Here is a 114,118-nt window from a genome sequence, read left to right as displayed (position 1 = left end):
TGAGCAGACCGCGGAATATCTTGTCCACTCCGCGGCCCGAGCGCTCGACCACACCAATACGCTTCATTGCATCCGCTAGCGCTGGGTTTCGGGGACGCGGCTCAGTGACAAGCAGGTTAGCCAGGGTGACGCCATCAACCAGCCCACCGGGGTTACTGACCACCAGGGCATCGTCTTCTAGGCGTACATGGACAGCACCAAGGCGATGGTAGTCGCGGTGAATCAGAGCGTTAGCAACCGCTTCCCGGAAAGCGCCGAGATCTACCTTAGGAACGGGAACGCGGAACAAGCCGACCTGCAACTCTTCCTCTGGGTTATAGGGGCGAAAGTTGGTCTCTAACCAGTCCAGCGCCTTTAGCAATGGGAAGCGGCGAAACTCGTTGAAACGCACCGCTTGCTGAGCCAAAACCTGGAAGGCGAATTCATGACTGGGTACCAACTGACGCAGAGAGGTTTCCCGACCGACCAGCAGCAACCCCGTCAGAGTCGGCACACGCGAACCGTCGGACTGGCGCGCAGTGAGCAGCAGAGCGCCATCAAGGGCCTCGTCGTCAAGCTCAAGCAGAACGCGGTCGCCGCCGTATTGCTGTACAGCTTGACGCAGGCGCTCGCGCTCCAGCGGGTCGAGGTCAGCCAGGGTAGCGCCGACCACCGGTTGGGCGGAGACATCAATCAGGCCAAAGCTTGAGGCACGACTAGATCGCTCATGAGGCAGCATGGCCACACATTCAGGAGTGCCGTCATGTTTGAGGCGACGACGCAGGTATACGCCGGCCGTGGTTGCCACTTCCCCCTGAGACTTGGGCACGCAGATTCGCGCCACGCTAACACCAGCCACCTCAACCGCCTCGGCCTTCACAGATAGCGACGGAGAGGTACGCGCAGCCACCATGCCAGCCAGCCCATCTAATAGTTGATGCTCGGCATGCAGGCCTGTTGGTGTGCCGTCGTCCTCAATCCCCAACCACAACTCGCCACCCTCGGCATTGGCTAGGCAAACCAGCGCCTCAATCAACTCGCGGTCAGACAGTTTCTTCAGGTCGCTTTTGAACTCGACAGTCAGGGTTTCGCGGAGCGGCGGGAGGTTGGTCATTACGTGGTAGTCCCTTCGAGCAGCAAGCTAAGACACCCCTGACTGAGCATGACAGGAAAGGAAGCATTCTATCCCCTGCCAGATTCCTGTCAGCCTCCCCACGTAGCAAATTGCCTTCGCTGCGCGACACGTTCAGTTAGAAGCCGGACTTCCATCCCTTAACTATGGAAGTCCCGCCTTTCAGTTCGCATAGAAAATGCCCTGCGAAAGCGCAAATCCAAGTTGGAGGCTGAAAGGAAGGCTGAAACCCTTATGGAGCCTGGGTTACAGCCACACCCAGGGTACTGTGGAACACTGCTGTTTCAGCCTCTGCGCACTGGAGGCTGAAACCATGGCTGAAACCAAGGCTGAAAGTGGCGAAAACTCTGGGCTCCAGCCATTTTTGTAGCTCCGTGGAACGGTTTTCGCCTCAGCCAATGCAGATTGAAGGCGGAAACATAGGCTGAATCCCGCGAATTATCAGGGCTTCAGCCATTCCAGAGTAGCCGTGGAGCATATTTTGATTCAGCCTCCGCAGATTGGAGGCTGAAACATAGGCTGAATCCAGCAGAATTACTGAATTCAGCCATCTCAGGCTACCCGTGGAACAATTTCGGATGCCAGGGCGGAGCGTGTCCCCCCAGAATCATGCTTGGAGCGATCATCGGCAAACGCCGAAGGTCCCCTTTCAGGCACCCCCTGTTCGCTGAGATAGATCGCGAGCTGCCCCTAGATCTCCAACCAGGGCGTCATTTCCGGTTGCGAGCCTTGTGCCTCTGGATATAGTGGTCAGCCACAAGGGCCGCGACTCCCATCACGATTGCAAAGGCCGTTACCGAAATCACGCCAATACCAAGCGGACTCATCAACCCTTTCTCCCTAGTGAATCAGCAACTTTAACCTCATCAAGATAGCGCCCGAGCAACTCCAGATCCTCACGCTTCTCGCGCAGGTAATGGTAGCGATCATAGTGCCGGGCCTGCACACCGTTGCGACCGTGAGACAGAAGCCAGGCGCGGCGCTGCTCATCCACGCCGAGTTGCGCCAAATGAGTCTCAATGCTGGCCCGCACCATGCGCCAGGTGAACTTACGCGTAAGTCCCTTCCCAGCCAGCTCAGCGCCCAGCTCCGAAAAGAGCTGCAGCGCCGTGTCGCGAGCCACCTGTCGACCTGTCCGTACGGAAAACAGCGGATCCGAAACTGATCCTGCGGACGCCTGCAGCAAGGGTTGAATGTACTCCTGCAACCTCGGTGTCAGTGGAAGAAGATGATCCCTTGGCATTGCCCCCTTGCCACCCTTCCGCTCAGTGAGCGCGAGGACCGAGCCATAACCATCCACCTCAATGATGCTTCCCCTGGTGGCACGCACCAACATCGCCACGCGCTGGCCACCGAGGTAAACCATACAGCGGGCGATGGCACGCTGCGGTTCATCCATCGCATCGACGCCCAGCAGCAGGTGCCGCAGCTCATCTTTGGTCAGCGAATCGGTATTGGCTCTCTCCGCGCCGTCGATCGTCGGAAGCATCGCAGCGGGATTTTGCGTCAGTCCAAACAGGACCGAGTCACCTGCTCGCAATGGATCAAGATCGTGCTTCAGGCCGTAGGAGTATGCGGCGCGCAGGTATGACCGCAGCCTATTGGCCATTGTGCGCTTGCCATTCACGGCGTTAGCGACCGTCTTCCGGGCTCCCCGCCCTTTCAGTGCCGGTTCGCGGTGAATGCAGAGCCGCAGAATATTCGACAGCTCAGCCGCCGAGATGTCCTTGGCCCTCCTCTGGGCTAGGTCGGGAAAGGCCTGGAGCACATTCAGCTCGAGGGCGCGACCTACATCCTTGGCGCTCGATTTCTCGCGCCGCTGCATATCGTCGACGTATGCCTTGAGCAACTCCTCGAAACTGCCCTGCTGGGCCTCCAATGACACCTGACGCTCAGATTGCAACTGGTCCAGCCGCCGCCGCTCCTCATAAGCGGCAAGACTGGAGAATGGCCGAGCCTGGGCAGAAATCTGTGCGGCCTCCCGCCGCCAGAAAGCCAGCCCTCTTACATGGCCATCAGCCCCTAAGGCGCCAAAGACGCCCAGCTTCATTCGCTCCTGGCCACCATTTCGGCGCCAAGAGAGATACACCTCGATGCAGCCATTAGTCCGGCGCTCCAAGAGCATAGACCCCGCCCCACGCTCCCCCAGGGGCTCGGAGTGAGTCTTAGTCCGCGTGGTAACATCCCCCTTCTTAAGCATGCCACTCTGCGCCCAGGATCGTGCCTGCGTGTCTGTCAGCCTTCCACTCACTACGTCGTTCCTCGTCATTTGAGTCTGCGCTTCGCTCAACGGACCGTTGAAGCTCCAAGCAGTACTGTGATCGACTCTGAACGACTCCCAAGGCTTTATTCCGCAGGTTTCCGGTCGAAATGAACTCAGGTGAAATCTGCTGAAAGGCGGTATGCTTTGACTTGTAATCAGTAGGTCCCGGGTTCGACTCCTGGTGCCGGCACCATCTTTCTCAAGACGACTTGGGCTCACCTTCGGGTGGGCCCAAGTCGTTCTTGCCGCAAGGAAAAGCTCTATCTCCGGGGTTGTACCGGCGAAGAAACTTTTTGCCTTGAGTGGAATCTAATTACGCCTTATAGATGCCGCTGAGTTTCGCGTCCTTCTCAGGTCCATCCGCCGTCCAGCAGCCTAGAATAGCCAGAGTGTGTTTACGGGTTTACTCCCCAGGTCCGATGCATATAATTGCCGCCTTTTCCACCAGATCGCCCAGATCGGCAGCTGTCCCACACCTGCCGGCACCCCATGGATGGCGGATTCGCAAGAACCGGATGGATTCGCCGGAGGCACTGTGTTGACTTCTTCGCCCTCTGCATCACCCCCAAAGGGGCAGAGTTCGCTTTCCGCGTCCGAGCGGGTGGCCATCCTGCTGTCGACGTACAACGGCGAACGCTTTCTCGCCGAACAGCTCGACTCCCTGATCGCCCAGACCCACAAGGACTGGACGATCTATGCCTCCGACGATGGCTCCCGCGATGCGACATTGGACATCCTGGCGAAGTACCGCGCGCAGCTTGGCGATGACCGCCTCGTCATTGTGCAGGGCCCCCGCCAGGGGTTCGCGGCGAACTTCCTGAGCTTGCTGGCCCGGGAAGAAATCCAGGCCCCTTATTTCGCGTTCTGCGACCAGGATGACCTCTGGATCCCCGAGCGACTTGCGATGGGGCTGGACTGGATGCGCGGCCTTCCCGCCGATCGCCCGGCGCTTTTCTGCTCCAGGACGCAGCTTATCGACAGCGGTGGCAAGCCCATTGGGCTGTCACCCCTGTTCCTGCGCCCACCGACTTTCGAAAACGCCCTGGTGCAAAGCATCGCGGGCGGCAACACCATGCTGTTCAATGCATCGACCCGGGAGTTGTTGCGACAGACGCCGAAGGGCGAACACATCATTTCCCACGACTGGTGGACCTACCTGCTGGTGACCGGTTGTGGTGGCCACGTGTCCTACGATCCGCGGCCGACGGTCGATTATCGTCAGCATGGCCGAAACCTTGTCGGCTCCAACGCAAGCCTTCAGGAGCGTGTCGTGCGGGTATGCAAGATGTTCAAGGGCACCTTCCGTGAATGGATGGATGCCAATCTGCACGCCTTGACGGTTTTCCGCCCCCACCTCACTCCTGACCATCAGCTCACCCTGCAGCTGTTCGAGCAGGCCCGAGCATCGGCACTTCCCAAGCGCCTGCAACTGATCCGAAAATCTGGCGTCCACAGGCAGTCTCCACTGGGTACCCTGGGCCTGACCGCCGCCGCCATCCTCCATAGGATTTAATACAATGACCATCCTCGTGACCGGCAGCGCCGGCTTCATCGGCGCCAACTTCGTTCTCGACTGGCTGGCAGGCAATGACGAAAAGGTCATCAGCCTCGACAAGCTGACCTACGCCGGCAACCGCCAGAACCTGGCCAGCCTGGACGGCGACGAGCGGCACGTATTCGTGCACGGTGACATCGGCGATGGCGAACTGGTCTCCCGCCTGCTGGCCGAGCACCAACCCCGCGCCATACTGAACTTCGCCGCCGAATCTCACGTCGACCGCTCCATCCACGGCCCGGAAGACTTCATCCAGACCAACATCGTCGGCACCTTCCGCCTGCTGGAAGCGGTGCGCGCCTACTGGAATAACCTTGGCGACGAGCCCAAAGCCGCCTTCCGCTTCCTCCACGTCTCCACCGACGAGGTCTACGGCTCGCTGGGCCCGAACGATCCGGCCTTCCGCGAAAGCAACAAGTACGAGCCGAACAGCCCCTATTCGGCCTCCAAGGCCGCATCCGACCACCTGGTCCGCGCCTACCACCACACCTACGGGCTGCCGGTGCTGACCACCAACTGCTCGAACAACTACGGCCCCTATCACTTCCCCGAGAAGCTGATCCCGCTGGTCATCCACAACGCCCTGGCCGGCAAGCCGCTGCCGATCTACGGCGACGGCCAGCAGGTCCGCGACTGGCTGTACGTGAAGGACCACTGCGCCGCCATCCGCCGCGTGCTGGAAGCCGGCCAACTGGGCGAGACCTATAACGTCGGCGGCTGGAACGAGAAAGCCAATATCGACGTGGTCCATACCCTGTGCGACATCCTCGACCAGGAGCAGCCGCGGACCGACGGACGGAGCTACCGCGAGCAGATCACCTTCGTCAAAGATCGTCCCGGTCACGACCGCCGCTACGCCATCGACGCCACCCGCCTCGAACGCGAGCTGGGCTGGAAGCCGGCGGAAACCTTCGAGACCGGCATCCGCAAGACCGTGCGCTGGTACCTGGACAACCAGGCATGGGTGAACAACGTCACCAGCGGCGCATACCGTGAATGGGTAGGTAAGCAGTACGCATGAACAAGATTCTTCTACTCGGCGCCAACGGCCAGGTCGGCTGGGAACTCCAGCGTGCCCTCGCGCCCCTGGCGCAACTGGTGGTCTGTGACCGGCAAAGGGCCGACCTGAGCGACCTCGCGGGGCTGGCCCGGCTGGTCGCCGAAGAGCGCCCCGACGTGATCGTCAACGCCGGCGCCTACACCGCGGTGGACAAGGCCGAAGGCGACGTCGACGCTGCCCGCCGGATCAATGCCGAGGCTGTCGCGACCCTGGCCCAGGCGGCTCGGGAAATCGATGCCTGGCTGGTGCACTACTCCACCGACTACGTCTTCGACGGCAGCGGCGACACGCCCTTCGAGGAAGACGCCGCCACCGGCGCCCTGGGCGTCTATGGCCAGACCAAGCTGGAAGGCGAGCTCGCCATTCGCGAGAGCGGCTGCCGCCACCTGATCTTCCGCACCAGTTGGGTCTATGCCGCGCGCGGGGCGAACTTCGCCAAGACCATGCTGCGCCTGGCCAAGGAGCGCGACGAACTGCGCGTCATCGCCGACCAGGTGGGCGCACCGACCAGCGCCGAACTGATCGCCGACGTCACCGCCCTGGCACTACAGCGCCTGGCCCATGATGCCGGCCTGCGCGAACGCGCCAGCGGCACCTATCACCTGGTGGCCAGCGGCGAGACCAGTTGGCACCGCTATGCCCAATTCGTCATCGGCGAAGCCATCCACCTGGGCGCCGGCCTGCGCGCCACGCCAGAACGCATCGCCCCCATCGCCACCAGCGAATATCCGCTGCCGGCGAAACGCCCGGCCAACTCGCGCCTGGCCAACGACAAGCTGCAACGCACCTTCGGCCTGGTACTGCCCACCTGGGAGTACCATGTCCAACGCATGATCCGGGAACTGGTAGACCAGGGAGCAGTATGAAACGCAAAGGCATCATCCTCGCCGGGGGTTCCGGCACCCGCCTGCATCCGGCGACCCTGGCCATCTCCAAGCAGCTGCTGCCGGTCTACGACAAGCCGATGATCTACTACCCGCTCAGCACTCTGATGCTGGCGGGCATCCGCGACATCCTGATCATCTCCACCCCGCAGGACACCCCGCGCTTCGAGCAACTGCTCGGCGACGGCAGCCAGTGGGGCCTGAACCTGCAGTACGCCGTGCAACCGTCCCCGGACGGCCTGGCCCAGGCGTTCCTGATCGGCGAGGAGTTCATCGGCAACGACCTCTGCGCCCTGGTGTTGGGCGACAACATCTACCACGGCCACGACTTCCAGGAACTGTTGGTCAGCGCCATGCAGCGCACCTCCGGCGCCAGCGTGTTCGCCTACCACGTGCATGATCCGGAGCGTTACGGCGTGGTCGAGTTCAATGCCGATGGCAAGGCCATCAGCCTCGAGGAAAAGCCGGTCAAACCGAAGTCCAGCTACGCGGTGACCGGCCTGTACTTCTACGACAACCAGGTGATCGACATCGCCAAGAACATCAAGCCCTCCGCCCGCGGCGAGCTGGAGATCACCGATGTCAACAAGGCCTACCTGGAAGCCGGCAAGCTTTCCGTGGAGATCATGGGCCGCGGCTACGCCTGGCTGGACACCGGCACCCACGACTCGCTGCTGGAAGCCAGCCACTTCATCGCCACCCTGGAAAACCGCCAGGGCCTGAAGGTCGCCTGCCCGGAAGAGATCGCCTTCCGCCAGAAGTGGATCAGCGCCGAGCAGCTCGAAGCCCTCGCCGCCCCGCTGGCCAAGAATGGCTATGGCCAATACCTGAAACGCCTGCTGGTCGAGACCGTCTACTGATGAAAGCTACCCGTCTTGCAATCCCGGAAGTGGTCCTGATCGAACCCAAGGTCTTCGGCGACGACCGCGGCTTCTTCTTCGAAAGCTTCAACCACCAGCAATTCGAGGAAGCCATCGGCCGCCCGGTGAAGTTCGTCCAGGACAACCATTCGCGCTCCTCGAAGGGCGTGCTGCGCGGCCTGCACTACCAGCTCCAGAATCCCCAGGGGAAACTGGTGCGCGTGGTCAACGGCGAAGTCTTCGACGTCGCCGTGGACATGCGCCGCTCCTCGCCGACATTCGGCAAATGGGTAGGCGCCCTGCTGAGCGCAGAGAACAAGCACCAGCTGTGGGTACCGGAAGGTTTCGCCCATGGCTTCGTGGTGCTATCGGACTCGGCGGACTTCCTCTACAAGACCACCGACTACTACGCACCGCAGCATGAGCGCTGCCTGGCCTGGAACGATACCGAGGTGGGCGTGGACTGGATGCTCGAGCGTCTCGGCGGCGTCACGCCGCAGCTCTCGGCCAAGGATCAGGTCGGCAACGCTTTCGCTACTGCGGAGGTCTATGCGTAATGCGCCAATACAGCATTGCGCCACTGGAAATTCCTCGTACCTTCTGGCGTAACCGCAGCCTGATCCTGCAGCTGACCCGGCGTGAAATTGCCGGGCGCTACAAGGGCTCTTTCCTCGGCACACTGTGGTCATTCTTCAACCCAATCTTGATGCTCACCGTTTATACTTTCGTATTCAGCGTAGTGTTCAAGGCAAGATGGGGCGGGAGTGGCGCTTCCAAAACCGAGTTCGCCCTTATCTTGTTCGCTGGGCTCATCATCTTCAACATCTTTGCAGAAACCTTCACTAAAGCGCCCAATATCGTCCTATACAGTGCCAACTATGTGAAGAAGATTATCTTCCCACTGGAGATTCTACCAATCATCTCCTTGGCAACTTCGCTCTTCCACGGTTTGGTGAGCTTTCTGGTGTGGTTTATTTTCCACATCATTATCTTCGGAGTGCCTCACCCGCAAGTACTTTATTTTCCACTGGTAGTACTCCCCTTGCTGATGGCAACTCTGGGACTTTCGTGGCTATTGGCATCTGCCGGCGTTTACCTACGCGACGTCTCCCAGGTTATCGGCATTCTCACTACAGCACTGATGTTCCTCTCGCCGATCTTCTATCCGCTCTCGTCACTGCCAACGGAGCTCCAGCCGCTATTCATGATCAATCCATTGACCTCTACCATCGAGCAAACACGCGCGGTACTGATCTTTGGCCAGCAGCCGGACTGGTATGGCCTAGGCATATCCATGCTAGTAGCCAGCCTGATTCTTTGGCTCGGCTTCGCTTGGTTCCAGAAAACACGCAAGGGGTTCGCGGATGTCCTCTGACGTTGCGATCAGCATCAAGAACCTGAGCAAGTGCTATCAGATATATGACAACCCAAGGGATCGCCTGAAGCAATTCATCCTTCCGAGGTTCTCACGCTCTGGCAAGCAATATTTCCGCGAGTTCTGGGCTCTGCAGAATATCAGCCTGGATATACGCCGCGGTGAAACACTGGGCATCCTAGGCCGCAATGGTGCGGGCAAGTCCACACTACTCCAGATCATTTGCGGCACTCTCTCCCAAACGGGCGGCAGCGTTGACGTCAACGGTAGGATCGCAGCACTGCTAGAACTTGGCGCTGGCTTCAATCCGGAGTTCACCGGGCGAGAAAATGTCTACTTGAACGGTAGCGTACTAGGGCTAAGTATTGAGGAAATCGATCGACGCTTTGCTGAAATCGAGAGCTTTGCAGATATTGGAGATTTCATCGATCAGCCCGTCAAGTCCTATTCCAGCGGGATGTACGTTCGCCTGGCATTTGCTGTGCAAGCCTGCGTGGATCCAGAGATTCTGATCGTCGACGAAGCGCTATCCGTTGGCGACATCGGTTTCCAATACAAATGCTTCAAGCGCATGGAAGCACTGCGCAAGAAAGGCGTGACCATCATCATGGTCACCCACTCAACCGGTAGTATCCTGGACTACGCCGACCGCTGCATAGTGCTGGAACGCGGTCGGATTACCACCAATACCACCGATGTACTTTCGGCGGTGCTGGCCTACGAGAAGGGCATGCTAAGCCAGGAAAAGAGCGCGCCACGCCAGATAAATGAGGCAACTGCCACAGAACACCTTCTCGACACCGCCCAACTCAAACAGATCCAGGCGGCAGAGACTAACAAGGAACTCAATGAAAAGCGCTTTGGCTCTGCCCGCGCAATCATCCGCAGCCTAGAAACGGTCAAATCGGACGGAAAGAGCCTTTCCGAAGAACCGATCGTCCGCAGCGGCGAAGAAGTAACCTTCCGCGTCACCCTCACAGCCACTGAAGCGATCAACGATGCCATCCTGGGAATCTCGATCTCGCGCAGTCAGGGGGCCGATATCTGGGGTGACAACAATCTAAACGCCGGTTACACGCTGGATCTCGTTCCCGGCACCCAGGTCATAGAATATGCGGTAAAGCTTCCCATCAGCCAAGGCGACTACCTGATCCATTGTGGCCTGGCCTGTATCAATCAGGGGGAGCGCGAAGAGCTTGATCAGCGACGTCCAATCCAACAGATCAAGTTCTGGTCGGCGCGAAACCAAGTTGGAGTGGTGTTCTCGCCCGTCAAAGTCAGTCAGGGCAACGCACAATGATTGCGGTTTTCCTTCCACCCTATCCTTTCCGAGGAACTCCAGCCCCGTACTTGTGGGTCTTCTACAAGTTCATTAGCCAGAGTACTGAACCACTGTACTTCATAACTGGCGAAGAATACCTGGACTTGGAGGGCAACGCCGGCCGCTGGGAACATACAAGCAACGCCCCCAAACGCTTGAACTACACTATCCCATCTCGGGAAGTGCTGGATCGCCATCGGTTCCATATGCTCTCGCAGGCGCCTTTCGAAGTGCAGTTGGCCCAACGGAATCAGAATCCTGTTGCAGTATTCAAGGATTTTCTGACCATTGACCTTCCTAGCCTCGGTAATGAACTCGAGGAGGCCCTGAATCGTGCCCCGGATCTGGAAGCCATCATTACATGGTGTAACTGCCCTACTCTGACAAGAGTCGCCAACCAATACGACATTCCGGTCATACACTTGGAGTTGGGGCCTTTGCGAAGCCCTGAGTACCGCGCTACAGCCTACCTCGACTTCAGTGGCGTGAATGGAAACACGGAGGCACAGGCCCGCTACGAGAAGCTCGAAAAAGATTTCCAACTCGATATCACCGTCTCGGATCTGCTCGACTACTACGCCTGCAAAGCAGGACAACACGATGACATAGATCGAAACATGATGCAGTTGGGGCTCGCCCTTCAAGTAGAAGACGACTCGAACCTGATAGCCTTTTCCAACGGCTACGACAACACGAGCCTGATCAATCACACCCGCCTATTGCATCCGGATGTCCCGCTGCTGGTACGGGCCCACCCCGGTAGCCTGTTCAACCTGGACAACCAGAAGCTGATTGTCGACTACTCTCCGGACACGGCTTGCTTCCTTGATCGAATTCAAGAGTTGCTCACCATCAACTCTAGCGTTGGCCTGGAAGCACTGCTACGGGAGAAGTGCGTCAAGGCGCTGGGTGACTGTTCTTATCAGTTTCTGACTCATCTGCCGGTGGAACAGCGCACTGCTGCACTGGCTTTCTACCTATTCGGCTATCTAGTACCACAAGAGTTGGTGTTCGACCTCGCCTACCTGCGGATGCGCTTGGGCAATCCCAGCGAAAACGAGATCATCGGGTGTCATATTGCCCACTATGCCGGCAACGCCCGCGCCATACCTACGAATGCAGCTACCTTGAAGCAAATGATCGAATACGAACTTCAGCGCGAAAAGCTGGAAAGGCTTGCACACATCGAATCCGAACTCCGCCTGAAAATCGCAGGCATGGAGCAGAATATTCAATGCCTGGAGAATGAGCTTGCCCTTCATCAGGAACAAAGCCACCAGCATGCGAGCAACACTCAGCAGCGTGATGCGACCATCCGCGAATTGCAGATGAAGCTTTCCGAGACCGACGAGCAATCTCGCCAACTTCGCAAACGGTTGGGGCAGGCAGAAGAAACGATCACGGAAATTTTCAGCAGCAATAGTTGGAAATTTAGCGCTCCAGTACGTATGGCTGGCCGCGCCGCCATTCGTGCGCGCCGATTGGTCCAGGCCTATTCCCTCGCACGCAGCCGCTATGCGTCTCCCTCACTGCTGTTGGACAAAGCTTTCACCGTATATCGGAACGAAGGCCTCCCCGGCCTGCGCTTGCGGATTCGCCAATTGTTGATCAGCACGCCGACCCCTTCGGGATTGAGCCAGACGGCACCTCTACCACGACGCAGCACCGAAGTGACGAGGCTGGATGAGCCCGTGGACATTGTGGTGTGCGTGCACAACGCATTGCAGGATGTGAAACATTGCCTGGAGTCCGTATCACGCTACACGCTGTCCCCCTACAATCTGATCCTGGTAGACGATGGCAGCGGTCCGGAAACCCAAGCCTATCTGGCGCAATACGCAGCCGAGCAGGGAGCAGTCCTTCACCGCAATGAAACAGCAGGCGGCTATACACGCGCTGCCAACTGCGGGCTTCGCTTGTCATCGGCAAGCTACGTGGTATTGCTCAATAGTGACACCATAGTCTCACCCTACTGGCTGGAACGTCTGGCCCGCTGTGCGCGACAGGTGCCGCGTGCCGGCATTGTCGGACCATTAAGCAACACCGCCTCCTGGCAGTCGGTACCCCGCATCTTCGATGAGGCCGGCGACTGGACGGACAATCCCCTTCCGAAGGGGTCGAGCATCCAGGACTTTGCCAATGAAGTCGCCCGCGAAGCACAGGGCATCTATCCGGAGGTGGGCTTTATCAATGGCTTCTGCTTCATGATCAGCCGAAGCCTGATTAATGAAATCGGCCATTTCGACGAAGAGACTTTCGCCAAGGGATACGGCGAAGAGAACGACTTCTGCTTACGCGCCGCAGCGGCCGGATGGAAGTTGGCTATTGCCGACGACGCCTATGTGTTCCATGCGCAGTCCAAGAGCTACTCTCACGAACGTCGCAAGGAATTAGCCAGCGCCGCGGGAGAAAAGCTGGCAAACAAACACGGCCAAGCAGCCATCAACAGCCAGTTGAGCATTACCGCACAGCACCTTGCCCTGGAATACATTCGCCGACGAACCGCCCTGATAGAAGCCAAGCAGGCCACGCGGGCTCGTAGTCGCCGGTTCCAGGGCAAGCGCATATTGTTCGTCCTTCCGGCAAGGACCGCCGGAGGTGGTGGCAACATCATTCTCCTGGAAGCCGATCGACTTCGTCGCCTGGGCATCGACGCTCACATAGCCAATCTCTCATCCAATCGGGACATCTTCACAGCCAGTTATCCGGATAATTCCCTACCGACTCATTTCGTCGATGGTCCGGATGCTGTTGCCGAGTTGGCAATGAATTTCGATGCAGTGGTAGCCACTCTCTACCTGACTGTCGAATGGTTGGCACCGCTGGCCAAGCGAGAAGGCGCTCCACGCATTGTTTACTACGTGCAGGATTATGAACCAGACTTCTTCCCTGCAGAGCATTCAGAGCACGCTCGTGCTCTACAAAGCTACTCTCTGGTACCAAATTCTCGCCTGGTCACCAAGACGCAATGGAACCGCCGCGTTCTTCAAGAGAAATGTGGTGTAACCGCCAGCGTGATTGGAGTCGACTACGACGACGAGCGCTACTTCCCCTCTCGCGTGTCCCAGGTCGGCAATCCGGTTATTCGAGTCTGCGCAATGCTGCGCCCGCAGACGCCACGCCGAGCTCCCGAGCTGACTGCTCGTGTCTTGAAGCAACTCAAGACCCAGTTCGGAGCACAGGTGTCCATCCACATTTTTGGCTGCAATAATAACGACCCGGGCTATCAGGCCCTGAGGCTCGATATCGAACATGAGAACTTGGGTGAGTGCTCTCCAGAGATCGTCTCCCAACTGCTACGCAGAACAGATGTGTTCCTCGACCTATCCTCCTTCCAGGCCATGGGGCTAACTGCACTGGAAGCAATGGCTTGCGGCGTAGCAGTGGTAGCCCCCCGCAACGGTGGCCCCAGCGAATTCATCGAAGATGGCAAGAATGGCCTACTGGTAGACAGCAGTAACGAACAGGCATGCCTGAATGCAGCCTGCTCGCTGATCACCAACTTCGAACTGCGAAATTACATTCGCAGCCAAGCCGTTGGCGTCAGCCGATATTACCCGGAAGCAGTTCTGGAAAACCTGCTCACCGCCATCTTTGCCTGAAGAGCCTGCAATGTCGACGAGTTCCCCCCTCAAAATTCACGTGCTATTCGAAAGCTCCGATGATGGTAAACCACACGGCTGCAGCCTAATCCGGCTGCTGCGCCCCTTCGCCCATCCTAACCTCGCCGGGTCTCTGGAGCTGACTTACAGCACCGAGCTGCCAGTTTTCAACCCAGATGTCGTGATCATAGAAAGGCTCTGGACGCATCGAATGGACACTCTAGCATTGCTCAAATGCATTCATGGCCTGAAGTCACGAGGGATCACTGTCATCTATGAAACAGATGACGACCTATTGCACGTCCATACACGAGTTGGTGATCGCGAATGGCCCACCGCAGATCAACGTAACCATTTACGCCTCCTGGCACGTGAAGCGGATGGCGTTATAGTGTCTACAACGCCGCTTGCCGAGACACTCAGGCCGCTGAACCCTTGTGTGCATGTCGTGCCGAATACGCTTGATGAACAGCTCTTCCCAGCAACGCGCACGCTGCCCCCCCGATCGGGTCACTTGAAGTTCGGCTATATGGGGACCTTCACCCATCTTGAAGACTTGGCCTACATTGCCAATCCCATAAAATCCCTATTGTATGAAATGCGTGGCTCCTTGGAGTTCGAGATCGTGGGTATAGGTGATACGCGTGCCATCCAGAACGTTTTCAAGAATACTCCAGTCTCGATAAAGTACGTCCCCACTAACTGCGTCGAATACACACAGTTCTGCAGTTGGATGCAGAGAAATCTAGATTGGCACTTTGGCATTGCGCCGCTGTTAAAGTCTGAGTTCTCAGATTCGAAATCCGACATCAAATATCTAGACTATTCGATCCTAGGCATACCTGGCATCTATTCCGACGTTCCAGCGTACAGCAGCACCGTGGAGCATGAACGGACCGGCCTACTAAGCGCTAATGACAACGACAGCTGGAAACTCAACCTCAAGCGAATGATTGAACAACCGGAACTGCGCATGGCGCTAGCCAAACAGGCAGAGGAAGAGATCCGCTCCAAGCGTACGCTGGCAACTCAAGCTCATCGCTTCCTCGATGCCGTAGTGAGTATCAGAAGCCAGTCCATAGTCTAGCCGTGTCTCCCAGCGAGCATGCGCCTGCCACGGCTGGCCAATGCTCGCAATGGGGCAGTTATGCGCCAACTTGTTGATTGGCGATACTCTTCGACAGCGCTCTTCAGCAGAGCACGCTCCTGCATCAGAACATCCAGTTCGCTCCTCAACAGCGTCAGGCGTTCATCCTCTTCTCCAACGCGGCCCTGAGTTGTGCCCAACATAACGCTATAACGCAAAGATGCCACACAGGCTTCATCCTGTTCACGACGCAGCAACTCAATACGTCTCTTGGCAAATACCTCCGGAGCCTGTCTGCTGTGAGAGCTGTTATGGCGCAAGTGCACATAGAACTCCCCGGCTCCGGCTTCTACCTCGATTAGTTCAAGCTCGATAAGACCGAGAAAACTCAGCTCACTCACCAGTCGCTCGAAAGATGCAGGGGTGAAGACCCAGCAATGTACGTCGAAATACTGATCCGGCGATTGTGCGAGCCGGGAACGCCATACGTCATATACGTGTTTAAGATCCCCGCTGGGGAAGATACTCATGGGATCCACACCGGTGCTGAAGCCTGACGTAGGCTTACCATCCAGATATTGCTTTGCGTAAAGGGATTCATGTTCAAACATTTGTCCGAAAGAAGGCTTACTCCTATGCTGCTGATTCGCCTCCAGTACGTCGGCTAATGAAGAATTGGGACGAAAATAGTCAAAGCAGCCCCGCTTGTCCGGGACAGCCATACTGAGAGTGCCCCCGTCCTTCAAGACTTTTGCACATCCTTGAAGAAACTTGAGTAGGTCAGGAATGTGCTCAACATTGTGCGACGATACAATGAAGTCCATCTGGCCAAGCAGGCCTGCACGCTCGACCAGAGCCTCCAGCTCGGACGAGGAGCCCAACAGATCCACCGGCTCGATATCGCGTACCCGCTCTGCAGGAACGTTAGGATCGGAGATGGCCCTCTGACGCAGGGTCTCCTCATCAAAGACATCGATAATCAAAGTGGCATAGCCATCCCGCTTCGGGACAATCGGATTGAACCAAGGCCCAATCTCTATTCCTCGTCCGTCACGCGATAAATATTTGGTGATTTTCTGCTTGCGCTCCACACTCTCTCCTTTAGTTTACAAAACCAGCCCTCGGGCGCTGCCCCCTTGGGAAAAACCGTCAATGAAGATTAGACCTCTTTTGCATTTGCGCACATGGCTGGCTGTCGGAGTGACTCTGGTTACTTGCTTCTGGCTCCTATCTAGGTTCGCCGAACACTATTACAGCGAACAACTCGCCAGGCAGAACCAGCAAACCCTTGACCTCTACGTCGCCAACCTGCTCGGCACACTGCGCCGCTACGAGGATCTACCGCCAATCCTCAGCGAACTGCCGGCGCTGCGAGCGACCTTGCAGCAGATTGGTGACACAACGGTGCGCGACGAGGCCAATGCCCGGCTGGCGGAGATATGCCTACGCACCGGTGCCGACGTCATTTACCTGATGCGCCCTGATGGCTTGACACAGGCGGCTTCCAACTGGGACCAGCCGGACAGCTTCGTCGGCCGCAACTTCTCCTTCCGCCCTTATTACAAGGACGCCATCCAGGGCAAGCCAGCGCGCTTCTTCGGCTTGGGTACCACCTCCAACCGGCGAGGCTACTACTTCGCCAGCGACGTTCGCGAGAGCAACAAATTGCTGGGAGTCCTGGTGGTCAAGCTGGATCTGGAGCACATGGAGCAGCTTTGGGGTAACACGCCGGAACAACTACTGGTCACCGATAGCGATGGCGTGGTCATCCTTTCGTCCAACAGCGCCTGGCGCTTCCATGCCAGCCGTTCGCTGTCACCAGCGAAGCAACGCGAGATAGCCGAGAACATTCCCTATCCGGTGCTCAACCCAAAGCCCCTGCAGATCGACGAAAAACGGTGGATCAGCCTCAGTCGCGAACTCCCGGAAACCGGTTGGACGGTAAGCATCTATACGCCTCGAGCCCAGATAGACCAACCGGTACGCAGCGTGCTGCTGGTAGGTGGGGCCACCCTGATAGCCCTGCTGTTGCTGTTCGCACTACTGGGCATTAGCCGCCGCCATTATCTCGAACGCATTGCCCTCGAGGCCCAGGCCAAGCGCCAGTTGGAAATGCGCGTTCTGGAGCGCACCCAGGAACTGGAAGACACCAATGCCCGGCTGCTGCAGGAAGTACATGATCGCGAGCAGGCCCAGCGCGAACTTATGCACGCCCAGGAAGAAGTGGTTCAGGCTGGAAAACTGACCGCCCTAGGCACCATGTCAGCGAGCATCAGCCACGAACTCAACCAGCCGCTTGCTGCAATCCGCAGCTATGCTGACAACGCCCGGGTGCTGCTGGATCACCAGCGTCTCGACGATGCCCGAGGCAACTTGGACCAGATCAGCTCATTGACCGAGCGCATGGCCTCAATCATCGCCCATCTCAAAGCCTATGCCCGCGGAGCCCGCCGCGCGCCGGAAAACGTCGCCTTGCAACCAGCCATCAATGACGCCCTGGCTCTGGTGGCCAGCCGCCGCCAGGCCATGGGAGTGGAACTGCAGCGCGACCTGCCCGATGCCCCTATCTGGGTCCAAGCTGGAGAGACGCGCCTTCGGCAGATCCTTGCCAATCTGCTGTCCAACGCCCTCGACGCCCTCAGCGAGAAAGCTCCGCCACGGCGTATCTGGCTGACCGCCGAACAGAAGCCGGACAGCGTAGTCCTGTACCTGCGCGACAACGGCCCGGGCTTCTCCCAGGAGGCACTGACCCACGCTCGCGAACCCTTCTTCACCACCAAGACCAGCGCCAAAGGTCTCGGCCTCGGCCTGGCCATCTGCGACACCCTGCTGCGCGCCCTTGGTGGCCGCCTGGAACTGGAGAATCATCCCAAGGGCGGTGCTCTCGTGCAGTTACACCTATTGCCGGGCATCCCCGGCGTGATGCCAACGCCTCAGGAAGAAACCCGCGCATGAGCAGCAGCGCAGCATTCGCAACCGGTGCCCAGGCCCAGCCGATTGACACCCCTACCTATCAACCCCTTGATTTCACCGGCTTCCAAACCACCACCCCAGGTGATGCCAGAGCGCTGAATGCTAGCCTCTCACACACCAGGCTCTGTATGGTTGAATTGCAAAATCTGGGGAAGAAAGTAAATATCATGTCTAGCCACATCTGCTCAAATGTCTATATTCTTCAGCCCCGATGCATCTTCTTTCTTCAAAAACCAGAAGCGATCATACCTGCGATGATGTTTATCTCTAAGCGTACAGAGCTAGAAAAATAAAGCCTCAGACTAAAAAAGTGTGACTGTATAGTCATCATCAAAACTCTCTTCAAAGGCCATCAAAAGAAGAAAAAGAGATCTAGAATGAATTCAAAAATCGCAGTAGTAATTCCTTGCTACAAGGTAACCAGCCATATACTCAATGTCATAAGCCGCATTGACAAAGAAATTTCTTTAATTTACGTTATCGATGATAAATGCCCAGACAACTCAGGCGATTTAGTCCAGCGCCATTGTCATGATCCTCGTGTAAGAATCATCCGGCATGAGGTTAATTTAGGTGTTGGTGGCGCCGTAATGTCCGGCTATATTGCTGCTGCAGACGAAGGCGCCGACATAATTGTCAAAGTAGATGGTGATGGACAGATGGACCCATCGCTTATTACTAGATTCACGACGCCCATTCAGGAGTCTTGGGCAGATTATACAAAGGGAAATCGTTTCTATGACCTGACTCATATTCGCCGCATGCCGGGAGTCCGTCTTCTAGGAAATGCCGCACTTTCATTTCTAGCGAAGCTTTCTACCGGATATTGGAACTTATTTGACCCGACAAACGGTTACACTGCCATAGATTCGAGGTTAATAAAGCACCTTCAACTCGAAAAAGTCAGCAATCGCTATTTTTTTGAAACAGACATGCTATTTAGACTTAACACCATAAAGGCGGTTGTTGTAGACATACCGATGGACGCCAAATATGGAGATGAGCACTCCAACCTCAAGATATCTAAAATTCTCGGCGAATTCGCAAGAAAGCACGTTACAAATCTTGGAAAGCGAATTTTCTACAACTACTTTCTTCGCGACATGTCGGCCGCCAGCTTCGAACTTATATTTGGTATACTTCTCATTGTCTTCTCGATCATCTATGGCTCCATCGAGTGGCTCCATTCAATACGTACAGGGCTGGCTGCACCACTTGGCTCAATCATGCTCGCAGTGGTCCCGTTCCTTACAGGGCTACAATTTATGACGGCCTTTATCAACCATGACGTATCCAATGTCCCTAGCACACCCATCAGCCGCCTATTGACACCGCCCAAGAAGAAGTAAAAAACATGACACTCCAACAGACACTATTGACACTGCTTTGTGTACTAGCCATTTCCGGCGGCCAGCTCTTATTCAAACGGGCCAGCATGGCGATAGAGCAGGCAGGCACTTGGCAGTCTCAAAACGCCCTTATGCTGGTTGGCTTGGCACTTTTTATATATGGCCTCACGACACTACTATGGATAAACATACTTAGGCAGATTCCACTGAGCCGAGCCCATATATTCATGTCACTGAGTTTTGTACTCGTTCCCGTTGCCAGCCACTTCCTATATGGAGACATATTAAGCAGGGGATTCATCATTGGCCTCTCCCTAGTCATACTTGGGCTTATAATTGCTATTCAGTACGGATGAGCCATGCTTTTACATCACAGTAGCTATAGAATCACGTATATTCTATTGGCAATCTTCTTGATTACGCTCTCACTGTCAATCCCCCCATTACAATCACCTGATGAAGGAGCACATATCAAACGCGCCTATACAGCTTCACAGGGCAAAATCACATTAGAAACGCCACTCGGAAAAAGCTCTGGAGGAAATATAGATACGGGGCTTATAGATTACCTGACAACATTTGACAGTCTACCGTTCAAGCCGAACTCGACTCTTTCAAGAGACGATTATCTTTCCTCCAAGAAACTGAACTGGACATACTCAGAATCATTCTCTGAAATGCCCGGAACAGGCTTCTACTTCCCAGCTATATATACCCCTCAAGCTTTAGCCTTCATTACAGGCCAGAAGCTTGGGTTACACATCGATCAGTCATATCGATTAGCACGTATTTTTAACATATTAGCCTCTCTGGCAATATTGGCGGTAGCTATACAGACTCTCTCTCCGCCGCCACTTGTAATCGCTCTCCTGATACTGCCAATGAGTCTTTTCCAGTTCATGTCGGCATCCATTGATGGTGTCTCTACAGCATTAACAGTGCTTGCCATATCGCTATTTATCAGTATCTATAAGCGTGAAACCCCACCAGCATGCAAAGATATAGTATTTCTCTCGACAGTACTTCTTATCATCTGCACAAGCCGTGCTCAACTATCTCCACTCCTAATTTTACTTCTGATAATAGCGATATCATACCGTAGCCTCTCTGCATTTATTTCTTTCGCAACATCATCATTTATCACACTAGCTTGGACATTCTTCACCATCACCCACACTATCGACAACCGAGTGACCCGTGAACTGTCTACAGCACAAATTGCAGCAGAATATATTCACACCCCCCTAAGTTATTGCAAGATCCTATTAAAGACCGTAAGCACACCAGAGAATTATTATTTTTACGGAAGATCATTTCTTGGAATACTCGGATACTTAGATACGCCACTAACAAACTCGACGTACCTAGTTCTATCGTCCCTATTATTAGTCATCGCGCTACTTTCCATATCCTGGCTCCGAAACGAAAGACATGTCCAATCATCTATCATACTAGTTGCTCTCTCGACCTCAACCATACTTCTTATATTCTTTGCGCTAGCAATTAGCTGGACGCCTTATCCAACTGAAGTTATCCAAGGCGTACAAGGAAGATACTTCATAGCATCAGCCATTATTCTTGCATATGGCCTATCTCCCAAGGGGTTCCGCTGGAGAAGTGCTCAGGGAGTAATAGCCTCTATCGCTCTTTTATTTCTATTCACTTTTTCCATCTACAAAACCAACGAAGCGCTACTCATGCGCTACTTCATGCGTACCGACCTGACTGAACTTCAACGCAAGCCCAGCTCACTACTATCCCCTGATAGCAGTATAGATTTAAGTCTTCTCAATGTACCAAACTCCTCTATCACCCCCCCAACTTCGGTATCTGTCCAGTTCGCCACCTACAGAAATACGCTTTCAGGTACCGCAAAATTAACTTTCTATAATGCAGAAAAACCAGTTCAGTCGGAATATATTGACCTAAGCACAATAAAGGACAATGAGTACCACAAATTCAATCTTCCTCCTCAACCAATTACCAATATAAAGATAACCTCGGACACCGAAATAAGTCTAAGCACCTGGCAGGTTTCTGGTGCTCAAAGCCATGCACCCCAGACATGCATAATTTATAAATATCAATCCGGTCGGACCTGGAGAACACCAGGATGTTGACAAACCAGTCCCCCTTCAAACCAAGGCTTATTCAAAAGTGACTTTTACATAGGCAAGTATGTAAATGGCACCTAGGGGGCGGCTAGACTTCCGGCGTGCCGATGGCAACATCTCAATGCCCAAATCCTCATCGCCTGGCCATCTGCGACACCCTGCTACGCGCCCTCGGCGGCCGCCTGGAACTGGGCAATCACCCCGAGGGCGGCGCTCTCGTACAATTGCACCTGTTGCCGGGAGTCCCCGGCGTGATGCCGACGCCCCAGGAGGAAACCCGCGCATGAGCAGTGCCGCATTCGCCGCCGATACCCAGGTCCTGCTGATCGACGATGACCCCCACCTGCGCCAGGCGCTGGGCCAGACCCTCGACCTCGCCGGCTTCCGCGCCACCAGCCTGGGCGATGCCCGGGAACTGGACGCCAGCCTCGCGCGCGACTGGCCGGGCGTGGTGGTGAGCGATATCCGCATGCCTGGCGTCGACGGCCTGCAGTTGCTGGAACAGTTGCATGCCCAGGACCCGGAGCTGCCGGTAATCCTGATCACCGGGCACGGCGACGTGCCCCTGGCGGTCAAGGCCATGCGCGCCGGCGCCTATGACTTCCTCGAGAAGCCCTTCCCCAGCGACGCCCTGCTCGACAGCGTGCGCCGTGCCCTGGAGGTGCGTCGCCTGGTGCTGGAGAACCGCAGCCTGCGCATGGCCCTGGCCGAGCGCAAGGAACTGAAGGGGCGCCTGGTCGGCCAGTCGGCCGGCATGCAGCGCCTGCAGGAGCAGGTGGCGGCCTTGTCTGGCCTGCAGGCCGACGTGCTGATCCTCGGCGAGACCGGCTCCGGCAAGGAAGTGGTGGCCCGTGCGCTGCACGACCTGTCCAGCCGACGCAACGGCCCCTTCGTCGCCATCAACGCCGGCGCCCTGGCCGAGTCGGTGGTGGAAAGCGAGCTGTTCGGCCACGAGCAGGGCGCCTTCACCGGTGCGCAGAAGCGCCGCATCGGCAAGTTCGAGTTCGCCAACGGCGGCACCCTGTTCCTCGACGAGATCGAGAGCATGAGCCTGGACGTGCAGGTCAAGCTGCTGCGCCTGCTGCAGGAGCGGGTGGTCGAGCGCCTGGGCTCGAACCAGTTGATCCCGCTGGACATCCGCATCATCGCCGCGACCAAGGAAGACCTGCGCCTGGCCGCCGACGACGGACGTTTCCGCGCCGACCTCTATTACCGCCTGAACGTCGCCAGCCTGCGTATTCCACCGCTGCGCGAGCGTGGTGAGGACATCCTGCTGCTGTTCCAGCACTTTTCCGAACTCGCCGCACAACGCCATGGCATCCCTTCGCGCAGCCTCGCCAGCGCGCAACGCGCACAACTGCTGGGCCACAGCTGGCCGGGCAATGTGCGCGAACTGCAGAACGTCGCCGAGCGCTTCGCCCTGGGCCTGGACCTTGGCCTGGACGAACAGGCCGCACAGGTGCCGGCGGCGATTTCCGGCAACTCCCTGAACGAGCAGGTGGAAGCCTTCGAGCGCGCCCTGATCGCCGCCGAGATGGCCAACCAGCACGCCTCGCTACGCAGCCTGGCCGAGGCCCTGGGCATCCCGCGCAAGACCTTGCATGACAAGCTGCGCAAACATGGGCTGCTGTTCAGTGGCACTGGCGGGAATCCCGCCGAAGAAGCCGACGCATAAGCGGAATCTTGCCGACGCCGACCCTACCTGCCCGCTAAACCCCAGGCCACATGGGCGCTCCAGCGCACCTCGCGTATGGCACGGAGCTTGCGATACGCCTCCCCGGTGCCTTGCGCATCCTTCTCGCCCCGGCCCCGCGTCGTGGCGCCCGCCAGGCCACAAGCCCGGCGGTGTCCCTTCGGCCACCCGGCCCTGCGCCCCTCCGCACGGTGGGCGCGCCGCCTGTGCAGCGACCCTGTATGGGCACCTCCTTATAGAAAGCAGCCCGGCCATGCCGGGCTTTTTTCTGCCTCTCTGAAGACTGCAACAAGTTCTGACAGATTTTTCCGACTCATGCCCCGACGCGGGAATCCATTCACGCAATCAATAGAAAGCCTGACGGTCACCGAAACGCCATCCGGATTTCACATGAATCCCCTCTAAATCAGGCGATATCGGCAAACCTCTCCTATCGTTCCTATTCATGCGGCCCGGCACCGCTGCGCAGTTGGAAACATTTGTTAGCAGGCTATTGATTTAGGTCAGGGGGGTTCCCTGACAGTCGGCGCCTAATGACTACACTCTCCAACTCCTATAGGGAGATTCCGAAAATGTCGCAAGAAAGCAGCCAAAAACTACGACTTGGGGCACTCACCGCTCTCGTCGTCGGTTCCATGGTCGGCGGGGGGATCTTCTCTCTCCCGCAAAACATGGCCGCCAGTGCAGACGTCGGCGCCATTCTCATCGGTTGGGCCATCACCGCGGTCGGCATGCTGACCCTGGCCTTCGTCTTCCAGACCCTCGCCAACCGCAAACCCAACCTCGACGGTGGTGTATATGCCTACGCCAAGGCCGGTTTCGGTGACTACATGGGCTTCTCCTCGGCCTGGGGTTACTGGATCAGCGCCTGGCTGGGCAACGTCGGCTACTTCATGCTGCTGTTCAGCACCCTGGGTTACTTCTTCCCGGTCTTCGGCAAGGGCGACACCCTCCCCGCGATCATCGCGGCATCGGTGCTGCTGTGGGCCCTGCACTTCCTGGTGCTGCGCGGGATCAAGGAAGCGGCGTTCATCAACACCATCACCACCATCGCCAAGATAGTGCCGCTATTCCTGTTCATCCTGATCTGCCTGTTCGCCTTCAAGCTGGACATCTTCACCTCCGACATCTGGGGCAAGAGCAATCCCGAGTTGGGCAGCGTGATGAACCAGGTGCGCAACATGATGCTGGTCACCGTGTGGGTGTTCATCGGCATCGAGGGCGCGAGCATCTTCTCCTCCCGCGCGGAAAAACGCGCCGACGTCGGCAAGGCCACGGTCATCGGCTTCATCACCGTGCTGTTGCTGCTGGTGCTGGTGAACGTGCTGTCCATGGGCGTGATGACCCAGCCGGAACTGGCCAAGCTGCAGAACCCGTCGATGGCGCTGGTGCTGGAGCACGTGGTCGGCCACTGGGGCGCGATACTCATCAGCGTCGGCCTGCTGATCTCCCTGCTCGGTGCCCTGCTGTCCTGGGTGCTGCTGTGCGCCGAGATCATGTTCGCCGCGGCCAAGGACCACACCATGCCGGAGTTCCTGCGCAAGGAGAACGCCAACCAGGTGCCGGCCAACGCCCTGTGGCTGACCAACATCTGCGTGCAGGTCTTCCTGGTCATCGTGTTCTTCACCTCGGGCGACCCGAGCGGCATGGACCCGTACACCAAGATGCTGCTGCTGGCCACCTCGATGATCCTCATCCCGTACTTCTGGTCCGCGGCCTACGGCCTGCTGCTGGCGGTGCGCGGCGAGACCTACGAGAACGATGCGGGCGAGCGCAACAAGGACCTGATCATCGCGGGCATCTCGGTGATCTACGCCGTCTGGCTGATCTACGCCGGCGGCCTGAAATACCTGCTGCTGTCGGCGCTGCTGTACGCACCAGGCGTCATCCTCTTCGCGAAAGCGAAACGTGAAGTCGGCCAACCGATCTTCACCAACGTCGAGAAGCTCATCTTCGCAGGTGTCGTGATCGGCGCGCTGATCGCGGCGTATGGCCTCTACGACGGCTTCCTCACTCTGTGACATCACTGGAGACACTCATGAGCACGGAAAAAACCAAACTTGGCGTCCACTCCGAAGCTGGCAAATTGCGCAAAGTGATGGTCTGCTCGCCCGGTCTTGCCCACCAACGCCTGACCCCTAGCAACTGCGACGAGTTGCTGTTCGACGACGTAATCTGGGTAAACCAGGCCAAGCGCGACCACTTCGATTTCGTCACCAAGATGCGCGAGCGCGGCGTCGACGTCCTGGAAATGCACAACCTGCTGACCGAGACCGTCCAGAACCCCGAAGCGCTGAAATGGATCCTCGATCGCAAGATCACCGCCGACAGCGTCGGCCTGGGCCTGACCCACGAACTGCGCGCCTGGCTGGAAGGCCTCGAGCCGCGACGACTGGCCGAATTCCTCATCGGTGGCGTGACCGCCGACGACATCCCGGAAAGCGAAGGTTCCAAGCCGCTGAAGATGTTCCGCGACTACCTGGGCCACTCCAGCTTCCTGCTGCCGCCGCTGCCCAACACCCAGTTCACCCGCGACACCACCTGCTGGATCTACGGCGGCGTGACGCTGAACCCGATGTACTGGCCGGCGCGTCGCCAGGAAACCCTGCTGACCACCGCCATCTACAAGTTCCACCCGGAATTCACCAACGCCGAATTCGAAATCTGGTACGGCGACCCGGACAAGGACCACGGCTCCTCCACCCTCGAAGGCGGCGACGTCATGCCCATCGGCAATGGCGTGGTGCTGATCGGCATGGGCGAGCGGACTTCCCGCCAGGCCATCGGCCAGGTCGCCCAGTCGCTGTTCGCCAAGGGCGCGGTCGAGAAAGTCATAGTCGCCGGCCTGCCGAAGTCCCGCGCGGCCATGCACCTGGACACCGTGTTCAGCTTCTGCGACCGCGACCTGGTCACCGTCTTCCCGGAAGTGGTCAAGGAAATCGTCGCCTTCACCCTGCGCCCGGACGAGAAGAGCCCCTACGGCATCAACGTGCAGCGCGAGGAGAAGGACTTCATCAGCGTGGTCGCCGAGGCCCTGGGCCTGAAGAAACTGCGCATCGTCGAGACCGGCGGCAACAGCTTCGCCGCCGAGCGCGAGCAGTGGGACGACGGTAACAACGTGGTCTGCGTCGAGCCCGGCGTGGTCATCGGCTACGACCGCAACACCTACACCAACACGCTGCTGCGCAAGGCCGGCGTGGAAGTCATCACCATCAGCGCCGGCGAGCTCGGCCGCGGCCGTGGCGGCGGCCACTGCATGACCTGCCCGATCATCCGCGACCCGATCGACTACTGATCGCCACAGCCCACCCTACTCAATGCGGCGGCCCCGGCCAGGGCCGCCCGCCCCGCCAGCCACAAGCTGTACTGACGAGGCCGATCCCATCCCACAAGGAGAAAGAACATGGCTTTCAACATGCACAACCGCAACCTGCTCAGCCTGATGCACCACAGCACCCGCGAGTTGCGCTATCTGCTCGACCTGTCCCGCGACCTCAAGCGCGCCAAGTACACCGGCACCGAGCAGCAACACCTCAAGGGCAACAACATCGCCCTGATCTTCGAGAAGACCTCCACCCGCACCCGTTGCGCCTTCGAGGTCGCCGCCTATGACCAGGGCGCCAACGTCACCTACATCGACCCCAACTCCTCGCAGATCGGCCACAAGGAGAGCATGAAGGACACCGCCCGCGTGCTCGGCCGCATGTACGACGCCATCGAGTACCGTGGCTTCAAGCAGGAGATCGTCGAGGAACTGGCGCAGTACGCCGGCGTACCGGTGTTCAACGGCCTGACCGACGAGTACCACCCGACGCAGATGCTGGCCGACGTGCTGACCATGCGCGAGCACAGCGACAAGCCGCTGCACGACATCGCCTACGCCTACCTGGGCGACGCCCGCAACAACATGGGCAACTCCCTGCTGCTGATCGGCGCCAAGCTCGGCATGGACGTGCGCATCGCCGCGCCGAAAGCGCTGTGGCCGAGCGACGAACACGTCGCCGCCTGCAAGAAATTCGCCGAGGAAAGCGGCGCCCGCATCACCCTCACCGAAGACCCGAAGGAAGCCGTCAAGGGCGTGGACTTCATCCACACCGACGTATGGGTTTCCATGGGCGAGCCGGTGGAAGCCTGGGGCGAGCGCATCAAGGAACTGCTGCCCTACCAGGTCAACCTGGACATCATGAAAGCCGCCGGCAACCCGCGCGTGAAGTTCATGCACTGCCTGCCGGCCTTCCACAACAGCGAAACCAAGGTCGGCCAGCAGATCGCCGCCCAGTACCCGAACCTGAAGAACGGCATCGAAGTCACCGAAGACGTCTTCGAATCCCCGTACAACATCGCCTTCGAGCAAGCGGAGAACCGCATGCACACCATCAAGGCGATCCTCGTTTCGACCCTCGCCGACATGTGATCGACGGATGCGCGCCCCGGGCCCGGCCTGCCGGCCCGGGGGCGTCTTCAGCTTCAGGAGGAAATGACTATGCGTATCGTCGTCGCATTGGGCGGCAACGCCCTGCTGCGTCGTGGCGAACCCATGACTGCGGCCAACCAGCGTGAAAACGTAAGGATCGCCGCCGAACAGATCGCCAAAGTGGCGCCTGGCAACGAGCTGGTGATCGCCCACGGCAACGGCCCGCAAGTGGGCCTGCTGGCCCTGCAGGGCGCCGCCTACGACAAGGTCACGCCGTACCCGCTGGACGTCCTCGGTGCCGAGACCGAGGGCATGATCGGCTACATGATCGAACAGGAAATGGGCAACCTGCTGCCCTTCGAAGTGCCCTTCGCCACCATCCTCACCCAGGTCGAGGTGGACGCCAAGGACCCGGCCTTCCAGCATCCGACCAAGCCGATCGGCCCGGTCTACACCAAGGAAGAAGCCGAAGCCCTGGCCAAGGAAAAGGGCTGGAGCATCGCCCCGGACGGCGACAAGTTCCGCCGCGTGGTGGCCAGCCCGCGGCCCAAGCGCATCTTCGAGATCCGCCCGGTGAAATGGCTGCTGGAGAAAGGCACCATCGTCATCTGCGCCGGCGGCGGCGGCATCCCGACCATGTACGACGACTCCGGCAAGAAACTCTCCGGCGTCGAGGCGGTGATCGACAAGGACCTGTGCTCCTCGCTGCTGGCCCAGGAACTGGATGCCGACATCCTGATCATCGCCACCGACGTGGACGCGGCCTACATCGACTGGGGCAAGCCGACGCAGAAGGCCATCGCCCAGGCCCACCCGGACGAACTGGAACGCCTCGGCTTCGCCGCCGGCTCCATGGGCCCGAAAGTCCAGGCCGCCGCCGAATTCGCCCGCGCCACCGGCAAGGACGCGGTGATCGGCTCGCTGGAAAACATCGTGGCCATCACCCAGGGCAAGTCCGGCACCCGCGTCAGCACCAAAAAACCCGGCATCGAGTACCGCTGAGTCCGTTCTGCAACCCCGCCCGGGAGCCACGCTGGCTCCCGGCGCCTTCGCGCATCCGTTCCACCCCCTCCTTCCTGGCAAGTTCGTCGCCTTTCGCCGTCAATCCCTGGCCAAAAGCGTGACTCGGCAGTCATCATCCTCGTCAGCATAAGCATTCCAATCACAGAGCTGCCGCCGGGCTTGTGCCCCTGATCCGTGATGTCGCCTCTCTGCGCCTCGCGTGCACCCTGGTCGCGCCATCCGGTCCTGCACAGGACGGGCCTATATGAAGGAGTTTGCGAGAGATGTCTCGACTACCGGTCATCGTTGGTTTTGGTGGGTATAACGCCGCGGGTCGCAGTTCCTTCCACCATGCGTTCCGTCGCACCGTCCTGGAGTCCCTGGACGAGCAGGCCCGCCAGCAGACCCTCGCCGGCCTGGCCGTGATGATGAAGCTGGTGAAGTTCGAGGACGGCCACTACCTGGACGCCGCCGACGGCGCGCGCCTGGACCTGGCCGCCATCGAGCGGCGGCATGCCACGCAGATCCTCGGCTCCACCCTGATCCGCCGCATCGAGAAGCAGTACTTCGACGTCGATGCCGCGCACTGGCACAAGAACCTCACCCTGGAAGCCGACGGCGCCCAGCCGCTGAGCTTCACCACCGCGCGCAAGCAGCTGCCCGAGCCGCTGCCGGCCAACTGGTCGGTGGAAGAACTGGCCGACAACCAGGTGCGCGTGACCCTGCACGACAGCGTCGAGGTCAAGGTCGACAGCTACCGCGAGATGCCGGTGAAGTCCGCCGGCCAGCTGCCCACCGGCTTCGAGCCGGGCGAGCTGTACGCCTCGCGCTTCCACCCGCGCGGCCTGCAGATGGCCGTGGTGGGCGCCACCGACGCGATCCGCTCGGTGGGCATCGACTGGCAGCGCATCGTCGACCGCGTGCAACCCGACGAAATCGCCGTGTTCTCCAGCAGCATCATGAGCCAGCTCGACGACAACGGCTTCGGCGGCCTGCTGCAGTCGCGCCTCAAGGGCCACCGCGTCAGCGCCAAGCAGCTGCCGCTGGGCTTCAACAGCATGCCCACCGACTTCATCAACGCCTACGTGCTGGGCAGCGTCGGCCTCACCGGCAGCGTCACCGGCGCCTGCGCCACCTTCCTCTACAACCTGCAGAAAGGCATCGAGGCCATCACCTCCGGCCAGGCGCGGGTGGTCGTGGTGGGCAACAGCGAAGCGCCGATCACCTCGGAAATCGTCGAGGGCTACGCGGCCATGAGCGCCCTGGCCACCGAGGAAGGCCTGCGCAACATCGAGGGCCGCCCGGACGTGGACTTCCGCCGCGCCAGCCGCCCGTTCGGCGAGAACTGCGGCTTCACCCTGGCCGAATCCAGCCAGTACGTGGTGCTGATGGACGACGCCCTGGCCCTGGAGCTGGGCGCCGACATCCATGGCGCGGTGACCGACGTCTTCATCAACGCCGACGGCTTCAAGAAATCCATCTCCGCCCCCGGCCCGGGCAACTACCTGACCATGGCCAAGGCCGTGGCCGCCGCCATGCAGATCGTCGGCGAGGAAGGCGTGCGACGCCACAGCTTCGTCCACGCCCACGGCTCCAGCACCCCGGCCAACCGCGTCACCGAATCGGAAATCCTCGACCGCGTGGCCAAGGCCTTCGGCATCGCCGACTGGCCGGTGGCCGCGGTCAAGGCCTTCGTCGGCCACTCCCTGGCCACCGCCAGCGCCGACCAGCTGGTCTCCGCCCTGGGCACCTTCAAGTACGGCCTGCTGCCGGGCATCAAAACCGTCGAGACCTTCGCCGCCGACGTGCACAAGGACCGTATCGCCCTGTCCAACAAGGACCGCCGCCGCGACGACCTGGACGTCTGTTTCATCAACTCCAAGGGCTTCGGCGGCAACAACGCCACCGGCGTGCTGCTCTCCCCGCGCCTGGCCGAGAAGATGCTGCGCAAGCGCCACGGCGCCGCCGCCTTCGACGCCTACCAGGCGCGCCGCGAGCAAACCCGCGCCGCCGCCCAGCGCTACGAGGAACAGGCGCTCAAGGGCCAGTTCGACATCATCTACAACTTCGGCAACGATATGATCGACGACCGCGACATCCGCATCGGCGCCGAGGAAATGAGCGTGCCGGGCTTCGCCCAGCCGCTGGTGTACAAGAAGGACGAGCGCTTCAGCGACATGCTCGACTAAAGCGCCGCGTTCCAAGCCGTAGGGCGCATAACGCCTACGGCGTTATCCGCCGCCTGGCCATGGCCCCCGTCCTGCTCGCTGTTGGGCTTGGTGCTGGCTGGATATGCGCCAGGGCTCGGCCAAGGCGCGGGCGGCAACGAAGGTGTAGCGGCGGATAACCGCGAACGGTTATACGCCCTACGTTGCGGGGAAGCACGATGATAGGAACGGACTCCATCCGCGATCCCTAATAGCTCCCCTGCCCCACGCCCAGCTCAAGGATGCTCGACTTCAGGTTCTCGAAGTCGTATTCGGTCAGCCCCACGTAATCCAGCACCAGGGCGCGGATGCTCTCCCACTCGTGGTCCTCCGGCTGGTTGCCGAGGATGCGGTGCGAGCCGCAGATGTGCTCGGCCATCTTGAGGATCGCCAGGAGGTTCTTCAGCTGGGTGTTGCGGCTGCTTTCCTCGCTGAACACCGTGAGCGCGTTGTGGTGGTTGGCGATGGCCTCGCAGACGTGCTCCGGCAGGCGCCAGGAACGCGCGGTGAAGTAGCCGACCACGGCGTGGTTGGTGTTCAGCACGCGGTTCTCGGTGTCCACCACGCGGCGCTCGTCGCTGGCGCTGGCATAGGCCTCCTCCAGCACCGCCATGTAGTGCGGGAAGCGCTTGAGCATCAGCGGGATGCCGCAATTGTGGAACAGCCCCAGGGCGTAGGCCTCGTCCACCGACTCATAGCCGATGCGCTTGGCCAGGGTCAGGCAGCTCATGGCCACGTCCTGGGCTGTGTCCCAGAAGCGGTTGAGGGTGACGATGGTGTCGTCGCTCATCTCGCCCTTGATCGACTGGGCGTTGATCAGGTTGATCACCGAGCGGCTGCCCAGCAGGTTGACCGCGCGCTGGATCGAGGTGATGCGGTTGGCCAGGCCGAAGAACGGCGAGTTGACCAGCTTGAGCAACGCGCCGGACAACCCGGGGTCCTGGCTGATGAGCTTGGCGATGGCCTTCAGGTCGGGGCTGGGCATGACCTGTTCCATCTGCAGGTCGACCATGATCTGCGGTTGCGGCGGCACGCTGATGCCCTGCAGGGTCTGGCGGATCTGTTCGGCGGAGAGTTCTTGGACCATGGGGACGGTCTGGAAAAGTTGACGGGGCGCACAGTTTACCCAGACGGACGACTTCTGGAACTGCCGATTTGGACAGAACCGTATCGGCAGCCGCGGCGCGAACTTTATGCCTGCTCGTCACGCCCGCGCGGCATCGGCAACCCCGGCGGCCAGCGGTTATAATCTCGCTCTTTTTCCCGGAGCACCGCCATGACCCTGCCCAGCTTGCGTCTGAAAGCCAACGCCGAGCGCCGCCTGCGCGCCGGCCACCTGTGGGTCTACAGCAACGAGGTGGATGTCCAGGCCACCCCGCTGAACGCCTTCGCCGCCGGCGACCAGGCGATCCTCGAGATGGCCAACGGCAAGCCGCTGGGCGTGGTGGCGCTGAGCCCCAACAACCTGATCTGCGCACGCCTGGTTTCCCGCGATACCAAGCACGTTCTCGACAAGTCGCTGCTGGTTCACCGCCTCAACGTCGCCCTGAGCCTGCGCGAGCGCCTCTTCGACAAGCCCTTCTACCGCCTGGTCTACGGTGACGCCGACCTGCTCCCCGGCCTGGTGGTGGACCGCTTCGGCGACGTGCTGGTGGTGCAGCTCGCCTCGGCGACCATGGAGAAGCACCGCGACGACGTGCTCGCCGCCCTGCTGCAGGTGCTCAAGCCCACTGCCGTGCTGTGGAAGAACGACTCCAGCGCGCGCGATGCCGAAGGCCTGGAGCGCTACGTGGAGAACGCCTACGGCGAAGTGCCCGAGTGGGTCGCCCTGGAAGAGAACGGCGTGCGCTTCGAGGCACCGGTGCTGGCCGGGCAGAAGACCGGCTGGTTCTACGACCACCGCATGAACCGCGCGCGCCTGGCGCCCTACGTGAAAGGCAAGCGCGTGCTCGACCTGTTCAGCTACATCGGCGGCTGGGGCATCCAGGCCGCGGCCTTCGGCGCCAGCGACGTGATGTGCGTGGACGCCTCCGGCTTCGCCCTCGACGGCGTGGAGCGCAATGCCACCCTCAACGGCCTGTCCGAGAAGGTCGCCTGCGTGGAAGGCGACGTGTTCGACGCCCTGCGCGAACTGAAGGCCGCCGACGAGCGCTTCGACGTGGTCATCGCCGACCCGCCGGCCTTCATCAAGCGCAAGAAGGACCTGAAGAACGGCGAGGCCGCCTACCGCCGCCTCAACGAACAGGCCATGCGCCTGCTCTCCAAGGACGGCATCCTGGTCAGCGCCTCCTGCTCCATGCACCTGCCCGAGGACGACCTGCAGAACATCCTGCTCGGCAGCGCCCGCCACCTGGACCGCAACCTCCAGCTGCTGGAACGCGGCGGCCAGGGCCCGGACCACCCGGTGCACCCAGCCATCGCCGAGACCCGCTATATCAAGAGTCTGACGGTGCGGTTGTTGCCCAATAGCTGATAGCTTCAAAGCTGGAAAAGTATTCCAGGCGCCGCTCTTTCTTCAAGCTTCCAGCTTCAGGCTTCCAGCTGCCCCACCCGCCGACCATCAGCCTTTCCCTGGCGGCGGCGGCCGGCGTAGAATCCTGCACATCCCTCGCCAACATCCCCCGGCGGGCCCGTGAGCCCCGGCCGCGCGGGCGGTGACCCCGCCCCGTCTTGCAGCCCCTCCGAGCATGCAGCTCCATCTGCCGTTTGCATGTGCCTCGAACGACGCTCACGATAAGACTCTTACCGATGCCTGATTAGCCGCAGGAACTCGTCATGCCCGATTACCGCTCGAAAACCTCCACCCACGGCCGCAACATGGCCGGCGCCCGCGCCCTCTGGCGCGCCACCGGGATGAAGGACGAAGACTTCAAGAAACCGATCATCGCTATCGCCAACTCCTTCACCCAGTTCGTGCCCGGCCACGTGCACCTGAAGGACCTGGGCCAGCTGGTCGCCCGCGAGATCGAGAAGCACGGCGGCGTGGCCAAGGAATTCAACACCATAGCCGTCGACGACGGCATCGCCATGGGCCATGACGGCATGCTCTATTCCCTGCCGAGCCGCGAGATCATCGCCGACTCCGTGGAATACATGGTCAACGCCCACTGCGCCGACGCCATCGTCTGCATCTCCAACTGCGACAAGATCACCCCCGGCATGCTGATGGCCGCCCTGCGCCTGAACATCCCGGTGGTGTTCGTCTCCGGCGGCCCGATGGAAGCCGGCAAGACCAAGCTGGCCAGCCACGGCCTGGACCTGGTCGACGCCATGGTGGTCGCGGCGGACGATTCCTGCTCCGACGAGAAGGTCGCCGAATACGAGCGCAGCGCCTGCCCCACCTGCGGCTCCTGCTCCGGCATGTTCACCGCCAACTCGATGAACTGCCTGACCGAGGCCCTGGGCCTGTCGCTGCCGGGCAACGGCTCGACCCTGGCCACCCACGCCGACCGCGAGCAGCTGTTCCTGCGCGCCGGGCGCCTGGCCGTGGAACTGTGCCAGCGCTACTACGGCGAAGGCGACGAGTCCGTGCTGCCGCGCAACGTCGCCAGCTTCAAGGCCTTCGAGAACGCCATGACCCTGGACATCGCCATGGGCGGCTCGACCAACACCATCCTGCACCTACTGGCCGCAGCGCAGGAGGCGGAGATCGCCTTCGACCTGCGCGACATCGATCGCCTGTCGCGCAAGGTGCCGCAGCTGTGCAAGGTGGCGCCGAACATCCAGAAGTACCACATGGAAGACGTGCACCGCGCCGGCGGCATCTTCTCCATCCTCGGCGAGCTGGCCCGCGGCGGCCTGCTGCACACCGACGTACCGACCGTGCACAGCCCGAGCATGGCCGACGCCATCGCCCAGTGGGACATCACCCAGACCCGCGACGAAGCCGTCCACACCTTCTTCAAGGCAGGCCCCGCCGGCATCCCCACGCAGACCGCATTCAGCCAGAACACCCGCTGGCCGAGCCTGGACGACGACCGCGCCGAAGGCTGCATCCGCAGCGTCGAGCATGCCTACTCCGCCGAAGGCGGCCTGGCCGTGCTGTACGGCAATATCGCCCTCGACGGCTGCGTGGTGAAGACCGCCGGCGTGGACGAGTCGATCCACGTGTTCGAAGGCAGTGCGAAGATCTTCGAAAGCCAGGACGCCGCGGTGAAGGGCATCCTCGCCGACGAAGTGAAGCCGGGCGACATCGTGATCATCCGCTACGAAGGCCCGAAAGGCGGCCCGGGCATGCAGGAAATGCTCTACCCCACCAGCTACCTGAAGTCCAAGGGCCTGGGCAAGCAATGCGCCCTGCTCACCGATGGCCGCTTCTCCGGCGGCACCTCGGGCCTGTCCATCGGCCACGCCTCGCCGGAAGCCGCCGCGGGCGGTGCCATCGGCCTGGTCAAGGATGGCGACAAGGTGCTGATCGACATCCCCAACCGCAGCATCAACCTGCTGGTCAGCGACGAAGAACTCGCCGCCCGCCGCATCGAACAGGACAAGAAAGGCTGGAAGCCGGCGCAGCCGCGTGCCCGCCGCGTCAGTACTGCGCTGAAGGCTTATGCGTTGCTGGCTACCAGTGCTGACAAGGGGGCGGTGCGGAACAAGGCATTGTTGGACGGCTGATACTCCGAACAATTAAAAAGCCCGGGGTGCTCCCGGGCTTTTTAATTGGCGGAAGATAAGATATCCAACCAAACTTTACTTCTACGTTACCTATTGAAATCCCATTAGTTAGGGATTACCACCACCGCCAGCCTGCTCGGCGGCAGCGCAACCCTTGGGAACAAAAGCCGAAGGCATATCCGAGTTTGTTTCACACTTAAATCCACCCGCAGCTGAAATAGTTCCATCAGCCGCATACGTAGTCTTAACATATTTCAAATCTATATATGCATTAGTTCCAAGTCTCTTGGCATCACGAAGAGTACATTTTATTCCAGCCTCGCCCACATCAATAGCCGAGCAGTTAGGCGTTTCATTGCCGGGAAGACCGACGCTGGCTATAGTGGGAATACGATCTGCTATGATATCTAACTCAAAAGGCGCCTTATGCGTAGCCATTTCCGCAAGACCGGCAGCAGCTTTAGCAGTTGCGGTGTAGTCCTGATAAGCCGGAAGGGCAATTGCTGACAAGATACCGATAATTGCAACAGCAATCATCAGTTCGATCAGGGTAAAACCCTTTTGCAGGGTGCGATATCGTCTCATATTCCTTCTCCATGAGTTATTAATTCTTTACCCGCAAAGTTCTGACCAAAACCAGCGGACAAATGAATTAGATCTTCCATGAACAAGACAAATATGTAGTCCCACTCCCTCAGGCGTGACTGAATTTTCCCCAACATCCAAACACGCTTGACAGCACTCAAAACCGCCCAACAAAAGATGACAAATAATGGCAGATAATGCCGTTACCACCGACACTTCCTGACAGTTAGTGTCACCTCCCAAAGAAAAATCCCTGCCCTATGGCACTGTCCGATCCCGCCCCCACCCCGTAAAATCCCGCTCTTTTTCCCGGACTGCCGCCATGAGCTCCCTCGAGAACCCCGTCACCGCCGACAAGGCCCAGCGCGACCTGGTCTACGGCCTGGAAGACCGTCCCGCCCTGCCCGTCGCGCTGCTCGCCGCGCTGCAGCACCTGCTGGCGATCATCGTGCCGATCGTCACCCCCGGCCTGCTGATCTGCCAGGCGCTGGGCGTTTCCGCCCGCGACACCAACCTGATCGTGTCCATGTCGCTGGTCATCTCCGGCATCGCCACCTTCGTCCAGTGCAAGCGCTTCGGGCCGTTCGGCGCCGGGCTGCTGATCGTCCAGGGCACCAGCTTCAACTTCGTCGGCCCGCTGATCGCCGGCGGGGCGCTGATGGTCAAGCAGGGCACGCCGGTGGAGCAGGTGATGGCGGCCATCTTCGGCGTGGTCATGGCCGGCTCCTTCGTGGAGATGGGCGTGTCGCGCATCCTGCCGTTCGTGAAGCGGCTGATCACCCCGCTGGTGACCGGCATCGTGGTGCTGATGATCGGCCTCACCCTGATCAAGGTCGGCCTGATCAGCATGGGCGGCGGCTTCAGCGCCATGGGCAACGGCACCTTCGCCAACGGCGAGAACCTGCTGCTGTCCGGCACCGTGCTGGCGATCATCGTGGTGCTCAACCGCATCCCGGTGGTGTGGATGCGCAGCGGCGCCATCGTCATCGCCCTGGCCGTGGGCTACGCGCTAGCCGGCTACCTGGGCCGCCTGGACTTCAGCGGCATGCACCAGGCCGCGCTGTTCCAGGTGCCGACGCCGCTGCACTTCGGCCTGAGCTTCTCCTGGGCGTTGTTCATCCCGATGCTGGTGATCTACCTGGTCACCTCGCTGGAGGCCATCGGCGACGTCACCGCCACCAGCCAGGTGTCGAAGCAGCCGGTGGAAGGCCCGCTGTGGATGCAGCGGATCAAGGGCGGGGTGCTGGTGAACGGCGCCAACTCGCTGCTGGCGGGCATCTTCAACACCTTCCCCAGCTCGGTGTTCGCACAGAACAACGGGGTGATCCAGCTGACCGGCGTGGCCAGCCGCCACATCGGCCTGTGGATCGCCGCGATGCTGGTGGTGCTGGGCCTGTTCCCCAGCGTCGCCGGGGTGATCCAGGCAGTGCCCGAGCCGGTGCTCGGCGGCGCGGCCATGGTGATGTTCGGCGCGGTGGCCGCCTCGGGCATCAACATCCTCGCCGGCACCCACCTCGACCGCCGCGCCCTGCTGATCATCGCGGTCAGCCTGGCCCTGGGCCTGGGCGTGTCGCAGGTGCCGGAGTTCCTCGCGCACATGCCGGCGGCGCTGCGCAACGTGCTGGAGTCCGGCGTCGCCACCGGCGGTATCTGCGCCCTGCTGCTGAACTGGTTCCTGCCGGAAACGCCGGCGGCCAGGGCCCAGCACTGAACCAGCCACGACGCCACCTGCCGGTGGCGTCGTCGTTTATGCTGGATGCATGAGCACTTCCCTGCGCGTCGGCGTGATCGCCGACACCCACAACCTGCTGCGTCCCGAGGCCCTGGAAACCCTGCGCGGCTGCCAGCGCCTGCTGCACCTGGGCGACATCGGCAAGCCGACGATCCTCGATGCGCTGCGCCAACTGGCGCCGCTGGACGTGGTGCGCGGCAACAACGACACCGAAGCCTGGGCCGAGACCATTCCCGAAACCCTGGGCCTGGAACTGGGCGGGCTGCGCCTGTACCTGATCCACGACCTCAAGCAATTGGCCATCGATCCACGGGCCGAAGGCTTCGACGTGGTGCTGGCCGGGCATTCGCACAAGCCGCTAGAGGAAGTGCGCGACGGGGTGCTCTACCTCAACCCCGGCAGCGCCGGGCCGCGGCGCTTCAAGCTGCCGATCTCGCTGGCGATCCTGAGCATCGCGGACGGCCAGGCGTCGGTGGAAATGATCGAGCTCGGCTGAACGTAGGGCGAATAACCGTTCGCGGTTATCCGCCGCCTGGCTTTGGCCGCTGGCCCGCTCGCTGTTGGGCTTGGCGCTGGCCGGGTATGCGCCAGGGCTCGGCCAAGACGCGGCGGCAACGGAGGTGTAGCGGCGTATAACCGTTCGCGGTTATCCGCCCTACGGTTCCAATAGCTGCTGAGCCAGGGCGTCTACCTGCTCCTGGCGTTCGCTCTTATCCACCCGCTTGCGGCCATTCAAGGTCGACCACTCCGGGTGCGCCCGCGCCTTGCGCAGCGCCTCGGGCAGCTTGCCCTCGCGCCATTGCTTGTCTTCCGGCGAATCGACGCGGATGGCTTCCATGGCCGCATGGCCCCGCGTCTGCAATGCCGCCAGCAGCTGGCGCTGGCGCAGGGCGAGCAGGCGCAGCACACTGTCGTCCACCGAAAGTTCGCGCTGGCCCTTGAGCTTGCCGAGCAGGCGCTGGCCGTAGTGGCCGACGGTCTGCCAGGCGCCGCCGGCCAGGGCGCCGAGGGCGGTGGCGGCGCCCAGGGTCAGGCCGCCCACCAGCAGGTCGATGCCCGCGCCAGCCGCGGCGCCGGCAGCCACCCCGCCGCCCAGGCGCACGCCGAGCTGGCGCAGGGTTTCGGGGTTGAACAGGTCGTCGCCCCAGCGCCCGTCCAGCAGCGGCAGGTCGGCGGCGCGGGCATCGTCCTTGCGGAAGGCGTAGAGGCGCAGCAGGGCCTGCACGCAGGCTTCCTCGCGCTTGCGCACGCGGTCGCGCAACACTTCGGTGGCCAGGCGGATGGCCTCGGCATCGCCCGGCACCAGGTCGCGGCAGGCGGCGACGTCCACCAGCAGCTCGGCGATCAGCTTGGCGCCGGCTTCGCGGCGCGCCACGGCCTGGGCCTCGTGGTCCCGGATCAGCCGTTCCAGCTGCGGGCGCGACTTCTCCAGCAGCAGCGCCAGGCTTTCGTAGAGCCGGCGTTCGCCGTCCAGCGGCGGCGCCACGCTGTCGAAGCGCACCAGCGCGTGCAGGCCCAGGCGCGACAGGGCCTCGCGCCATTGCTCCTCGCGGTGGTTGGCGCTGGCGACGAAATTCAGCACCGGCAGCAGCGGCCGCGCACAGCCGGCGAGCACCGCTAGTTCGTCGCGGTACTTGGCCAGCACCGGTTCACGGGCGTCGATCACGTAGAGCCCGGCGTCGGATGCCTGCAACTGGCGCAGCACCTTGGCTTCCTGTTCGAAGCGGCCGCGCGCCTCGCTGCCGTCGAGGAAGCGGCGCAGCTTCTCCGGGCCATCCAGGCGCTCGCCGGGACGTTCCAGGGCGTCGAGAAAGTCGCGCAGGGCGATGGCGTCCTCCAGGCCCGGCGTGTCGTACAGCTCCAGCAGCGACTCGCCGTCCACCGACAGGCGCGCGCCCTCGACGTGGCGGGTGGTGCTGGGACGGTGCGAGACCTCGCCGAAGCCGACGTCGCGGGTCAGGGTGCGCAGCAGCGAGGTCTTGCCGACGTTGGTGTGGCCGACCACGGCCAGCCTGAGGGGCTCAGTCATGTCCGCTCTCCAGCCAGGCCAGGGGCGATGCGCCGCTGTGCGGCAGGTTCAGCTTGTCGATGGCGGCATGCCAGTCGGCCAAGCGGTCGCTGTCCAGGCCGCTGCCCGCCGGCGGCTGCAGCAGCCAGACGCGGGTGGCGCCGGCGCAGCGCGACAGCTCGGCGATCAGCGCCAGGGTACCGCGGTCCGGCGAACGCCGTGGGTCGCAGGCGATGGCCAGGCGCGCCGGCGGGTAGCGGGTCAGTTGTTCCAGCAGGCGGCGGCGTTGCGCGCCATCGTCCAGCACGCCGGCATCGGCCACGCCGGCCGGCAGCTTCGGCGGCCAGGGCTGGCTGTCGTCCAGTTCGATGGCCACCAGCAGGGCGCCGTCCGCGCTGGCGGCAGGGTTCTGCGCCTGGGGCTCGACCAGGCTGGCCGGCGCGGCATCGTTGACGCCCAGGCGCTCGCTGCTGGGCAGCAGGCGTTCGCGCAGCAGGCTGTAGCCGGGCAGCGAGAGGTCCAGGCGCAACGCCGCGCGGCCGCGGCGCCAGCGCCACAGGCAGAAGGCCCAGAGCAGCAGGCGCGGCAGCAGCCCGTAGACCAGCAGGATGCCCACCAGCCAGCCGGCCCAGGCGTGGCGCGCCGCCTCGCTGGCCACCAGGGCGTCGCCGCTGGCGCGCACCAGGTCGCTGTCCGGCAGCGGGAAGCCCAGCAACGAAGGCAGTGCGCCGAGGCCTTGGGTGAGGAAAACGAAGGTGTCGCCGCCGAGGATGGTGGTTTCCCAGACGAAGCCGTAGCGCCGCGTCGAGAGCAACGCCAACAGCACCACCATGGCCGCGCCCAGGGCCAGCAACCACAGGCCGTGGACCAGCATGCCCAGCGCCCAGCGCGTCAGGCGCTGGCGGCCGAGCAGCACCAGCAGCGCCGGCGCCAGTTGCGCGGCGCGGGCATCGCGCGCCAGCTTGCCGCTCAGCCATAGCCAGAGACGGCCCAGCGCGCCGGCCGCCTCGCCGCCGCCAAGGGCGAAACCCGCGGCCCAGCCGAGCAGCATCAGCAGGTCCAGGCCGAGCAGGCTGGCCAGGGCCCAGAACACATTGACCGGGCGCTGGCCATCGCCGAGGGCGGCCAGGGCCAGGCCGGCGCCGCTGAGCAGGGCGAGGAAGATCAGCAGGTAGAAGGCCAGTTGCGCGCCCTGTTTCCACAGGCGCAGGGCGCTGTCCAGCTCGTCGCGGCCGGCCAGCCACAGGGCGCGGTTCTCGATGCGCCGGGGCAGTTCGCCGCCGGCGGCGATGGCGCGGCGGTTGGCCTCGGCGTCCTCCAGCGGGCCGGCCTGCTCCTCGCGCAGGCGCACGGCTTCGCACAGCCACAGTCGGTCGAAGGCGGAAGGTGGGGCGCTATCGCTCACAGTGTCTCCGGCACGGGTTCCTGGGGCGCAAGCATAACCGCTGTGCCGCGCCGCGTCCGCCCGCCAGCTCTCCGGGGTAACGGTAACACCGGCGCCCGCCGACCGAACCAAGGAAGGGCTTACCCGGCGCGCCCACGGGTATAGGGTGCCAAAGCCAACCAGAACAACAACAACGAGGCCCGCCATGCCGCGCGTCCTGCCCTGCGCCCTGCTCCTGCTGGCCGCCGCCCACGCGGCGGCCGTGGAAACGCCCCCGGTGCGCCCCTCCGACTGGGGCCCGGACACCCCGCTGATGCAGGCGGTGCCGCCGCGCCAGCTGGACGACAAAGTCGGCCAGCGCGCCTCCGACAGCGACGAGTCGAAGCTGTGGATAAGCCACACCGACTTCCGCCTGCACGACGACATCGGCTTCTTCATCCGCCGCATGCTGATCCGCATGAGCTCCAACGGCCCCAAGGGCACGCCGCTGATGCTCGACGACCCCAGGGCCATGGTCGCGCGCATCCAGGCCGGCGACATCTTCGTCGCCGACGCCACCCTCGCCACCCTGCTCAACGCCGAACTGCGCGGCGCCGACGCGCCGGTGCGCAACCTGGTCCTGGCCACCCGCAAGGATGGCCAGGAAGTGCGCGGCGAGCTGCTGCGCAAGGGCCGCTGGCGGCCGCTGCGGATGCTCACCGGCATCGAGCAGGCCGGCCCGCTGAAGGTGGCGCTGGTGCCGCAACGCATCTTCGTCGACGGCGTGGACGTCACCCCTTCGCTGAGCGCCGCCTCCATCGAAATGTCAGAGGTGCTGCAACTGCACACCGCGCACATGCAACTGGTCGGCAACCGCATCCTGGTCGACCTCGACGGCCTGTTCCCGCCGCCGCGCCTGGAGTTCGCCGTGCGCAGCCTGAAGCTGGCCGACGGCGGCATGGACCTGCTGCTGGGCGAGGACCTGGCCAGCCTGCAATGGCCGCAATTGCAGGCGCCGGAGAGCTACATGTTCATCCAGGGCGGCGACATCAAGATGGCCCGCACCATCCTGGTCAAGGCCTACGCCCTGTTCACCAGTCTCAGCCCCGGGCAGCCGCTGCTGTTCAACCTCTACGACTACCGCCGCCAGCTGCAGTACGGCGAGATCCGCCTGCGCCAGGACGGCATGGTGCACATCGCGGTATCGCCGGTGAAGGCGCCGGCCCCGCAGGAGAAAGCCCTATGAAGCGCCTGCTGCCCCTGCTCCTCGCCCTGCCCCTGTTCGCCCAGGCGCAAAGCGCCATCGACCGCCAGCAGCAGGAACTGCAGCTGCTGCGCCAGGGCTGGTTCCAGCAGACGCCGCCGGACGCCGGGCACGCCGCCAGCCGCCCGGGCGGCGTGCGCGATTCCGGCCAGGACGGCGTCGGCCTGCTGCTGCACAACGTGGACATGTACTTCGAGGGTGGCATCGGCTTCCACAGCCCGCAGCTCAAGGGCTGGCTGGTGCCGCTCAAGGCCGGCGCGCCGGTGGATTTCGACCGCCCGCAGGACATGCGCATCCAGGTCACCGAGGGCGAGGTGATCCTCGACCCGCAGCAACTGGCCAGCCTGTTCAACGAGCGCATCCTGGCTTATCCACAGAGCATGCTGCGCAACTTCAGCATGAGCATCGACGGCGAGCGCCTGCGCGTCAGCGGCGAGGTGCAGCCCCTGGGCATCGGCCCCTGGCTGCCGCTGCGCCTGGCCGGCAGCGTGCGCCTGGAGGGCGACGAGATCCTCTACCAGCCGGACCAGGTCAAGGTCCTCGGCGTGCCGGCCTACGGCGCCATGAGCCTGGTCGGCCTGCGCCTGGATTCGCTGGTCAGCCTGGAGCGCCCCGGCGCCCTGCTGCGCGACAACGCCATGCGCCTGGACTACCACCGGGTGTTCCCGCTGGTGGGCATCGACGGCAAGGTCGACGCCGCCTGGCTCGATGCGCAGGGCCTGCACCTGCGCTTCGCCCGCCCGGCCGGCAGCCCGCCGCCGCGCTTCGAGCCGCCCAGCCTGGCCGGTCCTTCGTACATCTGGCTGCAGTCGGGCGACCTGAAGATCTTCGAGATCCTCATCACCTACGCGCAGGTGCTGCTCAAAGCCGAGCAGCCCGGCCAGACGCTGGCGTTCAGCCTCAAGGACTACCGCAAGGTACTGGCCACCGGCATCACCCAGGTCAACGAGGACGGCACCTTCTTCATGCGCGTGCCGCCCTACGCGAACGACGCGCCGGCCCAGCGGCTGGTATCCTCTGCCACCGATGGATCACCCTGAGCACATGACCGGAGCCACGATGTCCCAAGCCCCTTCCCGCCTGCCGCTGGCGATGATCGCCGCCCTCGCCGAGAACCGCGTGATCGGCATCGACAACCGCCTGCCCTGGCACCTGCCGGCCGACCTCAAGCACTTCAAGGCGCTGACCCTGGGCAAGCCGATCATCATGGGCCGCAAGACCTGGGACTCCCTCGGCCGCCCGCTGCCCGGCCGGCTCAACCTGGTGGTCAGCCGCCAGGCCGGCCTGCAGCTGGAAGGTGCGGAGGTCTTCACCTCGCTGGAAGCCGCGCTACAGCGCGCCGATGCCTGGGCGCGGGAGGAGGAAGCCGAGGAGCTGATGCTGATCGGCGGCGCCCAGCTCTACGCCGAGGCTCTGCCCGTGGCCGAGCGCCTGTACCTGACCCGCGTGGCCCTGAGCCCGGCGGGCGACGCGCACTTCCCCGAGGTGGACGAAAGCCGCTGGCACCTGGCGTCCAGTATCGAGCATGAGGCTACGGCGGAAACGCCGGCCTATGCCTTTGAGGTCTGGGATAGCGCTTGAGCGGCTCTTGGCTTGGCAGAAGCGAGCTTGCCCACTGCACCGAGGTGCTTTTCGTAGGATGGGTTGAGCTTGCGAAACCCATGCGGTCTCGGTGATGGGTATCGCTTCGCTCAACCCATCCTACGGGTGTCGCGTTTGCCGGAGGACGTAGGCGGGCTTGCCCGCTTCTACGAAAAACCGCCGTCCCGTCAGTTGGTCGCCGGCTTCGCCGCCGCGCGGCGGTAGGCCCAGACCATCAGGGCGATGCCGCCGAGGATCATCGGCACGCACAGCAGTTGGCCCATGGTCAGCCAGTCCCAGGCCAGGTAGCCCGGACCGCCGTTGCCGCCGGCGCCCTGGTCGGCGTCGGGCAGGCGGAAGAACTCGACGAAGAAGCGGAAGCAGCCGTAGCAGAGGATGAACAGGCCCGATACCGAGGTGGTCGGCCGCGGCTTGCGCGAGAACATCCAGAGGATGGCGAACAGCACTATGCCTTCCAGGGCGAACTCGTACAGCTGCGACGGGTGGCGCGGCAGCTGCGCGGGGTCGCTGTAGGGCGGGAAGATCATCGCCCAGGGCACGTCGGTGGGCTTGCCCCACAGCTCGGCGTTGATGAAGTTGCCGATGCGCCCGGCGCCCAGGCCGATCGGCACCAGCGGGGCGATGAAGTCCATCAGCTGGAAGAAGCTCTTGCCGTTGCGCTTGCCGAACCACCAGGTGGCCAGCATCACCCCGATCAGCCCGCCGTGGAACGACATGCCGCCTTCCCAGACCTTGAACAGGTTCAGCGGGCTGGCCAGGTAGAAGTCCAGCTTGTAGAACAGCACGTAGCCCAGGCGCCCGCCGAGCACCACGCCGCAGGCGACCCAGAACACCAGGTCGGAGAGCTTCTCCTTGCTCCAGGTCGGGTCGAAGCGGTCGAGCCGGCGCGAGGCCAGCAGCCAGGCGCCGCCGATGCCGATCAGGTACATCAGCCCGTACCAGTGGATCTTCAGGGGGCCGAGCGACACCGCGACGGGGTCGATCTGTGGATAGGGCAGCATCGCTTACTCCTAGGGTTTGATCAGGAAACTCATGCCGATGCAGAACATCAGCAGAGCGAACAGGCGCTTGAGCACCTTGGCCGGCAGGCGGTGCGCCAGGCGCGCGCCGATGCGGGCGAAGAACATGCTGGTGACGGCGATGCCCACCAGCGCCGGCAGGTAGACGAAGCCGAAGCTCCACTGCGGCAGCTCGGGCCGGTGCCAGCCGACCACGATGAACGAAATCGCCCCGGCGATGGCGATGGGCAAGCCACAGGCCGAGGAAGTGGCCACCGCCTGCTGCATGGAGACGCCGCGCCAGGACAGGAAAGGCACGGTCAGCGAGCCGCCGCCGATACCGAAGATCGCCGAGGCCCAGCCGATGAAGCCGCCGGCCGCGCCCAACCCGCCCTTGCCCGGCAGGCTGCCGCCGGCCTTGGGTTGCAGACCCAGGGTCATCTGGATGGAGATGAGCACGGCGAAGACGCCGATGATCTTCTGCAGCACCGCTCCCTTGATGGCCGAGGCGGTCAGCGCGCCCAGGGCGCTGCCGACGACGATGCCCACGGTCATCCACAGGAACACCGGCCAGAGCACCGCGCCGCGGCGATGGTGTTCGAGGATGGAATTGACCGAGGTGAAGACGATGGTAGCCAGCGAGGTGCCCACCGCCATCTGCGTCAGCACCTCGACGGGGAAGCCATGGGCGGTGAAGCTGAACACCAGCACCGGGACGATGATCAGGCCACCGCCGACGCCGAACAACCCGGCCAGCACGCCCGCGCAGGCACCCAGCACCAGGTAGAGAAGGAACTCCATGGAGACCTCGGGTGGCAAAAGCGGCATGGTACCGAAAATGCGCCGGCGACGGCAGCCGCCCGCGGTGCAACAGGCCTTTCGGTACCAATATGAAAGAAATTTCATCGTGCGCCGTGCCCGGACGACGGCGGCTATTGAGTTGCCAACGCCAGTTACCTACCCTGCCAGGACCACCACCGCAGGGCCCTGCCCCATGTGCCTGATCGTCCTTGCCTGGCGCCCCGGACACGCCATGCCGCTGATAGTCGCGGCCAACCGCGACGAGTTCTATGCCCGCCCCACCCTGCCGCTGGCGGCGTGGGAGGATGCGCCGGGCGTGTATGCCGGGCGCGATCTGGAGGCCGGAGGTACCTGGATGGGGCTGGGGCCTGGCGGGCGCTTCGCGGCGCTGACCAACGTGCGTGATCCGAGCCAGCCGCTGGGGCCGCGCTCCCGCGGCGAGCTGGTGGCCGGTTTTCTGCGTGGCCGTCAGGCGCCGCTGGACTACCTGGCCGAGGTGCAGCGCCGCGCCGCCGAGTATTCCGGCTTCAATCTGCTGGTCGGCGATGCCCGTCAGCTCTGCTACTTCAATCCCCGTGATGGCGAGCCGCGGGAATTGCCGGCCGGGCTGCACGGGCTGTCCAACGCTTCGCTGGATACGCCCTGGCCCAAGCTGCTGCGTGCCCGCGCCGCGCTGGAGGAACACCTCGACGAAGCCGAGCCCGAAGCATTGCTGGGGCTGCTCGGCGACCGTGAACGCCCCGGCGACGAACGGCTGCCGGAAACCGGCGTCGGCCTGGCCACCGAGCGCCTGCTGTCCAGCGTGTTCATCGCCAGCGCCAACTACGGCACCCGCGCCAGCAGCGTGCTGCGCGTGCATGCCGATGGGCGCCGGGAGTTCATCGAGCGCAGCTTCGGGCCGGAGGGGGCCCATCTGGGCGAGGTGCGCCTGGAGCTCAACACCTAGGGGAAGGTTGGTTTTGTAGGAGCGGACTCCGTCCGCGATGGTCAGCCTACCGCGCCAATCCCATGTAGGAGCGCGCCCTGCGCGCGAAATCGCGGGCAGGGCCCGCTCCTACATCACGTCCGATGCGCGCTAGCACACCTCGATGGCATCGCGCAGCCCCGTAGGATGGGTTGAGCGAAGCGATACCCATCACCGCCACCGCATGGGTTTCGCAAGCTCAACCCATCCTACGAAAAGCACCTCGGCGCAGCCGGTAGGGCAATTGCGCCTACACCATGCACCGAGGCCTAGCACACCTCGATGGCATCGCGCAGGCGCTTGGCCCGGTAGAGGGCGTCGTCCAGGCGGCGCAGCAGGTTTTCCAGGGGTTCGGCGCGGCGCATGCCGGCCAGGGCGAAGCTGGCGGTGAGCGGTTGCTCCAGCTCGGCGCAGGCCTCGCGGATGTGCAGGCGCAGGCGCTCGGCCAGGCGGCTGGCGGAGGCCAGCGGGGTGTTCGGCAGCAGTACGATGAATTCCTCGCCGCCCCAGCGGGCGAAGCAGTCCTCTTCGCGCAGGGTCCGGCGCACCGCCTGGGTCACCGCTACCAGCACGCGGTCGCCGACCGGGTGGCCGAAGAGGTCGTTGATGCGCTTGAAGTGGTCGAGGTCGAACATCAGCAGGCTGACCGGCTGGTCGTGGCGCTGCAGGCGCTGCCATTCCTGCTGCAGGCTGCTTTCGAAGCGGCGGCGGTTGTAGATCTGCGTCAGCGGGTCGGTCTCGCTCAGGCGCACCGCCACCGCGGCCTGTTCGGCCAGGGCCAGGTTGGCCTGGCGCAGGGCCTCGGTGCGCTGTTCGACCAGTTGTTCCAGGTTGCGGTTGAGTTCGTGCAGCTCTTCGTTGCGCCGCTTGAGTTCCAGCTCGATCAGCTTGCGCTCGTGGATGTTGTGGTGGGCGCCGATCATCCGCGTGGCGCGGCCCTCGCCGTCGAATTCGACGAAGCGGCCGTGGTCCCTTATCCACAGGTACTCGCCGTTGGCGCAGAGACAGCGGTATTCCTCGGCGTAGGCCGCCTGCCGGCCGTCCAGATAGGCCTGGAAGCTGCGCATGACGCGGGGGAAGTCGTCCGGGTGGATCACCGAGTGCCAGGTGGCGACGTTTTCCGGCAGGCCATCGATGGGGTAGCCGAGCATGCGGTACCAGCCGGGGCTGCGCTTGACGTCATTGCTGCGGATGTCCCAGTCCCAGATGCCGTCGCTGACGATCTCCAGGGCATAGCGGAGGGTCTTCTCGATGGCTTCGCGGTCGCCCGCGAGCGCTTGCTGCTCGTCCATAAGCCTTCTCCCGGCGCTGCCGGTTGTACAGGGCCCCAGGGACGACTCAGCTCCGGGGAGTGCGGCGCTCCAGGTCAGCCCTGGACGGTCGCCGCGGGGTTGATCACCCGGCCGAGGCCGAGATTGCGCAAAGCCAGGTGCAGGGAACTGTGGATCACCTGCGGGTTGTCGAAGGTCATCAGCTGGCCGAGCAGTTCGCGGGCCTTGCCCAGGGTGATCTGGCGCAACAGCCATTTCACCTTCGGCAGGTTGGTGGCGTTCATCGACAGCGAGTCGAAGCCCATGGCCATCAGCAGCACCGCCGCCGCCGGGTCGCCGGCCATCTCGCCGCAGATGCTCACCGGCTTGCCTTCGAGGTGGGCGTCGTCGACCACCTTCTTCAGCGCCTGCAGCACCGCCGGGTGCAGGTAGTCGTAGAGGTCGGCCACCCGCGGGTTGTTGCGGTCAACCGCCAGCAGGTACTGGGTCAGGTCGTTGGAGCCGACCGAGAGGAAGTCCACCTGGCGCGCCAGTTCGCGGGTCTGGTACACCGCCGCGGGGATCTCCACCATCATGCCGATGGGCGGCATGGGGATGTCCACGCCTTCGTCGCGAATCTCGCCCCAGGCGCGGTGGATCAGGTGCAGCGCCTCTTCCAGCTCGTGGGTGCCGGAGATCATCGGCAGCAGGATGCGCAGGTTGTTCAGGCCCTCGCTGGCCTTGAGCATGGCGCGGGTCTGCACCAGGAAGATTTCCGGGTGGTCGAGGGTGACGCGGATGCCGCGCCAGCCGAGGAAGGGGTTGTCTTCCTTGATCGGGAAGTAGGACAGCGCCTTGTCGCCGCCGATGTCCAGGGTGCGCATGGTCACCGGCAGCGGGTGGAAGGCCGAGAGCTGCTCGCGGTAGATCGCCAGCTGCTCCTTTTCGCTGGGGAAGCGGTCGTTGATCATGAACGGCACTTCCGTGCGGTACAGGCCAACGCCCTCGGCGCCGCGCTCCTGGGCGCGGGCCACGTCGGCCAGCAGGCCGGTGTTGACCCACAGCGGCATGCGGTGGCCGTCGAGGGTCTCGCAGGGCAGCTCGCGCAGCGCGGCCAGGCCCTTGCTCAGTTCCTTCTCTTCGGCGACCACTTCGCCGTACTGCTTGACCAACTGCGGCGACGGGTTGGTGTAGATCTCGCCGTGGTAGCCGTCGACGATCAGGTCGATGCCGTCGACCTTGGAATACGGCAGGTCGACCGCGCCCATCACCGTGGGGATGCCCATGGCGCGGGCGAGGATGGCCACGTGGGAGTTGCCCGAGCCGAGCACCGAGATCAGCCCCACCAGCTTGCCCTCGGGCACCTCGCCGAGCATCGCCGGGGACAGTTCCTCGCTGACGATGATGGTCTGGTCGGGGTAGGTGAGGGTCTGCTTACGTTCTTCCTGCAGGTAGGCGAGGATGCGCCGGCCGATGTCCTTGACGTCGGAGGCGCGCTCGCGCAGGTAGGCGTCGTCCATCAGCTCGAAGCGCGCGACGTGCTCCATCACCACCTGGCGCAGGGCGCCCTGGGCCCACTGGCCGGAGCGGATGATGCGCTTGACCTCCTGGCCGATGGAGGCGTCGTCGAGCATCATCAGGTAGACGTCGAACAGCGCGCGCTCTTCCTTGCGCAGCTGGGTGGCCAGCTTGCTGGAGAGGTTGCGCATGTCTTCGCGGACGGCTTCCAGGGCCTGCTTGAACAGCTCGACCTCGGCCTCGACGTCGTCGATGGGCTTGTCCGGGACCACTTCCAGGTCGGCCGGCGGCAGCACCACCACGGCCTTGCCCACGGCCACGCCGGGGGCGCCGGGCACGCCGACGAACTTGGCTTCCTGGATGCCCTTGCCGAGCTTGCCCAGGCCGCGGATCGAACCGGTGGCCTCGGCGTGGGCGATGACTCCGGCCAGCTGCGCGCTCATGGTCACCAGGAAGGCTTCCTCGCCTTCGTCGAACTGGCGCTTTTCCTTCTGCTGCACCACCAGTACGCCCATCACCCGGCGGTGGTGGATGATGGGGGCGCCGAGGAAGGAGGCGTAGCGTTCCTCGCCGGTCTCGGCGAAGTAGCGGTAGCGCGGGTGCTCGGAGGCGTTCTCCAGGTTCAGCGGCTCCTCGCGGGTGCCGACCAGGCCCACCAGGCCCTCGTTGGGGGCCATGCTGACCTTGCCGATGGAGCGCTTGTTCAGGCCCTCGGTGGCCATCAGGACGAAGCGGTTGGACTCGGCGTCGAGCAGATAGACCGAGCACACCTGGGTGCCCATGGCTTCCTTGACCCGCTGCACGATGATGCCCAGCGCCGCCCTCAGGTCCTTGGCGGCGTTCACTTCCTGGACGATCTTGCGCAGCGTGTTGAGCATGCTCAGGGCCTTATCTCCTCTTCAGTCCCGCGCCAGAAGGCGCGGCGCCAGTTCCTTCAGGGCGCGCCGGTAAACCTCGCGCTTGAAGGTCACCACCTGCCCCAGGGGATACCAGTAACTCACCCAGCGCCAGCCATCGAATTCCGGCTTGCCGGTCACATCCATGCGTACCCGGTTCTCGTCGCCGGTCAGGCGCAGCAGGAACCACTTCTGTTTCTGGCCGATGCACAGCGGCTGGCTGTTGGTGCGCACCAGACGCTGCGGCAGACGATAGCGCAACCAGCCGCGGGTGCAGGCGAGAATGCGCACATCCTGCTCCTCCAGGCCGACTTCCTCGTTCAACTCGCGGAACAGCGCCTCTTCAGGAGTTTCCCGGGCGTTGATGCCGCCCTGCGGGAACTGCCAGGCCTCCTGGTTGATGCGCCGAGCCCACAGAACCTGACCGGCCTCGTTGGAGAGGATGATGCCGACATTGGGGCGAAAACCATCGGGATCGATCACGGCGGTACATCCTCGAAAACGCGTGTGCCCGCATTGTTCCACAAAGCCTGTGACAGCGGCAACGCGAGGCTTGGCGCGCATGGGCAGGGCCGGCAAAAGCCGTTACTCTAGGCGACTTTTCCGCTTTCGCAATTAATGGTGAACCATGGCGCGTCTGGCCCTTTTCGACCTCGACAACACTCTGCTGGCCGGCGACAGCGACCACAGCTGGGGCGAATGGCTGTGCCGGCGCGGCCTGGTCGACGCCGGCGAATACCAGGCGCGCAACGATGCCTTCTATGCCGACTACCAGGCCGGCACCCTGGACGTGTTCGCCTACCAGGCCTTCACCCAGGCGATCCTCGGCCGCAACAGCCTGGAGCAGCTGGCCACCTGGCATCGCCAGTTCATGGAGGAGGTGATCGAGCCGATCATCCTGCCCCGCGGCGAAGCCCTGCTGGCCGAGCACCGCACCGCCGGCGACCGCCTGGTGATCATCACCGCCACCAACCGCTTCGTCACCGGCCCCATCGCCGAGCGCCTGGGCGTGGAAACGCTGATCGCCACCGAGTGCGAGATGCGCGACGGCCTCTACACCGGCCGCACCTTCGACGTGCCCTGCTTCCAGGGCGGCAAGGTGACCCGCCTGCAACGCTGGCTGCAGGAAACCGGCATGAGCCTGGACGGCAGCTACTTCTACAGCGACTCGCGCAACGACCTGCCGCTGCTGGAAGTCGTCGCCAACCCGGTCGCCGTCGACCCCGACGAAGTCCTGCGCGCCACCGCCGAGGAGCGCGGCTGGCCGGTGCTCAGCCTGCGCGACTGAGGCGCCTCACAGCGGCTTGTTGACCATCAGCCAGAAGATCGCCAGGAAGGCCAGGAACGCCGGCCAGCCCAGGGCGAACCACCAGCGCATATAGAAGAAGGCCCGCGGCGGCAAAGCGGTTCCCGCCGCCGTCGCCGCCTCGGCCAGGTCGCGCACGCGAATCTGCAGCCACACCACCGGCAGCCAGCAGAGCCCGGCGAACACGTACAGCCCCAGGCTCCACAGCAGCCAGCCCTGGGCCAGCGGCCAGCCGGCCCAGTACGCCAGGCCCAGGCCGCTGAGCGGCTGGAACACGGCGCTGGTGGCGATGAACAGCCAGTCGGCGCTGACCAGGTGGCGGAAGGTCGTGGCGATGACCTGCAACTGCCCGCTGCGCCAGGCCCGCCAGGCGTAGTAGGCCGAGCCCAGGCCGGTGCCGAACAGCAGGGTGGCGGTCAGGATGTGCAGGGTCTTGAGCAGCAGGTAGGGACTCATCGGCGCTCCATCGCCATCGGATTCACAGTGGCTTGGCCAGCATCAGCGCCAGTATCGCCAGCCAGTTGAGCAGGGCCAGGGCGAAGAACGCCGCGCCGAAGCGCAGCTCGCGCACCACGCGCTCGGCCAGCGGCTCGCCGCTGTCGCGGGCGCTCACCGCCAGGGCGCGGATGCGCCACAGGCGGCTGGTGAACAGCAGCCAGAAGATCGCCACCAGGATCAGCAGGCAGGCGCTGGCCAGCAGCCAGGTCTGGCCCAGCGGGAAGCCGGCGCGGTGGACCATCTGCCAGCCGGTCAGCGGCAGGCTGACGACGCTGCCGGCCACCAGCACCCAGGCCGCCAGGCCGATGCGCAGCAGCGCCTTGGCCAGCACGCCGGCATCCCCGCCGCGCCAGCTGCGCCAGCCGTACCAGGCGAGGCCGGCGATGGCCAGCAGCGGCACGGCCACGGCGACGCCATGGAGGATCTTGAGGGTCTGGTAGGTTTCCATGCGGGCGGTCCCTGTCGCGATTCGTGGCTGTTCCCTCAGCCTAGCAGCGCTGCCGGCCGGCGGGTCGAACTGGGACAGCGGGCGCCGCCCCGGCGTTCCCCGCCAGGCGCGGCGTCAACCCAGGAACAGCTTGTACGCCGGGTTGTCGCTCTCGTCCCAGTAGGGATAGCCGATTTCCTCCAGCGCCTGCGCCACCAGGTGGCGCTCCTCCTCCGGCACCTGCAGGCCGGCGACCACGCGGCCGTCGGCGGCGCCGTGGTTGCGGTAGTGGAACATGGTGATGTTCCAGCGCCCGCCGAGCTTGTTGAGGAAGTTGAACAGCGCGCCGGGGCGCTCGGGGAACTCGAAGCGGAACACCTGCTCGTCGCTGACCCGCGGCGAGTGGCCGCCGACCATGTGGCGGATGTGCAGCTTGGCCAGCTCGTTGTCGGTCAGGTCCAGCACCGGGAAGCCCTGCTCGCGCAGCTGCTCGACCAGCACCGCGCGCGGGTCGCTGTCCGGGTGGGTCTGCACGCCGACGAAGATGTGCGCTTCGCTGTCGGTGTTGTAGCGGTAGTTGAACTCGGTGATCTGGCGCTTGCCGATGGCCTCGCAGAAGGCCTTGAAGCTGCCCGGGCGCTCGGGGATGGTCACGGCGATGATGGCTTCGCGCTTCTCGCCCAGCTCGGCGCGCTCGGCCACGTGGCGCAGGCGGTCGAAGTTGATGTTGGCGCCGGAGTCGATGGCCACCAGGGTCTGCCCGCGGGCGGCGTCGCGCTCGACGTACTTCTTGATCCCGGCCACCGCCAGGGCGCCGGCGGGCTCGGTGATGGAACGGGTGTCGTCGTAGATGTCCTTGATCGCCGCGCAGATTTCGTCGGTGCTGACGGTGATGACCTCATCCACGTACCGCTTGCAGATGTCGAAGGTGTGCTGGCCGATCTGCGCCACCGCCACGCCGTCGGCGAACAGCCCGACCTGGCTCAGCACCACGCGCTCGCCGGCGGCCATGGCGGCCTGCAGGCAGTTGGAGTCGTCCGGCTCGACGCCGATGACCTTCACCTCCGGGCGCAGGTACTTCACGTAGGCGGCGATGCCGGCGATCAGCCCGCCGCCGCCCACCGGCACGAAGATGGCGTCCAGCCGGCCCGGGTGCTGGCGGAGTATCTCCATGGCCACGGTGCCTTGCCCTGCGATCACGTCCGGGTCGTCGTAGGGGTGGATGTAGACGTAGCCCTTGTCTTCCACCAGCTTCAGCGAATACGCCAGCGCCTCGGGGAAGGCGTCGCCGTGCAGCACCGCCTTGCCGCCGCGGGCGCGCACGCCCTGGACCTTCAGCTCGGGCGTGGTGCGCGGCATCACGATGGTCGCCTTCACCCCCAGTTCCTTCGCCGCCAGGGCCACGCCCTGGGCGTGGTTGCCGGCCGAGGCGGTGACCACGCCGCGCGCCAGTTCCTCGCGGCTCAGCTGCGCCAGCTTGTTGTAGGCGCCGCGGATCTTGAAGGAGAACACCGGCTGCAGGTCCTCGCGCTTGAGCAGCACCTGGTTGTCCAGGCGCTCGGAGAGGCGGCGGGCCGGTTGCAGGGGCGTTTCCTCGGCGACGTCGTAGACGCGCGAGGTGAGGATTTTCTTGACGTACTGTTCGAGCATCGGGGCGGGCTTCGCAGGGACGGGGCACAAAGCCGCCAGTCTACTCCAGTCGGCGGCGGCCGGGAGCGGCGAATCCACATTCGCCCGGCGGCCCCGCTATAATCCGCGCCCCAAGCCCTCTTTGCCGGAACCCAGAGATGAACCAGGACCAGCTCAAGCAGGCCGTGGCCCAGGCCGCCGTCGACCACATCCTCCCGCACCTCGACAGCAAGAGCATCGTCGGCGTCGGCACCGGCTCCACCGCCAACTTCTTCATCGACCTGCTGGCCAGGCACAAGGCCGAGTTCGACGGCGCCGTGGCCAGCTCCGAGGCCACCGCGCAGCGCCTGAAGGGCCACGGCATCCCGGTCTACGACCTGAACAGCGTCAGCGAGCTGGAGTTCTACGTCGACGGCGCCGACGAGAGCAACGAGCGCCTGGAACTGATCAAGGGCGGCGGCGCCGCGCTGACCCGCGAGAAGATAGTCGCAGCCGTGGCCAAGCAGTTCATCTGCATCGCCGACCAGAGCAAGCTGGTGCCCCTGCTCGGCGCCTTCCCGCTGCCGGTGGAAGTCATCCCCATGGCCCGCAGCCACGTGGCCCGCCAACTGGTCAAGCTGGGCGGCGACCCGGTCTACCGCGACGGCGTGCTGACCGACAACGGCAACATCATCCTCGACGTGCACAACCTGCGCATCGACAGCCCGGTGGCCCTGGAAGAGAAGATCAACAACATCGTCGGCGTGGTCACCGTGGGCCTGTTCGCCGCGCGCCCGGCCGACCTGCTGCTGCTCGGCACCGCCGAGGGCGTGAAGCCGCTCAAGGCCTGACCTATTCGCGCCCATGGACGGGCGCCCGACAACGGCTAGGCTTAGGCTGTTCGCGCAACGCGCCGGAGGCCGCCATGTCCGCAAAATACCATCTGAAGAAGGCCAGCGACGGCCAGTTCCATTTCACCCTGCACGCCAGCAACGGCGAGGTCGTGCTCAGCAGCGAGCTGTACCGGGCCAAGACCTCGGCCATTGAGGGCATCGAGTCGGTGCGCAGGAATTCGCAGCGCGACGGCGCCTTCGAGCTGAAGGAAGCGAGCAACGGCAAGCACTACTTCGTGCTCAAGGCCAGCAATGGCCAGGTGGTCGGGCAGAGCCAGATGTACGCCAGCAAGGCCAACGCCGAGAACGGCGTCGCCTCGGTGAAGCGCTACGCGCCGGACGCCGGGATCAGCGACGACAGCTGAGCCGCCTCAGTCGGCCAGCAGCGCCACGCCCCAGGGCTTGGAGTCGATCCGCAGGCGCCGCGGCCGTGGCGCGGCGGGCGGCGCCTGGCGCTCCAGTTGCGTCAGGCAGGCTTCGGGATCGTCCAGCGGCAACTCCCCCAGCACTTCCAGCGGCAGCTCCCACCAGCGGCTGGCCAGCAGGCGCTCGATCACTTCCGGCGGGAAGCGGTAGCGGATCACCCGCGCCGGGCTTCCCGCGACCACCGCGTAGGGCGGCACGTCCTTGTTGACCAGCGATTGCGCGCCTATCACCGCCCCCGTCCCCACCGTCAGGCCGTCGAGGATCAGCACGTCGCGGCCGATCCACACGTCATGGCCGATGGACGAGGGGCGCCGGGGCTCATCGCGGAGGATCGGGCGGCCGATCAGCCTGGGGTTGGACGGGAAGTTGTGGGTGGTCAGCCAGTCCATCGGGTGCGAATGGCGGCCCTGGCCGATCACCACGCCGGTGGCGATCGAGCAGTAGCGGCCGATCCGCGCCACGTCGAGGAACTCGCAGCCGCTGACGGCATCGGTGTGCGCGCCTATCTCCAGCTCGCGCGAGTAGATCTTCGCCTTGCCCAGCTTCACCCCCGGCTCCAGGGTCAGGCGCGCGCCGTCGCGCAGCGACTTGATCCCGCCGGCCAGGCGGCAGCCGTGTTCGCTCAGCGCCTTGTTCAGGCGGCGGTTGATCAGGGCTTCGCGGATGATGTTCAAGGTCGCTCCAGGGGCGGGACAACGGGTGGGGCGACAATGTAAGCCTTTTGTTACTCCGACTCCACGCCCGGCGCCTTGCGGAACACGTAGAACAGGTTGGGCTCGCTGACCAGGTACAGCGTGCCCGCCTCGTCCATGGCCAGGCCCTCGGCCTGCGGCACGCTGCGCTTGAGCCCCTGCATGCCGCGCAGTAGCGACAGGCTGCTGATGGGCTCGCCGTCGACGTCCAGCTCCAGCACCAGGCGCGACTCGTCCGACAGCGCCAGCAGGTGGCCGCTGCCCTCGTCGTACTGCAGGCTGGAAAGGTCGCGGACGAACAGCCGGCGGTCGCGCTTGAGGTCGTCCAGCACGTGCACGGCGAAAGGCTTGTCGGGCTGGGTGTGGGGGAAGCCGTGGACCTCGTAGATGCGCACCGGGTCGCGCTCCTTGGCGACGAACAGGCGCTGGCCGACCGAGTCGTAGGCTAGCCCCTCGAAGCCCTTGTTGCCCATCGGCCCCAGGCCCAGGGACAGCTGTTGCGCCTGTTCGGTGTCCAGCTCGCGGGTGCCGTTGTCCAGGCGCACCTTGAACAGGCGCTGGCGGCGCTCGTCGCTGAGCACGTAGAGGCCGGGGCCGATGTATTCGATGGCCTCGGTGTCGCCGAAATCGTGCAGGGTGATCTTGCGCAGCACCTTGCCGTCCAGGGACAGCTCGACGATCTGCGCCGGCTGGTTGGTGACGGTGAACAGGCTGCGCCGCTCGGGATCGTAGGTCAGCGCCGAGACGTCGTCGTCCAGGCCCTCGATGGGCTGCGCCTCGATCTCCACGCGGTAGTCGGGCAGCCAGATCGAGCGTTCGCGCCAGTTTTCCGCATGGTGCCATTCGCGCACGGCGAACCAGGCGCGTTCGTAGACGCGGAACTGCTGGCCGAGCCAGGCCAGGGCGAGCAGGAGGAGGATCAGCAGCGCCGCCAGGCAGCGGCGCAGGGTGAGGAAACGGAACATCGCAGGTCCATGTCGATGGGGGCACGCCGTAATAGCACAAGGCCGCTGAAGCCAGGCTTAATCCCCGTGCAGGAAAATTCCTCGAGGCTAAAGTCAGGCTAGCGTAATCCCGTGTTCTCGCCGCCCCCGCAAGGAGTTCCGATGAGCGCCGTCCAGCTTCCCGAGCAGCGTACCCTGACCACCCTGCACACCGTGGTGCTGGCCACCGAGGTGCTGAGCCAGGCCGGCATCCCCCGCGGCCGGCTGCTGGAGGGCAGCGGCATCGCCGAGGCGGACCTGCTGACGCCGGAGAAATTCGTCAGCCACGCCCAGGAGCTGCGGGTATTCGCCAATGCCCTGAGCTGCTACCAGGACCCGGCTTTGGGCCTCTACCTGGGCCTGCGCATGCACGTTTCGGCCTACGGCATGCTCGGCTACAGCATGCTGGCCAGCCGCACCCTGCGCGACGCCCTGCAACTGGCCCTGGCCCATCCCGACCTGCTCGGCACCTACTTCCGCCTGGCCCTGCAGGACCACGGCGACGAGGTCTGGCTGAGCGCCGAGGGCTACCGCTACGCGCCGGAGCTGACGGTGTTCAACACCGAGCTGTGCCTGACCTCGCTGCTCACCGTGGTGCGCGACCTGCTCGGCGAGTCGGTGCGTCCGCGGCGCCTGCTGCTGGCCTATCGGCCACCGCTGCACGCCAGCACCTACACCGAGCGCCTGGGCTGCCCGGTGGAGTTCGGCGCCGCCACCAGCGCCCTGTGCCTGGGCCCGGCGCTGCTCGACCGCGCGCTGCCGCTGGCCGACCCGGTCAGCTGCCACAATGGCCTGCAGCAATGCCAGCGCCTGAGCGCGGCCATGAGCGGGCGCGACGACATCCTCGAACTGATCCGCCGCCACCTCGCCAACCACCTGCAGGAAGCCCGCGGCCTGGACGAGGTGGCGCGCCACCTGCACCGCTCCAGCCGCACCCTGCGCCGGCACCTGCAACAGCACAACACCAGCTACCAGCAGGTGCTGGACGAAGTGCGCTACGACAAGGCCCGGCAACTGCTCAAGGACACCGACCTGCCCATCTATCTGATCGCCGAACGGCTCGGCTACAGCGAGACGGCCAGCTTCCGCCATGCCTTCCAGCGCTGGAGCGGGGCGAGTCCGAGCCTGTATCGCGGTTGAGGCCGAGCCGGCCTGGCGGCCGGATCGCGGATGAGATCCGCTACACCATCCTCAACACCCGTGCTCCTTGTAGGAGCGCGCCCTGCGCGCGAAATCGCGGGCAGGGCCTCCTACAGGAGGGGTCGACGGTGGGCGCATCGTAGGAGCGGATCCCATCCGCGAAACGCGCCGGAGCCTCCGGCTATCGCGAGCAAGCCCGCTCCTGCGAAGAGCCGGCCAGGCTGGTGAAAACGGCCCTTCAACTTGGCCTGATTTATCCCTTATTGGCCTGTTCTATCGTTCTGCCGCTGCGAAAAGGAGGGCCATTATCAAGCCGCAGCTAGGTGAAGCGGCCGCCAGAGCCGTAAAACCGTAAACAATAACAACTGCTTAACTGCATGGTATTGAAGCATGACCAGCGCGATTGCCATCGAGCGAATCGGCATGGAATTCGGTACCCCCGGCCAAGGCCTCAAGGCCCTGGACGACGTGTCCCTGGACATCCGCGCCAACGAATTCTTCACCCTCCTCGGCCCCTCGGGCTGCGGCAAGACCACCCTCCTGCGGCTCATCGCCGGCTTCGAACAACCCACCTCCGGCAGCATCCGCCTCTACGGCGAGCCCATGCAGGGCCTCCCACCCTTCCGCCGCCCGGTCAACACCGTGTTCCAGAGCTACGCGCTGTTCCCGCACATGACCGTGGCGCAGAACATCGCCTTCGGCCTGGAGATGCAGGGCAAGCCCAAGGCCGAGATCGAGGCCACGGTGAAGGCCATGCTCGACCTGGTGCGCCTGCCCGACGTCGGCTCGCGGCGCGCCGACCAGCTCTCCGGCGGCCAGCAGCAGCGCATCGCCCTGGCCCGCGCGCTGGCCAGCCGGCCCAAGGTGCTGCTGCTGGACGAGTCGCTCTCGGCGCTGGACCTGAAGCTGCGCAAGGAAATGCAGATCGAACTCAAGCGCCTGCAGCACGAGACCGGCATCACCTTCATCTTCGTCACCCACGACCAGGAAGAAGCCCTGACCATGTCCGACCGCATCGCGGTGATGAACAAGGGCCAGATCCTGCAGATCGGCACCCCCACCGAAATCTACGACGCCCCGGCCAACCGCTGGGTGGCCGACTTCATCGGCGAGACCAACTTCCTCGAAGCCGAGGCCAACGGCGACGGCGTGGTGCTCGCCGACGGCCAGCGCCTGGCCGCCGCCACCACGCTGCCGGGCAAGGTGACCCTGGCGATCCGCCCGGAACGTACCGAACTGGCCCAGGACGGCGAGCTGGAAGGCGTGGTGGAAACCGTGGTCTACGTCGGCACCGACACCGTCTACCACCTGAAGGTCGCCGGCGCCCCCGGCTTCCGCGTGCGCCAGCAGAACCGCCAGGGCGCGGCCGGCGCGCACCAGCCCGGCGCACGGGTGCGCGTGCGGGTGCCCGGCGACGCCATCCGGGTGCTGGCCGAATGAGCACGCTGCGCCTGCAAGCCGAGCGCAAGAGCCTGCGCGCCCGGCTGGCGCTGACCACCCCGGCGATGCTGGTGCTGCTGGTGTTCCTGGTGCTGCCGCTGGGCATCATGTTCGCCGTGTCGGTCCAGGCGCCCGGCGACTACGGCGGCGTGAAATGGGGCCAGCACACCCTGGAGGCATACATCAACTTCCTCTGGGAGCGCGACCTGGACGATTCCCTGGTGTTCAACACCGACTACCTGGGCATCTTCCAGCGCTCCTTCTGGCTGTCCATCCTGACCACCGCCGGCTGCCTGCTGATCGGCTTCCCCACCGCGCTGTACCTGGCGCTGCAGGACGAGCGCCGGCGCAACATGCTGCTGTTCCTGGTCACGGTGCCATTCTGGACCAACCTGCTGGTGCGCGTTTACGCCTGGATCCTGCTGCTGCGCAACGGCGGGCTGATCGACGAGGGCCTGCACAAGCTGGGCTTCAGCGATGCCGCCATCGGCCTGCTGTACACCGACAACGCGGTGATCATCGGCCTGCTCTACACCTACCTGCCATTCATGGTGCTGCCCATCTACACCAGCCTGGAGAAGATGGACTGGCGCCTGGTGGAAGCCGCCTTCGACCTCGGCGCCAACCGCTGGAAGGCGCTGAAGCGGATCATCATCCCGCTGGCGATGCCCGGCATCGTCGCCGGCTGCATCCTGGTGTTCATCCCCTCGCTGGGCAACTAAATCATTCCCGAGCTGCTCGGCGGCGGTAAGTCGCTGATGATCGGCAACCTGATCCAGCTGCAGTTCGGCACGGCGCACAACTGGCCGTTCGGCGCGGCGCTGTCCTTCGCCCTGCTCGCCTTCGTCCTCGCCGCCATGCTGGTCTACAGCATGCGCTTCAGGCAGGGCGCCACCGGAGGTCACCCATGAATTCGCTGAACCCGCTGTGGCGCTTCGCCGGCGTGCGCCCGGCCGCCTGGCTGTTCTTCGCCTTCCTCTACGTGCCGATCCTGGTGCTGGTGGTGCTGAGCTTCAACAGCGGCCAGTCGGCAACGCTCTGGGAAAGCTTCAGCTTCAAGTGGTACGCGGTGGTGGCCAACGACCCGGAGATCGTCCGCGCGGCGAAGAACTCGCTGATAGTCGCAAGCCTGGCCACGGTCTTCGCCACCCTGCTGGCTACCCTGGCGGCGCTGGGCATGCGCGGCCGCGCCTTCCGCGGGCAGAGCCTGATGAACGGCGTGCTCGGCCTGCCGCTGCTGGTGCCGGAGATCGTGGTGGCGGTGGCCACGCTGATGTTCTTCGCCTTCATCGGCCTGAAGCTGTCGCTGTTCACCATCCTCATCGCCCACGTGGTGTTCTGCATCCCCTTCGCCTACCTGCCGATCCGCGCCCGCCTGGAGGGCATGGACCCGCGCCTGGCGGAAGCCGCGGCGGACCTCTACGCCTCGCCGTGGAAGGCCTTCTGGAAGGTGACCTGCCCGCTGCTGATGCCCGGCATCCTCTCCGGGGCGATGCTGGCGTTCATCATCTCGATGGACGACTTCGTCATCACCTACTTCGTCGCCGGCGCCGGGGCCACCACCCTGCCGGTGTACATCTTCAGTTCCATAAGAATGGGGATATCGCCGAAGATCAACGCGATCTCGTCGATCATCTTGCTGATTTCCATCGCGTTCGTTGCGTTGTCGTACTACGTCGGCCAGCGCCGGCGTTGACTGCCTCCCGATAAAAACCATTCGCACAGGAGCTTCACCGATGACCATCCGCCGCCTTCCCCTGGCCCTCAGGGCCGCCGCCCTGGCGGGCCTGACCCTGGCCAGCCAGGCCCACGCCGACGGCACACTGCACTTCGCCAACTGGTCGGACTACTTCCCGCCGGAGCTGCTGAAGAAGTTCGAGAAGGACACCGGCATCCACGCCACCCTCGACTCCTACGACAGCAACGAGACCCTGCTGGCCAAGCTCAAGGCCGGCGGCGGCGCCTACGACGTGGTGGTGCCCTCGGACAGCTTCATCGAGATCTTCGTCAAGGAAGGCCTGCTGCAGAAGCTGGACAAGTCGCAGCTGCCGAACCTGGCCAACCTCAAGGACAAGTTCAAGACCCTCAGCTACGACCCCGGCCACGACTACACCGTGCCCTACCTGTGGGGCAGCACCGGCTACAGCTACGACAGCGCCAAGGCCCCGGGCGGCAAGTTCGACGAGAGCTGGAAGCCGTTCTTCGAGCCGCCGGAGGCGTTCAAGGGCAAGGTAGTGGCGCTCAACTCCATCGAGGAGCTGTGGGCCCCGGCCACCTACTACCTCGGCGTGAACGAATGCACCGAGGACCCGAAACAGGCCGAGAAGGTCCTCGACCTGCTGCTCAGGCAGAAGCCGCTGCTAGCCATGTACAACAGCGATGGCACCATCGAGCGCATGGCCGCCGGCGAGGTGTACATGCACCAGCAGTGGAACGGCGCCTACCACCGCGCCCACGCCCAGCGCGCCAGCCTGGTCTACGTCTATCCGAAGGAAGGCGTGCGCCTGTTCATCGATAACCTGGCCATTCCCAAGGACGCCACCAACATCAAGGAAGCCCACGTCTTCCTCAACTGGATGATGCAGCCGGAAAACATCGCCGCTGCTTCCAACTTCGCCAAGTACAACAACGCCATCACCGGTTCCGAGAAGTTCATGGACAAGGAGCTGTTCGACGACCCGGCGATCAACACCCCGGAAGACAAGATCGACCGCCTGAAGCCCTTCCAGCTGTGCTCGCCGAAATCCCTGTCGCTGCGCGCCAAGGTCTGGACCAAGCTGAAGAAATGACCGGCCGGTGCTGAAGAAATGACCGGCCGGTCCGGCGGCGGGACGGGCGCCCGCCGCCGGGCCTGACAGTCAATTTGGCCACTTCGATCCCTTTTTGACCCTTTACAGGGTTCTGCGGGGCGGCGCGGCGGCCTAAAGTCCGGGTACTCGCCCAGGGAATGGCCGCCAGGGCCGCGATCACCGGCGCAGCACGCGCCGGTATCCAGGGAGCGCCGCCAGCGAGCATCCACAAGAACAATGCCCCGAGAACGCTCATGACCAGCCCTTGCTCCACCCCGGTTCGCGGCCGTCACCGCGCCCACCCCTTCCTCGCCCGTTACGCCCGCCGGCAGCGCTGCGGCTGACCGCCCCGCTCCCTTCGCGCGGCCGCCAGCGGCGCCCCGCGCCAGCGCAACAACGACAAGAATTCGCGAGGAAACATCGATGGCCATCGAACAAGGCGCACGCATGAGCGCCAGCACCGGCAACGCCCCCCAAGCCCAGGCGGACGCCCGCCTCAAACGCATCCTGGGACTGCCCGCCCTGGTCTTCTTCGGCCTGGTCTACATGGTCCCGCTGACCATGTTCACCACCTACGGCGTGGTCACCGAGATGACTGGCGGGCGCACCGCCAGCGCCTACCTGATCACCCTGCTGGCGATGCTGTTCACCGCCGCCTCCTACAGCTTCATGGTGCGCAAGTACCCGATCGCCGGCTCCGCCTATTCCTACACCAGCCTGAGCTTCGGCCCGGCGGTGGGCTTCCTGTCCGGCTGGTCGCTGCTGCTCGACTACCTGTTCCTGCCGATGATCAACTACCTGCTCATCGGCCTGTTCATGAACATCGCCTTCCCGGAGATTCCCGCCTGGGTCTTCGTGGTCGCCTCCATCGCCCTGGTCACCGTGCTCAACGTGGTGGGCATCAGCCAGGTGGCCGGCATGAGCAACGCCATCGTCGGCGCCCAGCTGGTGTTCATCGTGGTGTTCGTCGGCATGTCGCTGAAGAGCCTGGCCGGCGCCCCGGCCCTGGACCTGGCCGCGCCCTTCGTCGGCGACGGCAGCAAGCCCGGCTTCGCCCCGCTGATGGCCGGCGCCGCGGTGCTGTGCCTGTCGTTCCTGGGCTTCGACGCGGTCTCCACCATGGCCGAGGAAACCCGTGACGCGCGCCGCGACATCCCGCGGGCGATCATCATCACCACGGTGCTGGCCGGCCTGATGTTCACCCTACTGGCGATCATCAGCCAGCTGGTGTTCCCCGGCAGCGTGTTCGAGAACGCCGACTCGGCGGCCAACGAGGTGATGCTCAAGGCCGGCGGCCAGTTCCTCGGCAACTTCTTCACCGCCGCCTACATCGCCGGCTGCATCGGCTCGGCGCTGGCCTCCCAGGCCTCGGTATCGCGCATCCTGTTCACCATGGGCCGCGACGGCATCCTCCCGCGCAGCCTGTTCGGCACCCTGCACGCGCGCTTCCAGACGCCGGTGGTGGCGATCCTGGTGGTCTCGGCCATCTCCCTGCTGGCCCTGGTGCTGGACCTGACCACCCTGGCCTCGATGATCAGCTTCGGCGCCCTGGTGGCCTTCTCGGTGGTCAACCTGGCGGTGATCCGCACCTACCTGGGCGTGGAAGGCCGCCGCGCGCCGGCCGATCTGCTGCGCTACGGCCTGGTGCCCTTCATCGGCCTGTGCCTGACGCTCTGGCTGTGGACCAGCCTGTCGCAGCTGACGCTGATCGTCGGCCTGAGCTGGTTCGCCGTCGGCTTCGTCTACCTGGCGCTGCACACCGGCGGCTTCCGCCGCAAGGCGCCGAGCGTGAATTTCGAGGAAAACGCCTGATACCCCACGGACCCACCGGGCGCCGCCGGGCGCCCCCAGGAGTGCATGATGTTGACGATCTACACCGACGACCATCGCTTGCACCACGGCCAGCATGAGCTGATCGGCGGCCAGTTCACCCCCTGCTTCGAGAAGCCCAGCCGCGCCGACATGGTCCTGGACCGCGTCAAGGCGGTGGGCCTGGGCGAGATCCAGGCCCCGCGCGACTTCGGCCTGGAGCCGATCCGGCGCATCCACACCGAGGGGTTCGTCAACTTCCTCCAGCACGCCTGGCGCGACTGGCTGGCCACCGGCAGAACCCACGACATGCTGCCCATCGCCTGGCCGACCCGCCGCCTGCTGCAGAAGGAGCCCGACAGCATCGACGGGCGCCTGGGCTACTACAGCTTCGACGCCGGCGCGCCGATCACCGCCGGCACCTGGCAGGCCATCACCAGCTCGGCCAACGTGGCCCTGACCGGCCAGGCCGAACTGGCCAAGGGCGCCCGCTCGGTGTTCAGCCTGTGCCGCCCGCCGGGCCACCACGCCTCGGCCGACTACATGGGCGGCTACTGCTTCTTCAACAACGCCGCCATCGCCACCCAGGCCATCCTCGACCAGGGCGCGGCGCGGGTGGCCATCCTCGACGTGGACTACCACCACGGCAACGGCACCCAGGACATCTTCTACGACCGCGCCGACGTGCTCTTCACCTCGATCCACGGCGACCCGCGCTTCGAGTACCCCTACTTCCTCGGCTACGCCGACGAGAAGGGCCGGGGCGTGGGCGAAGGCTTCAACTTCAACTACCCGCTGGCCTCGGGCAGCGACTGGTCGGTATGGAGCCTGGCGCTGCAGGCGGCGATCCGCCAGATCGCGGCCTATGGACCGGATGTGCTGGTGGTTTCGCTGGGGGTGGATACCTTCAAGGAAGACCCGATTTCGCAGTTCAAGCTGGACTCCCCGGATTACCTGCGCATGGGCGAGGCCATCGGCAAGCTGGGGCTGCCGACGTTATTCGTCATGGAGGGGGGATATGCGGTGGAGGAGATCGGGGTCAATGCGGTGAATGTGTTGCAGGGGTTTGAGAGTGTTGGTTGATGGTCATTCCCTGTAGGAGTGAGCTTGCTCGCGAACCGCGTCTCCCGGTGGCTCTGGCGCACGGGGTTGACTCCGCTCCCTCTCCCCAGCCCTCTCCCTGAAGGGAGAGGGGGCTTGTCCGTGCCGAGAGAAGGAATGGTTCCAGTCGGAAACCAATGGCGCTGCCGGTTGACTCCAGAACACCCAACCCTGCCCAACGGTCCCCTCTCCCTGAAGGGAGAGGGGGCTTGTCCGTGCCGAGAGAGGGAATGGTTCCAGTCGGAAACCAACGGCGCTGCTGGCTGACTCCAGAACACCCAACCCTGCCCAACGGTCCCCTCTCCCTTCAGGGCGGGGCGCGCAGCCGAGGGTTAGGGAGAGGGCGCTCTACAGCCCAACACCCGAAGTCCCGAGCAAGCACCGTTCGCGAGCAAGCTCGCTCCTACGAAAAGCCGAATGCAAAAAGGCCGCGCCAGGATCGCTCCCGGCGCGGCCTTTTCATATGCGTCTCGTTACTGCAGGACGTCCACGCGATCCACATCGATCTCCACGCCCTTGCGGTCATGGTCGACCTCGCCGGTCAGGCGCACCTTGGTCTTGTCGGAGACGTCCACGCCCTGCGGCCAGTCCTCGTGGTCGATCTCCACCTGCATGCTGCCGGTGGCGTCCTTGAACTCGTAGTGCTCGCCGTGCAGGCGCTTGGTGATCACGCCTTCCAGCACGGCCGGGGCGTCGTCGGCGGCGGCCTGGGCGGCTTTCACGGTGTTCACCGGGCCGGTCGCCGCGGGCTTGGCGGCATTGCTGCCCGGGCCGGTGTAGCCGGCGGCGAAGGTGGCGCCGGAGAACAGGGCGATGGCGGCGATCAGGGGAAGACGGATGGATTTCATGAAGTAGCCTCCTGGCTGTTTTCGTTGGAATCAGATTAGCCAAACAGGCTGAAACCAGCCTGAATCCGCCCTTAATCCAGGCTTAACCGCCCTTGCCGTCGTCCTTGAGCTTGCGGAACACGTAGAACAGTTCAGGCTCGCTGACCATGTAGATGGTGCCCTGCTCGTCGATGGCCACGCCCTCGGCGCGCGGGATCTTGTCGTGCAGGCCGTTGAGCCCGCCGAGCAGGCTGATGAAGCTGACCGGCTCGCCTTTCTCGTCCAGCTCCAGCAGCAGGTGCGACTCCGCCGACAGCACCAGGGTATGGCCGGTGCGCGGGTCGACGCTGAGCGCCGAGACGTTGCGCATGTACAGCTGCTCGCTGGGCAGCGGCCGCATGCTGCCGGTCAGCCCCGGGCTGCCGTCGCTGGTCCAGCTGAAGAGGGTCATGGGGTCGCGCTCGCGGCCCAGCAGCAGGCGTTTCTGCGCCGGGTCCCAGGCGATGCCCTCGAAGCCCTTGTTGCTCTTTTCACCGAGGTTGCCCAGGTCGAAGCTGGCCAGCTTGGCGGTGCTCAGCTCGTGGGTCTGCGGGTCGAGGTGGAAGATGGTCAGGGAGTTCTGCCGCTCGTCGGTCACCGCGACGTTGCCGTTGGGCAGCACCGCCACGCCTTCGGGGTTCTCCAGGCCCAGCAGCGGGATCACCCGCAGCACCTCGCCGTCCAGCGACAGCTCGCCGAGCAGCGGCTTCTTGCCGGTCACGGTGAACAGCGTGCGGGTCACCGGGTTGTAGGCCAGATCGGAGGTTTCCTGGCCTTCCAGCCCGCCCTTGAGCGGCTTGCCCTGGATCACCGCGCGGTAGCCGGGCAGCCAGACGCTGTCGGCGCGCGCCTGCTCGCTGGTGTTCTCTTCCTGCCACCACAGGCGGGCGCGGTCGTCCCAGTGGAACAGCTTGGTCAGGACCACCAGCACCACGGCGGCGAAGAGCAAGGCCAGCAGCAGCCAGCGCAGAAGACGAGAGGATCGGACCTGGGTCATCGGGGAGTTCTTGTTGTCTGGGTGGGAACGCCCCGCAGAACGCAAAGGCCGCACGAATGGCGGCCTTTGGCGGGGTACGGCTCAGAGGACGCGGCTTTCGAACCGGCTGGCGCCGGGAAGTTCCAGCACCAGCTCGCTGCCGCGCTTGAGCGGGCCCACGCCCACCGGCGTGCCGGTGGAGACCACGTCGCCCGGCTGCAGCGAGAAGTGCCCGGCGATGTGCTGGATCAGCGGCACGATGGGGTTGAGCATGTCGCGGCTGTTGCCGTCCTGGCGCACTTCGCCGTCGATGCTCAGGCGGATGCCGATGTCGGCCGGGTCGGGGAAGCGGTCGGCGCTGACGAAGGGCGCCAGCACGAAGGCGCCGTCGAAGGACTTGGCCAGCTCCCAGGGTAGGCCCTTTTCCTTGAGCTTGGCCTGCACGTCGCGCAGGGTCAGGTCCAGGGCCGGGGCGTAGCCGGAAATGGCGTCCAGCACTTCCTCGCGGCTGGGCGTGCGCGACAGCGGCTTGCCGATCAGCACGGCGATCTCCGCTTCGTAGTGCACGTCGCCACGGCCCTCGGGGATGGCGAAGCCACCTTCCGCCGGCACGGTGCAGGAACCGGGCTTGATGAACAGCAGCGGCTCGGTGGGCACCGGGTTGTTCAGCTCCTTGGCGTGCTCGGCGTAGTTGCGCCCGACGCAGACCACCTTGCCCAGCGGGAAGTGGATGCGGGTGCCGTCGACGTACTGATGCTGGTAACTCATGACCGACTCCTGGACGGATGAATGGGATGCCCCGCGGCGCTCGTGGCGCTGCGCGGTGCCCGCCTCCCGCGGGCGCTGCCGGCCGTTCCGTCGGCCCCGAACACGAGAAGGGCCGGTGAACCGGCCCTTCTGGGATGACTGGCTTACTCGGCGAAGATCTTGCCGGGGTTCATGATCCCGTTGGGATCGAACACCGCCTTGACCGCCTTCATGTAGCCGATCTCGGCTTCGGAGCGAGAGTAACCCAGGTAGTCGCGCTTGGTCATGCCCACGCCGTGCTCGGCGGAGATGGAGCCGTTGTACTTCTGCACGGTCTCGAACACCCACTTGTTGACGGTGGCGCACTTGGCGAAGAACTCGTCCTTGGACAGGTTCTCGGGCTTCAAGATGTTCAGGTGCAGGTTGCCGTCGCCGATGTGGCCGAACCAGACCACTTCGAAGTCCGGGTAGTTGGCTTCGACGATGGCGTCGATGTCCTTGAGGAAGGCCGGGACCTTGCTGACGGTGACCGAGATGTCGTTCTTGTACGGCGTCCAGTGCGAGATGGTCTCGGAGATGTACTCGCGCAGCTTCCACAGGTTCTGCAGTTGCTGCTCGCTCTGGCTCATCACGCCGTCCAGCACCCAGCCCTGCTCGACGCAGTGCTCGAAGGTGGCCAGGGCCTCGTTGGCCACTTCCTCGGTGCTGGCCTCGAACTCCAGCAGGGCATAGAACGGGCAGTCGGTCTCGAACGCCGGCGGCACGTCGCCGCGGGCCAGGACCTTGGCCAGGGCCTTGTCGGAGAAGAATTCGAAGGCGGTCAGGTCGAGCTTGCTCTGGAAGGCGTGCAGCACCGGCATGATCGAGTCGAAGTCGGGGGTGCCGAGGACCATCGCGGTGAGGTTCTTCGGCGTGCGCTCCAGGCGCATGGTGGCCTCGACCACGAAGCCCAGGGTGCCTTCGGCGCCAATGAACAGCTGGCGCAGGTCATAGCCGGTGGCGTTCTTGATCAGGTCCTTGTTCAGCTCCAGCAGGTCGCCCTTGCCGGTGACCACCTTCATGCCGGCCACCCAGTTGCGCGTCATGCCGTAGCGAATCACCTTGATCCCGCCGGCATTGGTGCCGATGTTGCCGCCGATCTGGCTGGAACCGGAGGAAGCGAAGTCCACCGGGTAGTACAGGCCCTGCTCCTCGGCGAACAGTTGCAGTTGCTTGGTCACCACGCCCGGCTGGCACACCACGGTGCGGTCGAAGGCGTTGAAGTCGAGGATCCTGTTCATGTAGTCGAACGACACCACCACCTCGCCGTTGGCGGCGACGGCGGCGGCGGAGAGCCCGGTACGCCCGCCCGAGGGCACCAGGCCGACCTTGTGCTCGTTGGCCCAGCGCACCACGGCCTGCACCTGCTCGATGCTCTTGGGGAAGGCGATGGCCAGCGGCGCCGGGGCGAAGTGCTTGGTCCAGTCCTTGCCATAGGCATCCAGGGAATCGGCATCGGTCAGCAGCTTGCCGGGCTCCAGCAGGGGCTTGAGCGATTCGATCAGGGCTTCGCGGGTCATCGAGGGAACTCTCAAATGGTTCATGGTCGTCCTGAGAACAGCTCAGGTCGCAACCGGACAAGGAAAAGGGAGAACATGCTAGCATACGCACCCCACGCAGTTCGCCACCTGGCGCCGAGCTGCGGCACCGGCCGGTTCGGCCAGAGCTGTTCATTTTCTAGCCATTATCCCGGGACTACAGGTTCAAGCAGATGAGCAAGACTTCTCTCGACAAGAGCAAGATCAAATTCCTTCTCCTGGAAGGCGTGCACCAGAATGCCGTTGATACCCTCAAGGCCGCCGGCTACACCAACATCGAGTACCTCAAGACCGCGCTGTCCGGCGACGAGCTGAAGGAAAAGATCGCCGACGCCCACTTCATCGGCATTCGCTCCCGCACCCAGCTCACCGAGGAAGTCTTCGACTGCGCCAAGAAGCTGATCGCGGTGGGCTGCTTCTGCATCGGCACCAACCAGGTCAACCTGAACGCCGCCCGCGAACGCGGCATCGCGGTGTTCAACGCGCCCTACTCCAACACCCGCTCGGTGGCCGAGCTGGTGCTGGCCGAAGCCATCCTGCTGCTGCGCGGCATCCCGGAGAAGAACGCCTCCTGCCACCGCGGCGGCTGGATCAAGTCGGCGGCCAACTCCTTCGAGATCCGCGGCAAGAAGCTGGGCATCGTCGGCTACGGCTCCATCGGTACCCAGCTCTCGGTCCTGGCCGAAGCCCTGGGCATGCAGGTGTTCTTCTACGACGTGGTGACCAAGCTGCCGCTGGGCAACGCGCAGCAGATCGGCTCGCTGCACGAGCTGCTGGGCCTGTGCGACATCGTCTCGCTGCACGTGCCGGAACTGCCGTCCACCCAGTGGATGATCGGCGAGAAGGAAATCCGCGCCATGAAGAAGGGCGGCATCCTGATCAACGCCGCCCGCGGCACCGTGGTCGAGCTGGACCACCTGGCCAACGCCATCAAGGACGAGCACCTGATCGGCGCCGCCATCGACGTGTTCCCGGTCGAGCCCAAATCCAACGACGAAGAGTTCGAAAGCCCGCTGCGTGGCCTGGACCGCGTGATCCTGACCCCGCACATCGGCGGCTCCACCGCCGAGGCCCAAGCCAACATCGGCCTGGAAGTGGCCGAGAAGCTGGTCAAGTACAGCGACAACGGCACCTCGGTGTCCTCGGTCAACTTCCCCGAAGTCGCCCTGCCGTCGCACCCGGGCAAGCACCGCCTGCTGCACATCCACGCCAACATCCCGGGCGTGATGAGCGAGATCAACAAGGTGTTCGCCGACAACGGCATCAACATCTCCGGCCAGTACCTGCAAACCAACGAGAAGGTCGGCTACGTGGTGATCGACGTCGACGCCGAGTACTCGGACCTGGCGCTGGAGAAGCTGCAGCACGTCAACGGCACCATCCGCAGCCGCGTCCTGTTCTAAGGACCGCTCGGCGGCAAGAAAAAAGGAGGCTTCGGCCTAATGCCAGTCAGTTAAGGCTGACACATTGACCTTTAGTCTGCAGGCCGCAAAATCCGATGCTTGGAAACGAGCATCGGATTTTTTATGCGCCTGTCACAAGCCCTGTCCCTCACTCACGAAATGGCATCGCGGCCTCATGCGCTGGAGGGGCTGGGAGCTTTGCTCGATCCAGACATCGTGAAACAGGCTTTCGAGACTGCAGGTGTCTCGACCATTCGCAAGCGTCGTCTTCCGCTTGAAAGCCTGGTGTGGTGCATCATCGGCATGGCGTTGTTCCGCCGGATGTCGGCTTGGGATGTCGTGAACCACATGGACATCATGCTACCGGGCAAGCGGCCGCTGGTGGCGCCCAGCGCTGTTGTGCAAGGGCGGCAGCGGCTGGGTAGCGAAGCTGTACGCGAAGTCTTTACGCTGACCCAGCAGCGATGGCACGAAGAAACCAAACATCCGCAGTGGTTGGGATTGACGCTGCTTGGCGTGGACGGCGTTGTCTGGAATACGCCTGATACCGCAGAAAATCGTGCGTGCTACGGCAGCGCGACCAACCAGCATGGTGACGGCAGCTTTCCTCAAGTTCGGATGGTCTGTCAGATGGAGCTGACCAGCCATCTACTGATAAGCAGCACTTTCGAGGGCTATCACAGTAGCGAAATGAAGCTGGCAGAACAGCTGATCGCCACCACGCCGAATCATTCGTTGACCCTGTTCGACAAAGGTTTCTACTCGTTGGGCTTGCTGCATCACTGGCAATCGCACGGCGAGCATCGACACTGGCTGATCCCTTTGAAAAAGGGCACTCAGTATGAGGTAGAGCACAAGCTTGGGCGCAATGATGCCCAGGTCGTTCTGCGTACATCGCCTCAGGCTCGCAAACAATGGCCAGACTTGCCGTTGGAAATTCGAGCGAGGTTGCTGAGCAAAACGATCAAAGGAAAGGTGGTGAGCGTCTTGACCTCAATGACCGATCCGCTGCGTTTCCCTGGCGATGAGATCGTCGATCTTTACAGTCAGCGCTGGGAAATCGAACTGGGCTATCGGGAGATCAAGCAAGGACTTTTGGGCGGCGAATACACCCTGAGAAGCAAGACTCCGGAGATGATTGCGCAAGAACTGTGGGGCGTGCTGCTGGGCTACAACCTGTTACGTTATCAGATGGTACAGATGTCGAGGCAGTGCCCGGGGGTATACCCATGCGAAATGAGTTTTACCGCCTGCAGTTGGGCAATCCTGGGCTTGCTGCATGGCACGTCGCTGAACCATCCCGGTAACTTGCCAGGATTTCTGGCAGATTTGCAGGCCTCAGCGGCGCAGTATGTCCTACCTCATCGGCGACCTGATCGCTGGTTCCCGAGAACGGTGAAGCAGCGACCAGCAAAATATTCGACACGAAAATGAAAATGCCAGTCAGCTTAACTGACTGGCATTAGGCTTCGGCCTCCTTTTTCGTTTCTGCGGCGGGCGCTCTTCGTAGGATGGGTTGAGCTTGCGAAACCCATGCGGGACGGTGATGGGTATCGCTTCGCTCGACCCATCCTACGTGGTGTATCGCCGGACTCCGTCCGCGAGAGGTTATCCGCCGCTCAAGAGCATCGCGGATAAATCCGCTCCTACGGGCATATCAGCCCGATCTCGCCGGCCCGAGACCCAACCATCACTTCACGTTGACGGTGATCTGCTTGGATTCCACGTTCGGCTCGAAGGGCACGTGGTTCTTGTCGCCCAGCAGCAGCTGCAGGGTGTGCTTGCCCGGCGGCAGGGTGATCTTGGTTTCCGTCTGGCCCTTGCCGAAGTGGCGGATGTTGTCGGTCATCGGCAGCGGCATGTCCATGGCCGGCTGCTCCTTGAGGTCCACCAGCAGGTGGTGGTGCCCGGTGCTGGGCGAGTCGACGCCGGCCGGGGCCACGCCCATGCCTTCCAGGCCGAACTTGACGGTGAAGGTCTGGCCGACGGTGGCGCCGTCCTTCGGTTCGATGAAATACACCTTGGCCCCCTCGGGCGCCGGGGTACGCGGCATGCCGGCCGCCAGCGCGGCGGTGGAGGCGGCGAGCAGCAGGCCGGCAAGGCCCAGGCAAGGCAACGTGAGCTTCATGGAGTTCTCCTTATGAGCGGGATGGGGAGGCCCGGCACGCTGCAGCGAACCTCCGGCGGGACTCTTCAGCATAGGTCGCCACGCCGACGGCTCAAGGAAAAGAGTGCTACAAGGGCTGTCGGAAGGCTCTACGCCGAGCCTCGCAGGCTATCACAAACCACTCAGCCGCCGGCTTCCAGGCCGGCCAGGCAGACCGCCGCGGCGTCCAGCTCCTCCTCGCTGAACACCAGTACGCCCATGCGCTTGAGCGCCGCCGCGGTGACGCCTTCGCCGGGCACGCGCAGGCCGGAGAAGCTGCCGTCGTAGTTCTCGCGGTTGCCACAGGAGGGGCTGCGCGCCTTGAGAATGGCCAGGCGGATGCCATGGCGGTCGACCAGCGCCATGGCCTGTTCGGCGCCGCGGACGAAGGCGCCAGTGACGTCCACGCCATCCACCGTCACCACCGGCGCCTGGCCTTCCAGCACCAGGGCGCCGCGGCCGCCGGGAATCTCCGCCGGCGCGCGCGGCGTGGGCAGGCCGCCGGCCACTTCCGGGCATAGCGCGACCACCCGGCCCTGGGCCTGCCAGCGTTCCAGCAGGTCGAAGGGGCCGTGGCTGCCACCGTCGTAGCGCACCCGGTGGCCCAGCAGGCAGCGGCTGACGAGAATCTTCTGCATGGGCGAAACACTCCCTTTTCGATCGCAACAGACTAGCCCGCACATCGGACCCGGTCACCTGGCAACCGATGGCGGCCATCCGCCGATGGTCGGGCCCATCCTTCGGCTGGAACTGCCGCGCCGGCATGGCGGGCCGGGCGCATCGCGCGCAGACTGCCTCGCCATGTCGCCCACCGCGAGGGAACCGCCACCATGCTCAAGCCTCTCAGCCTGCCGCACCTGCTCGGCGGCCTGCTGCTGTGCGCCGCCGGCGCCAGCCAGGCCGCGCTCGAACCGCTGGACAACGAAAACCTCGGCCGCATCACCGGCCAGGAGGGCCTGAGCATCCGCGCCGACGTCATGGCCAGCATCGGCAAGGCCGCCTGGGTCGACGACGGCGGCAGCGTCTCGCTGCGCAACCTGAAGATCGACAACGGCTGCACCAGCGCCGCGGTCTGCCCGGACGGCCGCGGCGGCGCGCTGCCCCTGGGCGCGGCGCAGCTGGGCCTGAGTCTGCCGTTCTTCGGCGTCGAGCTGCCGACCCTGCAGGTCGACGTGGTCCAGGGCAGCAACGGCCAGCAGCAGTTGGCGCTGACCCTGCCGGACCTGACCACCATCAACAGGCAGCTCAATGACGGCGGCCTGCCGGCGCAGACCATCCGCGTGCGCGTGGCCGGCGACCTCTACGTCGGTGAAAGCCGCCTGGGCAGCCTGGAGGTGCGCGACATCCAGGACATCAGCGGCACCATCCGCGTCTGGGGCCACTGAGCCCTAGAGCGGGGCGTCGCCGCGGCGGCGGAACCAGCCGGTCAGCGACAGGCGTTCGCGGTGGGCCGGCAGCACCTCGTGGGGGAACTCGCCGGAGAGGAACAGCACCAGGCTGCCGCCCAGCGGCGGCACGTCGTCGTGGCTGCCGTCGGCGAAGTACAGGCGCAGTTCGCCGGCGTGCTCGGGCAGCCAGTCGTCGTTGAGGTAGAGCACCGCCGACACGCAGCGGCGGTCATCGTCGCGAAAACGGTCCAGGTGCTTCTGGTAGAAAGCGCCCGGCGGATACAGGGCGAAGTGGCACTCGAAGTCCTCCAGGCCCAGGAACAGCGCGCGGTTGAGCGCCACGCGCAGTTCGCCCATCAGCCCCAGGTAGCGGTCGCAGGCCCCGGCCTGCCCCGGCTCCAGCCACTGGATGCGGTCGCCGCGGATGCCCTCGCGCACCGCCTGGCCGGCGCCGCGCCCCACCGAGGCCGAGGCCAGCTCGCCGGCGGCAGCGCGGTTGCGGCACTCCGCGGCCAGCGCGGCGATCAGGTCCGCGGGCAGGAAGTCGCGTTGCAGCGACCAGCCGCGTTCGGCCAGGTCGTCGACGGCGTTTTGCAGGGGGGAGGAATCGGCGTGGGGGTTCATGCGCTATTGTAACGCCGGCGACAAGCGCCTCGACAAGCGGGGCCGGGCTTGCCGACAATAGCCGCGGCGGATGGCCACTGCCGCCAGGAGGACCCGATTTGCGTGCACTGCTTGCCCTTGCCCTGCTGATGCTGGGCCTACCCGTACTGGCCGACGATTATCAGCGCCTCTACCAGGCCGCCGGCTGGCCGGAACAACGCGCGCACTTCAACGACGCCCTGCACGCCGCGCAGAAGCGCTACCAGGCCAACCTGCCGCCGGCGCTGTACCAGGCCCTGGTGAACAACAGCGACCAGCGCTTCGCCCCGGCGCAGATCGACGCCCGGGCGCTGGCCGGCCTGCGCCGGAACCTGGCGGACAGCGGCCCGGCGCTGGCCTTCTTCGAATCGCCCCTGGGGCGCAAGATCGCCGCCGCGGAAACCCTCGCCACCCGCAGCGACCAGCTCGCCCAGTACGCCAACGGCCTGCCGCGCCAGCAGGCCACGCCGCAGCGCCAGCAGCTGGCCCAGCGCCTGAGCCGGGCCCTGCCCGCCAGCGAGGCCGGCGCCGAGGTCAGCATGGCGCTGGCCAGCGTGGCCGCCGACAGCCTCAGCCAGATGCTCCCCGGCCTGCTCGGCCAGGGCCAGGGGCTGCTCGAAGGGCAGCGGCAGAATGTCGTGCAGCAGATCGGCGCCGACCTCGACAACACCCTGCTGTACGTCTACCGCGGGCTCTCCGACGCCGAGCTGCAGCAGTTCGCCGACTTCGCCGAGTCGCCCGCCGGCCAGGCCTACTACCAGGCGGCTCTGGCCGCGGTGAAGGCCGGGCTGGCTTCCGCCCCCTCGAACTAGCTCAGGCGCTCTCCGAGGAAGTCGAAGTAGCGCCGGCGCAACGCCTCGCTCTCGTTGGCCAGGTGGTGCCGCGCGCCGGTGAGCAGCAGGCACTCGATGCGCTCGAACTTCTCTTCCAGCACCCTCAGGTTGTAGCGCCAGTCCACCGTCTCGTCGGCGTCGCCCTGCACCACCAGCAGGTTGCGCGCGCTGGGCGGCGCGCCCTCGATGTGCGGAATCCAGCGCGCCAGCGCGCCCACCCAGGCGGTGGGCAGGATGCGCGGCTGTAGCGGGTCGCGATCGCGGAGGAAGGCGAGGAAGCCGGCGTCGTTGGAGTTGTCGGTGAACTTGCGCGGGATGGAGTCGACGAAGGGCCGCAGCAGTTGGTAGCTGAGCTTCGACCAGCCCCAGGCGCGCGGCCGCACCAGCGGCGCCAGCAGCAGGGTGTGGCCCAGCTCCGGGCGCGGCGCGCCGGTGAGCAGGTAGTCCAGCAGGATGGCGCCGCCGGTGCTCTGCCCGAAAAGGTGCCAGGGCTGCGGCAGGTCCAGTTGCGCGGCCACGTCCAGCAGGCCGGCGAGCACCGCCTGGTACTCGGCGAAGTCGTTGATGCTGGCCGCCGCGCCGTTGGACAGGCCGTGGCCCGGCAGGTCGCAGGCGATCACCGCCAGGCCCAGGTCCAGCGCCCAGTCGATGACGTGGCCATAGAGCCCCATGTGGTCGTAGTAGCCGTGCAGCAGCAGCAGGCTGCCGCGGGCCAGGGGCGGGCGCCACAGCTGCGCGGCGATGCGGTAGCCGGCGCACTCGAAGTAGCCCAGGCGGCTTTCCAGGCCCGGGTAGCGGGCCGCCAGGTCGAGCCCGTAGAAGGACTGGTAGGCGAGGACCTGGGCGTCGCGTTCGGCTGCGGTCAGGGGTCGCAGGCGCTGGCGCAGCAGATCGGGCTGGAAGGCTTCTGGCATCGGGGTTTTCCGCGGTTTCCGGTGACGCTGGGACGAGCGCCCGGCGGCATCCGGGCGGTTCTGCCACAAGCGACGGCATGGCACTCTTGGGGGCTATCTTACCGGGATTCGCCATGCCTGCCCGCCGCACGCTCATCCTCGCCTGCCTCGCCGCGCTGCTCGCCGCCATGCTGCTGGGCGCCTACCAATGGTTCCAGCAGCGCTACATCCGCCCCTTCGACGCGCAGCCGACGCTGTTCAGCGGCGCCGGCCTGCAGCTGCCGGCCGAACTGGCCGGCCCCGGCGCCATCCGCCTGGTGCATTTCTGGGACCCGGCCTGCCCGTGCAACGTCGGCAACCAGCAGCACCTCGCCGAGTTGCTGGCGCGCTTCGCCCCGCTCGGCGTGCAGTTCTTCGCCGTGCAGAAGTCCGGCAGCCACGGCCAGTTGCCCGCCACCCTCCAGGCCCTGCGGCCATTGGCCACGCCGCCTGGCGCCGAGGCGCTGCCGGCGAGCCCGGCGGTGGCCATCTGGGACCGCCAGGGCCGCCTGGCCTATTTCGGTCCCTACAGCGAGGGCGCGGTGTGCAGCTCGGCCAACAGCTTCATCGAACCGGTGCTGCAGGCGCTGATCGACGGCCGCCCGGTGCAGGCCACCCAGAGCCTCGCCCAAGGCTGCTATTGCCCCTGGCGGGCGGACAGCCGGGCGCCAGCATCTACACTAGCCGGAGCCGGCCCATGAAGGGCCGGCGCGCGACTACAAGGAGCCTCCCATGCCGCTACGCCCCACCCTCGCCCTGTGCGCCCTGCTCAGCCTGCCGCTGCTGGCCGGCGCCGACGACCAGGCGCCCAGTCCCGACCAGGTGATGTCCGAGCACAAGGCGGAGATCGACAACCGCCTGGCCGGCATCGACTACAAGCGCAAACGCATCGTCGAAGCCAACATGAACCTCACCGGCAAGGAAGGCGAGGCATTCTGGCCGATCTACAACACCTACCGCAGCGAGGCCGAGAAGCTGAGCAAGCAGCACCTGGCGCTGATCCTCGACTACGCCAAGTCCTACAACACCGGCAAGGTCTCCGACAAAGACGCCAGCGCCCTGCTCAAGCGCGCCGAGAAGCTCCAGCAGCTGCGCCTGGACCTGCGCAACCGCTACATCGCGCGCATGGCCAAGGCCGTCTCGCCGACCCGCGCCATGCGCTTCCTGCAGATCGAGACGCAGCTCGACGCCATGGCCCTGCTGGACATGGCCAGCGAGATCCCGCTGGCCGAATGAGCCCGGCGCGGGACGCCTCAGTGCGCCTACGCCATCTCCTGCAAACGCCGCCGGTACACCTCCGGCGGCACCCCGAACCAGCGCCGGAAGGCGCGATAGAACGGCGACAGCTCGGCGAAACCGCAGGTCCGCGCCACTTCGCGGATGGCCACGCCTTCGGCCAGCAGCTCGGTGGCGCGCTGGCGGCGTACCTCCTCATGCAGCTCGCGGAAGCCGCTGCCCTGCCCGGCCAGGCTGCGCTGCAAGGCGCTGGCCGGCAGCCCCAGCAGCTCGGCGCAGGCCTGCAGGGTGCAGGGTTCGCGGCCCAGGCGGTGGGCCAGCAGGTAGCGCAGGCGGTTGAGCAGGTCGTTCTCCTGCAGGCGCTGTAGTTCCTCCTCCGCATAGCGGGTGAGCACGCCGTGCAAGGCGGCGTTGGCCGTGCGCGACGGGCGCCGCAGCAGGGCGCGCGGGAACAGCAGGGCGTCGTGTGCGCAGGCGAACCGCGGCGTCAGCCCGAACAGCCGGCGGTGCTCGGCCAGGCGCCGTGGCGCGGCATGGCGGAACTCAATGGCGGAACAGGCGAACTCGTCGTCGCTGACCGCCTTCAGCAGCTTGATGAACAGCAGCAGCAGGCACTCCATCTGCTGGCGCAGCGGCGGGCAGTCGCGGTAGTGGATGTCGAGGACCAGCCGCGCCTGCTCACCCTCCTCGCGCAGCTGCGCGGCCAGGCCGCCGGAGAGGATGTGCTGGAAGCGCAGGAAGCTGTGCAGCGCCTGCTCCAGGTCGCGGCTGGCCAGCAGCAGGTAGCCGACCACGTCGAGCAGGCGCGGCTTCATCGCCTCGGCCAGGTGCAGGCCGATGTCCACGTCACCGCTCAGCTCCGGCAGCGCCGCCCAGAACAGCGGCACCTCGTCGTGCAGCAGGCGGCCGTCGGCGCTCACCGGTGCCAGGCGCACGCGCCGCAGCGCCTGGCGGTAGATGCGCGCCGGCTCCAGCCCCAGGTTGGTAAGCGCCTCGTAGAGCAGGCGGCGCAGAGTGGCCGAATGGGTGAGTGGCGCGCTGGCGAGGGACATATGGCCTCCTTTTGACCGAAGACTTGCAGCTTGCGCGCGTTTGGTCAATGAAAGCGCCCGGCGCGAATGCGCAGAATCCGCCCAGAACAACAAGGAGAGCCGCTACATGAAACGCACGTTGACCGTTCTTGCCGTACTGGTGGCGGCCGCTGCCGCCGGGGGCGCCTGGTACCTGCATGGCAAGCAGCCGATCCGCGACGGCCTGGCGGGGCTGCCCGGGCTGCAGGCCGAGGTCGAGGTGCGCTACGACGAGCGTGGCGTGCCGCACATCCGTGCGCAGAACGAAAGCGACCTGTACCGCGCCCTGGGCTACGTGCACGCCCAGGACCGGCTGTTCCAGATGGAGATGCTGCGCCGCCTGGCCAAGGGCGAGCTGGCCGAGGTGCTGGGGCCCAAGCTGGTGGACACCGACCGCCTGTTCCGCACCCTGCGCCTGCGCGACCATGCCGCCGAGTACGCCGCCCGCCAGGACCGGCAGTCGCCGGCCTGGAAAGCCCTGGAGGCGTACCTGGACGGCATCAACCAGTACCAGGCCAGCCACCCGAAGCCGCTGGAATTCGACGTGCTGGGCATTCCCAAGCGGCCCTTCACGGTGGAGGACACCCTCGCCGTGTCCGGCTACCTGGCCTACAGCTTCGCCGTGGCCCTGCGCACCGAGCCGGTGCTCACCTACATCCGCGACGACCTGGGCGCCGACTACCTGAAGGCCTTCGACCTGGCCTGGCACCCGGAGGGCGTGCTGCAACGCCCCACCGCGCTGGCCGCCGGCGACTGGAAGGACCTCGGCGCCCTGGCGCAGATTAGCCAGCAGGCCCTGGAAGCCGCCGGCCTGCCGCAGTACGAGGGCAGCAACGCCTGGGTGGTCTCCGGCAGCCGCACGCGCAGCGGCCGGCCGCTGCTGGCGGGCGACCCGCACATCCGCTTCGCCGCGCCCTCGGTGTGGTACGAGGCGCAGCTCAGCGCCCCCGGCTTCGAACTCTACGGCCACCACCAGGCCCTGGTGCCCTTCGCCATGCTCGGGCACAACAAGGACTTCGGCTGGAGCCTGACCATGTTCCAGAACGACGACATGGACCTGGTGGCCGAGAAGACCAACCCGGCCAACCCCGAGCAGGTCTGGTACCACGGCCAGTGGGTGGACCTCACCCGCGAGGAGCAGAGCATCGCGGTGAAGGGCCAGGCGCCGGTCAAGCTGGTGCTGCGCAGCTCGCCCCACGGGCCGATCGTCAACGACGCCCTGGGCGCCGCCTCGGGCAAGACGCCCATCGCCATGTGGTGGGGCTTCCTGCAGACCAAGAACCCGCTGCTGGACGCCTTCTACCACCTCGACCGCGCCAACACCCTGGACAAGGCCCACGCCGCTGCCGCGCAGATCCACGCGCCGGGGCTCAACGTGGTCTGGGCCAACGCCCGCGGCGACATCGCCTGGTGGGCCTCGGCGCAACTGCCAAAGCGCCCGGCCGGCGTCGATCCGAACTTCATCCTCGATGGCAGCACCGCCGCGGCGGACAAGGATGGCTTCTACCCCTTCGTCGAGAACCCCCACGAAGAGAACCCGGCGCGCGGCTACATCGTCTCGGCCAACTTCCAGCCGGTGCCCGCCAATGGCCGGCCGGTGCCCGGCTACTACAACCTGGCCGACCGCGGCCAGCGCCTGGACCGGCACCTGGCCGACGCCTCGGTGAAGTGGGACCTGCAGAACAGCCAGGCGCTGCAGCTGGACACCGGCACCGACTACGGCCCGCGCACCCTGGCGCCGCTGCTGCCGAGCCTGCGCCAGGTGGCGAGCGGCGAGCAGGAGAAGGCGCTGGTGGAGCAACTGGCGGCCTGGAAGGGCGACTACCCGCTGGATTCGCTGGCCGCCACCCTGTTCAGCCAGTTCCTCTACCAACTGGCCTACGGCGCCATGCACGACGAAATGGGCGACGCCTTCTTCAACACCCTGCTGAGCACCCGGGCCATCGACAGCGCCCTGCCACGGCTGGCCGCCGACGACGCTTCGCACTGGTGGGACGACCGCGCCACGGCGCAGAAGGAAAGCCGCGCGGACATCGTCAAGGTCGCCTGGCAGGCCAGCCTGAAGCACCTGCGCGACACCTTCGGCGAGGACCCGGCCAATTGGCAATGGGGCAAGGCGCACACCCTCACCCACGTGCACCCGCTGGGCATGCAGAAACCGCTGGACCGCCTGTTCAACATCGGCCCCTTCGCCGCGCCCGGCGGCCACGAGGTGCCCAACAACCTCTCGGCGCCCATCGGCCCGGCGCCCTGGGCCGTCACCTACGGGCCCTCGACGCGGCGCCTGGTGGACTTCGCCGACCCGACCCACGCCCTGGGCATCAACCCGGTGGGCCAGAGCGGCGTGCTCTTCGATGCGCACTACAAGGACCAGGCCGAGGACTACGTCGAAGGCCGCTACCACGCCGAGCATTTCGCGCCCGACGAGGTCGCCGCCAACAGCCACGGCCTGCTCAGGTTGGTGCCGCAGGCCCGCTAGGCCGCGCCAGAAACGACGAACCCCGCATGCTGCGGGGTTCGTCGTTTCCGTGAGAAGGGTCTGCGGGAGGCGCCGAAGCTCCCTGGCGCGTTATTCCCCCTAGGGATAACTATTGGGGTGTTGTATTGGGCGCCACCTCCCGCCTGGGTGCTGTGGAAAGCACTGGCAAATTGCCCGGGATCACGGAGGCCGACCAAGCTGCGGGGAATAGCCGGCAACCGCCAACGGACACACTGAATAGTAGTTGGCAAATGCAGGGAAGTTGCGGCGATTAGCTGTCAGATTCTTCTGAGAAGACCGACTCTTCTTGCCCTTCGGCATATGTCCGTCTCCCCCAAAAACATGGGCCACCCGAAGGTGGCCCATGGTTTTCGCAGGCACCGGCTGCAGCCGGCCGACAAGACGACCTCAGACGGTGGCCGGCGAACCTTTCTGCCAGTCGGTGGCCGTGGCTTCCATGGCCTCCTGGACGGCACGCTTGCGGCGCTCCTCGGCCTGGCGGGTGAAGTACCAGGCGAAGAAGGTGAACAGCGAGACGGTCAGCAGGATCAGGCTGGCCACCGCGTTGATCTCCGGCTTCACGCCCAGGCGCACGGCGGAGAACACTTCCATCGGCAGGGTGGTGGAACCGGGGCCGGAGACGAAGCTGGCCAGCACCAGGTCGTCCAGCGACAGGGCGAAGGACATCATGCCGCCGGCCGCCAGCGAAGGCGCGATCATCGGGATGGTGATCAGCAGGAACACTTTCCAGGGCTTGGCGCCCAGGTCCATGGCCGCTTCCTCGATGGACAGGTCCAGCTCGCGCAGGCGCGCCGACACCACCACCGCCACGTAGGACGAGCAGAAGCTGGTGTGGGCGATCCAGATGGTGACGATGCCGCGCTCCTGCGGCCAGCCGATCAACTGGGCCATGGCCACGAACAGCAGCAGCAGCGACAGACCGGTGATCACCTCGGGCATGACCAGCGGCGCGGTGACCATGCCGCCGAACAGCGTGCGGCCGCGGAAACGCGGGATACGCGTCAGCACGAAGGCCGCCAGGGTGCCCAGGATCACCGAGGAGACCGCCGTGTACACGGCGATTTCCAGGGAGCGGAACACCGAGCTGATCAGCTGGGTGTTGTCCAGCAGGCCGACGTACCACTTCACCGACCAGCCGCCCCACACGGTCACCAGCTTGGAGCCGTTGAACGAGTAGATGACCAGGATGACCATCGGCACGTAGATGAACAGCAGGCCGAGGACAAGCATGATGTTGGAGAAGGACCAACGCTTGTTCATACCTTGCCCTCCAGTTCTTTGGCTTGGTTCTTGTTGAACAGGATGATGGGCACGATGAGGATCGCCAGCATGACCACCGCCAGGGCGGACGCCACCGGCCAGTCACGGTTGTTGAAGAACTCCTGCCACAGCACCTTGCCGATCATCAACGTCTCGGGGCCGCCGAGCAGTTCCGGGATGACGAATTCGCCCACCGCCGGGATGAACACCAGCATGCAGCCGGCGATGATGCCGTTCTTCGACAGCGGCACGGTGATCTTCCAGAAGCTGGTGAAGTTGCGCGCGCCCAGGTCGGAAGCGGCCTCCAGCAGGCTCATGTCGTGCTTCACCAGGTTGGCGTACAGCGGCATCACCATGAACGGCAGGTACGAGTAGACGATACCGATGTACACCGCCAGGTTGGTGTTGAGGATGGTCAGCGGTTCGTTGATCACCCCCAGCCACATCAGGAAGCCGTTGAGCAGGCCGTTGTTGGAGAGGATGCCCATCCAGGCGTACACGCGGATCAGGATCGCCGTCCAGGTCGGCATCATGATCAGCAGCAGCAGCACGGTCTGCATTTCCTTGCTGGCGCGGGCGATGGCGTAGGCCATCGGGTAGCCGATCAGCAGGCACAGGAAGGTGCTGATCGCCGCCATCTTCAGCGAGCCCAGGTAGGCGTCGATGTAGAGCGGGTCGTCCGTCAGCATCAGGTAGTTGCCGAGGTTCAGCACCAGTTGCAGGGTCTGGTCGGCGTACTGGAACACTTCGGTGTACGGCGGGATGGCCACGTCCGCTGCCGCCAGGCTGATCTTCAGCACGATGGCGAAGGGCAGCAGGAAGAACAGGAACAGCCAGATGAACGGCACACCGATCACGGCGTGCCGGCCACGCGGCAGGCGCTTCATGAGCGATTTGCTGATGTTCATGATTGCAGCACCACACCGCTGTCGTCGTACCAGCTGATGTACACCGGCTGGTCCCAGGTCGGACGGGCCACGTGGCGTTCGGCGTTGGCCATGAAGGCCTGGACGATCATCCCCGAGGCCAGCTTGATGTAGTACACCGAGTGGCCGCCCAGGTAGGCGATGTCGTAGACGGTGCCCTGGGCCCAGTTGAAGCCTTCGTGCTCGAGGTTTTCCGGCTTCTGCGCGCTGACCATGACCTTCTCCGGACGCAGCGCGTAGGTGATGCGCTTGTCTTCGGCGCGGGTGCTGATGCCGTGGCCGATGTAGATCGGGTTTTCCAGCTGCGGGCAGGCGATCACCGCGTGGTCCTGCAGGTCCTCGACCAGTTGGCCGTCGAACATGTTGACGTTGCCGATGAACTCGCAGATCAGGCGGCTGGCCGGGGTCTCGTAGATGTCCATCGGGCTGCCGATCTGCTCGATGCAGCCCAGGTGCATGATGGCGATGCGCTGGGCCATGGTCATGGCCTCTTCCTGGTCGTGGGTCACCATCACGCAGGTCACGCCCACGCGCTCGATGATCTCCACCAGTTCCAGCTGCATCTGCGAGCGCAGCTTCTTGTCCAGGGCGCCCATGGGCTCGTCGAGCAGCAGCAGCTTCGGCCGCTTGGCCAGCGAACGGGCCAGGGCCACGCGCTGGCGCTGGCCGCCGGAGAGCTGGTGCGGCTTGCGCTTGGCGTACTGGGTCATCTGCACCAGCTTGAGCATTTCCTCGACGATCTTGTCGATCTCGGCCTTGGGCAGACCGTCCTGCTTCAGGCCGAAGGCGATGTTCTGCGCAACCGACATGTGCGGGAACAGCGCGTAGGACTGGAACATCATGTTGATCGGCCGCTCGTAGGGCGGCAGGTCGGTGATGTCCTGGCCATCCAGGAAGATGCGACCTTCGGTCGGCCGCTCGAAGCCGGCCAGCATGCGCAACAGGGTGGATTTACCGGAACCGGAACCGCCGAGCAATGCGAAGATTTCGCCCTTCTTGATGGTCAGGGAAACACTGTCCACCGCAAGGGTTTCGTCGAACTGCTTGGTGACCCGGTCGATTTTTACCAACACCTCTTTGGGCTGCTGGTCGCCCGCGAGGGCTTTCTTGTAGGCACCGGAGGCTATAGCCATTTACCACAACTCCCAACTTTTGGACGCCCGGCCCCCGCGGCCGGGCGTACTTGGATTACTTACCGGACTTGATCTTGGTCCAGGAACGGGTCATGAGGCGCAGGATCTTCGGCGGCAGCTCGTGCTGCACGAAGAGCTTGTCGAGCACTTCCTGAGGCGGGTAGACCTCGGGATTGTCGCGCACGGACTCATCCATGAATTCGCCAGCCTTGGGGTTCGGGTTGGCGTAACCGACGTAATCGCTGACCTTGGCGATCACCTCGGGCTTGAGCAGGTAGTTGATGAAGGCGTGGGCCTCTTTCGGGTTCGACGCATCCTTCGGGATGGCGAGGATGTCGAACCACAGGTTGGCGCCTTCCTTCGGAATCGCATAGGCGATGTTCACACCCTTGCCGGCTTCCTTGGCGCGGTTGGCGGCCTGGAACACGTCGCCGGAGAACCCGGCGGCGACGCAGATGTTGCCGTTGGCCAGGTCCGAGATGTACTTGGAGGAATGGAAGTAGGTGACGTAGGGGCGAACCGCCATCAGCTTGGCCTCGGCCTTCTCGTAGTCGGCCGGGTTGGTGCTGTTGGGGTCCAGGCCCAGGTATTTGAGCACGGCCGGCATCATTTCGTCGCCCGAATCGAGGAAGGCGACGCCGCACTGGCTGAGCTTCTTCATGTTCTCGGGCTCGAAGAGCACGGCCCAGGAGTCGATCTTGTCGACGCCGAGCACGGCCTTGACCTTGTCGACGTTGTAGCCGATGCCGTTGGTGCCCCACAGGTAGGGCACGCCGTAGAGGTTGCCCGGGTCGTTGGCCTCGAGTTGTTTCATCAGGTGCGGGTCGAGGTTCTTCCAGTTCGGCAGTTGGCTCTTGTCCAGCTTCTGGAAGGCGCCGGCCTTGATCTGGCGGCCGAGGAAGTGGTTGGACGGCACCACGATGTCGTAGCCGGTGCGGCCGGCCAGCAGCTTGCCCTCGAGGGTTTCGTTGGAGTCGAAGACGTCGTACACCGGCTTGATGCCGGTTTCCTTCTCGAAATCGGCCAGAGTGGTCTCGCCGATGTAGTCGCTCCAGTTGTACACGTGGACGGTCGGCTCGGCCTGCGCAACGGCGGCGCCCAGGCCCAGGGTCGAGATGGCGGCGATCAGGGTTTTGCGGAAGGGAATGCGCACACGTCGGTCCTCTCTGTTGTCATGAAGCTTCTTTGTGTTGGCGTTTACAGCTTGTCCGGGCCTTCCGTGGCGCGCGCGAGCGCTTCTGCAGCCCTAGCTGCAACCAACGGCCATCCCACTGCAGATGATCCGTGCCTGCAGAGCGATGGCGGGCCTGCGACCGCGCCGCCACCACCCTGCGCCCTGCCCGGCCGTTCGGGACGAACGACCGGGCCGGGGCGTCACTTGCCGGACTTGATGGTGGTCCAGCTGCGGGTCATCAGGCGCTGGGTCTTCGCCGGCAGGTCCGGGAAGGCGTACAGCTTCTTCATGACCGCGTCGCTCGGGTAGATGCCCGGGTCGTTACGGATTTCCTCGTTCACCAGCGGAGTGGCCGCGGAGTTGGCGTTGGGGTAGGAAACGGTATCGGAAATCTCGGCGATCACCTTCGGCTCGAGCAGGAAGTTGATCCACTTCAGGGCGCCTTCGGGGTTCTCGGCGTCCTTCGGAATGGCCACGGTGTCGAAGAAGGCGCCGGCGCCTTCCTTCGGAATGTGGTAGGCCACCTTCACGTTGTTCTTGGCTTCCACGGCGCGGGACTTGGCCTGGTAGATGTCGCCCGAGTAGCCGATGGCGACGCAGATGTTGCCGTTGGCCAGGTCCGAGATGTACTTGGAGGAGTGGAAGTAGGTGATGTACGGACGGATCTTCAGGAACAGCTCTTCGGCAGCCTTGATTTCCTTGGGATCCTGGCTGTCCGGCTTGTAGCCCAGGTAGTGCAGGGCCGCCGGCAGCATCTCGGTGGGCGAGTCGAGGAAGCTCACGCCGCACTGTTTCAGCTTCTGGATGTTCTCGGGCTTGAATACCAGGTCCCAGGAATCCACCGGGGCGCCGTCGCCCAGGGCGGCCTTGACCTTGTCCGGGTTGTAGCCGATGCCGATGGTGCCCCACATGTAGGGGATGGCGAACTTGTTGCCCGGGTCGCTGACCTCGAGGGTCTTCATGATGTCCGGGTTCAGGTTCTTCCAGTTCGGCAGCTTGTCGCGGGCCAGCGGCTGGTAGACGCCGGCCTTGATCTGCTTGGCGAGGAAGGAGTTCGAGGGAACCACCACGTCGTAGCCCGACTTGCCGGCCAGCAGCTTGGCCTCCAGCACTTCGTTGCTGTCGTAGACGTCGTAGACGACCTTGATGCCGGTGGCCTTGGTGAACTCGTCGACCGTGTTCGGGGCGATGTAGTCGGACCAGTTGTAAACGTGCAGTACCTTGTCATCGGCCTGTGCCATACCGGCCACAGCGCCCGCCAGAGTCACGGCGAGCAGGGTCTTGCCGAAGGTTTTGAACATGCGGGTAGCTCCAATTGTTTTTGATGTTCCGGGTGGCGTCGGCGGCTTTCCGCCTTCACCACCCGGTGAGCCTGGCCAACGCACAGGCGCAGTCTGTCAAAGGTCCGGTGAAAGACTCAAGACAGCGCTACGGCGGCGGTTTGATCGAGGCACTTGCGCGCCAGGGTGATCAACTCGTCGATCTCCGGCTTGGTGATGACCAGCGGCGGCGAAATAATCATAGTGTCTCCCACCGCGCGCATGATCAGGCCGTTGCGGAAGCAGTGCTCGCGGCACAGCATCCCCACGCCGTTCTCGAAGCGCTCGCGGGTCTTCTTGTTCTTCACCAGCTCCAGCGCGCCGACCATGCCGACGCCGCGGGCCTCGCCCACCAGCGGGTGGTCGGCCAGTTCCTGCCAGCGCTTTTGCAAGTAAGGTGCCGTTTCCGCCTTCACGGTCTCGACGATCTTCTCCTCGCGCAGGATGCGGATGTTCTCCAGGGCCACCGCCGCGGCCACCGGGTGACCAGAGTAAGTGAAGCCGTGGTAGAACTCGCCACCCTCATTCAGGGTATCGACGATCTCGTCGCGGACGATTACGCCGCCCATGGGGATGTAGCCGGAAGTCAGGCCCTTGGCGATCGGCATCAGGTCCGGGGCGTTGCCGTAGTACTGGCTGCCGAACCATTCGCCGGTACGGCCGAAGCCGCAGATGACTTCGTCGGCGATGAACAGGATTTCGTACTTGGCGAGGATCTCGCGGATCTTCGGCCAGTAGGTGTCCGGCGGAACGATCACGCCGCCGGCGCCCTGGATCGGCTCGGCGATGAAGGCGGCGACGTTCTCCTCGCCGACTTCGAGAATCTTCTTCTCCAGCTGCTCGGCGGCCCAGACGCCGAACTCTTCCGCCGACATGTCGCCGCCCTCGCCGTACCAGTAGGGCTGGGCGATGTGCACGATGCCCGGGATCGGCAGGTCGCCCTGGCTGTGCAGGGCCTTCATGCCGCCGAGGCTGACGCCGGCGACGGTGGAGCCGTGGTAGCCGTTCCAGCGGCCGATGACCACCTTCTTCTGCGGCTTGCCCTTGATGCTCCAGTAGTGGCGGACCATGCGCAGCACGGTGTCGTTGGACTCCGAGCCGGAGCCGGTGAAGAACACGTGGTTCATGCCTTCGGGGGCGATGTCGGCGATGGCCTTGGCCAGCTCCAGCGCTGGCGGGTGCGCGGTCTGGAAGAACAGGTTGTAGTAGGGCAGCTCGAGCATCTGCTTGTAGGCGACCTCGGCAAGCTCCTTGCGACCATAGCCGACGTTCATGCACCACAGGCCGGCCATGCCATCGAGGATCTTGTTGCCCTCGCTGTCCCACAGGTACACGCCTTCGGCCTTGGTGATGATGCGCGCACCCTTCTCGTTCAGTTGCTTGTAGTCGGTGAACGGAGCCAGGTGGTGTTCGCGGCTGAGCGCCTGCCAGTGTTGGGTCTGGGCGCTGGTCTGTTTCGTCATTTTGGTAAAACCTCTCTGTAATGAACACGGGGCCCGGCCGGCAGGGCCGGGCCCCACGCCGATCAGACGGACAGCAGGAGGAACTCCCGCTCCCAGGAACTGATCACCCGCTTGAAGTTCTCGTGCTCGGCGCGTTTCACCGCGACGTAGCCGCGGATGAACTTGCTGCCCAGGTACTGTTCAAGGGTCTTGCTGCCTTCCATGGTTTCCAGTGCCGCCTCGATGGTCAGCGGCAGGCGCAGGTTACGTCGTTCGTAGCCGCGGCCCTTGACCTGGGCACTGGGTTTGATGCCTTCGACCATGCCGATGTAGCCGCACAGCAGGCTGGCGGCCAGGGCCAGGTAGGGGTTGGCGTCGGCGCCGGCCAGGCGGTTTTCCACGCGGCGGTTCTCCGGGTTGGAGTCCGGCACGCGCAGGCCCACGGTGCGGTTCTCCTCGCCCCACTCGACGTTCACCGGCGCCGAGGTGTCGGGCAGGAAGCGGCGGAACGAGTTGACGTTCGGGGCGAACAGCGGCAGGGCCTCGGGGATGAAGCGCTGCAGGCCGCCGACGTGGTGCAGGAACAGCTCGCTCATGGTGCCGTCGGCATTGGAGAAGATGTTCTTGCCGGTCTTGATGTCGACGATGCTCTGGTGCAGGTGCATGGCGCTGCCCGGCTCGCCGGTCATCGGCTTGGCCATGAAGGTCGCGGCCACGTTGTGCTTGAGCGCGGCCTCGCGCATGGTGCGCTTGAACACCAGGATCTGGTCGGCCAGGTCCAGGGCGTCGCCGTGACGGAAGTTGATTTCCATCTGCGCGGTGCCTTCCTCGTGGATCAGCGTGTCCAGGTCCAGGCCCTGGGCCTCGCACCAGTCGTACATGTCCTCGAACAGCGGGTCGAACTCGTTCGCCGCGTCGATGGAGAAGGACTGGCGGCCGGTCTCCTGGCGCCCGGAACGGCCTACGGGGGCCTGCAGCGGGTAGTCGGGGTCGTCGCTGCGCTTGGTCAGGTAGAACTCCATCTCCGGCGCCACGATCGGCTTCCAGCCCTTGTCGGCGTAGAGCTTGAGCACGCGCTTCAAGATGTTGCGCGGCGACAGCTCGATGGGGTTGCCGAGCTTGTCGTAGGTGTCGTGGATGACCATCGCGGTGGGCTCGATGGCCCAGGGGACGAGGAACACGGCATTCTCGTCCGGGCGGCAGACCATATCGATGTCGGCCGGGTCCAGCAGGTCGTAGTAGATGTCGTCCTCGACGTAATCACCGGTCACGGTCTGCAGGAGCACGGACTCCGGCAGGCGCATGCCCTTCTCGTTGAGGAACTTGTTGGTCGGCGCGATCTTGCCCCGGGCAATCCCGGTCAGGTCGGCGATCATGCATTCCACTTCGGTGATCTTGCGTTCCTTCAGCCAGCCGGTCAGCTGGTCTAGCTTGGTAGTCATAAAGACCTCAGGGTTTTGAGAGCCCGGCCCCAACCGCCGGACTCAACGTTGCCCCGCCCTCTTGCCGCAGGCTTTGCCGAATGCCTGGAAGATGGCGAGATAGTTGGGATTGGATCGGACCTGCCACTCCGGGTGCCACTGCACACCGAGGGCGAAGGCCCTGGCGCCTTCTACGGAGAAGGCCTCGACCAACCCGTCAGGCGCCAGTGCTTCTACGCGAAGGCCCGGCGCCAGACGTGCAACGCCTTGGCCATGAATGGAATTGACCTGGATCTGCGCCGGCAAGCCGATGCCGGCGAGAATGCCGCCCGGCTGCACGTCGACGACGTGGCGCGGGGCGTACTGCACCTCGACCGGCTGGTTGGCCGGCTCGCGGTGGTCCATGAAGCCTGGAGTTTCGTGCACCTTCTGGTGCAGCGTGCCGCCTAGAGCCACGTTGATCTCCTGGAACCCGCGGCAGATGCCGAGCAACGGCACGCCGGCGGCGATCGCAGCGCGAATGAGCGGCAGTGTAGTAGCGTCACGGGCGATGTCATGCAAAGTGCCTGCATCGCTCTCGGGACCACTATAATGATGGGGCTCGACGTTCGACGGTGATCCGGTGAACAGCAGCCCATCGAGGCTGGAGAGCAAGGTGTCCTGGTCAAGCGATTCGCCCAGGGCTGGAATGATCAGCGGTAGACCATTGGCCCCGGCCACCACGGCACTGACGTATTTGTCACCGACGGTATGGCTGGGTTTATGACCGACTTGCCTGACGCAGGCGGTCACGCCGATTAACGGCAGGCGAGACATGGGACACCCGTGCTTGTAAGTGTTATGGGTTGCGACCGAGCTTAGCGCTGTTCATTTTTTTACACAATAGTCCTGTAAAAAATTGCACACGCCTCTCTGAACATCCCATGGCAGCACGCTTTCACGGCCCCTGAGACAAGCCGAAATGCCCCAGGAATGGCCACCTTGCACCATCAGCGGGCAGGAAGTGGCGCTATTGACATCAACAGGCCTTTCGGATTGACTCACAGCCTAGCCCCCGCATGATTGATATTTTTAACAATAAAGGTGTTGCACCATGTCGGTACCCCCGAGTGCCGTTCCGCTCTCAGAAGCGACCGAGTTCCTGAAGGAACACCCCGAGGTCCAGTTCGTCGACCTCCTTATTGCAGATATGAATGGCGTGGTTCGCGGCAAGCGCATCGAGCGCAGCAACCTGCCGAAAGTCTACGAGAAAGGCATCAACCTCCCCGCCTCGCTGTTCGCCCTCGACATCACCGGCTCCACCGTTGAAAGCACCGGCCTGGGCCTGGATATCGGCGACGCCGACCGTGTCTGCTATCCCATCCCCAACACCATAGCCATGGAACCCTGGCAGAAGCGTCCGACCGCGCAACTGCTGATGACCATGCATGAAATGGAAGGCGAGCCGTTCTTCGCCGACCCTCGCGAGGTACTGCGCCAGGTCGTCCAGAAGTTCACCGACATGGGCCTGTCCATCGTCGCGGCCTTCGAGCTGGAGTTCTACCTGATCGACCAGGAGAACGTGAACGGCCGTCCGCAGCCGCCGCGCTCGCCGATCTCCGGCAAGCGTCCGCAATCGGTGCAGGTCTACTCCATCGACGACCTCGACGAGTACGCCGACTGCCTGCAGGACATCATCGACGGCGCCCGCGCCCAGGGCATCCCGGCCGACGCCATCGTCAAGGAGAGCGCCCCGGCGCAGTTCGAGGTCAACCTCCACCACGTCAACGACGCGCTCAAGGCCTGCGACTACGCGGTGCTGCTCAAGCGCCTGATCAAGAACGTGGCATACGACCATGAAATGGACTCGACCTTCATGGCCAAGCCCTACCCGGGCCAGGCCGGCAACGGTTTGCACGTCCACGTGTCGCTGCTGGACAAGGATGGCAAGAACATCTTCGCCAGCGAGGATCCCGAGCAGAACGCCGCGTTGCGTCACGCGATCGGCGGTGTGCTCGAGACCCTGCCCGCCTCCATGGCCTTCCTCTGCCCGAACGTCAACTCCTACCGCCGCTTCGGCTCGGCCTTCTTCGTGCCGAACGCGCCGAGCTGGGGCCTGGACAACCGCACCGTGGCGCTGCGCGTGCCCACCGGCGCGCCGGAAGCGGTGCGCCTGGAACACCGCGTGGCCGGTGCCGACGCCAACCCCTACCTGCTGCTGGCCGCGGTCCTCGCCGGCGTCCACCACGGCCTGGTCAACAAGGTCGAGCCGGGCGCGCCGATCGAAGGCAACGCCTACGATCAGCTGGAGCAGAGCCTGCCGAACAACCTGCGCGATGCCCTGCGCGAGCTGGACGACAGCGACGTGATGAACAAGTACATCAGCCCCGAGTACATCGACATCTTCGTCGCGTGCAAGGAACACGAGATGCAGGAGTTCGAGTATTCGATCTCCGACCTCGAGTACAACTGGTACCTGCACACCGTATAAGCAACACCCCAGGCGACGCCGGCCCCGCGCCGGCGTTCGTCTGGCCGCCTTGCCCGCCGGGCGGGCGCCCCGCCGCACCCTGCTCTGCCGCACCACGCTGCAACCAAGCCCCGGGATGGCCGCCGGCCGTCCATGCTGTGCCTTGACATAGGGAGAATGCCAATGCCACGCCTGCTCGCCCCGCTGTTGCTGCTGCTCTGCCCGCTGTTCGTCCAGGCCGAGGACGTCATCCGCGTCTACAACTGGAACGACTACATCGCCCCGGAAGCGCTCAAGGACTTCGAGAAGGCCAGCGGCGTCCGCGTCGAATACCACACCTACAGCACCGCCGAAGAACTCAAGCAGGCGCTGCGCTCCGGCGAGAAGATCGACGTCGCCGTCCCCTCCCACAACGACCTGCCGCAGCTGATCAAGGACAAGCTGATCCAGCCGCTGGACTTCACCCGCCTGCCCAACCGCAGCCACCTCGACCCGCAACTGATGAGCAAGCTGGCCGCCGTCGACCCCGACAACCGCCACGCCGTGCCCTACCTGTGGGGCGCCGTGGGCCTGGCGGTGAACCAGCCGCAGGCCGAGAAGGCCCTGGGCGGGCCGGTGCCGGACAGCTGGAGCCTGCTGTTCGACCCGCAATACAGCGCGCGCCTGAAGAGCTGCGGGCTGAGCCTGCTGGACGCGCCCGACGAGACCTTCTCGGTGCTGATGAACTACCAGGGGCGCAACTTCGCCCGCAGCGCGCCCACGCAGATCCGCCGCGCCGGCCAGGTGCTCGAGGCGCTGCGCCCGAACCTGCGCTACATCGACAGCGAGCGCTACATCCAGGACCTCAACGACGGCAAGCTGTGCGTAGCCATGGCCTGGGTCGGCGACGCCCTGCACGCGGCCCGCGCCGGGCAGCCGGTGCACTTCGTGGTGCCGCAGGAAGGCTCGGTGCTGTTCATCGACAACTTGGTGGTGCCCAGCAGCGCCCAGCACCCGGACCTGGCCCTGCGCTTCATCGACTTCATGCTGCAACCGAAGGTCGCCGCCCAGGTCACCGCCGCCACCCTCTACCCGAACGCCAACGTCGACGCCGCGGCCTTCCTCGACGCCGAGCTGCGCCAGCAGCCGGGCCTGTACCCGGACCAGGAGACCAAGCGCCGCCTGTTCGCCCTGGAAACCGCCCCGGACAAGACCGCGCCGGTGTTCAAGGAAACCTGGGACAAGCTGCTGGCCGACCACTGACGGCCAGCGGCGCGCGCCAGGGGCCGCGAACTTGCTCCGGACGCATGAGCTGGCGTCCAATAGCCCGCTCATGCCCGGAGAACCCCATGCCCGCCCCCACCAGCTCCCGCAAGCCCCGCGCCAGCAGCCAGGCGCGCATCGCCAGCATCCTCGACGCCGCCCGCGCGCTGCTCGCCGAAGACGGCACCGCCGGCCTGTCGATCTACGCCGTGGCGGAGCGGGCGGACATACCGCCGTCCTCGGTCTACCACTTCTTCCCCAGCGTGCCGGCGCTGCTGCAGGCGCTGACCGGCGAAGTCCACGCCGCCTTCCGCGCCTGCCTGGCGGCGCCGGTGGACCACGATGCCCTGCGCGACTGGCGCGACCTCTCGCGGCTGGTGGAGGAACGCATGCTCGCCGTCTACGCCGGCGACGCCGCGGCGCGCCAGCTGATCCTCGCCAGCCACGGCCTGGCCGAGGTGACCCTCGCCGACCGCCAGCACGACATGGAGCTGGGCCGCTCCATGCAGGCCCTGTTCGACCACCACTTCCACCTGCCCGAACTGCCCCGGGACATCGAAGTGTTCAGCCTGGCCATGGAACTGGGCGACCGCGTCTACGCCCTTTCGGTGCAACGCCACGGGCGCATAGAACCGCGCCTGGCCGAGGAAGGGATGCGGGTGTTCGATGCCTATCTGTCGCTGTATCTGCCGCCCTTCCTACCTAAACGGCAGCTATAGGAAAACGGCAGCTGTAAGCGGCAAGCCTCAAGCTGCAAGCAAGAGCCGCTTTCGCTTGCGGCTTGAAGCTTATCGCCCACAGCTTTAAGTCCGATATTTATCTGTCTTTTTATCGGATTCGATGCCGCGATAGAGAAATACCGCTTCAAAAGTCGATTTTTATCGGATATAAATCGCCCCAGCGCCGCGAAAGACGTCGACCTCACGCCTTCTCGCAGCACCCCACGGCCGCCACCCAACCCGGAAGGCCGATAAGTATCCGAATAAAAAGGTGTTCCATGACTCGTACCGTCACCGTCGCCGCCACCCAGATGGCGTGCTCCTGGGATGTCCAGGCCAACATCGCCAATGCCGAGAAGCTGGTGCGCCAGGCGGCCGCCCAGGGCGCGCAGATCATCCTGATCCAGGAACTGTTCGAGACCCCCTACTTCTGCCAGAAGCCCAACGCCGACTACACCCAGCTGGCCACCCCGGTGGAAGAGAACCCGGCGATCCTGCACTTCCGGAAGGTCGCCGCCGAGCTGAAAGTCGTGCTGCCGATCAGCTTCTTCGAACGCGCCGGCCGCGCGCGCTTCAACAGCATCGCCATCATCGATGCCGACGGCAGCAACCTGGGCGTCTACCGCAAGAGCCACATCCCCGACGGCCCCGGCTACCACGAGAAGTACTACTTCAACCCCGGCGACACCGGCTTCAAGGTCTGGGACACCGCCTACGCGCGCATCGGCGTCGGCATCTGCTGGGACCAGTGGTTCCCCGAGTGCGCCCGCAGCATGGCGCTGATGGGCGCCGAGGTGCTGTTCTACCCGACCGCCATCGGCAGCGAGCCGCACGACGCCAGCATCACCTCCCGCGACCACTGGCAGCGCGTGCAGCAGGGCCATGCCGGCGCCAACCTGATGCCGCTGGTGGCCTCCAACCGCATCGGCAAGGAAGAGCAGGACGGCTACGACATCACCTTCTACGGCTCCTCCTTCATCGCCGATCAATTCGGCAAGAAGGTCCAGGAACTGAACGAGACCGAGGAAGGCATCCTGCTGCACAGTTTCGATCTGGACGCGCTGGAGAAGATCCGCACCGCCTGGGGTGTGTTCCGCGACCGCCGTCCGAACCTATACTGGCCGATCGCGACCCTCGACGGAGAGAACCTCTCCGAATGATCTCGCGCGGCGGGAGGCGGTCCCTTCCGCCGCTTCGTCCGTAGCTGCCCGCATCTGGTGACCCCATGACCACTCTGACCAGTACCCCCCGCGCCGATGGCTTCCGCATGCCGGCGGAATGGGAACCCCACACCCAGACCTGGATGGTCTGGCCCGAGCGCCCGGACAACTGGCGCCTGGGCGGCAAGCCGGCGCAGGCCGCCTTCAGCGCCGTGGCCGAGGCCATCGCGCGCTTCGAGCCGGTCACCGTCTGCGTTTCCGCCGCGCAGTTCGAGAACGCCCGCGCGCGCCTGAGCGACGCCGTCCGGGTGATCGAGATCAGCAACGACGACGCCTGGGTGCGCGACACCGGGCCGACCTTCGTGGTCGACGACCAGGGCGGCGTGCGCGGCGTGGACTGGACCTTCAACGCCTGGGGCGGCCTCGACGGCGGCCTGTACTTCCCCTGGCTGCGCGACGATCAGGTGGCGGCGAAGATCCTCCAGGTCGAGCGCTGCGATCGCTACCGCACCGAAGGCTTCGTGCTCGAGGGCGGCTCCATCCACGTGGATGGCGAAGGCACCCTGATCACCACCGAGGAATGCCTGCTCAACCGCAACCGCAACCCGCACCTGTCCCGCGAGGAGATCGAGCAGGTCCTGCGCGAGCACCTGGCGGTGGACAGCGTGATCTGGCTGCCGGACGGCCTGTACAACGACGAGACCAACGGCCACGTCGACAACTTCTGCTGCTACGTGCGCCCCGGCGAAGTGCTGCTGGCCTGGACCGACGACGCCAACGACCCCAACTACCCCCGCTGCCAGGCCGCCATGCGCGTACTGGAACAGGTGCGCGACGCCAAGGGCCGCCAGCTGGTGGTGCACAAGATGCCGATCCCCGGCCCGCTGCACGCCACCGAGGAAGAATGCGCCGGCGTCGACCTGGTGGAAGGCAGCCAGGAGCGCGACCCGTCGATCCGCCTGGCCGGCTCCTACGTGAACTTCCTGATCGTCAACGGCGGCATCGTCGCGCCGAGCTTCGACGACCCGAAGGACGCCGAGGCCAAGGCCATCCTCCAGCGCGTGTTCCCCGAGCACGAAGTGGTGATGGTGCCGGGCCGGGAAATCCTCCTGGGCGGCGGCAACATCCACTGCATCACCCAGCAGCAACCGGCGCCGCAGAAGCGCTGAGACGGTAGCTGCCAACGAAAAGGCCGTCTGCCCGAGAGGGGAGACGGCCTTTTTCGTCACGGCGTGCATCGCCATGCCCTGTGCCGGCCGGATCGCGGACAAGGTCCGCTCCTACGGTTCCAGGGAGCACGGCTTTTCGTAGGATGGCGTTGAGCGAAGCGATACCCATCGTCATGCCCGACCGGGCGCCGGTGTTCCGGCCGGCGGCGTATAACCGCGAACGGTTATACGCCCTACGCCCCCACGCCATTCCCATGTAGGAGCGCGCCCTGCGCGCGAAATCGCGGGCAGGGCCCGCTCCTACAGGTCCCCCCTCCGGCGCGCTCCTACGGAAAGCCCCGGGCCTAGAACAGCGGCAGGGTGTAGCTGACGATCAGGCGGTTCTCGTCCTGGTCGCGCTGGGCCGGGGTGGCGCCCTGGGCCGGCAGGCCGCTGCGCAGCGAGGCGTTCTTCCAGGTGAAGCCCAGGCCCTTGAAGGTGCCGTCCGGGATCACGTAGGCCAGGCTGATGTCGCGCTCCCACTCGCTCTGGTCGCCGCGGGCGGTGTCGATGTTGTCGCCGCGCAGGTACAGGGCCTGGAAGGTCAGGCCCGGCAGGCCGGCCTGGGCGAAGTCGTAGCCGTAGCGGGCCTGCCAGGTACGCTCACCGGCGCGCAGGAACTTGCCGATCTGCACGTCGGTGATCAGGTAGGCGGTGGCGCCGTCGCCGTTGTTGATGAACGGGAAGTCGCTGTCGCCGCTGAGCTGCTGGTAGCCGACGCCGAAGCTGTGGCCGCTGACGATGTAGGTGAACAGGCCGCTGTAGGCCTTGTTGTCGACCTCGCCTTTGGTCACGCCGTTGCCGTAGTAGCCGGAGGTGTAGTAGCGCGAGTCGTGGCTGTTCTTGCCGTCGTCGCTGCTGTTGAAGTAGCGCAGGTCGGTCTTCAGCACGCCCGGGCCGATCGCCCAGTTGTGCTGCAGGCCGAGGAAGTGCTGTTTGTAGAAGTCCTGCAGGTTGCCGTAGTAGTACTGCAGCGTCAGGTCCTTGGTCAGCTTGTAGTCGACGCCGCCGTAGTAGAACTTGTTGACGAACTCGCCGGTGCGCGCATTGTTGGCGCCGGCGATGGACAGGCCCTCGTTGTTGCTCGAACTGCGGCCCTTGGTGTGTTCCAGCTGGCCGCCGATCAGGGTCAGGTCCTTGAACTCGTTGGAGGTGATCTGGCCGCCCTCGAAGGTCTGCGGCAGCAGGCGGCCGTCGTTGTAGGTCACCACCGGCAGCTTGGGCAGCAGGGTGCCGTAGCGCAGTTCGGTGGAGGAAACCTTCACCTTGGCGGTCGCCCCCAGGTGCGAGAAGTCGTCCACCGCGCGGCCATCGCCATCGGTGGGGAACACGGTGCCCGAGAAGCTGGAGCTGGTCGGGTTGTAGTGGGTGCCCTTGCCGCTGTCCAGGCGCACGCCCAGCAGGCCCAGGGCATCGACGCCGAAGCCGACGGTGCCTTCGGTGAAGCCGGAGGTGTAGTTCAGCAGGAAGCCCTGGCCCCACTCCTCCTGCTTGCTCGGCTCGGCGGTGCCGTTGCGGTTGTCGCTGTTGATGTAGAAGTTGCGCAGGGTCAGGCTGGCCTTGCTGTCCTCGATGAAGCCGCCGGCGCTGGCCAGCGGAACATAGGCGCCAAGGGCAGCGGCCGCCACGGCCAACGCCAGGGTGGATTGCGTGATGTTACGACTCTTCATTGGTAATCCCCATTTATTGATCTTGTGTGAAGTCGGCAAAGCGCCAGGCGCCGCGCGGCGCGAATCCCACCGGACAGCCGCGCGGCCGGGCACGGCCCGGGCCTGCAGGCGAACGGCGGTCGTCAGATCGGTCGCCCCTGGGCGGGGTCTCTACGTGGGCAGGCAGGCAGGAAGGAACTTGCGGAAAGGCATGGCAGCGTCATGGTGAATGCTCGTGTCTTGTTCTTGTGGGCGAAGCCTGAGGCTTCACCCCGACATGGCAATCCGCGGGCCAATCGGCCCGGCACACCCCGACACGTGGATTGGCGCGGGTTGGCGTCCCGTAGCCTGGTCCTTCGCTGCGCGCTGGTCAGCGGAAATCCGCCACCTTTCCCGGCCTGGCTGGCGGTTTGTCGCCATGCTCGCCGGACTTCATTGCCTGGACCCTGCGGCCACGCTGGGGGCAACGATAAGCAATCGGAAATAAATCCAAAAAGAATTAATTATTAAAATGTAATTCCTTATTGGAATAAATAATGCGCCCGTATCCCTTGCCGGTCCATTTCCCGGAAGAGGTACGCGCAGGGCGCAAGAGAGGCAGTGGGCCGGGGAGCCGATCAGGCCTGTTCGATACGGTCCTTGCCGTTGCGCTTGGCCTGGTAGAGCGCGGCGTCGGCCCGGCCGTAGAGCGCCGAGAGGTTTTCGTCGTGGGGCTGCAGCAGGGTCAGGCCCTGGCTGACGCTGATACCGAAGGTCTGCTCGTCTTCCTTGAAGCGCAGCCGCTGCACCTCGCGCTGCAGGCGCTCGCCGATCTGCCGGGCGGTCACCTGGTCGCAACCGGGCAGCAGCACGGCGAACTCCTCGCCGCCGATGCGGCCGAACAGGTCGCCGCGGCGCAGCGCCCCGGAGGCGCACTGGGCCACGCGCTGCAGCACGCGGTCGCCGACCTGGTGGCCGTAGCGGTCGTTGACCTTCTTGAAGTCGTCCACGTCCAGCAGCAGGAAGGCCAGGGCCGTGCCGGCCTGCTTGGATTCGTTGAAGGCCTGCTCGGCATTGTCGAAGAAGTAACGGCGGTTGCTGCTCTGCGTCAGCACGTCGGTGGTGGCCAGGCGCTGCAGCTCGCTCTCCAGGTGTTTCTTGTCGGTGATGTCCTCGGCGATGCCGACCACCATCAGCGGCAGGCCCGCCTCGCTGTGCTGGCTGATGAAGCACTTGTCGCTGAGCCAGCGCACCTCGCCGTCGGCGCGCAGGATGCGGTACTCGCGCTGCTCCACGGCGCCGCGCTCGAGCACCTGCAGCAGGCTGCTGGCGGCGTAGTCGAGGTCGTCGGGGTAGATGGCGTTGAGCCATTCGTTGTAGTCGGCCAGCAGCAGGGCCGCCGAGCGGCCGAAGATGTGCTCGTAGGCGGGGCTGACGTAGACCATGCGCTGGGCCTGCCAGTCGAAGGCCCAGAGCACCGCGTTGACGCTGGCCAGCAGGGCGCTGAAGAGTTGCTCGCGTTCTTTCAGGCGCTCCACCTCGGCGCGGCTGTGCAGCAATGCCAGCAGCGCTTCGTCGAGATCCTGCGGCGCCCTGTACCTATCGTCCATGTCTCAGCTTCCCACAACTAATCGAGAGGTCTATGACCGCAAAATTAGCTAAGCGCTCGACAAAAAAAGAAAAAGCCCGCCGAACGGCGGGCTTTTTGTGATGCACATCTCAGTTATCAGGCCAACTCAGACAGCCGGGCGCAGCGAGTAGGTCTTCAGCTGTTCGGCGAAGTCGCGCAGCGACTGGATGCCGCTGGCCTCGGCCTCCTGCACCCACTGCTTGATGGCGGCCAGCATGTCGTGGCCGTTGGCGCTGGTCTTCTGCCAGATCTGCTGCAGCGCCAGGCGCTTCTCGTAGATCACCTGCAACGCCTGGCTGTGCTGCAGCAGGCGCTCGATGCGCGCGTGATGGCGTTCCTCCAGCAGGCTGGTCTCGCGCGAGAGCAGGCGCTTGCCGCGGCGGAACAGGTGGCGCACCGAGGCATCGGCCTTGGCCAGCTCCTGCTTGACCAGCGGGCCGATCACCAGCTTGCGGTACTGGGCCATGATCTGGAAGCGGTTGTTGAGGATAGCCATGGCGGTGTCCATGTCCAGGCTGCCCTTGCCTTCCACCCGGTGGGCGATCGGCGCGACCCGCGCCACCTTGGCCAGGCGCAGGAAGCAGAACAGCTTGATCCAGGCCCAGCCCAGGTCGAACTCCCACTTCTTCACCGACAGCTTGGCCGAGTTCGGGTAGGTGTGGTGGTTGTTGTGCAGCTCCTCGCCGCCAATGACGATGCCCCAGGGCACCAGGTTGGTGGCGGCGTCGCGGCACTCGAAGTTGCGGTAGCCCACGGCGTGGCCCAGGCCGTTGATGACGCCGGCCGCCCAGAACGGGATCCAGGCCATCTGCACGGCCCACACGGTCAGGCCGAGGGCACCGAACAGGGCCACGTCGATCAGCACCATCAGGGCGATGCCGCCCAGCGGGAAGCGGCCGTAGAGGTTGCGCTCCAGCCAGTCGTCCGGGCAGTTCTTGCCGTAGATGCGCAGGGTGTCGGCGTTCTTCGCTTCCTCGCGGTAGAGCTCGGCGCCCTTGCGCAGCACGGTACCCAGGCCCTTGTACACCGGGCTATGCGGGTCGTCTGCGGTCTCGCATTTGGCGTGGTGCTTGCGATGGATGGCGGTCCACTCGCGGGTGTTCATCCCGGTGGTCATCCACAGCCAGAAACGGAAGAAGTGTTGCAGCGCCGGATGCAGCTCGAGGGCGCGGTGGGCGGAATAGCGGTGAAGGTAGACCGTCACGCTGACGATGGTGATGTGGGTGAGCACCAGCGTGACCACGATCAGTTGCCACAGCGGCAGGTCAAGGAAACCGTTGTACCACATGAATGATAATGAACCTCGGAAATGGTCGGCAGCCCAGGCAAGGGCCAGCTCGCATTATCACCAAGCGCGGCGGGAAAACCATCCGGTCTTTTTGATATGAACCGGGGCCAATGGCCATCCACTATACTGCGCAGCCAATAACTCGCTCCCCTCGCGATAATGAATCCACGCCCGAGTGCCCTCCGCATCTGCCTGCTGTACCTGTTGTTCGCCTGCCTGTGGGGGTTGACCAGCGACCAGCTGTTGCGCCTGGCGGTGGGCGATGGCGACCTGCTGCCCTGGCTGGTGGCGAAAAAGTATCTTTTCTTTGCCATCAGCGCCGGCGTGCTGTTCCTGCTGCTGGCCCGGCAGTTCAGGTGGATGCGGCGCACCTTCGCCGCCCGCGAGCGCAGCGAACGGCGCTTCGAGCGGGCCCTGGACGCCCTGGACGACGGCCTCTGGGAATGGGATATCGAGCGCCACCGGGTGTTCTACTCGCCCGGCTACGCGCGGCTGCTCGGCCTGAGCGAGGAAGCGCTGGGCGACAGCTTCGCCACCTGGGAACAGCGGCTGCACCCGGACGACCGCGACAGCGTGCTGGCCCAGCACCGCGACCTGCTGCAGCGGCGCAGCCAGCGCCTGGAATGCACCTACCGCCTGCGCCACGCCGACGGCAACTACCGCTGGGTGCATGCCCGCGCGCGCCTGAGCGGCGGCCACGACGGCGAGCCGCTGCGCATGACCGGCGTCAGCCGCGACGTCACCGAGCAGCGCAAGGCCAACGACCACCTGCGCCAGGCCGCGGCAGTGTTCGAGGCGACCCAGGAAGGCCTGCTGGTGACCGACGACAAGGGCATGATCCTGCACGTCAACCCGTCGTTCCAGCGCATCACCGGCTACAGCGCCGACGAAGTGGTGGGGCGCAACCCCTCGATGCTCAAGTCCGGGCGCCAGGACGACGCCTTCTACCAGCGCATGTGGCAGGCCCTGAACGCCGAAGGCCTGTGGTGCGGGGAAATCTGGAACCGGCGCAAGAGCGGCGAGGTGTACCCGCAGTGGCAGCACATCTGCGCCGTGCACGACGAGCAGGGGCGCCTGACGCACTACGTCGCGGTGTTCTCCGACCTCAGCAGCATCAAGCGCTCGCAGCACGAGCTGGACTTCCTCGCCCACCATGACCCGCTCACCGGGCTGCCCAACCGCCTGCTGCTGCGCGAGCGCATCGAGCAGGCCCTGGCCCGCGCCGAGCGCGAACAGGGCAGCGGCGCCCTGCTGCTGCTCGACCTGGACCACTTCAAGCACGTCAACGACAGCCTCGGCCACAGCGCCGGCGACCAACTGGTCAAGACGGTGGCCGAGCGCCTGCGCGGCTGCCTCGACGAGCACGCCTCCCTGGCGCGCCTGGGCGGCGACGAGTTCGCCGTGGTCCTGGAGAGCCAGCAGCCGCACCATGCCAGCAGCCTCGCCCAGCGCCTGCTGGAGGCCATGCACGCGCCCTTCGAGGTGCAGGGCCAGCCGATCTACATCTCCGCCAGCATGGGCGTCAGCCTGTTCCCCGACGATGCCCGCGACGTCGACCACCTGCTGCGCCACGCCGATGCCGCGCTGTTCCAGGCCAAGGCCAGCGGGCGCAACCTGTACGCCTTCTACACCCCGGAGCTGACCGCCCGCGCGCGTTCCCACGTGCAGGTGGAAGCCGCCCTGCGCCAGGCGCTGGAGCACGACGAGCTGCGCGTGTACTACCAGCCGGTGCACGACCTGGCCAGCGGCCAGGTGGTCGGGGTGGAGTCGCTGGTGCGCTGGCAGCACCCGCAGCGCGGCCTGGTGCCGCCCTGCGAATTCATCCCGGTGGCCGAGGAATGCGGGCTGATCGCCGCCATCGACGCCTGGGTGCTGGACCAGGCCTGCCGACAGATGCGCCAGTGGCTGGACGACGGCGTGGCGCTGGATTTCGTCGCGGTGAACCTGTCCAGCCGCCTGTTCGGCCGCGACGGCCTGGAACAGCGCGTGGCCCGCGCCCTGCAGGAAAGCGGCCTGCAGCCGCGGCACCTGGAGCTGGAAGTGACCGAGAGCGCCATCATGCAGAACATCGACCAGTCGGTGGCCCTGCTGCAGCGCCTGCGGGCGCTGGGCGTGCAACTGGCGATCGACGACTTCGGCACCGGCTATTCCTCGCTGATGCGCCTGAAGCGCATGCCGGTGCAGAAGCTGAAGATCGACCAGGGCTTCGTCGCCGGCCTGCCCGGCGACGCCGAGGACGCCGCCATCGCCCGCGCCATCATCGCCCTGGCCCGCAGCATGGGCCTGAGCGTGGTGGCCGAGGGCATCGAGCGCCCGGACCAGGCGGCCTTCCTCCTCGACCATGCCTGCGACTTCGGCCAGGGCTACTGGTACGGCCGCCCGCAGCCCGCCGACGAGCTGCCCTGGGCCCGGGCGGTGGCGACCGAATCGAATTAAAACCTGGTGGAATATAAAAATTCTTAAATAGTATTTTTAAGAATATTCGACTCCTGCCTAAGATGCGCTCACACCGCACGCGCCGCCCATCCGGGACGGCCCGGCGAAGCCCACCAAGGAGCCCAGATCATGAGCGCAACCCTCCGTAGCCTGGAAGGCCAGGACGAAGCCAACATCCTGCGTGAAGTGCAGAGCGCCCTGCGCGGTCTGCGTTTCGGCGCCGTCGAGATCACCGTGCACAACGGCCAGGTGGTGCAGATCGAGCGCAAGGAGAAGTTCCGCCTGCAGCAGCCCGCCAGCCGCCAGAGCTGACCCCCGGGGCCCACGCGCCCCACCGCGACGCCCCCGATAAGAACACGCCAACAAGCACAACACTGAAGATTCGTATCCAGGAGCTGCACATGTCCATCCGCCGTTTCGCCCTGGCCGCCCTGGCCAGTGCCTTGATCGCCGGCCCCGCGGCCGCGGCCACCCAACTGCTGAACGTCTCCTACGACCCGACCCGCGAGCTGTACCAGGCCTACAACGCGGCCTTCATCAAGCACTGGAAGGCCCAGGGCGGCGACGACCTGACCGTGCAGCAATCCCACGGCGGTTCCGGCAAGCAGGCCCGCGCGGTCATCGACGGCCTGAAGGCCGACGTGGTGACCCTGGCCCTGGCCGGCGACATCGACGAACTGCACAAGCTCGGCAACCTGCTGCCGGCCGACTGGCAGGCGCGCCTGCCGGACAACAGCACCCCCTATACCTCGACCATCGTGTTCCTGGTGCGCAAGGGCAACCCCAAGGGCATCAAGGACTGGGGCGACCTGACCAAGCAGGGCGTGGAAGTCATCACCCCGAACCCGAAGACCTCCGGCGGCGCGCGCTGGAACTTCCTGGCAGCCTGGGCCTGGGCGAAGAAGCAGTACGGTAGCGACGACAAGGCCCAGGACTACGTCAAGGACCTGTACAAGCACGTGCCCGTGCTGGACACCGGCGCCCGCGGCTCGACCATCACCTTCGTCAACAACAACATCGGCGACGTGCTGCTGGCCTGGGAGAACGAAGCCTTCCTGGCCAAGAAGGAACAGGGCGGCGAGAACTTCGAAATCGTCGTACCCTCGCTGTCCATCCTGGCCGAGCCGCCGGTGGCGGTGGTCGACAAGACCGTCGACAAGAAGGGCACCCGCAAGGTCGCCGAGGAATACCTGAAGTACCTGTACAGCGAGGAAGGCCAGCGCATCGCCGCGCAGAACTTCTACCGCCCGCGCAACGCCAAGGTCGCCGCCGAGTTCGCCAACCAGTTCCCGAAACTGGACCTGGTGACCATCGACAAGGACTTCGGCGGCTGGAAGGTCGCGCAGCCCAAGTTCTTCAACGACGGCGGCATCTTCGACAAAATCTACCAGGCGCAGTGAATACGGGCTGGAAGCTGGAAGCGCGAAGCTGGAAGTCGACCTCGGCACCGCTTTCAGCTTCAGGCTTCCAGCTTCCGGCTTTCAGCTAACGAGGTTTCAATGTCACGACGCATCTCCCCGGTCATACCCGGCTTCGGGCTGACTCTGGGCTACACCCTGGTGTATCTCAGCCTGTTGGTGCTGATTCCGCTGGGGGCCCTGTTCCTCAAGACCACCGAGCTCAGCTGGGAACAGTTCTGGACCATCATCACCGCCCCGCGCGTGTTCGCCGCGCTCAAGCTGAGCTTCGGCACCGCGCTGATCGCCGCGCTGATCAACGGCGTGATCGGCACCCTGCTGGCCTGGGTGCTGGTGCGCTACCGGTTCCCCGGGCGCAAGGTCATCGACGCCATGATCGACCTGCCCTTCGCCCTGCCCACCGCCGTGGCCGGCATCGCCCTGACCGCGCTCTACGCCCCCAACGGCATGATCGGCCGCTTCGCCACCGAGCTGGGCTTCAAGATCGCCTACACCCCGCTGGGCATCACCCTGGCGCTGACCTTCGTGGTCCTGCCCTTCGTGGTGCGCACGGTGCAGCCGGTGCTGGCGGACATCCCCCGCGAGGTCGAGGAAGCCGCCGCCTGCCTGGGCGCCAAGCCGCTGCAGGTGTTCCGCCACGTGCTGCTGCCGGCGCTGCTGCCGGCCTGGCTGACCGGCTTCGCCCTGGCCTTCGCCCGCGGCGTCGGCGAGTACGGCTCGGTGATCTTCATCGCCGGCAACATGCCGATGAAGACCGAGATCCTGCCGCTGCTGATCATGGTCAAGCTGGACCAGTACGACTATACCGGCGCCACCGCCATCGGCGTGCTGATGCTGGTGGTGGCCTTCGTCCTGCTGCTGCTGATCAACCTGCTGCAACGCCGCATCGAGACCCCCTGAGGAGCACGCCATGAGTTCCGCAACGCTTTCCACCGCACAAGCGGCGAACGCCGTCCGGCGTGGCAACCCCTGGGGCCGCCGGGCGCTCATCGGCCTGGCCTGGCTGGCCTTCGCCCTGTTCCTGCTGATGCCGCTGTTCGTGGTCCTGAGCGAGGCGCTGAAGCAGGGCTTCGGCACCTTCCTCGAGGCCATCGTCGAGCCCGACGCCCTGGCCGCGCTGAAGCTCACGCTGATCGCCGTGGGCATCTCGGTGCCGCTGAACCTGGTGTTCGGCGTGGCCGCCGCCTGGTGCGTGACCAAGTTCGAGTTCCCCGGCAAGAGCATCCTGGTGACGCTGATCGACCTGCCGTTCTCGGTCTCGCCGGTGATCGCCGGCCTGATCTACGTGCTGCTGTTCGGCGCCCAGGGCTACTTCGGGCCGTGGCTCAGCGACCACGACATCCAGATCGTCTTCGCCGTGCCCGGCATCGTCCTGGCCACCATTTTCGTCACCTTCCCCTTCGTCGCCCGCGAACTGATCCCGCTGATGCAGGAACAGGGCACCCAGGAGGAAGAGGCCGCGCGCCTGCTCGGCGCCAACGGCTGGCAGATGTTCTGGCACGTGACCCTGCCGAACATCAAATGGGGCCTGATCTACGGCGTGGTGCTGTGCACCGCGCGGGCGATGGGCGAGTTCGGCGCGGTGTCGGTGGTTTCCGGGCACATCCGCGGCGTCACCAACACCCTGCCGCTGCACGTCGAGATCCTCTACAACGAATACAATCACGTCGCCGCTTTCAGCGTCGCCACCCTGCTGCTGCTGATGGCCCTGGTCATCCTGCTGCTCAAGCAATGGAGCGAGTCGCGCCTGTCCCGATTGAAAGTCAAAGCTGACGAGGAATAAGCCATGAGTATCGAAATCCGTAACGTCAGCAAGAACTTCAACGCCTTCAAGGCGCTCGACGACATCAACCTGGACATCCACAGCGGCGAGCTGGTGGCCCTGCTCGGCCCCTCCGGCTGCGGCAAGACCACCCTGCTGCGGATCATCGCCGGCCTGGAGACGCCGGACGCCGGCAACATCGTGTTCCACGGCGAGGACGTCTCGCAGCACGACGTGCGCGACCGCAACGTCGGCTTCGTGTTCCAGCACTACGCGCTGTTCCGCCACATGACGGTGTTCGACAACGTCGCCTTCGGCCTGCGCATGAAGGCCAAGAAGGAGCGCCCGAGCGAAACCCGCATCGCCGAGAAGGTCCACGAGCTGCTGAACATGGTGCAGCTGGACTGGCTCGCCGACCGCTACCCGGAACAGCTCTCCGGCGGCCAGCGCCAGCGCATCGCCCTGGCCCGCGCGCTGGCGGTGGAGCCGAAGATCCTGCTGCTGGACGAACCCTTCGGCGCCCTCGACGCCAAGGTGCGCAAGGAGCTGCGCCGCTGGCTGGCGCGCCTGCACGAGGAGATCAACCTCACCAGCGTGTTCGTCACCCACGACCAGGAAGAGGCGATGGAAGTCGCCGACCGCATCGTGGTGATGAACAAGGGCGTGATCGAGCAGATCGGCTCGCCGGGCGAGGTCTACGAGAACCCGGCCAGCGACTTCGTCTACCACTTCCTCGGCGACTCCAACCGCCTGCACCTGGGCAACGACGAGCACCTGCTGTTCCGTCCGCACGAAGTCTCGCTGTCGCGCCAGGAAGTCGAGGAACACCGCGCCGCCGAGGTTCGCGACATCCGCCCGCTGGGCGCGATCACCCGGGTGACGCTGAAGGTCGACGGCCAGGACGAGCTGATCGAGGCCGAGGTGGTCAAGGACCACGACAGCCTGGTCGGCCTGGCGCGCGGCGAGACGCTGTACTTCAAGCCCAAGGCATACCAGCAGGTGGCCAATATCTGAGTCGCCATCCGTTGAAGAAGAACCCCGCCGCGGCGGGGTTCTTCGTTTGCGGGTATCCTGCCCCGCTCCACCGCCAAGGCAAGGCCCGCCCATGTTCGACTCGCTGCCCGCGCACCTGGACCTGATCGTCCTCACCTTCCTCCTCGCCGGCCTGGTCAAGGGCGTGGTCGGCCTCGGCCTGCCGACGGTGGCGGTCGGCCTGCTCGGGCTGCTGATGCCGCCGATGCACGCGGCGGCCATTCTGGTGGTGCCCTCCACCGTCACCAACGTCTGGCAACTGGTCGCCGGGCCGCGCTTCCTCGGGCTGCTCAGGCGGATGTGGGGCATGCTCGCCGGCATCGTCGCCGGCACCCTGGCCGTGGGCTGGTGGCTGGGCGGCGAACACTGGGCGGCGGCCACGCCGCTGCTGGGCGTGGCGCTGGTCCTCTATGCGCTGCTCGGGCTGTCGGCGAAGCGCTTCCAGGTGGCGCCGGCACACGAGGCCTGGCTGTCGCCGCTGATCGGCCTGGCCACCGGCGCCGTCACGGCGGTCACCGGCGTCTTCGTGATCCCCGCGGTGCCTTACCTGCAGGCGCTGGGCCTGGAGAAGGACGACCTGGTGCAGGCCCTCGGGCTGTCCTTCACCGTCTCCACCCTGGCCCTGGCGCTCACCCTCGGGCAGCAGGGCTCGCTGTTGCATGCATCGGTGCTGGGAGTGTCGTTGCTGGCGCTGCTGCCGGCGTTGGCGGGGATGTACCTGGGGCAGTGGCTGCGCAACCGCATCAGCCCGACGGCCTTTCGCCGGTGCTTCTTCGGGGGGTTGTTGTTGCTTGGTGCGGACCTGGCCCTGCGGGGGCTCTGAGGCCCTGGGGCTCTGGGGGCTTTTCGTAGGAGCGAGCTTGCTCGCAAATGGTGCCTCCCGGAAACATCGATACCAACCTGAACACCGCCCCTCTCCCCAACCCTCTCCCTGAAGGGAGAGGGGGCCGTTCGGCGTGCTCTGCTGTTTCAGCTCTCCCTGATGCTACGCATAAAGCCCGATACCTCCATGAGGCACGGCCTTCGCGCCGGCACGGACTAGCTCCCTCTCCCTTCAGGGAGAGGGCTGGGGAGAGGGAGCGGGCTCAAATTCAGCACCCAAGCAACCGGCGAACACCATTCACGAGCAAGCTCGCTCCTACGAAGAAACCTCATCCTCCAACCACCGCAGCCTTGATTCCCAGCGGCTCCAGGGCTGACCTGGGCGCTGGCCATGGCCTCGGTGTATCAGCGCCAGGGAAGCACTGTCGTAGGAACAACTGTCCTGCAAGCCGCGCCGGGGTGCTCTTCGTAGGATGGGTTGAGCTTGCGAAACCCATGCGGTTGCGCTGATGGGTATCGCTTCGCTCAACGCCATCCTACGGGTCTTGTGCTTGCCAGAAGGCGTAGGAGCGGACTCCGTCCGCGATTCGCGCACAAGGCACATCCCTACAAGGCCAATGCATCCAACCGCCGCAGCAGAAACGCTTTACTCGACTCGATAATCGCCCGCTGCGTCTCCTCGCTGGCCGTCATCCGCGCCAGCAGCAACGCCCCCACGCACTGGCTGAGCATCGCCCAGGCATCCTCCGCATTCCCCAACTCCTCCGCCCAGGCCTGCTGCAGCCCGAGCATCGCCGCCTCCACCGTGCCGCGCACCTGCTCGTCGGCGCGGGCGATGTCCGCGCCCAGGGCGGGAATGGCGCAGCCGCCGTCGACGTTCTGCACGTGGGCCAGCGTCAGGTAACGCTGCAGGCAGCGCTCCAGGCGCTCACGGCCGTGGCTGTCGCCGGCCTTGCCCAGGCGCTCGGCGCTGCGCGTCAGTTCGCGTTCGACGATGGCGGCGAACAGCGCATCCTTGGACGGGAAATGGTTGTAGAAGGCCCCGCCGCTCAGTCCCACCGCCTTCATCAGCGCGTCCACGCCGACGCTGGCGAAGCCTTCGCGCTTGGCGATGGCGCCGCTGCTCTCCAGCAGGCGCTGGCGGGTTTCTTCCTTGTGGCTGGCTGAGTAGCGCATGGCGTGGGCTCCGGAAACGGCTTGACGGCTGCCGGAAGCATAACATAACGTTCGTTTACCAAACGATCGTTTACCCATAACGAACAGAGGAAACGAACATGAGCGCTGCCTCCCCCAACGAGAAGAAAGTGGTGCTGGTGATCGGCGCCGGGGACGCCACCGGCGGCGCCATCGCCCGCCGCTTTGCCCGCGAGGGCTACGTCGCCTGCGTCACCCGGCGCTCGGCGGACAAGCTGCAACCGCTGGTCGACGCCATCCGCGCCGAGGGCGGCGAGGCCTACGGCTTCGCCTCGGACGCGCGCAAGGAAGAGCAGGTGGCGGAACTGGTGGAGACCATCGAACGCGACATCGGCCCCATCGAGGCCTTCGTCTTCAACATCGGCGCCAACGTGCCCTGCAGCATCCTCGACGAGACCGCGCGCAAGTACTTCAAGATCTGGGAAATGGCCTGCTTCTCCGGCTTCCTCACCGGCCAGGCGGTGGCCCGGCGCATGGTCGCGCGCCAGCGTGGCACCCTGCTGTTCACCGGCGCCACCGCCGGCCTGCGCGGCGCCGCCGGGTTCGCCGCCTTCGCCGGGGCCAAGCACGGCATCCGCGCGCTGGCCCAGAGCATGGCCCGCGAGCTGGGGCCCATGGGCCTGCACGTGGCCCACGTGGTGGTGGATGGCGCCATCGACACCGAGTTCATCCGCGACAACTTCCCGGAGAAGTACGCGCAGAAAGCCCAGGACGGCATCCTCGATCCCGAGCACATCGCCGACAACTACTGGTACCTGCACAGCCAGCCGCGCGACGCCTGGACCTTCGAGCTGGACCTGCGGCCCTGGATGGAACGCTGGTAATCCACAACGACAACAAAGAGGGATCACCCATGAGCAAAAGCGTCGAGTTCTACTTCGACTTCGGCAGCCCCACCTCCTACCTGGCCTACACCCAACTGCCGGGCATCTGCGCCGCGGCCGGAGCCGAGCTGGTCTACCGCCCGGTGCTGCTGGGCGGGGTGTTCCAGGCCACCGGCAACGTCTCGCCCATCGCCGTCCCGGCCAAGGGCCGCTACACCCTGATCGACATGCAGCGCTTCGCCCGCCGCTACGGCGTGCCGCTGAAGATGAACCCGCACTTCCCGATCAACACCCTGCTGCTGATGCGCGCCGCCACCGGCGTGCAGCTGCGCCAGCCGGAACGCTTCGAGGCGCTGTTGGCCTGCGTGTTCAAGGGCATGTGGGTGGACGCCCTGAACCTGGGCGACGCGGCGGTGCTGGGCCCGCTGCTGGCCGAGGCCAGCTTCGATCCACAGGCGCTGCTGGCGCTGGCGGCGGACCAGGAAGTGAAGGACGCGCTCAAGGCCAACACCGAGGCGGCCATCAAGCGCGGCATGTTCGGCGCGCCGACCCTGTTCGTCGGCGACCAGATGTTCTTCGGCCAGGACCGCCTGGACTTCGTCCGCGAGGCGCTGGCCTGAGGCGAAGGGCGGCCCCGCAAGGCCGCCCCTCGGGCCTCACAGGGTATGCAGCGCGGCGGAGCGGCGCAGGCCGAAGAACTCCAGCTCCGCCAGCACCCCGACCACCAGCGCCTGGCCGATGACGAAGGCGCAGCCCAGCACGGTCGGCTGCACCCAGCCGCTGAGCAGCAGGAACAGGCTTTCCAGCACCCACAGCAGGTTGGCGGCGATCACCGCCCAGACGCCGGTGCGCGACAGCAGTTCGCTATTGGCCATCCAGGCCAGCACCAGGGCGAAGGGCAGCAGCACGATGCCGGCCACCATCAGCAGTACGGCGGGCAGGCCGAACAGCTCGCTCAGCGGGTTGGCGGCCAGCGCCAGCAGCAGGCCGGTGGCGCCGCCGGCGAGGGCGTCGAGTTGCAGGGAACGGCGGAGCAGCGGGGACGGTTGCAGCAGAGTCATGGCGAATCCTCCTGAACGAAGCGCCGCCGGTCCGCGGCGCCTGGCCGAAGAATCCGCCGCAACGGGCACAGCGTCGATTACCTGCCAGGTAATGGCCGGGCCCCGGACGGAGGTCTATCGTTCGTTCCCATGGACAGCCAAACCCTCCCCGTCGGCGCCCTGCTGCGCCAGTGGCGCCAGCGCCGCCGCCTCAGCCAGCTCGACCTGGCCTGCGACGCGGACATCTCCACGCGCCACCTGAGCTTCGTCGAGACCGGCCGCGCCCTGCCCAGCCGCGAGATGCTCCTGCACCTGGCCGAACAGCTGGACATCCCGCTGCGCGAGCGCAACCGCCTGCTCGGCGCCGCCGGCTACGCGCCTGTGTATTCCGAGCGGGCGCTGGACGACCCGGCGCTGACCGTGGCGCGGCAGGCCATCGACCAGTTGCTCAAGGCCCACGAACCGAACCCGGCGATGGTGGTGGACCGCCACTGGAACCTGCTGGCCTCCAACCACGCGGTGAGCGTCTTCCTCATCGGCGTGGCCCCCGAGCTGCTCGCCGCGCCCTGCAACGTGCTGCGCATGAGCCTGCACCCGCGCGGCCTGGCGCCGAACATTCTCAACCTGGGGCCATGGAAGGCGCACGTGATGGCGCGCCTGCAGCGGGACATCGACGCCAGCGGCGACCCGCAGTTGCAGGCCCTGCGCGACGAACTGGCGCTCTACCCGGCGCCGCCCCACGAAGAGCAGGCCAGCGGCGACATGGTGCTGATACCGGTGCAACTGAACACCGAGCTGGGCGTGCTCAGCCTGATCGGCACCATCACGGTGTTCGGCACGCCGGTGGACGTGACGCTCTCGGAACTGGCGCTGGAAACCTTCTTCCCCGCCGATGCGCGCAGCGCGGAAATCCTGCGCCGGCTCACCGGCGCGGGCTAGGGGAGATCAGGCAGCCGCCTTGCGCTCGCGGATGCAGGTCGGCCCGGCGCGCTCTTCCACGGCATGGCGCACCTCGTCGCGCAGGCCGAGCAGGAAGGCCGCCTCGGCGGCGACGAACAGCGGGCCGACCACCAGCCCCACCAGGTCGTCGACGAAGGCCGGCTTGCGCCCCTCGTACCAGTGGCCGACGAACTGGATGACCCAGCCCACTACGAACAGGCCGATGCCCCAGGCCAGCCAGTTGGCGGTGGAACCCGCGGCGAGCACCGCGCCGGCCCACAACGACAGCGCCAGGAGCACGCCCATGAGCACGCCGAAGCGCAGGTCCAGACGCAGGTAGAACGCCAGCGCGGCCAGCGCCAGCAGGGTCGCCGGGGCCAGCAGCAGGCCGCCGGCCTCAAGACCCGGGCGCGACAGCAGCACGGCGATGGACAGGACGATCATCGGGATGCCGATGAAGTGGCTGAGGATGTTGCGCCGGTCGCGGTGGTAGGCCGCGTACTGCGCCAGGTGGTCGACGAGTGTTTTCATTGTTCTGTCGTTCTCGGGCAAGGTGCTGGCATCATGGCCGGGACTGCCGTACCACTCTGTCAACTAGCCGACAAAGCCCATGCCCGACACCGCCGACAGCCTGCAACGCATCGCCTCCGGCCGCTGGTTCCAGCACCTGCCCGCCGAACTGCGCGAAGCCCTCGGCCAGGCCGCCATCGTCCGCCGCCTGCCCGCCGGGCAGCGCCTGTTCGCCCGCGGCGACGCCCC

The 114,118-nt window shown here is 64.7% G+C and carries 100 protein-coding genes and 2 pseudogenes (2 of these 102 only partly in view); 62 read left to right on the top strand and 40 right to left on the bottom strand.

The features are described from left to right. A protein-coding gene (locus tag FG99_RS06685) for an ATP-binding protein (protein WP_043268322.1) crosses the window boundary here: on the bottom strand, window positions 1-1,093 show its 5' portion. Its footprint begins 569 nt before the window's first position; the window shows 1,093 of its 1,662 coding nt (coding positions 1-1,093); its start codon is at window positions 1,091-1,093; its stop codon lies off the left edge, out of view. 844 nt (window positions 1,094-1,937) lie between these two features. Further along, window positions 1,938-3,161 carry a tyrosine-type recombinase/integrase gene (locus FG99_RS06680; protein ID WP_043268320.1) on the bottom strand — a complete coding sequence of 408 codons (1,224 nt, stop codon included), beginning with the start codon at window positions 3,159-3,161 and terminating at the stop codon, window positions 1,938-1,940. Between the two features lie 814 nt (window positions 3,162-3,975). On the opposite strand from FG99_RS06680, the gene FG99_RS06670 reads away from it, so the two are divergent. Genes FG99_RS06670 through FG99_RS31950 form a run of 9 tightly spaced genes read left to right on the top strand, consistent with a single transcriptional unit; the run spans window position 3,976 to window position 15,118 of the window. Continuing rightward, window positions 3,976-4,887, top strand: a complete 912-nt coding sequence (locus FG99_RS06670) for a glycosyltransferase family 2 protein (protein ID WP_256204837.1) — start codon at window positions 3,976-3,978, stop codon at window positions 4,885-4,887. Window positions 4,888-4,891: 4 nt separating this feature from the next. After that, window positions 4,892-5,950, top strand: coding sequence for a dTDP-glucose 4,6-dehydratase (rfbB, locus tag FG99_RS06665; RefSeq protein WP_043268318.1), 1,059 nt, complete (start codon window positions 4,892-4,894; stop codon window positions 5,948-5,950). After that, on the top strand, window positions 5,947-6,855 hold the full coding sequence (rfbD, locus tag FG99_RS06660; RefSeq protein WP_043268316.1) for a dTDP-4-dehydrorhamnose reductase: 909 nt from the start codon (window positions 5,947-5,949) through the stop codon (window positions 6,853-6,855). The genes rfbB and rfbD overlap by 4 nt, the downstream gene beginning before the upstream one ends. Further along, window positions 6,852-7,733: a glucose-1-phosphate thymidylyltransferase RfbA gene (gene rfbA, locus FG99_RS06655; protein WP_043268314.1), complete on the top strand. Its 882-nt coding sequence runs from the start codon at window positions 6,852-6,854 to the stop codon at window positions 7,731-7,733. Before rfbD ends, rfbA begins: the two co-directional genes overlap by 4 nt. Beyond that, window positions 7,733-8,290 (top strand): dTDP-4-dehydrorhamnose 3,5-epimerase, encoded by a 558-nt coding sequence (gene rfbC, locus FG99_RS06650; protein ID WP_043268312.1) that lies wholly within the window; start codon window positions 7,733-7,735, stop codon window positions 8,288-8,290. Before rfbA ends, rfbC begins: the two co-directional genes overlap by 1 nt. Further along, window positions 8,290-9,108 (top strand): ABC transporter permease, encoded by an 819-nt coding sequence (locus tag FG99_RS06645; RefSeq protein ID WP_043268311.1) that lies wholly within the window; start codon window positions 8,290-8,292, stop codon window positions 9,106-9,108. The genes rfbC and FG99_RS06645 overlap by 1 nt, the downstream gene beginning before the upstream one ends. Beyond that, complete coding sequence (locus tag FG99_RS06640; RefSeq protein WP_043268309.1) at window positions 9,098-10,408, top strand: ABC transporter ATP-binding protein; 1,311 nt, start codon at window positions 9,098-9,100, stop codon at window positions 10,406-10,408. The genes FG99_RS06645 and FG99_RS06640 overlap by 11 nt, the downstream gene beginning before the upstream one ends. Beyond that, on the top strand, window positions 10,405-14,031 hold the full coding sequence (locus FG99_RS30715) for a GT99 family glycosyltransferase N-terminal domain-containing protein (protein ID WP_081884580.1): 3,627 nt from the start codon (window positions 10,405-10,407) through the stop codon (window positions 14,029-14,031). The genes FG99_RS06640 and FG99_RS30715 overlap by 4 nt, the downstream gene beginning before the upstream one ends. 10 nt (window positions 14,032-14,041) lie before the next feature. Beyond that, complete coding sequence (locus FG99_RS31950; RefSeq protein ID WP_141766210.1) at window positions 14,042-15,118, top strand: glycosyltransferase; 1,077 nt, start codon at window positions 14,042-14,044, stop codon at window positions 15,116-15,118. On the opposite strand, the gene FG99_RS06620 is transcribed toward FG99_RS31950, so the two are convergent. Next, complete coding sequence (locus tag FG99_RS06620; protein ID WP_051878558.1) at window positions 15,115-16,209, bottom strand: methyltransferase domain-containing protein; 1,095 nt, start codon at window positions 16,207-16,209, stop codon at window positions 15,115-15,117. The two genes, FG99_RS31950 and FG99_RS06620, sit on opposite strands and share 4 nt — an antisense overlap. 61 nt (window positions 16,210-16,270) lie before the next feature. Between FG99_RS06620 and FG99_RS06615 the strand changes: the two genes are divergently transcribed. The 12 genes and pseudogenes from FG99_RS06615 to FG99_RS06575 all read left to right on the top strand — a co-directional run bounded on the left by FG99_RS06615 (window position 16,271) and on the right by FG99_RS06575 (window position 30,852). Then, window positions 16,271-18,073 carry a sensor histidine kinase gene (locus FG99_RS06615; protein ID WP_043268305.1) on the top strand — a complete coding sequence of 601 codons (1,803 nt, stop codon included), beginning with the start codon at window positions 16,271-16,273 and terminating at the stop codon, window positions 18,071-18,073. Further along, window positions 18,070-18,384, top strand: coding sequence for a hypothetical protein (locus FG99_RS31945; RefSeq protein ID WP_141766209.1), 315 nt, complete (start codon window positions 18,070-18,072; stop codon window positions 18,382-18,384). The genes FG99_RS06615 and FG99_RS31945 overlap by 4 nt, the downstream gene beginning before the upstream one ends. An 84-nt stretch (window positions 18,385-18,468) precedes the next feature. Beyond that, window positions 18,469-19,440 carry a glycosyltransferase family 2 protein gene (locus FG99_RS31100; RefSeq protein WP_081884579.1) on the top strand — a complete coding sequence of 324 codons (972 nt, stop codon included), beginning with the start codon at window positions 18,469-18,471 and terminating at the stop codon, window positions 19,438-19,440. A 5-nt stretch (window positions 19,441-19,445) separates the two neighbouring features. Further along, on the top strand, window positions 19,446-19,796 hold the full coding sequence (locus tag FG99_RS33175) for an EamA family transporter (protein ID WP_043268303.1): 351 nt from the start codon (window positions 19,446-19,448) through the stop codon (window positions 19,794-19,796). 3 nt (window positions 19,797-19,799) lie between these two features. After that, on the top strand, window positions 19,800-21,560 hold the full coding sequence (locus FG99_RS31095; protein ID WP_081884578.1) for a DUF2142 domain-containing protein: 1,761 nt from the start codon (window positions 19,800-19,802) through the stop codon (window positions 21,558-21,560). 134 nt (window positions 21,561-21,694) lie between these two features. Beyond that, window positions 21,695-21,841: pseudogene (locus FG99_RS31940) on the top strand (hypothetical protein); the annotation flags it as partial. Then, window positions 21,838-23,229, top strand: a complete 1,392-nt coding sequence (locus FG99_RS06600) for a sigma-54-dependent transcriptional regulator (protein ID WP_043268301.1) — start codon at window positions 21,838-21,840, stop codon at window positions 23,227-23,229. The pseudogene FG99_RS31940 and the gene FG99_RS06600, both read left to right, overlap by 4 nt. Before the next feature lie 590 nt (window positions 23,230-23,819). Further along, on the top strand, window positions 23,820-25,268 hold the full coding sequence (gene arcD, locus FG99_RS06595) for an arginine-ornithine antiporter (RefSeq protein ID WP_081884577.1): 1,449 nt from the start codon (window positions 23,820-23,822) through the stop codon (window positions 25,266-25,268). A gap of 17 nt (window positions 25,269-25,285) precedes the next feature. Continuing rightward, window positions 25,286-26,542, top strand: a complete 1,257-nt coding sequence (arcA, locus tag FG99_RS06590; RefSeq protein ID WP_009613904.1) for an arginine deiminase — start codon at window positions 25,286-25,288, stop codon at window positions 26,540-26,542. A gap of 108 nt (window positions 26,543-26,650) precedes the next feature. Continuing rightward, on the top strand, window positions 26,651-27,661 hold the full coding sequence (locus FG99_RS06585; RefSeq protein WP_009613905.1) for an ornithine carbamoyltransferase: 1,011 nt from the start codon (window positions 26,651-26,653) through the stop codon (window positions 27,659-27,661). Window positions 27,662-27,730: 69 nt separating this feature from the next. Next, the gene (gene arcC, locus FG99_RS06580) at window positions 27,731-28,663 is read left to right on the top strand and encodes a carbamate kinase (protein ID WP_043268297.1); all 933 of its coding nucleotides are present in this window, start codon (window positions 27,731-27,733) and stop codon (window positions 28,661-28,663) included. A gap of 284 nt (window positions 28,664-28,947) precedes the next feature. Then, window positions 28,948-30,852 (top strand): beta-ketoacyl synthase, encoded by a 1,905-nt coding sequence (locus FG99_RS06575; RefSeq protein WP_043268295.1) that lies wholly within the window; start codon window positions 28,948-28,950, stop codon window positions 30,850-30,852. Window positions 30,853-31,078: 226 nt separating this feature from the next. Here the strand turns inward: FG99_RS06575 and FG99_RS06570 are convergent, their stop codons facing one another. Further along, window positions 31,079-31,903 carry an HDOD domain-containing protein gene (locus FG99_RS06570; RefSeq protein ID WP_141766213.1) on the bottom strand — a complete coding sequence of 275 codons (825 nt, stop codon included), beginning with the start codon at window positions 31,901-31,903 and terminating at the stop codon, window positions 31,079-31,081. Window positions 31,904-32,146: 243 nt separating this feature from the next. On the opposite strand from FG99_RS06570, the gene FG99_RS06565 reads away from it, so the two are divergent. Both FG99_RS06565 and ilvD read left to right on the top strand, forming a co-directional pair. Further along, on the top strand, window positions 32,147-33,343 hold the full coding sequence (locus FG99_RS06565) for a class I SAM-dependent rRNA methyltransferase (RefSeq protein ID WP_009613909.1): 1,197 nt from the start codon (window positions 32,147-32,149) through the stop codon (window positions 33,341-33,343). A gap of 302 nt (window positions 33,344-33,645) precedes the next feature. Continuing rightward, entirely contained in the window at window positions 33,646-35,484 is a 1,839-nt protein-coding gene (gene ilvD, locus FG99_RS06560; protein WP_043268291.1) for a dihydroxy-acid dehydratase, read from the top strand. A 108-nt stretch (window positions 35,485-35,592) separates the two neighbouring features. Here ilvD and FG99_RS31090 read toward each other — a convergent pair whose 3' ends face one another. Further along, window positions 35,593-36,069, bottom strand: coding sequence for a pilin (locus tag FG99_RS31090; protein ID WP_081884576.1), 477 nt, complete (start codon window positions 36,067-36,069; stop codon window positions 35,593-35,595). Window positions 36,070-36,391: 322 nt separating this feature from the next. On the opposite strand from FG99_RS31090, the gene FG99_RS06555 reads away from it, so the two are divergent. Further along, window positions 36,392-37,780, top strand: coding sequence for a nucleobase:cation symporter-2 family protein (locus FG99_RS06555; protein WP_009613911.1), 1,389 nt, complete (start codon window positions 36,392-36,394; stop codon window positions 37,778-37,780). Window positions 37,781-37,829: 49 nt separating this feature from the next. Continuing rightward, a complete protein-coding gene (locus FG99_RS06550; protein WP_156060051.1) occupies window positions 37,830-38,297 on the top strand; it encodes a metallophosphoesterase family protein in 468 nt (155 codons plus the stop codon). A gap of 159 nt (window positions 38,298-38,456) precedes the next feature. Here the strand turns inward: FG99_RS06550 and FG99_RS06545 are convergent, their stop codons facing one another. Together FG99_RS06545 and FG99_RS06540 are read right to left on the bottom strand one after the other, a co-directional pair. After that, a complete protein-coding gene (locus FG99_RS06545; RefSeq protein ID WP_043268289.1) occupies window positions 38,457-39,830 on the bottom strand; it encodes a GTPase/DUF3482 domain-containing protein in 1,374 nt (457 codons plus the stop codon). Then, a complete protein-coding gene (locus FG99_RS06540; protein ID WP_043268287.1) occupies window positions 39,823-41,214 on the bottom strand; it encodes a DUF2868 domain-containing protein in 1,392 nt (463 codons plus the stop codon). The genes FG99_RS06545 and FG99_RS06540 overlap by 8 nt, the downstream gene beginning before the upstream one ends. Before the next feature lie 184 nt (window positions 41,215-41,398). Between FG99_RS06540 and FG99_RS06535 the strand changes: the two genes are divergently transcribed. The 3 genes from FG99_RS06535 to FG99_RS06525 are packed head-to-tail and all read left to right on the top strand — an operon-like array spanning window position 41,399 to window position 44,017. Beyond that, the gene (locus FG99_RS06535; RefSeq protein ID WP_043268285.1) at window positions 41,399-42,418 is read left to right on the top strand and encodes a hypothetical protein; all 1,020 of its coding nucleotides are present in this window, start codon (window positions 41,399-41,401) and stop codon (window positions 42,416-42,418) included. Continuing rightward, on the top strand, window positions 42,415-43,476 hold the full coding sequence (locus FG99_RS06530; RefSeq protein WP_051878555.1) for a hypothetical protein: 1,062 nt from the start codon (window positions 42,415-42,417) through the stop codon (window positions 43,474-43,476). The genes FG99_RS06535 and FG99_RS06530 overlap by 4 nt, the downstream gene beginning before the upstream one ends. Window positions 43,477-43,495: 19 nt before the next feature. Beyond that, the gene (locus FG99_RS06525; protein WP_043268283.1) at window positions 43,496-44,017 is read left to right on the top strand and encodes a dihydrofolate reductase; all 522 of its coding nucleotides are present in this window, start codon (window positions 43,496-43,498) and stop codon (window positions 44,015-44,017) included. 188 nt (window positions 44,018-44,205) lie between these two features. On the opposite strand, the gene lgt is transcribed toward FG99_RS06525, so the two are convergent. Together lgt and FG99_RS06515 are read right to left on the bottom strand one after the other, a co-directional pair. Further along, complete coding sequence (gene lgt / locus FG99_RS06520; RefSeq protein ID WP_043268281.1) at window positions 44,206-45,039, bottom strand: prolipoprotein diacylglyceryl transferase; 834 nt, start codon at window positions 45,037-45,039, stop codon at window positions 44,206-44,208. Window positions 45,040-45,048: 9 nt separating this feature from the next. Continuing rightward, the gene (locus FG99_RS06515; RefSeq protein ID WP_043268279.1) at window positions 45,049-45,837 is read right to left on the bottom strand and encodes a sulfite exporter TauE/SafE family protein; all 789 of its coding nucleotides are present in this window, start codon (window positions 45,835-45,837) and stop codon (window positions 45,049-45,051) included. Window positions 45,838-46,030: 193 nt separating this feature from the next. Between FG99_RS06515 and FG99_RS06510 the strand changes: the two genes are divergently transcribed. Next, the gene (locus FG99_RS06510) at window positions 46,031-46,783 is read left to right on the top strand and encodes an NRDE family protein (protein ID WP_043268277.1); all 753 of its coding nucleotides are present in this window, start codon (window positions 46,031-46,033) and stop codon (window positions 46,781-46,783) included. Window positions 46,784-47,070: 287 nt separating this feature from the next. Here the strand turns inward: FG99_RS06510 and FG99_RS06505 are convergent, their stop codons facing one another. The 3 genes from FG99_RS06505 to FG99_RS06495 form a co-directional block, all read right to left on the bottom strand. After that, window positions 47,071-48,093 (bottom strand): sensor domain-containing diguanylate cyclase, encoded by a 1,023-nt coding sequence (locus tag FG99_RS06505; RefSeq protein WP_043268275.1) that lies wholly within the window; start codon window positions 48,091-48,093, stop codon window positions 47,071-47,073. A gap of 74 nt (window positions 48,094-48,167) precedes the next feature. After that, window positions 48,168-50,447 (bottom strand): phosphoenolpyruvate--protein phosphotransferase, encoded by a 2,280-nt coding sequence (gene ptsP, locus FG99_RS06500; RefSeq protein WP_043268273.1) that lies wholly within the window; start codon window positions 50,445-50,447, stop codon window positions 48,168-48,170. A gap of 21 nt (window positions 50,448-50,468) precedes the next feature. Further along, the gene (locus FG99_RS06495; protein ID WP_009613927.1) at window positions 50,469-50,948 is read right to left on the bottom strand and encodes an RNA pyrophosphohydrolase; all 480 of its coding nucleotides are present in this window, start codon (window positions 50,946-50,948) and stop codon (window positions 50,469-50,471) included. A gap of 145 nt (window positions 50,949-51,093) precedes the next feature. Between FG99_RS06495 and FG99_RS06490 the strand changes: the two genes are divergently transcribed. After that, window positions 51,094-51,753, top strand: coding sequence for a histidinol-phosphatase (locus FG99_RS06490; RefSeq protein WP_043268271.1), 660 nt, complete (start codon window positions 51,094-51,096; stop codon window positions 51,751-51,753). 6 nt (window positions 51,754-51,759) lie between these two features. Here FG99_RS06490 and FG99_RS06485 read toward each other — a convergent pair whose 3' ends face one another. The 3 genes from FG99_RS06485 to ilvA form a co-directional block, all read right to left on the bottom strand. After that, window positions 51,760-52,227: a DUF2269 family protein gene (locus FG99_RS06485; protein WP_009613931.1), complete on the bottom strand. Its 468-nt coding sequence runs from the start codon at window positions 52,225-52,227 to the stop codon at window positions 51,760-51,762. 22 nt (window positions 52,228-52,249) lie between these two features. After that, window positions 52,250-52,717, bottom strand: a complete 468-nt coding sequence (locus FG99_RS06480; protein ID WP_043268269.1) for a DUF2269 domain-containing protein — start codon at window positions 52,715-52,717, stop codon at window positions 52,250-52,252. Window positions 52,718-52,831: 114 nt separating this feature from the next. Beyond that, on the bottom strand, window positions 52,832-54,376 hold the full coding sequence (ilvA, locus tag FG99_RS06475) for a threonine ammonia-lyase, biosynthetic (RefSeq protein WP_256204836.1): 1,545 nt from the start codon (window positions 54,374-54,376) through the stop codon (window positions 52,832-52,834). Window positions 54,377-54,483: 107 nt separating this feature from the next. Here ilvA and rpiA point away from each other — a divergent pair, with 107 nt between their 5' ends. Both rpiA and FG99_RS06465 read left to right on the top strand, forming a co-directional pair. After that, entirely contained in the window at window positions 54,484-55,155 is a 672-nt protein-coding gene (rpiA, locus tag FG99_RS06470; protein ID WP_043268265.1) for a ribose-5-phosphate isomerase RpiA, read from the top strand. A gap of 74 nt (window positions 55,156-55,229) precedes the next feature. Next, a complete protein-coding gene (locus FG99_RS06465; protein WP_043268263.1) occupies window positions 55,230-55,562 on the top strand; it encodes a YegP family protein in 333 nt (110 codons plus the stop codon). A gap of 6 nt (window positions 55,563-55,568) precedes the next feature. Here the strand turns inward: FG99_RS06465 and FG99_RS06460 are convergent, their stop codons facing one another. Then, the gene (locus FG99_RS06460) at window positions 55,569-56,297 is read right to left on the bottom strand and encodes a CatB-related O-acetyltransferase (protein WP_043268261.1); all 729 of its coding nucleotides are present in this window, start codon (window positions 56,295-56,297) and stop codon (window positions 55,569-55,571) included. 50 nt (window positions 56,298-56,347) lie between these two features. Continuing rightward, window positions 56,348-57,280 (bottom strand): SdiA-regulated domain-containing protein, encoded by a 933-nt coding sequence (locus FG99_RS06455; protein WP_043268259.1) that lies wholly within the window; start codon window positions 57,278-57,280, stop codon window positions 56,348-56,350. A gap of 141 nt (window positions 57,281-57,421) precedes the next feature. Between FG99_RS06455 and FG99_RS06450 the strand changes: the two genes are divergently transcribed. From FG99_RS06450 to FG99_RS06420, 7 genes and pseudogenes are all read left to right on the top strand, one after another. Continuing rightward, complete coding sequence (locus FG99_RS06450; RefSeq protein ID WP_043268257.1) at window positions 57,422-58,438, top strand: AraC family transcriptional regulator; 1,017 nt, start codon at window positions 57,422-57,424, stop codon at window positions 58,436-58,438. Window positions 58,439-58,828: 390 nt separating this feature from the next. After that, window positions 58,829-59,878 (top strand): ABC transporter ATP-binding protein, encoded by a 1,050-nt coding sequence (locus FG99_RS06445; protein WP_043268255.1) that lies wholly within the window; start codon window positions 58,829-58,831, stop codon window positions 59,876-59,878. After that, a pseudogene (locus tag FG99_RS06440) lies at window positions 59,875-60,789 on the top strand (ABC transporter permease). The gene FG99_RS06445 and the pseudogene FG99_RS06440 overlap by 4 nt, the downstream one beginning before the upstream one ends. After that, window positions 60,786-61,574 carry an ABC transporter permease gene (locus FG99_RS06435; RefSeq protein WP_009613945.1) on the top strand — a complete coding sequence of 263 codons (789 nt, stop codon included), beginning with the start codon at window positions 60,786-60,788 and terminating at the stop codon, window positions 61,572-61,574. The pseudogene FG99_RS06440 and the gene FG99_RS06435 overlap by 4 nt, the downstream one beginning before the upstream one ends. A 40-nt stretch (window positions 61,575-61,614) precedes the next feature. Continuing rightward, window positions 61,615-62,667 carry an ABC transporter substrate-binding protein gene (locus FG99_RS06430; RefSeq protein ID WP_043268253.1) on the top strand — a complete coding sequence of 351 codons (1,053 nt, stop codon included), beginning with the start codon at window positions 61,615-61,617 and terminating at the stop codon, window positions 62,665-62,667. A 447-nt stretch (window positions 62,668-63,114) separates the two neighbouring features. Then, a complete protein-coding gene (locus tag FG99_RS06425) occupies window positions 63,115-64,479 on the top strand; it encodes an APC family permease (RefSeq protein WP_051878658.1) in 1,365 nt (454 codons plus the stop codon). 48 nt (window positions 64,480-64,527) lie between these two features. Further along, complete coding sequence (locus FG99_RS06420) at window positions 64,528-65,559, top strand: histone deacetylase family protein (protein WP_043268250.1); 1,032 nt, start codon at window positions 64,528-64,530, stop codon at window positions 65,557-65,559. Window positions 65,560-66,050: 491 nt separating this feature from the next. On the opposite strand, the gene FG99_RS06415 is transcribed toward FG99_RS06420, so the two are convergent. From FG99_RS06415 to FG99_RS06400, 4 genes are all read right to left on the bottom strand, one after another. After that, entirely contained in the window at window positions 66,051-66,425 is a 375-nt protein-coding gene (locus FG99_RS06415) for a NirD/YgiW/YdeI family stress tolerance protein (protein ID WP_043268248.1), read from the bottom strand. A gap of 82 nt (window positions 66,426-66,507) precedes the next feature. Then, window positions 66,508-67,440 (bottom strand): SdiA-regulated domain-containing protein, encoded by a 933-nt coding sequence (locus tag FG99_RS06410; protein ID WP_043268246.1) that lies wholly within the window; start codon window positions 67,438-67,440, stop codon window positions 66,508-66,510. Window positions 67,441-67,521: 81 nt separating this feature from the next. Beyond that, window positions 67,522-68,187, bottom strand: a complete 666-nt coding sequence (locus tag FG99_RS06405; protein ID WP_043268244.1) for a fumarylacetoacetate hydrolase family protein — start codon at window positions 68,185-68,187, stop codon at window positions 67,522-67,524. 143 nt (window positions 68,188-68,330) lie between these two features. Beyond that, complete coding sequence (locus FG99_RS06400; protein WP_024128084.1) at window positions 68,331-69,725, bottom strand: FAD-binding oxidoreductase; 1,395 nt, start codon at window positions 69,723-69,725, stop codon at window positions 68,331-68,333. Window positions 69,726-69,916: 191 nt separating this feature from the next. Here FG99_RS06400 and serA point away from each other — a divergent pair, with 191 nt between their 5' ends. Together serA and FG99_RS06390 are read left to right on the top strand one after the other, a co-directional pair. After that, complete coding sequence (serA, locus tag FG99_RS06395; RefSeq protein WP_009613962.1) at window positions 69,917-71,146, top strand: phosphoglycerate dehydrogenase; 1,230 nt, start codon at window positions 69,917-69,919, stop codon at window positions 71,144-71,146. A 123-nt stretch (window positions 71,147-71,269) separates the two neighbouring features. Then, window positions 71,270-72,580 (top strand): IS4 family transposase, encoded by a 1,311-nt coding sequence (locus tag FG99_RS06390; protein WP_043268243.1) that lies wholly within the window; start codon window positions 71,270-71,272, stop codon window positions 72,578-72,580. 256 nt (window positions 72,581-72,836) lie between these two features. On the opposite strand, the gene FG99_RS06385 is transcribed toward FG99_RS06390, so the two are convergent. Together FG99_RS06385 and FG99_RS06380 are read right to left on the bottom strand one after the other, a co-directional pair. Next, window positions 72,837-73,274, bottom strand: coding sequence for a DUF4399 domain-containing protein (locus FG99_RS06385; protein WP_043268240.1), 438 nt, complete (start codon window positions 73,272-73,274; stop codon window positions 72,837-72,839). 161 nt (window positions 73,275-73,435) lie between these two features. Next, complete coding sequence (locus FG99_RS06380) at window positions 73,436-73,930, bottom strand: 2-thiouracil desulfurase family protein (RefSeq protein WP_043268238.1); 495 nt, start codon at window positions 73,928-73,930, stop codon at window positions 73,436-73,438. A 192-nt stretch (window positions 73,931-74,122) separates the two neighbouring features. On the opposite strand from FG99_RS06380, the gene FG99_RS06375 reads away from it, so the two are divergent. Then, complete coding sequence (locus FG99_RS06375; RefSeq protein WP_043268236.1) at window positions 74,123-74,677, top strand: DUF6160 family protein; 555 nt, start codon at window positions 74,123-74,125, stop codon at window positions 74,675-74,677. Between the two features lie 3 nt (window positions 74,678-74,680). Here the strand turns inward: FG99_RS06375 and FG99_RS06370 are convergent, their stop codons facing one another. Beyond that, a complete protein-coding gene (locus tag FG99_RS06370) occupies window positions 74,681-75,304 on the bottom strand; it encodes a 2OG-Fe(II) oxygenase (protein ID WP_043268234.1) in 624 nt (207 codons plus the stop codon). A gap of 98 nt (window positions 75,305-75,402) precedes the next feature. Here FG99_RS06370 and FG99_RS06365 point away from each other — a divergent pair, with 98 nt between their 5' ends. Further along, entirely contained in the window at window positions 75,403-76,134 is a 732-nt protein-coding gene (locus FG99_RS06365; RefSeq protein WP_043268232.1) for a DUF2059 domain-containing protein, read from the top strand. On the opposite strand, the gene FG99_RS06360 is transcribed toward FG99_RS06365, so the two are convergent. After that, on the bottom strand, window positions 76,131-77,069 hold the full coding sequence (locus FG99_RS06360) for a phospholipase BipL (protein ID WP_043268230.1): 939 nt from the start codon (window positions 77,067-77,069) through the stop codon (window positions 76,131-76,133). The genes FG99_RS06365 and FG99_RS06360 overlap by 4 nt on opposite strands. A gap of 77 nt (window positions 77,070-77,146) precedes the next feature. Here FG99_RS06360 and FG99_RS06355 point away from each other — a divergent pair, with 77 nt between their 5' ends. Both FG99_RS06355 and FG99_RS06350 read left to right on the top strand, forming a co-directional pair. Further along, window positions 77,147-77,788 carry a DUF6436 domain-containing protein gene (locus FG99_RS06355; protein WP_051878552.1) on the top strand — a complete coding sequence of 214 codons (642 nt, stop codon included), beginning with the start codon at window positions 77,147-77,149 and terminating at the stop codon, window positions 77,786-77,788. Between the two features lie 31 nt (window positions 77,789-77,819). Continuing rightward, the gene (locus FG99_RS06350; RefSeq protein ID WP_043268227.1) at window positions 77,820-78,323 is read left to right on the top strand and encodes a hypothetical protein; all 504 of its coding nucleotides are present in this window, start codon (window positions 77,820-77,822) and stop codon (window positions 78,321-78,323) included. Between the two features lie 26 nt (window positions 78,324-78,349). On the opposite strand, the gene FG99_RS06345 is transcribed toward FG99_RS06350, so the two are convergent. Continuing rightward, the gene (locus FG99_RS06345; RefSeq protein ID WP_043268225.1) at window positions 78,350-79,375 is read right to left on the bottom strand and encodes an AraC family transcriptional regulator; all 1,026 of its coding nucleotides are present in this window, start codon (window positions 79,373-79,375) and stop codon (window positions 78,350-78,352) included. Window positions 79,376-79,481: 106 nt separating this feature from the next. On the opposite strand from FG99_RS06345, the gene FG99_RS06340 reads away from it, so the two are divergent. Next, window positions 79,482-81,872, top strand: coding sequence for a penicillin acylase family protein (locus tag FG99_RS06340; protein ID WP_043268223.1), 2,391 nt, complete (start codon window positions 79,482-79,484; stop codon window positions 81,870-81,872). A gap of 408 nt (window positions 81,873-82,280) precedes the next feature. Here the strand turns inward: FG99_RS06340 and FG99_RS06335 are convergent, their stop codons facing one another. From FG99_RS06335 to FG99_RS06300, 8 genes are all read right to left on the bottom strand, one after another. Continuing rightward, window positions 82,281-83,153, bottom strand: coding sequence for an ABC transporter permease subunit (locus tag FG99_RS06335; RefSeq protein WP_009613985.1), 873 nt, complete (start codon window positions 83,151-83,153; stop codon window positions 82,281-82,283). Next, complete coding sequence (locus FG99_RS06330) at window positions 83,150-84,031, bottom strand: ABC transporter permease subunit (RefSeq protein WP_173427895.1); 882 nt, start codon at window positions 84,029-84,031, stop codon at window positions 83,150-83,152. Before FG99_RS06330 ends, FG99_RS06335 begins: the two co-directional genes overlap by 4 nt. Window positions 84,032-84,057: 26 nt before the next feature. Then, window positions 84,058-85,212, bottom strand: a complete 1,155-nt coding sequence (locus FG99_RS06325; protein WP_009613989.1) for an ABC transporter ATP-binding protein — start codon at window positions 85,210-85,212, stop codon at window positions 84,058-84,060. A gap of 55 nt (window positions 85,213-85,267) precedes the next feature. Beyond that, window positions 85,268-86,341 (bottom strand): polyamine ABC transporter substrate-binding protein, encoded by a 1,074-nt coding sequence (locus tag FG99_RS06320; RefSeq protein WP_178132450.1) that lies wholly within the window; start codon window positions 86,339-86,341, stop codon window positions 85,268-85,270. Between the two features lie 245 nt (window positions 86,342-86,586). Continuing rightward, window positions 86,587-87,687 (bottom strand): polyamine ABC transporter substrate-binding protein, encoded by a 1,101-nt coding sequence (locus FG99_RS06315; protein WP_043268221.1) that lies wholly within the window; start codon window positions 87,685-87,687, stop codon window positions 86,587-86,589. A gap of 116 nt (window positions 87,688-87,803) precedes the next feature. Continuing rightward, entirely contained in the window at window positions 87,804-89,168 is a 1,365-nt protein-coding gene (locus FG99_RS06310; protein WP_009613995.1) for an aspartate aminotransferase family protein, read from the bottom strand. A gap of 62 nt (window positions 89,169-89,230) precedes the next feature. Further along, the gene (locus tag FG99_RS06305; protein ID WP_009613996.1) at window positions 89,231-90,589 is read right to left on the bottom strand and encodes a glutamine synthetase family protein; all 1,359 of its coding nucleotides are present in this window, start codon (window positions 90,587-90,589) and stop codon (window positions 89,231-89,233) included. A gap of 42 nt (window positions 90,590-90,631) precedes the next feature. Further along, entirely contained in the window at window positions 90,632-91,384 is a 753-nt protein-coding gene (locus FG99_RS06300; RefSeq protein WP_043268218.1) for a gamma-glutamyl-gamma-aminobutyrate hydrolase family protein, read from the bottom strand. A gap of 277 nt (window positions 91,385-91,661) precedes the next feature. Here FG99_RS06300 and FG99_RS06295 point away from each other — a divergent pair, with 277 nt between their 5' ends. From FG99_RS06295 to aguA, 5 genes are all read left to right on the top strand, one after another. Continuing rightward, on the top strand, window positions 91,662-93,038 hold the full coding sequence (locus tag FG99_RS06295; protein WP_009613998.1) for a glutamine synthetase family protein: 1,377 nt from the start codon (window positions 91,662-91,664) through the stop codon (window positions 93,036-93,038). A 162-nt stretch (window positions 93,039-93,200) separates the two neighbouring features. Next, window positions 93,201-94,259 carry a polyamine ABC transporter substrate-binding protein gene (locus FG99_RS06290; RefSeq protein WP_043268217.1) on the top strand — a complete coding sequence of 353 codons (1,059 nt, stop codon included), beginning with the start codon at window positions 93,201-93,203 and terminating at the stop codon, window positions 94,257-94,259. A gap of 86 nt (window positions 94,260-94,345) precedes the next feature. Continuing rightward, window positions 94,346-94,978 (top strand): TetR/AcrR family transcriptional regulator, encoded by a 633-nt coding sequence (locus tag FG99_RS06285; RefSeq protein ID WP_009614000.1) that lies wholly within the window; start codon window positions 94,346-94,348, stop codon window positions 94,976-94,978. Between the two features lie 278 nt (window positions 94,979-95,256). Continuing rightward, window positions 95,257-96,138, top strand: coding sequence for an N-carbamoylputrescine amidase (gene aguB / locus FG99_RS06280; RefSeq protein WP_043268215.1), 882 nt, complete (start codon window positions 95,257-95,259; stop codon window positions 96,136-96,138). Window positions 96,139-96,203: 65 nt separating this feature from the next. Further along, window positions 96,204-97,307, top strand: a complete 1,104-nt coding sequence (aguA, locus tag FG99_RS06275; protein ID WP_043268214.1) for an agmatine deiminase — start codon at window positions 96,204-96,206, stop codon at window positions 97,305-97,307. Window positions 97,308-97,651: 344 nt separating this feature from the next. Here the strand turns inward: aguA and FG99_RS06270 are convergent, their stop codons facing one another. The 3 genes from FG99_RS06270 to desA form a co-directional block, all read right to left on the bottom strand. Beyond that, window positions 97,652-99,016, bottom strand: a complete 1,365-nt coding sequence (locus tag FG99_RS06270; RefSeq protein WP_043268212.1) for an OprD family porin — start codon at window positions 99,014-99,016, stop codon at window positions 97,652-97,654. A gap of 596 nt (window positions 99,017-99,612) precedes the next feature. Beyond that, on the bottom strand, window positions 99,613-100,584 hold the full coding sequence (locus FG99_RS06265; RefSeq protein WP_043268210.1) for a GGDEF domain-containing protein: 972 nt from the start codon (window positions 100,582-100,584) through the stop codon (window positions 99,613-99,615). A gap of 126 nt (window positions 100,585-100,710) precedes the next feature. Next, a complete protein-coding gene (desA, locus tag FG99_RS06260; RefSeq protein WP_009614012.1) occupies window positions 100,711-101,892 on the bottom strand; it encodes a delta-9 fatty acid desaturase DesA in 1,182 nt (393 codons plus the stop codon). 159 nt (window positions 101,893-102,051) lie between these two features. Here desA and FG99_RS06255 point away from each other — a divergent pair, with 159 nt between their 5' ends. The 7 genes from FG99_RS06255 to FG99_RS06225 all read left to right on the top strand — a co-directional run bounded on the left by FG99_RS06255 (window position 102,052) and on the right by FG99_RS06225 (window position 109,363). Continuing rightward, window positions 102,052-104,328, top strand: a complete 2,277-nt coding sequence (locus tag FG99_RS06255; protein WP_043268208.1) for a putative bifunctional diguanylate cyclase/phosphodiesterase — start codon at window positions 102,052-102,054, stop codon at window positions 104,326-104,328. A gap of 129 nt (window positions 104,329-104,457) precedes the next feature. Then, window positions 104,458-104,640, top strand: a complete 183-nt coding sequence (gene oscA / locus FG99_RS06250) for a sulfur starvation response protein OscA (protein WP_009614015.1) — start codon at window positions 104,458-104,460, stop codon at window positions 104,638-104,640. Window positions 104,641-104,729: 89 nt separating this feature from the next. After that, entirely contained in the window at window positions 104,730-105,728 is a 999-nt protein-coding gene (locus FG99_RS06245) for a sulfate ABC transporter substrate-binding protein (RefSeq protein ID WP_043268206.1), read from the top strand. Window positions 105,729-105,827: 99 nt separating this feature from the next. Continuing rightward, window positions 105,828-106,646, top strand: a complete 819-nt coding sequence (gene cysT, locus FG99_RS06240) for a sulfate ABC transporter permease subunit CysT (RefSeq protein WP_043268205.1) — start codon at window positions 105,828-105,830, stop codon at window positions 106,644-106,646. A 10-nt stretch (window positions 106,647-106,656) separates the two neighbouring features. After that, complete coding sequence (gene cysW / locus FG99_RS06235) at window positions 106,657-107,529, top strand: sulfate ABC transporter permease subunit CysW (protein WP_043268203.1); 873 nt, start codon at window positions 106,657-106,659, stop codon at window positions 107,527-107,529. A 3-nt stretch (window positions 107,530-107,532) separates the two neighbouring features. Further along, window positions 107,533-108,522, top strand: coding sequence for a sulfate/molybdate ABC transporter ATP-binding protein (locus tag FG99_RS06230; protein WP_043268201.1), 990 nt, complete (start codon window positions 107,533-107,535; stop codon window positions 108,520-108,522). Window positions 108,523-108,613: 91 nt separating this feature from the next. Further along, the gene (locus FG99_RS06225; RefSeq protein ID WP_043268199.1) at window positions 108,614-109,363 is read left to right on the top strand and encodes a sulfite exporter TauE/SafE family protein; all 750 of its coding nucleotides are present in this window, start codon (window positions 108,614-108,616) and stop codon (window positions 109,361-109,363) included. A 605-nt stretch (window positions 109,364-109,968) separates the two neighbouring features. Here the strand turns inward: FG99_RS06225 and FG99_RS06220 are convergent. Then, entirely contained in the window at window positions 109,969-110,538 is a 570-nt protein-coding gene (locus FG99_RS06220) for a TetR/AcrR family transcriptional regulator (protein WP_043268197.1), read from the bottom strand. 98 nt (window positions 110,539-110,636) lie between these two features. Here FG99_RS06220 and FG99_RS06215 point away from each other — a divergent pair, with 98 nt between their 5' ends. Beyond that, window positions 110,637-111,380: an SDR family oxidoreductase gene (locus FG99_RS06215; RefSeq protein WP_043268195.1), complete on the top strand. Its 744-nt coding sequence runs from the start codon at window positions 110,637-110,639 to the stop codon at window positions 111,378-111,380. Between the two features lie 29 nt (window positions 111,381-111,409). Beyond that, a complete protein-coding gene (locus FG99_RS06210; RefSeq protein ID WP_043268193.1) occupies window positions 111,410-112,000 on the top strand; it encodes a 2-hydroxychromene-2-carboxylate isomerase in 591 nt (196 codons plus the stop codon). A 36-nt stretch (window positions 112,001-112,036) separates the two neighbouring features. Here the strand turns inward: FG99_RS06210 and FG99_RS06205 are convergent, their stop codons facing one another. After that, on the bottom strand, window positions 112,037-112,441 hold the full coding sequence (locus FG99_RS06205; RefSeq protein ID WP_043268191.1) for a hypothetical protein: 405 nt from the start codon (window positions 112,439-112,441) through the stop codon (window positions 112,037-112,039). A 129-nt stretch (window positions 112,442-112,570) separates the two neighbouring features. Between FG99_RS06205 and FG99_RS06200 the strand changes: the two genes are divergently transcribed. Next, window positions 112,571-113,359: an MmyB family transcriptional regulator gene (locus FG99_RS06200; RefSeq protein WP_043268189.1), complete on the top strand. Its 789-nt coding sequence runs from the start codon at window positions 112,571-112,573 to the stop codon at window positions 113,357-113,359. Between the two features lie 6 nt (window positions 113,360-113,365). Here FG99_RS06200 and FG99_RS06195 read toward each other — a convergent pair whose 3' ends face one another. Continuing rightward, entirely contained in the window at window positions 113,366-113,890 is a 525-nt protein-coding gene (locus FG99_RS06195; protein WP_043268188.1) for an Mpo1 family 2-hydroxy fatty acid dioxygenase, read from the bottom strand. Between the two features lie 79 nt (window positions 113,891-113,969). On the opposite strand from FG99_RS06195, the gene FG99_RS06190 reads away from it, so the two are divergent. Then, window positions 113,970-114,118, top strand: partial view of a Crp/Fnr family transcriptional regulator gene (locus FG99_RS06190; RefSeq protein WP_043268186.1) — the beginning only. Its footprint extends 547 nt past the window's final position; the window shows 149 of its 696 coding nt (coding positions 1-149); the start codon lies at window positions 113,970-113,972; the stop codon falls past the right edge of the window.

Source organism: Pseudomonas sp. AAC (assembly GCF_000725445.1).
Taxonomy (GTDB): Bacteria; Pseudomonadota; Gammaproteobacteria; order Pseudomonadales; family Pseudomonadaceae; genus Pseudomonas; species Pseudomonas citronellolis.
This window is presented reverse-complemented; position numbering and strand designations above follow the sequence as displayed.

Excerpts from the sequence above, each read along its gene's own strand:
- FG99_RS06310 (WP_009613995.1), bottom strand. The coding sequence starts at position 89,168 with ATGACGAAACAGACCAGCGCCCAGACCCAACACTGGCAGGCGCTCAGC.
- FG99_RS06245 (WP_043268206.1), top strand. The coding sequence starts at position 104,730 with ATGTCCATCCGCCGTTTCGCCCTGGCCGCCCTGGCCAGTGCCTTGATC.
- FG99_RS31945 (WP_141766209.1), top strand. The coding sequence starts at position 18,070 with ATGAGCAGCAGCGCAGCATTCGCAACCGGTGCCCAGGCCCAGCCGATT.
- FG99_RS06210 (WP_043268193.1), top strand. The coding sequence starts at position 111,410 with ATGAGCAAAAGCGTCGAGTTCTACTTCGACTTCGGCAGCCCCACCTCC.
- FG99_RS06445 (WP_043268255.1), top strand. The coding sequence starts at position 58,829 with ATGACCAGCGCGATTGCCATCGAGCGAATCGGCATGGAATTCGGTACC.
- FG99_RS06555 (WP_009613911.1), top strand. The coding sequence starts at position 36,392 with ATGAGCTCCCTCGAGAACCCCGTCACCGCCGACAAGGCCCAGCGCGAC.
- FG99_RS06545 (WP_043268289.1), bottom strand. The coding sequence starts at position 39,830 with ATGACTGAGCCCCTCAGGCTGGCCGTGGTCGGCCACACCAACGTCGGC.
- cysT (WP_043268205.1), top strand. The coding sequence starts at position 105,828 with ATGTCACGACGCATCTCCCCGGTCATACCCGGCTTCGGGCTGACTCTG.
- FG99_RS06410 (WP_043268246.1), bottom strand. The coding sequence starts at position 67,440 with ATGACCCAGGTCCGATCCTCTCGTCTTCTGCGCTGGCTGCTGCTGGCC.
- FG99_RS06510 (WP_043268277.1), top strand. The coding sequence starts at position 46,031 with ATGTGCCTGATCGTCCTTGCCTGGCGCCCCGGACACGCCATGCCGCTG.
- FG99_RS06430 (WP_043268253.1), top strand. The coding sequence starts at position 61,615 with ATGACCATCCGCCGCCTTCCCCTGGCCCTCAGGGCCGCCGCCCTGGCG.
- aguA (WP_043268214.1), top strand. The coding sequence starts at position 96,204 with ATGACCACTCTGACCAGTACCCCCCGCGCCGATGGCTTCCGCATGCCG.
- aguB (WP_043268215.1), top strand. The coding sequence starts at position 95,257 with ATGACTCGTACCGTCACCGTCGCCGCCACCCAGATGGCGTGCTCCTGG.
- FG99_RS06490 (WP_043268271.1), top strand. The coding sequence starts at position 51,094 with ATGGCGCGTCTGGCCCTTTTCGACCTCGACAACACTCTGCTGGCCGGC.
- FG99_RS31090 (WP_081884576.1), bottom strand. The coding sequence starts at position 36,069 with ATGAGACGATATCGCACCCTGCAAAAGGGTTTTACCCTGATCGAACTG.
- FG99_RS06525 (WP_043268283.1), top strand. The coding sequence starts at position 43,496 with ATGTCCCAAGCCCCTTCCCGCCTGCCGCTGGCGATGATCGCCGCCCTC.
- FG99_RS06535 (WP_043268285.1), top strand. The coding sequence starts at position 41,399 with ATGCCGCGCGTCCTGCCCTGCGCCCTGCTCCTGCTGGCCGCCGCCCAC.
- FG99_RS06680 (WP_043268320.1), bottom strand. The coding sequence starts at position 3,161 with ATGAAGCTGGGCGTCTTTGGCGCCTTAGGGGCTGATGGCCATGTAAGA.
- FG99_RS06335 (WP_009613985.1), bottom strand. The coding sequence starts at position 83,153 with ATGAACAAGCGTTGGTCCTTCTCCAACATCATGCTTGTCCTCGGCCTG.
- FG99_RS06565 (WP_009613909.1), top strand. The coding sequence starts at position 32,147 with ATGACCCTGCCCAGCTTGCGTCTGAAAGCCAACGCCGAGCGCCGCCTG.
- FG99_RS06205 (WP_043268191.1), bottom strand. The coding sequence starts at position 112,441 with ATGACTCTGCTGCAACCGTCCCCGCTGCTCCGCCGTTCCCTGCAACTC.
- FG99_RS31100 (WP_081884579.1), top strand. The coding sequence starts at position 18,469 with ATGAATTCAAAAATCGCAGTAGTAATTCCTTGCTACAAGGTAACCAGC.
- FG99_RS06300 (WP_043268218.1), bottom strand. The coding sequence starts at position 91,384 with ATGTCTCGCCTGCCGTTAATCGGCGTGACCGCCTGCGTCAGGCAAGTC.
- FG99_RS06380 (WP_043268238.1), bottom strand. The coding sequence starts at position 73,930 with ATGCAGAAGATTCTCGTCAGCCGCTGCCTGCTGGGCCACCGGGTGCGC.
- FG99_RS06425 (WP_051878658.1), top strand. The coding sequence starts at position 63,115 with ATGAGCGCCAGCACCGGCAACGCCCCCCAAGCCCAGGCGGACGCCCGC.
- FG99_RS06390 (WP_043268243.1), top strand. The coding sequence starts at position 71,270 with ATGCGCCTGTCACAAGCCCTGTCCCTCACTCACGAAATGGCATCGCGG.
- FG99_RS06385 (WP_043268240.1), bottom strand. The coding sequence starts at position 73,274 with ATGAAGCTCACGTTGCCTTGCCTGGGCCTTGCCGGCCTGCTGCTCGCC.
- rpiA (WP_043268265.1), top strand. The coding sequence starts at position 54,484 with ATGAACCAGGACCAGCTCAAGCAGGCCGTGGCCCAGGCCGCCGTCGAC.
- FG99_RS06255 (WP_043268208.1), top strand. The coding sequence starts at position 102,052 with ATGAATCCACGCCCGAGTGCCCTCCGCATCTGCCTGCTGTACCTGTTG.
- FG99_RS33175 (WP_043268303.1), top strand. The coding sequence starts at position 19,446 with ATGACACTCCAACAGACACTATTGACACTGCTTTGTGTACTAGCCATT.
- rfbB (WP_043268318.1), top strand. The coding sequence starts at position 4,892 with ATGACCATCCTCGTGACCGGCAGCGCCGGCTTCATCGGCGCCAACTTC.
- rfbA (WP_043268314.1), top strand. The coding sequence starts at position 6,852 with ATGAAACGCAAAGGCATCATCCTCGCCGGGGGTTCCGGCACCCGCCTG.
- FG99_RS06600 (WP_043268301.1), top strand. The coding sequence starts at position 21,838 with ATGAGCAGTGCCGCATTCGCCGCCGATACCCAGGTCCTGCTGATCGAC.
- FG99_RS06465 (WP_043268263.1), top strand. The coding sequence starts at position 55,230 with ATGTCCGCAAAATACCATCTGAAGAAGGCCAGCGACGGCCAGTTCCAT.
- FG99_RS06400 (WP_024128084.1), bottom strand. The coding sequence starts at position 69,725 with ATGACCCGCGAAGCCCTGATCGAATCGCTCAAGCCCCTGCTGGAGCCC.
- FG99_RS06450 (WP_043268257.1), top strand. The coding sequence starts at position 57,422 with ATGAGCGCCGTCCAGCTTCCCGAGCAGCGTACCCTGACCACCCTGCAC.
- arcD (WP_081884577.1), top strand. The coding sequence starts at position 23,820 with ATGTCGCAAGAAAGCAGCCAAAAACTACGACTTGGGGCACTCACCGCT.
- FG99_RS06290 (WP_043268217.1), top strand. The coding sequence starts at position 93,201 with ATGCCACGCCTGCTCGCCCCGCTGTTGCTGCTGCTCTGCCCGCTGTTC.
- ptsP (WP_043268273.1), bottom strand. The coding sequence starts at position 50,447 with ATGCTCAACACGCTGCGCAAGATCGTCCAGGAAGTGAACGCCGCCAAG.
- FG99_RS06645 (WP_043268311.1), top strand. The coding sequence starts at position 8,290 with ATGCGCCAATACAGCATTGCGCCACTGGAAATTCCTCGTACCTTCTGG.
- FG99_RS06195 (WP_043268188.1), bottom strand. The coding sequence starts at position 113,890 with ATGAAAACACTCGTCGACCACCTGGCGCAGTACGCGGCCTACCACCGC.
- FG99_RS06480 (WP_043268269.1), bottom strand. The coding sequence starts at position 52,717 with ATGGAAACCTACCAGACCCTCAAGATCCTCCATGGCGTCGCCGTGGCC.
- FG99_RS06360 (WP_043268230.1), bottom strand. The coding sequence starts at position 77,069 with ATGCCAGAAGCCTTCCAGCCCGATCTGCTGCGCCAGCGCCTGCGACCC.
- FG99_RS06350 (WP_043268227.1), top strand. The coding sequence starts at position 77,820 with ATGCCGCTACGCCCCACCCTCGCCCTGTGCGCCCTGCTCAGCCTGCCG.
- FG99_RS31950 (WP_141766210.1), top strand. The coding sequence starts at position 14,042 with ATGTCGACGAGTTCCCCCCTCAAAATTCACGTGCTATTCGAAAGCTCC.
- FG99_RS06370 (WP_043268234.1), bottom strand. The coding sequence starts at position 75,304 with ATGAACCCCCACGCCGATTCCTCCCCCCTGCAAAACGCCGTCGACGAC.
- FG99_RS06345 (WP_043268225.1), bottom strand. The coding sequence starts at position 79,375 with ATGTCCCTCGCCAGCGCGCCACTCACCCATTCGGCCACTCTGCGCCGC.
- FG99_RS06265 (WP_043268210.1), bottom strand. The coding sequence starts at position 100,584 with ATGGACGATAGGTACAGGGCGCCGCAGGATCTCGACGAAGCGCTGCTG.
- cysW (WP_043268203.1), top strand. The coding sequence starts at position 106,657 with ATGAGTTCCGCAACGCTTTCCACCGCACAAGCGGCGAACGCCGTCCGG.
- FG99_RS06225 (WP_043268199.1), top strand. The coding sequence starts at position 108,614 with ATGTTCGACTCGCTGCCCGCGCACCTGGACCTGATCGTCCTCACCTTC.
- FG99_RS06215 (WP_043268195.1), top strand. The coding sequence starts at position 110,637 with ATGAGCGCTGCCTCCCCCAACGAGAAGAAAGTGGTGCTGGTGATCGGC.
- desA (WP_009614012.1), bottom strand. The coding sequence starts at position 101,892 with ATGTGGTACAACGGTTTCCTTGACCTGCCGCTGTGGCAACTGATCGTG.
- FG99_RS06530 (WP_051878555.1), top strand. The coding sequence starts at position 42,415 with ATGAAGCGCCTGCTGCCCCTGCTCCTCGCCCTGCCCCTGTTCGCCCAG.
- FG99_RS06575 (WP_043268295.1), top strand. The coding sequence starts at position 28,948 with ATGTCTCGACTACCGGTCATCGTTGGTTTTGGTGGGTATAACGCCGCG.
- FG99_RS06305 (WP_009613996.1), bottom strand. The coding sequence starts at position 90,589 with ATGACTACCAAGCTAGACCAGCTGACCGGCTGGCTGAAGGAACGCAAG.
- FG99_RS06415 (WP_043268248.1), bottom strand. The coding sequence starts at position 66,425 with ATGAAATCCATCCGTCTTCCCCTGATCGCCGCCATCGCCCTGTTCTCC.
- rfbD (WP_043268316.1), top strand. The coding sequence starts at position 5,947 with ATGAACAAGATTCTTCTACTCGGCGCCAACGGCCAGGTCGGCTGGGAA.
- FG99_RS06325 (WP_009613989.1), bottom strand. The coding sequence starts at position 85,212 with ATGGCTATAGCCTCCGGTGCCTACAAGAAAGCCCTCGCGGGCGACCAG.
- FG99_RS06315 (WP_043268221.1), bottom strand. The coding sequence starts at position 87,687 with ATGTTCAAAACCTTCGGCAAGACCCTGCTCGCCGTGACTCTGGCGGGC.
- FG99_RS06515 (WP_043268279.1), bottom strand. The coding sequence starts at position 45,837 with ATGGAGTTCCTTCTCTACCTGGTGCTGGGTGCCTGCGCGGGCGTGCTG.
- FG99_RS06270 (WP_043268212.1), bottom strand. The coding sequence starts at position 99,016 with ATGAAGAGTCGTAACATCACGCAATCCACCCTGGCGTTGGCCGTGGCG.
- rfbC (WP_043268312.1), top strand. The coding sequence starts at position 7,733 with ATGAAAGCTACCCGTCTTGCAATCCCGGAAGTGGTCCTGATCGAACCC.
- oscA (WP_009614015.1), top strand. The coding sequence starts at position 104,458 with ATGAGCGCAACCCTCCGTAGCCTGGAAGGCCAGGACGAAGCCAACATC.
- FG99_RS06230 (WP_043268201.1), top strand. The coding sequence starts at position 107,533 with ATGAGTATCGAAATCCGTAACGTCAGCAAGAACTTCAACGCCTTCAAG.
- FG99_RS06435 (WP_009613945.1), top strand. The coding sequence starts at position 60,786 with ATGAATTCGCTGAACCCGCTGTGGCGCTTCGCCGGCGTGCGCCCGGCC.
- FG99_RS06505 (WP_043268275.1), bottom strand. The coding sequence starts at position 48,093 with ATGGACGAGCAGCAAGCGCTCGCGGGCGACCGCGAAGCCATCGAGAAG.
- FG99_RS31095 (WP_081884578.1), top strand. The coding sequence starts at position 19,800 with ATGCTTTTACATCACAGTAGCTATAGAATCACGTATATTCTATTGGCA.
- lgt (WP_043268281.1), bottom strand. The coding sequence starts at position 45,039 with ATGCTGCCCTATCCACAGATCGACCCCGTCGCGGTGTCGCTCGGCCCC.
- FG99_RS06200 (WP_043268189.1), top strand. The coding sequence starts at position 112,571 with ATGGACAGCCAAACCCTCCCCGTCGGCGCCCTGCTGCGCCAGTGGCGC.
- ilvD (WP_043268291.1), top strand. The coding sequence starts at position 33,646 with ATGCCCGATTACCGCTCGAAAACCTCCACCCACGGCCGCAACATGGCC.
- FG99_RS06405 (WP_043268244.1), bottom strand. The coding sequence starts at position 68,187 with ATGAGTTACCAGCATCAGTACGTCGACGGCACCCGCATCCACTTCCCG.
- arcC (WP_043268297.1), top strand. The coding sequence starts at position 27,731 with ATGCGTATCGTCGTCGCATTGGGCGGCAACGCCCTGCTGCGTCGTGGC.
- FG99_RS06485 (WP_009613931.1), bottom strand. The coding sequence starts at position 52,227 with ATGAGTCCCTACCTGCTGCTCAAGACCCTGCACATCCTGACCGCCACC.
- arcA (WP_009613904.1), top strand. The coding sequence starts at position 25,286 with ATGAGCACGGAAAAAACCAAACTTGGCGTCCACTCCGAAGCTGGCAAA.
- FG99_RS06220 (WP_043268197.1), bottom strand. The coding sequence starts at position 110,538 with ATGCGCTACTCAGCCAGCCACAAGGAAGAAACCCGCCAGCGCCTGCTG.
- FG99_RS06615 (WP_043268305.1), top strand. The coding sequence starts at position 16,271 with ATGAAGATTAGACCTCTTTTGCATTTGCGCACATGGCTGGCTGTCGGA.
- FG99_RS06295 (WP_009613998.1), top strand. The coding sequence starts at position 91,662 with ATGTCGGTACCCCCGAGTGCCGTTCCGCTCTCAGAAGCGACCGAGTTC.
- FG99_RS30715 (WP_081884580.1), top strand. The coding sequence starts at position 10,405 with ATGATTGCGGTTTTCCTTCCACCCTATCCTTTCCGAGGAACTCCAGCC.
- FG99_RS06455 (WP_043268259.1), bottom strand. The coding sequence starts at position 57,280 with ATGTTCCGTTTCCTCACCCTGCGCCGCTGCCTGGCGGCGCTGCTGATC.
- FG99_RS06585 (WP_009613905.1), top strand. The coding sequence starts at position 26,651 with ATGGCTTTCAACATGCACAACCGCAACCTGCTCAGCCTGATGCACCAC.
- FG99_RS06640 (WP_043268309.1), top strand. The coding sequence starts at position 9,098 with ATGTCCTCTGACGTTGCGATCAGCATCAAGAACCTGAGCAAGTGCTAT.
- serA (WP_009613962.1), top strand. The coding sequence starts at position 69,917 with ATGAGCAAGACTTCTCTCGACAAGAGCAAGATCAAATTCCTTCTCCTG.
- FG99_RS06340 (WP_043268223.1), top strand. The coding sequence starts at position 79,482 with ATGAAACGCACGTTGACCGTTCTTGCCGTACTGGTGGCGGCCGCTGCC.
- FG99_RS06355 (WP_051878552.1), top strand. The coding sequence starts at position 77,147 with ATGGCACTCTTGGGGGCTATCTTACCGGGATTCGCCATGCCTGCCCGC.
- FG99_RS06420 (WP_043268250.1), top strand. The coding sequence starts at position 64,528 with ATGTTGACGATCTACACCGACGACCATCGCTTGCACCACGGCCAGCAT.
- FG99_RS06550 (WP_156060051.1), top strand. The coding sequence starts at position 37,830 with ATGAGCACTTCCCTGCGCGTCGGCGTGATCGCCGACACCCACAACCTG.
- FG99_RS06375 (WP_043268236.1), top strand. The coding sequence starts at position 74,123 with ATGCTCAAGCCTCTCAGCCTGCCGCACCTGCTCGGCGGCCTGCTGCTG.
- FG99_RS06285 (WP_009614000.1), top strand. The coding sequence starts at position 94,346 with ATGCCCGCCCCCACCAGCTCCCGCAAGCCCCGCGCCAGCAGCCAGGCG.